This window comes from Vibrio anguillarum (assembly GCF_003390515.1).
Classification (GTDB): Bacteria; Pseudomonadota; Gammaproteobacteria; order Enterobacterales; family Vibrionaceae; genus Vibrio; species Vibrio anguillarum.
The window spans coordinates 676,685-792,027 of record NZ_CP031479.1; the positions used below are offsets into that span (position 1 = coordinate 676,685).

General features: G+C 45.4%; 100 protein-coding genes, 1 tRNA gene, 1 rRNA gene and 2 other RNA genes (1 of these 104 cut by a window edge). 71 read left to right on the forward strand and 33 right to left on the reverse strand.

The features are described from left to right. Nucleotides 1–81: 81 nt before the first annotated feature. Together DD616_RS07190 and rrf are read left to right on the forward strand one after the other, a co-directional pair. A tRNA-Thr gene (locus DD616_RS07190) sits at nucleotides 82–157 on the forward strand. A gap of 31 nt (nucleotides 158–188) precedes the next feature. Next, a 5S ribosomal RNA gene (gene rrf / locus DD616_RS07195) occupies nucleotides 189–304 on the forward strand. 53 nt (nucleotides 305–357) lie between these two features. Here rrf and DD616_RS07200 read toward each other — a convergent pair. From DD616_RS07200 to leuA, 5 genes are all read right to left on the reverse strand, one after another. Beyond that, nucleotides 358–1,140 carry a DUF547 domain-containing protein gene (locus DD616_RS07200; RefSeq protein ID WP_129532755.1) on the reverse strand — a complete coding sequence of 261 codons (783 nt, stop codon included), beginning with the start codon at nucleotides 1,138–1,140 and terminating at the stop codon, nucleotides 358–360. A gap of 112 nt (nucleotides 1,141–1,252) precedes the next feature. Continuing rightward, the gene (gene leuD, locus DD616_RS07205) at nucleotides 1,253–1,855 is read right to left on the reverse strand and encodes a 3-isopropylmalate dehydratase small subunit (RefSeq protein WP_094164302.1); all 603 of its coding nucleotides are present in this window, start codon (nucleotides 1,853–1,855) and stop codon (nucleotides 1,253–1,255) included. A gap of 14 nt (nucleotides 1,856–1,869) precedes the next feature. After that, a complete protein-coding gene (gene leuC / locus DD616_RS07210; protein WP_208872122.1) occupies nucleotides 1,870–3,291 on the reverse strand; it encodes a 3-isopropylmalate dehydratase large subunit in 1,422 nt (473 codons plus the stop codon). A gap of 59 nt (nucleotides 3,292–3,350) precedes the next feature. Beyond that, nucleotides 3,351–4,442 carry a 3-isopropylmalate dehydrogenase gene (gene leuB, locus DD616_RS07215; protein ID WP_017048683.1) on the reverse strand — a complete coding sequence of 364 codons (1,092 nt, stop codon included), beginning with the start codon at nucleotides 4,440–4,442 and terminating at the stop codon, nucleotides 3,351–3,353. 73 nt (nucleotides 4,443–4,515) lie between these two features. Continuing rightward, on the reverse strand, nucleotides 4,516–6,063 hold the full coding sequence (leuA, locus tag DD616_RS07220; RefSeq protein ID WP_013856011.1) for a 2-isopropylmalate synthase: 1,548 nt from the start codon (nucleotides 6,061–6,063) through the stop codon (nucleotides 4,516–4,518). A 459-nt stretch (nucleotides 6,064–6,522) separates the two neighbouring features. On the opposite strand from leuA, the gene DD616_RS07225 reads away from it, so the two are divergent. The 6 genes from DD616_RS07225 (at nucleotide 6,523) to ilvN (ending at nucleotide 14,074) form a co-directional block, all read left to right on the forward strand. Beyond that, the gene (locus tag DD616_RS07225) at nucleotides 6,523–7,056 is read left to right on the forward strand and encodes a phosphatase PAP2 family protein (protein WP_017042702.1); all 534 of its coding nucleotides are present in this window, start codon (nucleotides 6,523–6,525) and stop codon (nucleotides 7,054–7,056) included. Next, nucleotides 7,053–8,099: an MJ1255/VC2487 family glycosyltransferase gene (locus DD616_RS07230; protein WP_029189878.1), complete on the forward strand. Its 1,047-nt coding sequence runs from the start codon at nucleotides 7,053–7,055 to the stop codon at nucleotides 8,097–8,099. The genes DD616_RS07225 and DD616_RS07230 overlap by 4 nt, the downstream gene beginning before the upstream one ends. Nucleotides 8,100–8,442: 343 nt before the next feature. Continuing rightward, nucleotides 8,443–9,402: a transcriptional regulator LeuO gene (gene leuO, locus DD616_RS07235; RefSeq protein ID WP_026027287.1), complete on the forward strand. Its 960-nt coding sequence runs from the start codon at nucleotides 8,443–8,445 to the stop codon at nucleotides 9,400–9,402. Nucleotides 9,403–9,598: 196 nt separating this feature from the next. Next, complete coding sequence (locus DD616_RS07240) at nucleotides 9,599–11,407, forward strand: AMP-dependent synthetase/ligase (protein ID WP_179217521.1); 1,809 nt, start codon at nucleotides 9,599–9,601, stop codon at nucleotides 11,405–11,407. Between the two features lie 431 nt (nucleotides 11,408–11,838). Further along, nucleotides 11,839–13,578 carry an acetolactate synthase 3 large subunit gene (locus DD616_RS07245; protein ID WP_013856017.1) on the forward strand — a complete coding sequence of 580 codons (1,740 nt, stop codon included), beginning with the start codon at nucleotides 11,839–11,841 and terminating at the stop codon, nucleotides 13,576–13,578. Nucleotide 13,579: 1 nt separating this feature from the next. Continuing rightward, the gene (gene ilvN / locus DD616_RS07250; RefSeq protein WP_010319822.1) at nucleotides 13,580–14,074 is read left to right on the forward strand and encodes an acetolactate synthase small subunit; all 495 of its coding nucleotides are present in this window, start codon (nucleotides 13,580–13,582) and stop codon (nucleotides 14,072–14,074) included. An 82-nt stretch (nucleotides 14,075–14,156) separates the two neighbouring features. Here ilvN and serA read toward each other — a convergent pair whose 3' ends face one another. The 5 genes from serA to DD616_RS07275 form a co-directional block, all read right to left on the reverse strand. After that, entirely contained in the window at nucleotides 14,157–15,386 is a 1,230-nt protein-coding gene (gene serA, locus DD616_RS07255) for a phosphoglycerate dehydrogenase (RefSeq protein WP_094129897.1), read from the reverse strand. A 263-nt stretch (nucleotides 15,387–15,649) separates the two neighbouring features. Further along, nucleotides 15,650–16,306 carry a ribose-5-phosphate isomerase RpiA gene (gene rpiA / locus DD616_RS07260; protein WP_017046477.1) on the reverse strand — a complete coding sequence of 219 codons (657 nt, stop codon included), beginning with the start codon at nucleotides 16,304–16,306 and terminating at the stop codon, nucleotides 15,650–15,652. A gap of 64 nt (nucleotides 16,307–16,370) precedes the next feature. Continuing rightward, nucleotides 16,371–16,961 (reverse strand): 5-formyltetrahydrofolate cyclo-ligase, encoded by a 591-nt coding sequence (locus DD616_RS07265; RefSeq protein ID WP_029189881.1) that lies wholly within the window; start codon nucleotides 16,959–16,961, stop codon nucleotides 16,371–16,373. A gap of 2 nt (nucleotides 16,962–16,963) precedes the next feature. Further along, nucleotides 16,964–17,148: non-coding RNA, 6S RNA (ssrS, locus tag DD616_RS07270), on the reverse strand. 20 nt (nucleotides 17,149–17,168) lie between these two features. After that, nucleotides 17,169–17,477, reverse strand: a complete 309-nt coding sequence (locus DD616_RS07275; protein ID WP_010319818.1) for a cell division protein ZapA — start codon at nucleotides 17,475–17,477, stop codon at nucleotides 17,169–17,171. 243 nt (nucleotides 17,478–17,720) lie between these two features. Here DD616_RS07275 and DD616_RS07280 point away from each other — a divergent pair, with 243 nt between their 5' ends. Genes DD616_RS07280 through DD616_RS07290 form a run of 3 tightly spaced genes read left to right on the forward strand, consistent with a single transcriptional unit; the run spans nucleotide 17,721 to nucleotide 20,732 of the window. Continuing rightward, nucleotides 17,721–18,296, forward strand: coding sequence for a YecA/YgfB family protein (locus DD616_RS07280; RefSeq protein WP_017046479.1), 576 nt, complete (start codon nucleotides 17,721–17,723; stop codon nucleotides 18,294–18,296). A 12-nt stretch (nucleotides 18,297–18,308) separates the two neighbouring features. After that, nucleotides 18,309–19,490, forward strand: coding sequence for a 2-octaprenyl-6-methoxyphenyl hydroxylase (ubiH, locus tag DD616_RS07285; protein ID WP_208872123.1), 1,182 nt, complete (start codon nucleotides 18,309–18,311; stop codon nucleotides 19,488–19,490). Nucleotides 19,491–19,502: 12 nt separating this feature from the next. After that, nucleotides 19,503–20,732, forward strand: a complete 1,230-nt coding sequence (locus DD616_RS07290) for an FAD-dependent 2-octaprenylphenol hydroxylase (RefSeq protein WP_081245346.1) — start codon at nucleotides 19,503–19,505, stop codon at nucleotides 20,730–20,732. Nucleotides 20,733–20,806: 74 nt separating this feature from the next. Here the strand turns inward: DD616_RS07290 and DD616_RS07295 are convergent, their stop codons facing one another. After that, on the reverse strand, nucleotides 20,807–21,013 hold the full coding sequence (locus DD616_RS07295; protein WP_010319814.1) for a DUF1107 domain-containing protein: 207 nt from the start codon (nucleotides 21,011–21,013) through the stop codon (nucleotides 20,807–20,809). Between the two features lie 640 nt (nucleotides 21,014–21,653). Further along, nucleotides 21,654–22,625 (reverse strand): tRNA-modifying protein YgfZ, encoded by a 972-nt coding sequence (ygfZ, locus tag DD616_RS07300; protein WP_208872124.1) that lies wholly within the window; start codon nucleotides 22,623–22,625, stop codon nucleotides 21,654–21,656. A 147-nt stretch (nucleotides 22,626–22,772) separates the two neighbouring features. On the opposite strand from ygfZ, the gene DD616_RS07305 reads away from it, so the two are divergent. Further along, complete coding sequence (locus tag DD616_RS07305) at nucleotides 22,773–23,033, forward strand: FAD assembly factor SdhE (RefSeq protein WP_010319812.1); 261 nt, start codon at nucleotides 22,773–22,775, stop codon at nucleotides 23,031–23,033. Continuing rightward, nucleotides 22,981–23,430, forward strand: coding sequence for a protein YgfX (locus DD616_RS07310; protein WP_335673679.1), 450 nt, complete (start codon nucleotides 22,981–22,983; stop codon nucleotides 23,428–23,430). The genes DD616_RS07305 and DD616_RS07310 overlap by 53 nt, the downstream gene beginning before the upstream one ends. Nucleotides 23,431–23,484: 54 nt before the next feature. On the opposite strand, the gene nadB is transcribed toward DD616_RS07310, so the two are convergent. After that, the gene (gene nadB / locus DD616_RS07315) at nucleotides 23,485–25,092 is read right to left on the reverse strand and encodes an L-aspartate oxidase (RefSeq protein WP_017046483.1); all 1,608 of its coding nucleotides are present in this window, start codon (nucleotides 25,090–25,092) and stop codon (nucleotides 23,485–23,487) included. A gap of 405 nt (nucleotides 25,093–25,497) precedes the next feature. Here nadB and rpoE point away from each other — a divergent pair, with 405 nt between their 5' ends. The 11 genes from rpoE to acpS all read left to right on the forward strand — a co-directional run bounded on the left by rpoE (nucleotide 25,498) and on the right by acpS (nucleotide 34,644). Then, nucleotides 25,498–26,070 carry an RNA polymerase sigma factor RpoE gene (rpoE, locus tag DD616_RS07320; protein ID WP_026027282.1) on the forward strand — a complete coding sequence of 191 codons (573 nt, stop codon included), beginning with the start codon at nucleotides 25,498–25,500 and terminating at the stop codon, nucleotides 26,068–26,070. Nucleotides 26,071–26,104: 34 nt separating this feature from the next. Next, on the forward strand, nucleotides 26,105–26,728 hold the full coding sequence (locus DD616_RS07325; RefSeq protein ID WP_017046484.1) for a sigma-E factor negative regulatory protein: 624 nt from the start codon (nucleotides 26,105–26,107) through the stop codon (nucleotides 26,726–26,728). Beyond that, nucleotides 26,725–27,705: a sigma-E factor regulatory protein RseB gene (rseB, locus tag DD616_RS07330; protein WP_017042688.1), complete on the forward strand. Its 981-nt coding sequence runs from the start codon at nucleotides 26,725–26,727 to the stop codon at nucleotides 27,703–27,705. Before DD616_RS07325 ends, rseB begins: the two co-directional genes overlap by 4 nt. Then, complete coding sequence (locus tag DD616_RS07335) at nucleotides 27,702–28,172, forward strand: SoxR reducing system RseC family protein (protein WP_208872125.1); 471 nt, start codon at nucleotides 27,702–27,704, stop codon at nucleotides 28,170–28,172. Before rseB ends, DD616_RS07335 begins: the two co-directional genes overlap by 4 nt. 112 nt (nucleotides 28,173–28,284) lie before the next feature. Continuing rightward, nucleotides 28,285–30,078, forward strand: coding sequence for a translation elongation factor 4 (gene lepA, locus DD616_RS07340; protein WP_026027281.1), 1,794 nt, complete (start codon nucleotides 28,285–28,287; stop codon nucleotides 30,076–30,078). Nucleotides 30,079–30,172: 94 nt separating this feature from the next. Further along, on the forward strand, nucleotides 30,173–31,069 hold the full coding sequence (gene lepB, locus DD616_RS07345) for a signal peptidase I (protein WP_208872126.1): 897 nt from the start codon (nucleotides 30,173–30,175) through the stop codon (nucleotides 31,067–31,069). Nucleotides 31,070–31,105: 36 nt separating this feature from the next. After that, nucleotides 31,106–31,783, forward strand: a complete 678-nt coding sequence (rnc, locus tag DD616_RS07350; protein ID WP_010319803.1) for a ribonuclease III — start codon at nucleotides 31,106–31,108, stop codon at nucleotides 31,781–31,783. Then, the gene (gene era / locus DD616_RS07355) at nucleotides 31,776–32,750 is read left to right on the forward strand and encodes a GTPase Era (protein WP_010319802.1); all 975 of its coding nucleotides are present in this window, start codon (nucleotides 31,776–31,778) and stop codon (nucleotides 32,748–32,750) included. The genes rnc and era overlap by 8 nt, the downstream gene beginning before the upstream one ends. 47 nt (nucleotides 32,751–32,797) lie before the next feature. Beyond that, complete coding sequence (recO, locus tag DD616_RS07360) at nucleotides 32,798–33,526, forward strand: DNA repair protein RecO (protein WP_208872127.1); 729 nt, start codon at nucleotides 32,798–32,800, stop codon at nucleotides 33,524–33,526. Further along, a complete protein-coding gene (gene pdxJ, locus DD616_RS07365; protein ID WP_013856034.1) occupies nucleotides 33,523–34,254 on the forward strand; it encodes a pyridoxine 5'-phosphate synthase in 732 nt (243 codons plus the stop codon). The genes recO and pdxJ overlap by 4 nt, the downstream gene beginning before the upstream one ends. 9 nt (nucleotides 34,255–34,263) lie before the next feature. Then, nucleotides 34,264–34,644 (forward strand): holo-ACP synthase, encoded by a 381-nt coding sequence (gene acpS, locus DD616_RS07370; protein WP_208872128.1) that lies wholly within the window; start codon nucleotides 34,264–34,266, stop codon nucleotides 34,642–34,644. A gap of 93 nt (nucleotides 34,645–34,737) precedes the next feature. On the opposite strand, the gene barA is transcribed toward acpS, so the two are convergent. Next, a complete protein-coding gene (barA, locus tag DD616_RS07375; RefSeq protein ID WP_208872129.1) occupies nucleotides 34,738–37,518 on the reverse strand; it encodes a two-component sensor histidine kinase BarA in 2,781 nt (926 codons plus the stop codon). Nucleotides 37,519–37,701: 183 nt separating this feature from the next. Between barA and rlmD the strand changes: the two genes are divergently transcribed. The 5 genes from rlmD to eno all read left to right on the forward strand — a co-directional run bounded on the left by rlmD (nucleotide 37,702) and on the right by eno (nucleotide 45,487). Beyond that, nucleotides 37,702–39,024: a 23S rRNA (uracil(1939)-C(5))-methyltransferase RlmD gene (gene rlmD, locus DD616_RS07380; RefSeq protein WP_129532741.1), complete on the forward strand. Its 1,323-nt coding sequence runs from the start codon at nucleotides 37,702–37,704 to the stop codon at nucleotides 39,022–39,024. A 63-nt stretch (nucleotides 39,025–39,087) separates the two neighbouring features. Then, nucleotides 39,088–41,310: a GTP diphosphokinase gene (gene relA, locus DD616_RS07385; protein ID WP_017046490.1), complete on the forward strand. Its 2,223-nt coding sequence runs from the start codon at nucleotides 39,088–39,090 to the stop codon at nucleotides 41,308–41,310. Nucleotides 41,311–41,444: 134 nt separating this feature from the next. Next, nucleotides 41,445–42,242: a nucleoside triphosphate pyrophosphohydrolase gene (gene mazG / locus DD616_RS07390; protein ID WP_017046491.1), complete on the forward strand. Its 798-nt coding sequence runs from the start codon at nucleotides 41,445–41,447 to the stop codon at nucleotides 42,240–42,242. 223 nt (nucleotides 42,243–42,465) lie between these two features. Further along, nucleotides 42,466–44,106 (forward strand): CTP synthase, encoded by a 1,641-nt coding sequence (gene pyrG / locus DD616_RS07395; RefSeq protein ID WP_013856040.1) that lies wholly within the window; start codon nucleotides 42,466–42,468, stop codon nucleotides 44,104–44,106. A gap of 79 nt (nucleotides 44,107–44,185) precedes the next feature. After that, a complete protein-coding gene (gene eno / locus DD616_RS07400; protein ID WP_013856041.1) occupies nucleotides 44,186–45,487 on the forward strand; it encodes a phosphopyruvate hydratase in 1,302 nt (433 codons plus the stop codon). Between the two features lie 116 nt (nucleotides 45,488–45,603). Here eno and DD616_RS07405 read toward each other — a convergent pair whose 3' ends face one another. Then, a complete protein-coding gene (locus DD616_RS07405; RefSeq protein ID WP_013856042.1) occupies nucleotides 45,604–46,815 on the reverse strand; it encodes a multifunctional CCA addition/repair protein in 1,212 nt (403 codons plus the stop codon). Between the two features lie 88 nt (nucleotides 46,816–46,903). Between DD616_RS07405 and DD616_RS07410 the strand changes: the two genes are divergently transcribed. Both DD616_RS07410 and DD616_RS07415 read left to right on the forward strand, forming a co-directional pair. Continuing rightward, the gene (locus tag DD616_RS07410; RefSeq protein WP_064625886.1) at nucleotides 46,904–48,502 is read left to right on the forward strand and encodes an ExeA family protein; all 1,599 of its coding nucleotides are present in this window, start codon (nucleotides 46,904–46,906) and stop codon (nucleotides 48,500–48,502) included. Further along, complete coding sequence (locus DD616_RS07415; RefSeq protein ID WP_208872130.1) at nucleotides 48,502–49,269, forward strand: general secretion pathway protein GspB; 768 nt, start codon at nucleotides 48,502–48,504, stop codon at nucleotides 49,267–49,269. The genes DD616_RS07410 and DD616_RS07415 overlap by 1 nt, the downstream gene beginning before the upstream one ends. Before the next feature lie 62 nt (nucleotides 49,270–49,331). Here the strand turns inward: DD616_RS07415 and DD616_RS07420 are convergent, their stop codons facing one another. The 3 genes from DD616_RS07420 to DD616_RS07430 form a co-directional block, all read right to left on the reverse strand. After that, nucleotides 49,332–49,940 (reverse strand): TIGR04211 family SH3 domain-containing protein, encoded by a 609-nt coding sequence (locus tag DD616_RS07420; RefSeq protein ID WP_026029138.1) that lies wholly within the window; start codon nucleotides 49,938–49,940, stop codon nucleotides 49,332–49,334. A gap of 158 nt (nucleotides 49,941–50,098) precedes the next feature. Then, nucleotides 50,099–51,358 (reverse strand): inorganic phosphate transporter, encoded by a 1,260-nt coding sequence (locus DD616_RS07425; protein ID WP_026027278.1) that lies wholly within the window; start codon nucleotides 51,356–51,358, stop codon nucleotides 50,099–50,101. A gap of 144 nt (nucleotides 51,359–51,502) precedes the next feature. Next, nucleotides 51,503–52,183 carry a TIGR00153 family protein gene (locus DD616_RS07430; RefSeq protein WP_013856047.1) on the reverse strand — a complete coding sequence of 227 codons (681 nt, stop codon included), beginning with the start codon at nucleotides 52,181–52,183 and terminating at the stop codon, nucleotides 51,503–51,505. Nucleotides 52,184–52,387: 204 nt separating this feature from the next. Here DD616_RS07430 and DD616_RS07435 point away from each other — a divergent pair, with 204 nt between their 5' ends. The 4 genes from DD616_RS07435 to hldE all read left to right on the forward strand — a co-directional run bounded on the left by DD616_RS07435 (nucleotide 52,388) and on the right by hldE (nucleotide 60,016). Then, nucleotides 52,388–53,911 carry a CYTH and CHAD domain-containing protein gene (locus DD616_RS07435; protein WP_208872131.1) on the forward strand — a complete coding sequence of 508 codons (1,524 nt, stop codon included), beginning with the start codon at nucleotides 52,388–52,390 and terminating at the stop codon, nucleotides 53,909–53,911. Between the two features lie 381 nt (nucleotides 53,912–54,292). After that, on the forward strand, nucleotides 54,293–55,549 hold the full coding sequence (locus tag DD616_RS07440) for a methyl-accepting chemotaxis protein (RefSeq protein WP_013856051.1): 1,257 nt from the start codon (nucleotides 54,293–54,295) through the stop codon (nucleotides 55,547–55,549). A gap of 126 nt (nucleotides 55,550–55,675) precedes the next feature. Then, nucleotides 55,676–58,522 carry a bifunctional [glutamate--ammonia ligase]-adenylyl-L-tyrosine phosphorylase/[glutamate--ammonia-ligase] adenylyltransferase gene (glnE, locus tag DD616_RS07445; RefSeq protein WP_208872132.1) on the forward strand — a complete coding sequence of 949 codons (2,847 nt, stop codon included), beginning with the start codon at nucleotides 55,676–55,678 and terminating at the stop codon, nucleotides 58,520–58,522. A gap of 63 nt (nucleotides 58,523–58,585) precedes the next feature. Next, nucleotides 58,586–60,016 carry a bifunctional D-glycero-beta-D-manno-heptose-7-phosphate kinase/D-glycero-beta-D-manno-heptose 1-phosphate adenylyltransferase HldE gene (gene hldE / locus DD616_RS07450; protein ID WP_017042672.1) on the forward strand — a complete coding sequence of 477 codons (1,431 nt, stop codon included), beginning with the start codon at nucleotides 58,586–58,588 and terminating at the stop codon, nucleotides 60,014–60,016. Between the two features lie 83 nt (nucleotides 60,017–60,099). On the opposite strand, the gene tolC is transcribed toward hldE, so the two are convergent. Further along, on the reverse strand, nucleotides 60,100–61,407 hold the full coding sequence (tolC, locus tag DD616_RS07455; protein WP_017046499.1) for an outer membrane channel protein TolC: 1,308 nt from the start codon (nucleotides 61,405–61,407) through the stop codon (nucleotides 60,100–60,102). A 234-nt stretch (nucleotides 61,408–61,641) separates the two neighbouring features. On the opposite strand from tolC, the gene nudF reads away from it, so the two are divergent. The 6 genes from nudF to parC all read left to right on the forward strand — a co-directional run bounded on the left by nudF (nucleotide 61,642) and on the right by parC (nucleotide 68,521). Continuing rightward, a complete protein-coding gene (gene nudF / locus DD616_RS07460; RefSeq protein ID WP_013856056.1) occupies nucleotides 61,642–62,271 on the forward strand; it encodes an ADP-ribose diphosphatase in 630 nt (209 codons plus the stop codon). Continuing rightward, nucleotides 62,259–62,693, forward strand: coding sequence for a DUF1249 family protein (locus DD616_RS07465; RefSeq protein ID WP_017042669.1), 435 nt, complete (start codon nucleotides 62,259–62,261; stop codon nucleotides 62,691–62,693). Before nudF ends, DD616_RS07465 begins: the two co-directional genes overlap by 13 nt. A 47-nt stretch (nucleotides 62,694–62,740) precedes the next feature. Then, a complete protein-coding gene (gene cpdA / locus DD616_RS07470) occupies nucleotides 62,741–63,562 on the forward strand; it encodes a 3',5'-cyclic-AMP phosphodiesterase (protein WP_013856058.1) in 822 nt (273 codons plus the stop codon). Further along, nucleotides 63,552–64,148 (forward strand): esterase YqiA, encoded by a 597-nt coding sequence (yqiA, locus tag DD616_RS07475; RefSeq protein WP_013856059.1) that lies wholly within the window; start codon nucleotides 63,552–63,554, stop codon nucleotides 64,146–64,148. The genes cpdA and yqiA overlap by 11 nt, the downstream gene beginning before the upstream one ends. Nucleotides 64,149–64,360: 212 nt before the next feature. Continuing rightward, nucleotides 64,361–66,244, forward strand: a complete 1,884-nt coding sequence (gene parE / locus DD616_RS07480; RefSeq protein WP_017042666.1) for a DNA topoisomerase IV subunit B — start codon at nucleotides 64,361–64,363, stop codon at nucleotides 66,242–66,244. Beyond that, nucleotides 66,245–68,521, forward strand: coding sequence for a DNA topoisomerase IV subunit A (parC, locus tag DD616_RS07485; RefSeq protein ID WP_094147518.1), 2,277 nt, complete (start codon nucleotides 66,245–66,247; stop codon nucleotides 68,519–68,521). A 71-nt stretch (nucleotides 68,522–68,592) separates the two neighbouring features. Here parC and degS read toward each other — a convergent pair whose 3' ends face one another. The 3 genes from degS to zapG all read right to left on the reverse strand — a co-directional run bounded on the left by degS (nucleotide 68,593) and on the right by zapG (nucleotide 71,724). Then, nucleotides 68,593–69,657 carry an outer membrane-stress sensor serine endopeptidase DegS gene (gene degS / locus DD616_RS07490; RefSeq protein ID WP_026027274.1) on the reverse strand — a complete coding sequence of 355 codons (1,065 nt, stop codon included), beginning with the start codon at nucleotides 69,655–69,657 and terminating at the stop codon, nucleotides 68,593–68,595. Between the two features lie 142 nt (nucleotides 69,658–69,799). Continuing rightward, on the reverse strand, nucleotides 69,800–71,164 hold the full coding sequence (locus tag DD616_RS07495; protein ID WP_208872313.1) for a Do family serine endopeptidase: 1,365 nt from the start codon (nucleotides 71,162–71,164) through the stop codon (nucleotides 69,800–69,802). Between the two features lie 116 nt (nucleotides 71,165–71,280). Beyond that, entirely contained in the window at nucleotides 71,281–71,724 is a 444-nt protein-coding gene (gene zapG / locus DD616_RS07500; protein WP_017046504.1) for a Z-ring associated protein ZapG, read from the reverse strand. 144 nt (nucleotides 71,725–71,868) lie between these two features. On the opposite strand from zapG, the gene zapE reads away from it, so the two are divergent. From zapE to sspB, 8 genes are all read left to right on the forward strand, one after another. Then, nucleotides 71,869–72,975, forward strand: a complete 1,107-nt coding sequence (zapE, locus tag DD616_RS07505; RefSeq protein WP_208872133.1) for a cell division protein ZapE — start codon at nucleotides 71,869–71,871, stop codon at nucleotides 72,973–72,975. Between the two features lie 237 nt (nucleotides 72,976–73,212). Continuing rightward, the gene (gene rplM, locus DD616_RS07510; RefSeq protein ID WP_013856066.1) at nucleotides 73,213–73,641 is read left to right on the forward strand and encodes a 50S ribosomal protein L13; all 429 of its coding nucleotides are present in this window, start codon (nucleotides 73,213–73,215) and stop codon (nucleotides 73,639–73,641) included. Between the two features lie 15 nt (nucleotides 73,642–73,656). Next, a complete protein-coding gene (gene rpsI, locus DD616_RS07515; RefSeq protein WP_010318040.1) occupies nucleotides 73,657–74,049 on the forward strand; it encodes a 30S ribosomal protein S9 in 393 nt (130 codons plus the stop codon). 323 nt (nucleotides 74,050–74,372) lie between these two features. Further along, nucleotides 74,373–74,969: a ubiquinol-cytochrome c reductase iron-sulfur subunit gene (gene petA / locus DD616_RS07520; RefSeq protein WP_010318038.1), complete on the forward strand. Its 597-nt coding sequence runs from the start codon at nucleotides 74,373–74,375 to the stop codon at nucleotides 74,967–74,969. Continuing rightward, complete coding sequence (locus tag DD616_RS07525; protein WP_017046505.1) at nucleotides 74,969–76,234, forward strand: cytochrome b; 1,266 nt, start codon at nucleotides 74,969–74,971, stop codon at nucleotides 76,232–76,234. Before petA ends, DD616_RS07525 begins: the two co-directional genes overlap by 1 nt. Next, complete coding sequence (locus tag DD616_RS07530; RefSeq protein WP_208872134.1) at nucleotides 76,231–76,968, forward strand: cytochrome c1; 738 nt, start codon at nucleotides 76,231–76,233, stop codon at nucleotides 76,966–76,968. Before DD616_RS07525 ends, DD616_RS07530 begins: the two co-directional genes overlap by 4 nt. Nucleotides 76,969–77,065: 97 nt before the next feature. Next, nucleotides 77,066–77,701, forward strand: a complete 636-nt coding sequence (gene sspA, locus DD616_RS07535; protein WP_026027272.1) for a stringent starvation protein SspA — start codon at nucleotides 77,066–77,068, stop codon at nucleotides 77,699–77,701. Nucleotides 77,702–77,710: 9 nt separating this feature from the next. After that, nucleotides 77,711–78,190, forward strand: a complete 480-nt coding sequence (sspB, locus tag DD616_RS07540; protein ID WP_026027949.1) for a ClpXP protease specificity-enhancing factor — start codon at nucleotides 77,711–77,713, stop codon at nucleotides 78,188–78,190. 87 nt (nucleotides 78,191–78,277) lie between these two features. On the opposite strand, the gene DD616_RS07545 is transcribed toward sspB, so the two are convergent. From DD616_RS07545 to DD616_RS07560, 4 genes are read right to left on the reverse strand one after another with little or no spacing between them, the layout of a single operon-like run. After that, complete coding sequence (locus DD616_RS07545) at nucleotides 78,278–78,847, reverse strand: BON domain-containing protein (protein ID WP_208872135.1); 570 nt, start codon at nucleotides 78,845–78,847, stop codon at nucleotides 78,278–78,280. A gap of 3 nt (nucleotides 78,848–78,850) precedes the next feature. Further along, nucleotides 78,851–79,441, reverse strand: coding sequence for a phosphoheptose isomerase (locus DD616_RS07550; protein ID WP_010318025.1), 591 nt, complete (start codon nucleotides 79,439–79,441; stop codon nucleotides 78,851–78,853). A gap of 3 nt (nucleotides 79,442–79,444) precedes the next feature. Then, nucleotides 79,445–79,813 (reverse strand): YraN family protein, encoded by a 369-nt coding sequence (locus DD616_RS07555; RefSeq protein ID WP_017046509.1) that lies wholly within the window; start codon nucleotides 79,811–79,813, stop codon nucleotides 79,445–79,447. Next, nucleotides 79,800–81,605 (reverse strand): penicillin-binding protein activator, encoded by a 1,806-nt coding sequence (locus DD616_RS07560; protein WP_026027950.1) that lies wholly within the window; start codon nucleotides 81,603–81,605, stop codon nucleotides 79,800–79,802. Before DD616_RS07560 ends, DD616_RS07555 begins: the two co-directional genes overlap by 14 nt. Nucleotides 81,606–81,674: 69 nt before the next feature. Between DD616_RS07560 and rsmI the strand changes: the two genes are divergently transcribed. The 16 genes from rsmI (at nucleotide 81,675) to lpxC (ending at nucleotide 99,774) form a co-directional block, all read left to right on the forward strand. Next, entirely contained in the window at nucleotides 81,675–82,541 is an 867-nt protein-coding gene (gene rsmI / locus DD616_RS07565) for a 16S rRNA (cytidine(1402)-2'-O)-methyltransferase (protein ID WP_013856074.1), read from the forward strand. A gap of 119 nt (nucleotides 82,542–82,660) precedes the next feature. Then, an RNA gene (gene rnpB / locus DD616_RS07570) (RNase P RNA component class A) lies at nucleotides 82,661–83,064 on the forward strand. 200 nt (nucleotides 83,065–83,264) lie between these two features. Continuing rightward, complete coding sequence (gene rsmH / locus DD616_RS07575; RefSeq protein ID WP_010318016.1) at nucleotides 83,265–84,215, forward strand: 16S rRNA (cytosine(1402)-N(4))-methyltransferase RsmH; 951 nt, start codon at nucleotides 83,265–83,267, stop codon at nucleotides 84,213–84,215. Between the two features lie 3 nt (nucleotides 84,216–84,218). Then, the gene (gene ftsL, locus DD616_RS07580; protein ID WP_010318013.1) at nucleotides 84,219–84,536 is read left to right on the forward strand and encodes a cell division protein FtsL; all 318 of its coding nucleotides are present in this window, start codon (nucleotides 84,219–84,221) and stop codon (nucleotides 84,534–84,536) included. After that, nucleotides 84,533–86,263: a peptidoglycan glycosyltransferase FtsI gene (locus tag DD616_RS07585; RefSeq protein ID WP_013856076.1), complete on the forward strand. Its 1,731-nt coding sequence runs from the start codon at nucleotides 84,533–84,535 to the stop codon at nucleotides 86,261–86,263. Before ftsL ends, DD616_RS07585 begins: the two co-directional genes overlap by 4 nt. A gap of 16 nt (nucleotides 86,264–86,279) precedes the next feature. Further along, nucleotides 86,280–87,767, forward strand: a complete 1,488-nt coding sequence (gene murE / locus DD616_RS07590) for a UDP-N-acetylmuramoyl-L-alanyl-D-glutamate--2,6-diaminopimelate ligase (RefSeq protein WP_208872136.1) — start codon at nucleotides 86,280–86,282, stop codon at nucleotides 87,765–87,767. Continuing rightward, on the forward strand, nucleotides 87,764–89,122 hold the full coding sequence (locus DD616_RS07595; protein ID WP_208872137.1) for a UDP-N-acetylmuramoyl-tripeptide--D-alanyl-D-alanine ligase: 1,359 nt from the start codon (nucleotides 87,764–87,766) through the stop codon (nucleotides 89,120–89,122). The genes murE and DD616_RS07595 overlap by 4 nt, the downstream gene beginning before the upstream one ends. After that, nucleotides 89,119–90,201, forward strand: coding sequence for a phospho-N-acetylmuramoyl-pentapeptide-transferase (mraY, locus tag DD616_RS07600; protein ID WP_017046513.1), 1,083 nt, complete (start codon nucleotides 89,119–89,121; stop codon nucleotides 90,199–90,201). Before DD616_RS07595 ends, mraY begins: the two co-directional genes overlap by 4 nt. 15 nt (nucleotides 90,202–90,216) lie before the next feature. Continuing rightward, nucleotides 90,217–91,554: a UDP-N-acetylmuramoyl-L-alanine--D-glutamate ligase gene (gene murD / locus DD616_RS07605; protein WP_370685852.1), complete on the forward strand. Its 1,338-nt coding sequence runs from the start codon at nucleotides 90,217–90,219 to the stop codon at nucleotides 91,552–91,554. A 42-nt stretch (nucleotides 91,555–91,596) separates the two neighbouring features. After that, on the forward strand, nucleotides 91,597–92,772 hold the full coding sequence (gene ftsW / locus DD616_RS07610) for a cell division protein FtsW (RefSeq protein WP_038148764.1): 1,176 nt from the start codon (nucleotides 91,597–91,599) through the stop codon (nucleotides 92,770–92,772). After that, nucleotides 92,759–93,820 carry an undecaprenyldiphospho-muramoylpentapeptide beta-N-acetylglucosaminyltransferase gene (gene murG / locus DD616_RS07615; RefSeq protein WP_017046515.1) on the forward strand — a complete coding sequence of 354 codons (1,062 nt, stop codon included), beginning with the start codon at nucleotides 92,759–92,761 and terminating at the stop codon, nucleotides 93,818–93,820. The genes ftsW and murG overlap by 14 nt, the downstream gene beginning before the upstream one ends. Nucleotides 93,821–93,833: 13 nt before the next feature. After that, nucleotides 93,834–95,294 carry a UDP-N-acetylmuramate--L-alanine ligase gene (gene murC / locus DD616_RS07620; RefSeq protein WP_013856083.1) on the forward strand — a complete coding sequence of 487 codons (1,461 nt, stop codon included), beginning with the start codon at nucleotides 93,834–93,836 and terminating at the stop codon, nucleotides 95,292–95,294. 188 nt (nucleotides 95,295–95,482) lie between these two features. Further along, on the forward strand, nucleotides 95,483–96,256 hold the full coding sequence (locus DD616_RS07625) for a cell division protein FtsQ/DivIB (RefSeq protein ID WP_088718004.1): 774 nt from the start codon (nucleotides 95,483–95,485) through the stop codon (nucleotides 96,254–96,256). Beyond that, entirely contained in the window at nucleotides 96,249–97,511 is a 1,263-nt protein-coding gene (ftsA, locus tag DD616_RS07630; protein WP_010317995.1) for a cell division protein FtsA, read from the forward strand. Before DD616_RS07625 ends, ftsA begins: the two co-directional genes overlap by 8 nt. A gap of 30 nt (nucleotides 97,512–97,541) precedes the next feature. Next, complete coding sequence (gene ftsZ, locus DD616_RS07635) at nucleotides 97,542–98,759, forward strand: cell division protein FtsZ (protein WP_017042647.1); 1,218 nt, start codon at nucleotides 97,542–97,544, stop codon at nucleotides 98,757–98,759. 97 nt (nucleotides 98,760–98,856) lie between these two features. Then, entirely contained in the window at nucleotides 98,857–99,774 is a 918-nt protein-coding gene (lpxC, locus tag DD616_RS07640) for a UDP-3-O-acyl-N-acetylglucosamine deacetylase (RefSeq protein ID WP_010317993.1), read from the forward strand. A gap of 70 nt (nucleotides 99,775–99,844) precedes the next feature. Here lpxC and DD616_RS07645 read toward each other — a convergent pair whose 3' ends face one another. After that, nucleotides 99,845–100,300, reverse strand: a complete 456-nt coding sequence (locus tag DD616_RS07645; protein WP_208872139.1) for a DUF721 domain-containing protein — start codon at nucleotides 100,298–100,300, stop codon at nucleotides 99,845–99,847. Nucleotides 100,301–100,624: 324 nt separating this feature from the next. Here DD616_RS07645 and secA point away from each other — a divergent pair, with 324 nt between their 5' ends. From secA to DD616_RS07675, 6 genes are all read left to right on the forward strand, one after another. Beyond that, complete coding sequence (secA, locus tag DD616_RS07650; RefSeq protein WP_013856087.1) at nucleotides 100,625–103,351, forward strand: preprotein translocase subunit SecA; 2,727 nt, start codon at nucleotides 100,625–100,627, stop codon at nucleotides 103,349–103,351. 104 nt (nucleotides 103,352–103,455) lie between these two features. After that, the gene (mutT, locus tag DD616_RS07655; RefSeq protein WP_081244967.1) at nucleotides 103,456–103,854 is read left to right on the forward strand and encodes an 8-oxo-dGTP diphosphatase MutT; all 399 of its coding nucleotides are present in this window, start codon (nucleotides 103,456–103,458) and stop codon (nucleotides 103,852–103,854) included. A gap of 104 nt (nucleotides 103,855–103,958) precedes the next feature. After that, nucleotides 103,959–104,768, forward strand: coding sequence for a 4-hydroxy-tetrahydrodipicolinate reductase (gene dapB / locus DD616_RS07660; protein ID WP_094129862.1), 810 nt, complete (start codon nucleotides 103,959–103,961; stop codon nucleotides 104,766–104,768). 482 nt (nucleotides 104,769–105,250) lie between these two features. After that, nucleotides 105,251–106,390 carry a glutamine-hydrolyzing carbamoyl-phosphate synthase small subunit gene (carA, locus tag DD616_RS07665; RefSeq protein WP_208872140.1) on the forward strand — a complete coding sequence of 380 codons (1,140 nt, stop codon included), beginning with the start codon at nucleotides 105,251–105,253 and terminating at the stop codon, nucleotides 106,388–106,390. 16 nt (nucleotides 106,391–106,406) lie between these two features. Continuing rightward, nucleotides 106,407–109,637 (forward strand): carbamoyl-phosphate synthase large subunit, encoded by a 3,231-nt coding sequence (gene carB, locus DD616_RS07670; RefSeq protein ID WP_017046523.1) that lies wholly within the window; start codon nucleotides 106,407–106,409, stop codon nucleotides 109,635–109,637. A gap of 243 nt (nucleotides 109,638–109,880) precedes the next feature. Further along, a complete protein-coding gene (locus DD616_RS07675; protein WP_208872141.1) occupies nucleotides 109,881–110,660 on the forward strand; it encodes a TSUP family transporter in 780 nt (259 codons plus the stop codon). Here DD616_RS07675 and DD616_RS07680 read toward each other — a convergent pair. The 6 genes from DD616_RS07680 to DD616_RS07705 form a co-directional block, all read right to left on the reverse strand. After that, nucleotides 110,584–111,456 (reverse strand): LysR family transcriptional regulator, encoded by an 873-nt coding sequence (locus DD616_RS07680; RefSeq protein ID WP_017047463.1) that lies wholly within the window; start codon nucleotides 111,454–111,456, stop codon nucleotides 110,584–110,586. The two genes, DD616_RS07675 and DD616_RS07680, sit on opposite strands and share 77 nt — an antisense overlap. A gap of 102 nt (nucleotides 111,457–111,558) precedes the next feature. Next, nucleotides 111,559–112,179, reverse strand: a complete 621-nt coding sequence (locus tag DD616_RS07685) for a TRIC cation channel family protein (RefSeq protein ID WP_013856095.1) — start codon at nucleotides 112,177–112,179, stop codon at nucleotides 111,559–111,561. A gap of 74 nt (nucleotides 112,180–112,253) precedes the next feature. Then, nucleotides 112,254–113,078 carry a vitamin B12 ABC transporter substrate-binding protein BtuF gene (gene btuF, locus DD616_RS07690; protein ID WP_208872142.1) on the reverse strand — a complete coding sequence of 275 codons (825 nt, stop codon included), beginning with the start codon at nucleotides 113,076–113,078 and terminating at the stop codon, nucleotides 112,254–112,256. After that, nucleotides 113,079–114,032 carry a cobalamin biosynthesis family protein gene (locus DD616_RS07695; protein WP_208872143.1) on the reverse strand — a complete coding sequence of 318 codons (954 nt, stop codon included), beginning with the start codon at nucleotides 114,030–114,032 and terminating at the stop codon, nucleotides 113,079–113,081. Nucleotides 114,033–114,049: 17 nt separating this feature from the next. Further along, on the reverse strand, nucleotides 114,050–114,745 hold the full coding sequence (gene mtnN, locus DD616_RS07700) for a 5'-methylthioadenosine/S-adenosylhomocysteine nucleosidase (protein WP_208872144.1): 696 nt from the start codon (nucleotides 114,743–114,745) through the stop codon (nucleotides 114,050–114,052). Between the two features lie 240 nt (nucleotides 114,746–114,985). Continuing rightward, nucleotides 114,986–115,343: the 3' portion of a DUF1499 domain-containing protein gene (locus tag DD616_RS07705; protein ID WP_081244961.1), read on the reverse strand. It continues 68 nt past the right edge of the window; 358 of the gene's 426 nt are visible here — the last part of the coding sequence; its start codon lies off the right edge, out of view — the gene reads right to left on this strand; the stop codon is at nucleotides 114,986–114,988.

Here is a 115,343-nt window from a genome sequence, read left to right on the forward strand (position 1 = left end):
GGACATCGCCAGGCTTTGAATTTATAAGAGCCCGTTTGTAAGAGCGGGCTTTTTAGTCACTTGTGACACAAGATACAGTGTGCTGATATGGCTCAGTCGGTAGAGCGCATCCTTGGTAAGGATGAGGTCCCCAGTTCGATTCTGGGTATCAGCACCAGTTTTATAGCTCTGTAAGCTAAAAGAATTTGCTTGGCGACCATAGCGTTGTGGACCCACCTGAACCCATGCCGAACTCAGAAGTGAAACACAACAGCGCCGATGGTAGTGTGGGGTCTCCCCATGTGAGAGTAGGACATCGCCAGGTTTGAATTACGAAACCTCAGCAGAAATGCTGAGGTTTTTTTCTATCTATTCGTATCATTTCGTATCATTCAATGTCCAATCATAGTGATAGCTGATACTCTTTTTCTCGCTTTTTAGTGCCTTGTTGTACTGCACTAAGTGCTCAAATAATTGCTGTTTCGTTCCAAAATCTTCAGCAAACCAGTCATAAATAGAAGACAGAACCCATTTATCATTGGTGACCTTTACTCCTTTTTCGCTATTGATAAACTCAGTGGCTGATTTCTCCAGTAATAATTCAGTATTTTCTGCTGTGAAAGCCTGCTTTTGTAAGTTTGGGCAACCAAGGCTTGCGCAGTTGACCGCATAATGGGTTCGAGGATCTTTCCAAATAGGTCTTAAAATTCGATGTTCAATATCATTGAGAGTCAGCTCTTTTTGATTGATGGTAATGATCTTTTGTTCCCAAGGGCCAAATGAGAAAAATCCTCCCAGTTTAGTGATGGATGGTATTGGGTAATGATCGACGATTAAGTTAACTGTTAAGGCATTATATAAGTTGACCCAGTAAGCATATTGTTCCAGCTTTGCATACTCTCTTGGATCAAGGGCTGATAATTGTGAAATATAGAGCTCTAATTGCTCTTTATCTTTTGAGTTGACCCTTTGATAATCGAAGAGGTTGTTGTGATTTTCTTGGATTAGATAAGTATCAAGTGTTGTCTGCCAAATTTGATGTGAAATGGCTTGTGTATTTTCTTCATTACTAGAGTTCCAATAATCCCATAGTTGTGATTTAGGAGCAGAAAATACATTTGTTGACCCGAGTGTCAAACATAGCGTTAATAGATATTTCATCGTTTACCTCTCATCTCATAGGTTATATGACCTAGGTAGGGATTGATAAATTTCAGATAAAATAAAAGGTTGGTGCATCTACACCAACCTCTGGAAATTAAATCGATACTCGCTATTTCAAAAAGCTAGGAATTTTTGTTTCATAATCAGCGATTTTATCTTCGTGCTGTAGCGTCAAACCGATATTGTCTAATCCATTAAGTAAGCAATGGCGACGAAATTCATCAATTTCAAATGAGTATGTTTTTCCATTGGCTTTAACTTCCATTCGTTCAAGATCTACAGTTAGTTGAGCACCTTCATTTCCTTCAACAAATTGGAATATTTCATCAACTTCTTGCTCTGTAAGGCGGACTGGAACTATTTGGTTATTGATTGAGTTACCATAAAAAATATCCGCAAAACTGGGTGCAATCATGGCTTTGATGCCGTAATCCGCTAAAGCCCAAGGGGCATGTTCTCGTGAAGAACCACACCCAAAGTTTTCACGAGCAAGTAGAATGCTCGCTCCTTCATAGCGAGGTTTATTCATGACAAAATTTGGATTAGGTTGTTGACCTGCATCATCTAGAAAACGCCAATCATGAAAAAGGTGTTTGCCAAAACCAGTGCGATTTACTTTCTGTAAAAATTGCTTAGGGATAATGGCATCTGTATCGACGTTCGCTGCATCAAGAGGAACGACCAAACCTGTGTGCTGTTTAAAACCTGACATTGGTGATCCCCTGTTTAGTTGAGTGTTGAAGAATGAATATTACGGATATCGACAAAGTGTCCAGCGATGGCGGCGGCGGCGGCCATTGCAGGACTGACTAAATGTGTGCGGCCATCTCGACCTTGGCGGCCTTCAAAATTGCGGTTGGATGTTGATGCACAGCGTTCACCTGCACCGAGCCTGTCATTGTTCATAGCCAAGCACATTGAACAGCCCGGCAAGCGCCATTCAAAACCCGCTTCAATAAATATTTTATCCAAGCCTTCCGCTTCCGCTTGCGCTTTAACTTGCTCTGAACCTGGAACAATCAATGCTTGAACGTGTGGTGCGACTTTTTTACCTTTCGCGACTTGAGCTGCTGCTCGCATATCTTCAATGCGAGAGTTTGTGCAAGAACCGACAAAAACTTTATCCACTTTGTAGTCTGATAAGGATTTACCCGCTTCCAGTCCCATATACGCTAATGCTTTTTCTGCTGATGCTTTTTCGACAGGATCACTAAAGCTATCGGGAGATGGAATGGTTTCGTCGACAGCAATTACTTGGCCTGGGTTTGTACCCCACGTTACTTGTGGTTTGATGTCCGCGGCATTTAGGGTAACGACTGCATCGAATTTGGCATTATCATCGGTTTTTAGCGTTGCCCAGTACTCAATGGCGGCTTCTAAATCGCTTCCTTGAGGAGAAAACTTGCGACCTTTAATGTAGTCGAAAGTAGTCTGATCAGGGGCGATAAGACCGGCTTTTGCTCCAAGCTCAATCGCCATATTACATACCGTCATACGACCTTCCATTGAGAGATCAGTAATCGCTTCACCACAAAACTCAACGACATAGCCTGTACCACCGGCCGCCGTTGTTTTACCTATAATGGCTAGCACGATATCTTTAGCTGTGATGCCTGGAGCGACTTTGCCTGTCACCTCGATTTTCATCGTTTTCGCGCGAGCTTGTTTCAATGTTTGGGTTGCAAGTACGTGCTCAACTTCTGATGTACCGATGCCAAACGCTAACGAGCCAAATGCGCCATGTGTTGCTGTGTGTGAGTCACCGCAGACAATGGTCATACTGGGAAGAGTAATACCTAATTCTGGCCCCATGACATGAACGATGCCTTGGTATTTATGATTTAAGTCGTAGAGTGTTACGCCAAACTCAGCACAGTTCTTGGACAGTGTTTCCATTTGGATTCGAGCCATCTCACCCGAGGCATTAATGTCTTTTGTGGTGGTTGAAACGTTATGGTCCATGGTAGCGAATGTTTTACTCGTCTGACGAACTTTACGTCCCTTTTCGCGTAAACCATCAAATGCTTGCGGTGATGTCACTTCATGAACGAGATGACGATCGATATAAAGGATGGGGGTTTCCCCTTCAGCTGATACCGCAATGTGGGCATCATAAATTTTTTCGTATAAGGTTTTTGCTTGCGACATTGCTTCTTCCTTGAGCTCTTTGAGCTTTATAAAGGACTAGGCGAGCCTAGTCCTACTAATTATGAGTTTAAAATATAGCTGGCAATTTTATCGCCCATTTCAGAGGTTGAAAGTGCCGCTTTACCACTGGCAAGATCTGCGGTGAGTTCGCCTGCGGTAAGCGCTTTTGATACGGCATTTTCGATATCTTGAGCGGCACTTTCTTCGCCTAAGCTATAACGTAGCATTAAAGCGGCGGAAAGAATTTGTGCAACTGGGTTAGCAATGTTCTTTCCTGCGATATCAGGTGCAGAGCCACCTGCTGGCTCATAGAGACCGAAATTGCTTTCATTAAGGCTAGCGGAAGGTAGCATACCCATTGAGCCTGTGATCATGGCGCATTCATCTGAAATGATGTCACCAAAAATATTAGAGCACAGCATGACATCAAATTGAGAGGGATCTTTAATGAGCTGCATAGTGGCATTATCGATATAAATGTGTGAAAGCTCGACGTCCGGATAATCTTTTGCGATCTCTTCTACGACCTCACGCCATAAGATAGAGCTTTGTAATACATTCGCTTTATCGACTGAGCATACTTTTTTACGACGTAATTGTGCGGACTCAAACGCTATTTTTGCAATGCGTTCGATTTCGTAGCGGTGGTAAACTTCGGTATCAAATGCTTTTTCATTTGCCCCTTCGCCTTCTCGTCCTTTGGGTTGGCCAAAATAAATACCACCAGTCAATTCCCGAACAACCACAATATCGAAGCCACGATCGGAGATATCGGATCGTAAAGGAGAAAAGCTTTCTAAGCCTGAGTGAATTTGAGCAGGACGCAAGTTACAAAACAGTTGAAAATGTTTGCGAAGCGGTAGGAGTGCGCCGCGTTCTGGTTGGTCATTGGGTGGTAAATGCTCCCATTTAGGGCCGCCTACGGAACCAAACAATACGGCGTCTGCCTCTTCACATCCTTTAATGGTGCTTTCAGGCAGCGGGCAACCGTGGTTATCAATCGCAATCCCGCCGACATCATGTTCTTCTCTGGCAAACCGGATAGCATGTTTTTTTTCAATCGCATCCAATACCTTGTGTGCTTGTTGCATTACTTCTGGGCCGATACCATCACCTGCAAGAACGGCAATTTTGTATGTTTTGTCTGTCATGTTAGTCCTTTACTATTTTTATATTTGCTTGCCCCAGTGAGCTCTAAAGACTAAAAGCTCTAATCTAGGTACGTTAAACGGTTGCCACTTTCTTTTGTTTAATTTCTGCAATTTGATCGGCACGATGAATGCTATTGATCACGTGCAACAAGGCTTGTCCTGATGCTTCGACAATATCCGTAGAGACGCCTGTACCGTGATATTTTCGCCCTTTGTAGTTGGCAATAATATCGGCTTGCCCGAGTCCATCTTCACCTTCGCCCTTGGCGGTAAGGTCAAATTTATCCAATACGATCTCATAGCCAGTTAGACGGTAAATACATTGGTAAAGCGCATCGACAGGGCCATTACCAACGGCAGCTTCACATTTTTCTTCATCACCACAAAGCAATTTAATACTGGTGGTCGCCATAACACTGCCTGATTGAACACTCAAATAGTTCAATTTGTAGAAATCGTCTTCATCACGCAGATTTGAAAAGTGCATCAACGCTTCTAAGTCATAGTCAAACACTTGGCCTTTACGATCTGCCAATTTTAAGAAATCTTCATACAAGGCATTGAGGTTGTATTCGTTTTCATTATAACCCATGCTATCCATATGGCTTTTTACTGCGGCGCGGCCACTGCGGCTCGTTAAGTTCAGCGCTTGGTTTTTTAGGCCAATTGACTCTGGAGTCATGATTTCGTAAGTGTTTTTGTTTTTCAACATGCCATCTTGATGAATGCCTGACGAGTGGCTAAATGCGTTGGCACCGACAATCGCTTTGTTACTTTGAATCGGCATATTGCACAATTGGCTAACCAACTTACTGGTGCGGTGGATCTCATCATGCTTTAAACCAGTATGTACGCCGAGGAATTCTTGACGAGTTTTGATGATCATCGCGATCTCTTCCAGTGAACAGTTACCAGCGCGCTCACCAATACCGTTGATGGTGCCTTCTATTTGCCTTGCGCCAGCCTGTACAGCGGCAATCGAGTTTGCGACTGACATTCCCAAGTCATCGTGGCAATGAACGGAAATAATGGCTTTATCTATGTTAGGGACTCGCTCAAACAGCATCTGAATAATGCCACCAAATTCGCTAGGAACAGTATAACCGACCGTGTCTGGAATATTGATGGTCTTAGCTCCGGCATTAATTGCGGCTTCGACCATTCTACAGAGATTATCAATGGGCGTTCGGCCCGCATCTTCACAGGAAAATTCGACGTCATCAGTGTAGTTACGGGCGTGTTTCACCGCACTGACTGCCATCTCGAGCACATCATCATAACTGCGGCGCAATTTATCTTGCACATGAATGGTTGAGGTTGAAATAAACGTATGGATACGAAAAGCATCGGCGACTTTCAGAGCTTCGGCCGCTGCATCAATATCTTTTGCTACCGCGCGTGAAAGTGCGCAGACGCGGCTATTTTTAATGTGTTTGGCAATCGTTTTGACCGATTCAAAATCACCTGGGGAGGAAACTGGAAAACCTGCTTCAATAACATCAACACCAAGGCGCTCTAATGCGTAAGCAATCTGCAGTTTTTCTTTAACGGTTAAGCTTGCTGACAAAGCTTGTTCGCCATCACGTAATGTGGTGTCGAATATAATGACTTGATTATTCATGTTTGCTCCCTTGCACCGATGGTTAATCGTTTACTTCCTAAATATAGTTATAAAAAAACCCGCATCTCAGTGCGGGCTCTTGTCATCTTGTGTGGTGTTTTTCTTCCACAACCTACCCGCGCGAATGGTTCACGATAAGGAGCAGGCCCAGCAGGATAGAAAAACGGATAGTCATTCGTAACATTCCACAAGATTAAGTTAACAAATTAGTACCGTACTCGACTTAACTCGTCAACCATTAAGTTGTTTTTTTATTCATATCGGATCAGTTTTAGTCAAAAGCGGTAAAAATGAGCAGAATTGGCAGAGAGGATCACTTTTTGTAGCACGGAATGTTTTCACGCAAGAACGTTTGTCATCGGTTAAATTCATTCATTCTCCAACAAACAGTCACGTATTTGTCATTTTAAACTTCTACGTTTAGAGCGTAAGTGGTTTATGGAATGACAGGAGTCGCTCATGCGTGCCATCGGACAAATTGTTAAGTTTGACGTAGCGTTTTCGCTATTTTGTTTACAGCATCGTTTTAATCAGCCTGTAGCGCAGATCAGCAAAGCTATTTCCCATACTGGGGATGGGCATTTGTACGCGTTGATTGGTGCTTTAGCTTGGTATTTAGACCCGCTTAATGGCCAGCTATTCTTAATGGCTGGACTGGCCGCTTTCGCGATTGAACTCCCTATTTATTGGGGATTGAAAAATAGCTTTCAGCGTCGTCGCCCTGAAGAGTTTTCTCCTTCATTCATTGCCTTTATTACCCCTTCGGATCGCTACAGTTTGCCCTCTGGTCATACGGCTGCAGGGTTTGTTATGGCGACATTAATTGGCCACTTCTATCCTCATAGCGATGCTTTTGTCTTGGTTTGGGCTGGCTTAATTGGCGTATCTCGCATCCTACTTGGGGTTCACTTCTTGACGGATATCGTGATTGGCGCGCTGCTTGGTGTAAGCAGCGCGCGATTTGCTTTGTGGTTGGTGGAGAGAGGCTTTTGAAAATTCTGTATGGTGTCCAAGGCACTGGAAATGGCCATATTGCTCGTTCACGAGTGATGAGTGAAGCGTTGAAAGAAGCCAAAATTGATGTGCAATTTCTCTTTTCTGGACGTGAAAAAGAGAAATACTTTTCGATGGAAAGTTTCGGTGATTACCAAACTCGGCGCGGTTTTACTTTTGAAACTGAACAGGGACACGTAAATTACGTTAAAACGGCGCTGAATAATAATTTGCTGACTTTCGTGAGTGAGACAAAAAACCTCGATTTGTCTCCGTATGATCTGGTCATTAATGACTTTGAACCAGTATCGGCATGGGCGGCTAAACAGCAAGGTATTCCGTGTATTGGGATAAGTCATCAAAATGCATTTCGTTATAATGTGCCTTTGAAAGGGGCAAGTTGGCTGGATAAACAGATTATTCAACAGTTTGCGCCTGCCAACTACCACGTCGGTTTACATTGGTATCATTTTGATCAACCGATCCTTCCTCCGATTATCTATCGTTCAGAGCAGCATACGTCTAGCGAGCATTTCATTTTGGTCTATCTTCCATTTGAGCATGTTGATGATATTCTTGAGTTGCTTTTTCGTTTTTCAAATCAAGCATTTATTTGTTATCACCCTTCCTTAATGGAAGCGCAATCCGTTGAAAATGTTGAGCTGCGTCCCTTATGTCATACCCATTTTCAATATCACTTGCATTGCTGCGATGGCGTGATTGCTAATGGTGGCTTTGAATTACCATCAGAAGCACTTTCATTGGGTAAAAAGCTGTTACTTAAGCCACTATCGGGTCAATTTGAGCAGCAAAGTAACGTTGCCACTCTTGAGAATCTCGGGCTTGCTGCATCTATGGAGTTTTTGGACCCGTCGGAGTTACGCCGTTGGTTGGATGAAAAACAGGTCGAGCGCGTTGTCTATCCTAATGTAGCGAAAGCCTTGGTTGAATGGGTACAAAATGGCAAATGGGATAATCATAAAGAGCTGAGCCAGTCTTTATGGCGACAGGTTGATTTCCCTAGTTATGTGTCATTTAGCTAATATTGACGAAATGCTTTGAATTTTGACGTAATTAATTTATTTGGTGAATGTATCAAGGTAAAGGCTTGTTATTCATCACTTGATTCAATGTTTTGAATAAAATGCATAAAATTTTCTGTTTTATGGTTTTTTATAAAAATACATCGTACTGATAAATAAGGACAATCTTTTTGTTTGGATAAAAAAAACTGATATTTTATCAATCTTGTTGCCAATCGATAAATGCTTAGCAGATAGTAGCCTCCACCCAGTTGTGTCTGGGTAAATATAATAAATGGCAGGTTATCTATTCTAAAAAATTACTTTTACGGTATTGACGATAACAACAAGAGGCGTCCCAAAAATGTTAGATAAAAAAGATGCAATGAGCGCTATTGCTAGTTACCGCATGGAAAGCACATTACGTGGTGTAGATTTAAACCTGCTGACGGTTTTTGATGCAGTAATGCAAGAGCAAAATATTACCCGTGCCGCTCATAATTTGGGTATGTCTCAGCCAGCAGTCAGCAATGCTGTAGCGCGTTTGAAGGTAATGTTTAATGATGAACTGTTTATGCGACAAGGGCGAGGTATTCAACCTACTCAACGTGCACGTCAACTGTTCGGTCCGATGCGTCAAGCACTGCAATTAATCCGTAATGAACTGCCAAGTTCGGTGTTTTCTCCTGAAACATCAACCCGCTTATTTAAATTAGCGATTTGCAGTCCTTGTGATATGCGTTTCGCGCCGAAAATTATGTCATCAGTTCATGAACAAGCGCCTTTGGTCCAACTTCATCTTGATGCGGAATTTAACCGTTTGTTAGCCGAGCGTATGCGTTACCAAGAGATCGATTTTGTGATTGATTACGCGCGTTTTGATGAACAAGGGTTCTCCAGTACGGAAATTTTCCAAGATGAATTAGTGGTGGTGGCATCTAAGTCTCATCCTCGCATCAATGGCTCTGTTAACGCTGATAGCCTAACAGCTGAAAAGCATGCGAAGTTATCTCGCATCCATGGGCAACGTAGCTTTTCTGAGCAAGCATACCGCGAATTAGACTGTGTTCCTTATTATGAAGGGACCAGTTTGAGCAACGTGCTTTATGTGGTCGGACAATCTGAGTTGGTGACGATTGCACCTCGTTGGATGGTTGAGAATGCGGCTAACCGAGATCAGTTACAAATCCTCGATTTCCCATTTGCAAATGGTCAAATCAGTGGTTATCTCAGTTGGCATGAGTCTAGTGAAAAAGACAAAGGCCATATTTGGCTGCGTGATCAGTTAATGATGATTTGCGGCGAAGTTGTTGCATTAAACTAACGTTTACCCGTTAGTTTGTACGGTGATCTAAACTTAGTGATACTCCTCTTTGAGCCTTGAATTGGTTATATCCATTCAGGGCTTTTTGTCTGTAGAATTAATTGATAACTTTGACATCCGTCAGTTGCCTTTTTTGCTTCTAAATGTACACTTGTGCGCTCAAAAAGCTTACATGTGTAAGCTACAGGTAAAAAAGATGCCCAATTTAAATTTCCATATCGTAAAAAGAATTCGTGAACAGATTGTCAAAGGTGGCGAGTGCATTGCTCTAAAACACAAAATAGAGAAAGAGTGGCATGGGATCAGCTGGAAGCAATTTGGTCAACGTATCGATGCGATGTCACTTGCACTTTTAACGCAAGGTATAAAAATCCAAGATAAAGTCGGGATTTTTTCGAATAACATGCCGCAGTGGACAATAGCTGACTTGGCTACTTTGCAGTTAAGAGCCGTTACAGTACCTATTTATCCAACTAATACGCCAGCGCAGGCCAGTTATATTATTCAAGATGCTGATGTCAAAGTGCTCTTGGTCGGTGAACAGGCACAATACGATGCGGCACTGGATTTTTTTGATGAGTGCGAACAGCTTGAATTAATTGTCGCCATGAGTGATGGCATTGATCTAAAAAGTTTTCAACATGGCATCCATTGGCAGACTTTTATTGAACAAAATACAGATGGCCAGCAAGCGGAATTAGAGTCTCGCCTTGAACAGGCGAATATGGATGATCTGCTGACGCTCATCTATACCTCAGGCACCACAGGTCAACCTAAAGGCGTGATGCTTGATTACCGTAATATTGGCGCTCAGCTTGAAGGGCATGATGAGCGGTTAAACATCTCTAAGGATGATGTGTCACTCTGTTTTTTACCATTGTCACACGTGTTTGAACGGGCGTGGACTTTTTACATTCTTTACAGCGGTGCAACTAACTGTTATTTACAGGATACGATGCAAGTACGTGATGCATTGAGTGAACTAAAGCCAACGGTAATGTGTGCCGTTCCTCGCTTCTACGAGAAAATTTTCTCCGCTATTCACGAAAAAGTCTCGAAAGCGCCGTTACATCGAAAAGTGTTGTTTACTTGGGCGGTCAATATGGGGGCTAAGATGGCTCTTTGTCATCAAGAAAAGCGCCAGCCATCCTTCATGCTGAAAAAGAGCTACGCGTTAGCGGATAAAATCGTATTGTCTAAATTGCGTGCATTGCTTGGTGGGCGGATTAATTTTATGCCTTGCGGCGGCGCGAAATTAGATGAAACCATCGGCCGATTTTTCCATGCCATTGGCATTAACGTGAAGTTGGGTTATGGCATGACGGAAACCACAGCAACGGTTTCTTGTTGGGATGACCGGTGTTTTGATCCTGATTCAATAGGCATGTCGATGCCAGGAGCTCAGGTCAAAATCGGTGACAACAATGAAATTCTTGTTCGCGGACCAATGGTTATGCGCGGCTACTATAAAATGGCAGAAGAAACGGCGTTAGCATTCGATGAACAAGGTTTTCTCAAAACAGGAGATGCTGGGCACATTGATGAGCAAGGTAATGTCTTCATTACTGATCGTATCAAAGAGCTGATGAAAACCTCCGGTGGTAAATACATTGCGCCACAAGTTATTGAGGGAGCGATTGGTAAAGATCACTTTATTGAACAGATTGCGGTGATTGCTGACACACGTAAATTTGTATCGGCTTTAATTGTACCTTGTTATGACAGCTTGGAGGTTTACGCCAAAGAGCTCAACATCAAATATCATGACAGATTAGATCTTATCAAGAACAACCAAGTGGTTGAGATGCTGGAAAAACGAGTCAATGATTTGCAAAAAGAGCTAGCCAAATTTGAGCAGGTGAAAAAGTTTAAATTATTACCTAAGGCTTTTTCAATGGACAAAGGTGAGCTGACGCCGACTCAGAAACTGCGTAGAAAAGTCATTAGTGATCGTTACCAAGATGAAATCGAGGAAATGTACAAAGAAAAGACTAAAGGTGAGTAAGATTATCTTAAGATAGTTTTTTCATTGTTTAAAAATCCTCCACTTGCTTTTCAGATAAAGCGTGGGGGATTTTTTATATTACGACGGAAGTTAAACCTCGCTTCCTCATTACGCCACATTGCTGCATGGTAATATTTTTTGCTTTATTTTTGCTAATTATTCATGGATTGAGCTGTTTTTAATGCCGGTTTTACGATAGTTACCTAATAAAATTCCATTTAACCAAACATTTGCCAAAGTGTGCGCTATTTGGCGTTCGACCCGATGATAAGAAAGAGTTACAGTTGTTGCGTTACCTTGTTTTTTGTTATGACAAAAGCAAGACATAGCCGAAAGTGGAAAGTTTTCGAATTAGGCTACAAATAAGCCCTAAACTATGTAAAACCAGGCCCATTGACTGACCATGTGTTGGGTACTGGTAAGGAGAAAAAATGGCAACGCAATCCAATCAACAGATGTTATCTGGCGCAGAGATGGTGGTTCAATCTCTGATCGAAGAAGGTGTAGAGCAAATATTTGGATACCCAGGTGGTTCCGTTCTTGATATTTACGATGCGCTGCACGCAAAAACCGACCAAATTAAACATGTCCTTGTTCGCCACGAGCAAGCGGCCACGCACATGGCAGATGGCTATGCTCGAGCAACAGGAAAAACGGGTGTGGTACTTGTTTGTTCTGGCCCAGGGGCGACGAATACCGTCACAGGGATTGCTACCGCTTACATGGACTCAATTCCAATGATTGTTATTTCAGGCAACGTGCCAAATAACCTCATTGGTAACGATGCGTTTCAAGAATGTGACATCGTTGGGGTTTCTCGTCCGATCGTCAAACACAGTTTTCTTGTAAAAAAAGCTGAAGATATTCCTGAAACCATTAAGAAAGCCTTTTATATTGCCTCAACAGGACGCCCGGGGCCGGTCGTGATCGATCTGCCTAAAGATGTGATGAATCCTCAGATCAAACTCCCTTACACGTATCCTGAGTCGATCAAACTGCGCTCATACAACCCAACTACTTCTGGTCATAAAGGGCAAATTAAAAAGGCGCTAAAAGCGTTGTTAGAAGCCAAAAAACCCGTATTGTACATTGGTGGTGGCGCTGTTATTTCAGGCGCAGATCAGCACATTTTACAACTGGCTGAAACGCTCAATTTACCCGTAGTCAGCACGTTAATGGGGCTTGGTGCTTTCCCTGGGACGCATAAAAATGCGTTAGGCATGCTTGGAATGCATGGCATGTATGAAGCCAATATGGCGATGCACAATGCGGATTTGATTTTCGGTATTGGCGTGCGTTTTGATGACCGTACGACCAATAATCTAGAAAAGTATTGCCCGAACGCTAAGATCATGCACATTGACATTGATCCTTCGTCGATCTCTAAAAATGTGCCAGTCGATCTGCCGATAGTGGGATCAGCTGAACAAGTACTGGAAACTATGCTGCAATTGCTCTCTGAGCAAGGTGGCTGTAATGATTCGCAGGCGCTTGAACTATGGTGGCAAGATATCCAAAGCTGGCGCGACCGCCAATGCCTAGCTTATGAGAAATCCAGCGAACGCATTAAGCCGCAGCAAGTGATTGAAACTTTACATAAACTGACTAATGGAGACGCATATGTGGCCTCCGATGTTGGTCAGCACCAAATGTTCGCCGCACTTTATTATCCATTCAATAAGCCTCGTCGTTGGATCAACTCTGGCGGTTTGGGCACCATGGGGTTTGGTTTACCCGCTGGAATGGGGGTTAAATTTGCCATGCCAGAAGAAGAGGTAGTGATTGTCACTGGGGATGGCAGTATTCAAATGAATATCCAAGAGCTTTCCACTGCGTTGCAATATGATATTCCAGTGAAAATTATTAACTTAAACAACCGTTTTCTTGGCATGGTAAAACAGTGGCAAGATATTATTTACCAAGGACGTCACTCTAATTCTTATATGAGTTCTGTTCCCGATTTTGCAGCAATTGCAGAAGCTTATGGCCACGTTGGCATCCGTATCTCACAGCCTGATGAACTTGAAGCCGGGCTTAAAAAAGCACTCGATATGAAAGATCGATTGGTTTTTGTTGATATTAATGTGGATGAAACGGAGCACGTCTACCCAATGCAAATTAAAGGCGAAGGGATGGACAAAATGTGGTTAAGCAAAACGGAGAGAACATAATATGAGACACATTATTTCAATATTAATGGAAAACCAATCGGGTGCTTTGTCTCGCGTTGTTGGTCTATTTTCTCAACGTGGTTATAACATTGAATCACTAACGGTTTCACCAACCGATGATGCAACATTATCACGCTTAAACATCACTACTAAGACCGATGAAATGCAACTTGAACAAATTCAAAAGCAACTGCATAAGTTGATTGATGTGCTTAAAGTGCAAGAAGTGTCAGAGTGCGAACACATTGAACGTGAGCTGATGATGGTGAAAGTCAAAGCCAGCGGTTTTGCGCGTGCCGAAGTGAAACGTACGGCTGATATTTTCCGTGGGCAGATCGTGGATGTCACTGCGGCGCAATATACTGTGCAGCTTGCCGGAACCAGCGAAAAACTCGATGCCTTTATTCAAGCGTTGTCGGAAGTCACTGAAGTAATCGAAGTCGCGCGAAGTGGCGTGGTAGGTATTGCTCGCGGGGAGCGAGCGCTTAAAGCTTAATTTACCGAGCTCCCTATCGAAATAAGGAAGGCCACATTTTGTGTGGCCTTTTTGTCGTTTGGTGCTTTTACTGGAGAAGTGCTTAGTGAAGAATACGCGCACGAATGGTGCCGCTGATGCTTTTCAGCTTAGTCAGAGCTTCCGCAGAGCGAGCGGTTTCTACGTCAATCACTACATAACCGATATCCGCTGACGTTTGTAAATATTGAGCGGCGATATTGATCCCTTCTTCGGCGAAGATGGTGTTGATTTGTGTCAGAATACCCGGACGGTTTTCGTGAATATGCAGTAAACGCGAACTATCACGGTGAATTGGCAGTGATACTTCAGGGAAGTTCACGCTTGATAAGGTTGAGCCGTTATCTGAATATTTTGCCAACTTACCGGCTACTTCAATACCGATATTTTCTTGTGCTTCTTGAGTTGAGCCACCAATGTGCGGTGTCAGAATGACATTATCAAAATGCATCAGTGGGGATTCAAAAGGTTCAGAGTTTGTGGCGGGTTCTTCTGGAAATACATCTATTGCCGCGCCAGCTAGATGGTTTGATGCCAATGCATCGCAGAGTGCGGGAATGTCGACTACCGTTCCACGTGCTGCGTTGATAAAGATAGAGCCAGGCTTCATGCGTGCAAACTCTTCTTTACCCATCATATTTTTAGTATCTGGAGTTTCAGGCACATGCAGAGAAATGACATCACATTTATTCAGTAGCTCACTCATGGTATGTATTTGCGTTGCATTACCGAGTGAGAGTTTGTTTTCTATGTCATAGAAATAGACTTGCATACCGAGGTTTTCGGCAATGATACCGAGCTGGGTACCAATGTGGCCATAGCCAATAATACCTAAGCGTTTACCGCGTGCCTCATAAGAGTTATCAGCACTTTTTTTCCAAATACCACGATGTGCCAATGCATTTTTTTCAGGAATCCCACGCAGTAGTAGCAGTGTTTGGCCTAAAACGAGTTCAGCAACACTGCGAGTATTCGAAAATGGTGCATTAAAGACAGGAATCCCGCGTTTTGCGGCTGCATTCAGGTCAACTTGGTTGGTGCCAATGCAGAAGCAGCCGATAGCAACCAATTTCTCTGCCGCGTTGATTACCGTTTCAGTCAAATTAGTGCGCGAACGAATTCCGATGAAGTGAGCATCTTTCACCGCTTCGAGTAGTTGTTCATCACCCAGAGAACCTTTGTGATACTCAATATTGCTGTAACCGGCAGATTGCAGTACTTCAACCGTTGAAGGGTGTAGCCCTTCGAGGAGTAAGATTTTGATTTTGTCTTTTTCGAGTGAAACTTTGGCCATTATTCTCGTCCTTAAAAATGGGAAGGTGGGCAAACACGGCGCACATAAAGCAAAAAGGCTAATGTAAAGAGGAAGATTAACCATTTTGTTGGAAGACAAACGTTTTCCTTGTGCGTCTTCTGACCAATAAAGTAACAAACTTTTTTTGTTTTGGGTAAGAAAATTACGAAATAAGGCATGATTTTCTAGGGCATAGCGAAGAAAAACGGCACCCATGGGTGCCGTTTGTAATGAAATAACGGAAAGTAGCCTTATTTTGTGACTTACTCTTCGATTTTGGCACCATTTTCCGTGCCAGTGATGACGACATCAGCACCTCGGTGAGCGAATAAACCGACGGTTACTACGCCGACAATCCCATTAATTTTATCTTCTAATGCTTTAGCATCAGTAATTTTTAATCCGTGCACATCCAAGATAACGTTACCGTTATCCGTTATTACGCCATGGCGATAGGCTGGATCACCACCAAGTTTAACCAGTTGACGTGCCACATAAGAGCGCGCCATTGGGATCACTTCAACTGGAAGTGGGAATTGACCTAGAATATCGACCGCTTTTGTACCATCAACGATACAAATGAATTTATCCGCAATCGCGGCAACGATTTTTTCTCGAGTGAGCGCAGCGCCGCCGCCTTTGATCATATCGCGCGCAGGGTTGATTTCATCTGCGCCATCAACATAAATATCGAGTTGATCAACATCATTGCAGTCGAACACTTCAATACCTAGGCCTTTTAGCTTCTCTGTTGAGGCGATAGAACTTGAAACCGCACCCTTAATATCATCTTTAATCGAACCCAGTGCATCAATGAAGTGATTCACCGTTGAACCCGTGCCCACACCAACGATGCTGCCTTTTTCTACATATTTGAGTGCGGCCCAGCCGGCGGCTTTTTTCATTTCATCTTGAGTCATGCCAATCTCCTGATATCGATTTATAGTGACGGTAATGTTGCGGGGCGATTATAGCCTCAATAATTTATGATTCCCATTGCCAGATTTGGCTTGGAGTCACTATTTGAGGTAAAGGTATATCCCATGCTTCGCTCGGCAGATGAGTCACTTGTTGGCAATCATGAGCTAAACCTATGGGTAGGGCACCTTTACCCGTTTTAAACCAAGCTTCTAACGTACGATCATAATAGCCGCCGCCCATCCCGAGCCTTTGCCCTGTTTGATCAAAGGCCACCAATGGTGTGCAGATGATATCTAGCTCATTTACTGGTTTGATCAATGTTTGGTTGAGCTTGGGTTCGGCAATGCCGTATTTATTTCGCGTCATTATGGTTTGAGCATCATAGCGCAAGAATAATAAATTCCCACTCGAGAAGGGGTGTAAAACGGGAAGATAGGTCTGTTTGCCTTGTTGCCATAACCACGCTATGAGCGGTTGTGTTTCAAGCTCACCATCGGTTGCCAAGTAGAGGGCAATGTGCTGACTCGTTAAAACTGCAGGCAGTGTTGAAAAACGAGAGACAAGTTCAATTGAAGCGTGTTTTTGCTGCGTAGGTGATAGCTGTTTACGCCGCTGGCGGATGACTTGACGAAGTGTGTGTCGAGTGTTTTGCATAAGGATACCCCAGAGTGCCGTTGCGGATTTTGGCCCTTGAACCAGCTGGTTCAAGGCGGATCAGCAATGGTAACCGCAGGCTTCTCGGTACGAGCCGAGCTTGCTCAATAGCTACCAAGTACTAACCCTTTGGTGTTGCTTATCGGCTCAGGGACTTAAATCCGGCTGACAAACACTCTAGGGTAAATTTGGTTACGCTGGTAAAGACTACTGCTGTCCTAGCTTCACTTTACTGATGGCATCTTCAAGAGATGCAGCGAGCTGTTCCATGCGCTCGGTTAATTGATTTTGTTGGCCTAGGCTCTCATTGTTTTTGGTTTGCAATTCATAACAAATGTTGAGCGCAGCAATCGTGAGTAGCTTTACCTCATTGGTAACTTTAGTACGCTCTGCCATCTCTTTCAATCGGTTATCAAGATCTTGCGCCGCTTGGATTAAAGACTGCTCTTGTCCCGCAGGGCAATTCACACGAGTCAATTTTCCTAAAATTTCTACGTCTACCGCTTGATTACTCATGATGGATGAACTCTTATCGCGCTGTCTAAGATGGTGCCACTCACATGCCCATCGAGGTGGAAACTATAGGTAAAGCGGCCCTAAGATTCAAGCTTTTCAAAGCGAGCAGTAAAAAATGAGGGACTAAAAACACAGTTATTAGGCAAATTGAGTAAAAGCTACCCACAATTAACGCTTTGAGCATTTTCGCATTGGAAGCTAAGTGGTAGGATCGCGCTTATTTGATTTTATTACGAGCTTCCCATGAGCGAAAAAAAACTACCGGATTATCTTTCTCTTGCCACTGCCCTTCAATCTGCAGCACTTGCGGTTAACCCTGCTGAGTTGCATGGGTTGCTAACGGGCATGCTGGCCGGTGGTCTGGGCTTAAATGATAAGAGCTGGCAGCCACTTATTTTTGATTACACTAACGAAGGTATGGGTTGGCCAGATCGTCCGTTGACATTGGCTGAACAAGTACTCACCTTTACAATCGAAGAGCTCACTGGTAGCGGGATGGAGTTGTCACTACTGTTGCCAGATGAAGAGGCGAGTGCCAGTGTATTTGATTTGGCTGATGGCGTAGCCGACTGGGTAAATCACTTTATTTCTGGGCTTGGCTTGATTGGGGTTGTTTTGAAAAAAGCGTCCGCAGAGACTAAAGAGGCCTTGGCTGATCTAGAAGAAATTGCCAAGCTCGGTATCGATGAAGAGGATGACTTGGATGAGCAAGCTCAACTTTTGGAACACGTCATCGAGCATATAAAAGCTTGTGTGTTAACAATTCATGCTGAATTTGGTATCAAACCTCTACAAGAAACTCAGCCGACCGTGCATTAAAGAGAGATGACTGTGAAGCAATTTGATGTGATTATCGCTGGTGGGGCGATGGCCGGTGCAACACTGGCGTTGGCCTTAGATACGCTTTCTCAAGGAAAGCTTGCGATTGCTGTGGTCGAAGCGCATCCGCTGGATGATAAGCTCGCCCATCCCGGCTTTGATTCGCGTTCAATTGCTTTATCCTACGGTAGCGTGCAAATTTTGCAAAATCTCTCCTTGTGGCAGTCGCTGCAAGAGGTCGCCACCCCAATTACACATATTCATGTGTCGGATCGGTCTCATATTGGGATGACCGATATCACTTGTCAGCAACTCGATTTAGAAGCATTAGGTTACGTGGTTGAATTAGCCGATGTTGGGCAGATTTACGCGCAAAAAATGCAGCAGAGCCCGCATATTGAGTTATTTTGCCCAAGCGCGGTTCAGCAAGTGGAACGCAGTATGGATAAGGTCACTGTCACCCTTAACGATCAACGAACGATCCAAGCTAAGTTATTGGTCGCAGCTGATGGGGCTATATCGACCTGCTGCGAGCAAATCGGCCTCATCCAACAAGAGCATGATTTTGAACAGGTCGCGGTTATTGCTAATGTTGTGAGCTCAAAAGCTCACCAAGGACGAGCGTTTGAACGATTTACCGCCGATGGTCCTGTCGCGTTATTACCAATGAGTGATAATCGACTCTCTTTAGTTTGGTGTTTACCTCCCGCGAAAGCCGAGCGAGTTTTTTCACTCAGTGATGAGGGTTTTTTAGCACAGCTTCAAGATGCATTTGGTTGGCGTTTAGGGCGAATGAATAAAGTGGGCACTCGTGCCTGCTATCCATTACAACTGCGTTATCGAGAGCAGAACATTTCACATCGTTTTGCCATTGTGGGCAATGCCGCTCAGACATTACATCCGATTGCGGGACAAGGTTTTAACTTAGGTATTCGAGATGTGGCAAGCTTGGCGGATGAGCTTATCAAGCAGCAAGCCGATGTTGGCTGCTATCGCGGTTTACAAGCTTTTTCCCAACGCCGAGAAGCGGATCGTGATGCCACCATTAAGCTGACATCATCCCTGGTGCATCTCTTTTCCAATGATTGGTTATCCACTCGTATTGGTCGCAATGTAGGCCTCATGGTGATGGATAATTTACCGTGGCTGAAAATGCCGCTACTGCGCCGAACGCTTGGCGTAGTGAATAGATAAAAGGGTCTGTATATGATGCAAAGTGTCGATATTGTCATTGTGGGTGGCGGAATGGTTGGCCTTGCACTGGCCGCCGCATTAAAGCATAGCGAACTGCGCATCGCCGTGATTGAGGGTCGAGTACCCAGCCTTGAACTTGCAGAGCTGCCGGATGTGCGAGTCTCCGCCTTAAGCCGTTCCAGTGAAATCATGTTGCGAAACCTTGGTGCATGGCAAGGCATCATTTCTCGCCGTGCTGCGCCTTATTCGGCGATGGAAGTGTGGGAACGCGATAGTTTTGCGCGGATCGAATTTAGTGCCAATCAGATGACTCAGCCGGATCTGGGACACATTGTTGAGAACCGCGTCATTCAATTAGCCTTACTCGAACAAGTACAAAAGCAAGCGAATGTGACACTCTTTATGCCCGCTCAATGCCAATCGCTGGCTGTCGGTGAAAGTGAAGCGTGGCTAACGCTCGATAACGGTCAATCACTCACCGCAAAATTGATAGTAGGAGCCGATGGCGCAAACTCTTGGGTTCGTCAGCAGCAAGACATTCCATTAACCCATTGGGATTATGGACACAGTGCGCTGGTGGCAAATGTCCGCACGGTGGAACCACATCAATCGACGGCAAGGCAAGTGTTTACACCACAAGGTCCGCTGGCCTTTTTACCTATGTCTGATCCTCATATGAGCTCAATCGTTTGGTCTACAGAGCCCAACCGAGCGCAGCGCTTGCTCAGCCTGTCTGAGCTCGAATTCAATAAGATACTGACCGCTGAGTTTGATCATCGTTTAGGTTTGTGTGAGGTGGTCGGTGAACGTGCTGCTTTCCCACTTAAAATGCGTTATGCCCGAGATTTTGCTTTACAACGAATCGCACTCGTTGGTGATGCGGCGCACACCATCCATCCGCTAGCCGGGCAAGGTGTTAATTTAGGTTTACTTGATGCTGCAAGCTTAGCTCAAGAACTACTTGCGTTGTGGCATCAAGGTGAAGATATTGGCTTGCTCAAAAATTTGCGAGGTTATGAACGTTGGCGAAAAACAGAAGCTGCCAAAATGATTGCCGCGATGCAAGGTTTCAAAGACCTTTTTGAAGGTGATAACCCGGCGAAGAAACTGATCCGTGGCATTGGCATGCAGTTGGCTGGACAACTTCCTGGAGCCAAAGATGAGATTATGAAAAGAGCACTGGGTTTAAAAGGTGATTTACCTGATCTTGCCAAGAGTAAAATGGTGCTGCTTGAGCCCTAACAGTGATTAACCTAATGATGGCAAAAGGGCTGGCTTATGGCCAACCCTTTTAAAATTCTTTAATGAAACTCGTATTATGCGTAGGCGCAGCGTAGTCTCATGATTTCCTGATTCACTTCCTTCACCGTCTGAAAGTGGCGCTTGTCTGCGCGCTCTGGCAAGATCAGTTTGCCATTATCGAATTCAAATTTTCCAACCCCGTAAATATAGATTCTTCCTTTAAAAAGCCGACTTACGTGTTTAGCTATCATACCTGGCGTATAGCGCTTAAACAGTCTCATACTTCGATCCTTCTGTTATTCTAACACTGCAAATTATAAATAAATTGCGCCTCTAATAGTGTGATTGCCATAGAGGAATATGCAGTTATTGATGACTCTTTTGGATATTTGTGCTGCCGTAGGCAAAATGTTGGATAAATACCCATGTTTGCGTGATTATCTCCTCAAAATAGTGCTAACAAAAAATGCTCAGTGCACCATTCACTTGGTGCATATTAAGCACGACAAATATTACACTTTAAAGAATAGCTGCTGTTTATGGAAAGTGTTAAATTTTGGTTAAGAATAGCCTAAAAAAAGCCCGCTTAAATAAAATAGGCGGGCGAATAGTCACAGATGCATTACACAAAAAGTGGATGTCCTGAAACAATCAATGGATTCACTTTTTTTGCTGGTCAGGGCAACTTCTCGTTTGTCCTGACCAGCATTGTTAGAGTACGTCAAAATAAACTTGATGACTATTTATGTTTCAATAATGACTAAAAATTCAACCCTAATGTTGTGTGATTTAGAGAGCGATCACGTGCCAATGTAATGGATTACATTATTGCATTCTTTTTCCTGAAATGTATTCGAGATAGGCGAGTGTTACAAAGCATACGCCTCGTAAAGAGGCGCATGGTCAATATAAGGAAGAAGCTTATTCGTCAGTAAGAGAGTAAGGGAGAGCTTGCATAAACCAACGAGTGTTTGGTTGGCTTGCAAGACGAAACTCAGTTTCTGGCTCGAGATTGTTTGGTAAGACTATTAAACCGATAGCGGTATTATCAGCAAACGTGTAGTGAACCATTAATTGCCCAGCACTACGCCAGTTTTCTCCAACTGAGCGTTCGATCATGATTGGTTGATCATTATTTAGCGGTTGCTCAATGTTGCCTTGAAGGATGTACATTGCACGCTTATTAATACCTCGATATTTAGCGCGAGCGACGGTTTCTTGACCTGTATAACACCCTTTATTAAAGCTGATACCATTAAAGGCCTGAAGATTAACGGCTTGCGGTATGTGCTCATTTTGATCCGCTTGACCAAGGACGGGGACTGCTTCTTCGATATCAAAGCGAGTCCACGTTTCCTCGGTGACTTTCAGAGCTTCACTTTGCGTCATGAGCTGTTGCGCGGTTTGCTCTGAAACAAGTAATAGCCAACGTTGGGATGAAATTTTGATGGCGCTACCACCGTCAATCAAACGCACTTCACCTTCATCCGCCGTTAATGTATTGATATATTGCTCAGCTTGTTCGCCCATAACACCCAGAGCGATGTCTTGGCTCTGGCTGATATTGACCTTAGAAAAAATAGCGTATTTTTTCAGCTCTCTTAATTCAGCCTCTATTGCTGATAAAGGCTGGAACATCGCATAACCATCGTGATGGTGGAACAGGCGAAAGACGGACCACACTTTGCCTTTCGCATCACAATGGGCGCCTAAGGTTGACTGTGTTGGTTCAAGAGTGACGACATTACAGGTCACTTGGCCTTGCAAATAGGCTTTTTTATCATTGCCTGAAATGATGATAGCGCCCCAGGATGCAAGATGAGTCAGCATCAGTGGTGGAAGTGAGTCATTGGCGGTTACTGCGAGAGGTGTCAATGTGTTTTGCCAGTCCATAGTCGTTACCTAAAGAGAATCTTGAGCCCCATGTTAATCCGGAAATTTTTTTTTGTCAGCTTGAACAGGGACTGTGACTCATCTACTAGTTGTATCTTCATCCAGTTGATACACTCAACGCAAATAAACATAAGGTGAGGAAAACCGATGTACACCACTGAAGAAAAAGCAAGAATCAAGTGGGCATGCCGTCGTGGAATGTTAGAGCTCGATGTGGTTGTGATGCCGTTCTTTGAAGAGTGCTTTGATTCTCTGAATGAAAATGAGCAACGAGATTTCGTTTCCCTACTTGAGTCTGACGACCCTGATCTATTTACTTGGATCATGGGGCATGGTCGTAGCGAAAATCTTGGGCATGCGGCAATGGTGGATAAAATTGTTGCTCACAACCTCAGCAAAGTGCGTTAATTTCGTATTATTTCCTTCCCATTTTGCCCGCATTACTAACTTCATTTTTTTGATGATAGCCGTGTGGGCACTATTGATATCGCCCATTCCACTTGTAACGCTCCCCTTATTTTACGCACCTCTTATCACGGCGCAAAAGAGTACCTCACTGTTAGTCCCTAGCTTAATCGGCCAATTCAAGCTCACGAGTCACGGTGAGTGGCAATGTGCCGACCAGAACCTGTCCATTGAAAAGGTTTCTACACAGTTTGCGTTTATGGTGTTGATCATTTATGCACAACAAGGTAAGCGCTATCTAGTGTGGCGCGACAGTTGTGTGGAAGCGGATTATCGTCGTTTATTGGTGCAGCTTCGGCAGGTTACCCATAACCAATCATCAACAATAAAGGAGCGATAAATGCTCCTTTATTCATTCGGTCAACTTGACGCTAACAGATGATCGTTGGCGAGCTTACTCGTCTGGCGTTAAGATCGTTGGACCACTATTTTCGGCTAACTCTGGATAATCGAGCGTGTAGTGCAAACCGCGGCTCTCTTTACGTTGCATAGCACAACGCACCATCAACTCTGCCACTTGCAGTAAGTTACGCAGCTCAAGCAGGTTATTTGAAACGCGGAAATGACTATAGTATTCGTGGGTTTCTTGTTGCAGTAATTGAATGCGGCGTAGTGCTCGCTCTAAGCGCTTATCTGTGCGGACAATCCCCATGTAATCCCACATAAATAGGCGCAGTTCATGCCAGTTATGTTGGATTACGACCTCTTCATCAGAGTTATTGACCTTACTTTCATCCCAACCGGGTAAGCTTGGTGGGAGCTGAGCCGTTGGTAATCCTTTTAAAATATCCTTTGCCGCTGACCAGGCATAAACGACGCATTCTAGTAGAGAGTTCGACGCCATTCGGTTAGCACCGTGCAAACCGGTGTAGCTAACTTCGCCGATCGCATACAGGTTATGCAGATCCGTTTTACCTTGTTTATTGACAATAACGCCACCACAAGTGTAGTGCGCCGCAGGAACAATCGGAATCGGCTCTTTGGTCATATCAATGCCCAAATCCATCAAGCGTGTATAAATGGTTGGGAAATGTTTTTCAATAAAATCGGCCGGTTTGTGGCTGATGTCCAGATACATACAATCAGCACCTAAACGCTTCATCTCATAGTCGATGGCGCGAGCCACGATATCACGAGGAGCCAATTCTGCACGTTCATCAAAATCGAGCATGAATCGTGAACCGTCTGGGCGTCTTAAAAAAGCGCCTTCGCCACGTAATGCTTCTGTCAGTAGGAAATTACGTGCTTCAGGGTGGAAAAGACAAGTTGGATGGAATTGATTGAACTCAAGGTTCGCCACTCGGCATCCTGCACGCCACGCCATTGCGATACCATCACCTGAGGAAACATCAGGGTTAGAGGTATATTGATACACTTTTGAGGCGCCGCCCGTGGCTAAAACGACAAACTTAGCGCGGATCGTTTCAACGTGTTCCTCATTGCGGTTCCAAATATAAGCGCCAACCACTCTTTTTTTATCACCACCGATTTTATCTTCGGTGATTAAATCCAGTGCATTGTGACGTTCAAGGATAGTAATGTTGGGGTGATTATGAACATTGTCTTGCAAGGAGGTTTGCATTGCCATGCCAGTGGCGTCAGCCGCGTGCAAGATGCGGCGATGACTATGGCCGCCTTCACGAGTTAAGTGATAGCGAGGTGCTTCATCACTGTCATTCTCTTCTCTGTCAAAAGGAACGCCGCCATCGATAAGCCACTGAACACACTCTTTAGCATGCTCGGCGATGAAACGGACAGTATCCTCTTCACAGATCCCTGCGCCCGCAATTTGAGTGTCTTCGACGTGTGACTCAATACTGTCTGATTCGTCAAAAACAGCGGCAATCCCCCCTTGAGCGTAATAAGTGGCACCTTCACTGCGTGGTCCCTTACTCAGTACAATGACTTTACTGTGTTTTGCTACGCGTAGTGCGAGCGATAAACCCGCTGCGCCACTGCCTACGACTAATACATCGCATAGATGTTCACGGTTTGCGTTCATAAAACTTTTAAATTCCCGAACTAGAGTAGAGTTGTCCAACTCTCATTTTAAATATGCATTGCATGTATCTATACTCTTGAAGTGATTCAGCCGCAAGGTTTATCCACTAACGGTATCGCTATGGCTTCAAGCCAATAGCAGTAGAGAAAGATTTGATGCAATACTTTGTAAATGCCATTGTCTTTCGTCTTATCGACCCTCACTATATTGGGGATCCCCTATAGTGAAATTAGATCACATTTATTGAATAATGCTTGGCAAATATTTTTAGACAGAATGGAACTTTCTATTCTCCCTTGAGTCACAATAGTGCTCATGTAAGCGGTGGTGTCAATACTACATTTTGCATAATGAATGCCCATATCTGAGAAGGTAAGGGGAATAACAATAGGAGTACAGGCTCGAATGAACGAGCAGCTGACCGATCAAGTATTGATTGAGCGAGTTCAGAGTGGAGATAAGCAAGCATTTAACCTTTTGGTTTTAAGGTACCAAAATAAAGTCTGCAACCTTATTTCTCGGTATGTGAGCAATTCCGGAGATGTAGCCGATGTCGCACAAGAAGCGTTCATCAAAGCGTATCGGGCTATCCCAAGTTTTCGCGGAGAGAGTGCCTTTTACACTTGGCTATACCGTATTGCTGTTAATACCGCTAAGAATCACATTGTAGCCCAAAGTCGTAGACCGCCCGCTAGCGATGTTGATGCTGAAGATGCTGAATATTACGAAAGTGGCAACGCATTAAAAGAAATATCGAACCCTGAGAACATTACGTTGTCGAAAGAATTGCAGCGGGTCGTTTTTGGTGCGATAGAAGCGTTGCCTGAAGATTTGAAAACTGCGATGACCTTGCGTGAACTGGATGGTTTAAGTTACGAGGAAATAGCAGAAGTCATGGATTGTCCTGTAGGAACGGTGCGTTCTCGCATCTTCCGTGCTCGTGAAGCGGTAGAAAAGAAGATTAAACCTCTTTTATAGCGCTCAAACTGGTAACGAAAATGGTGAATAAATAATGGCTGACAAAGAAAGACTTTCAGCACTCATGGATGGGGAAATGGTCGATAAAGCGCTCATTCAAGAATTAGAGCTCGACCAAGAAAGTTTGCAAACGTGGAAAAATTACCATTTGGTTGGTGATGTGATGCGTGGAGATGCCCCAGTCCGAGCTGAGTGGGATATTGCACAGAGCGTTGCATTAGCATTGGATGACGAGCCCGCACACAGTCGTTTACAATCTGCTTCGGTTATTGATTTTCGTGATGCAAGCCGTGAGTCTCAGCCGACGCCAGCTCAAGCTCGTCGGCAGTTACCGGCTTGGCTTTCCCAATTTGGCCAGGTTGCGGTTGCTGCGTGTGTGTCGTTTGTGGTGATTTTAGGTGTTCAACAATACGGTGGCCGTGATTCAGGAGTGAATCAAAACGACCAATTACCCGTACTGCAAACCATTCCGTTGGCTGGCAGCGCAGAGCCAGTGAGCTTAACGCGTGATTCAGTAGAGCGCCAAACCAGCGAAAGCCGCGTGCAAGAACAACGTCGCCGCGTAAACGCATTATTGCAAGACTACGAGCTGCAACTTCGCCTGAACAGTGAAAGTGCAAGCCCACATAACGATGTACTTGAATCGGTAGTTGAATGAATAAATTCCTGATCAGTGCACTGGCGCTGTTCAGTTTGAACTCTACATTAGCCTTTGCAGAAGACCAACCTGCAGAGGCTTTGTTGCTTCAAATGAACGAGGCCAGTCAGCATTTAAATTATGAGCTGTCTTACATTCTGATTAAGAAAAACAGCATCGATCCACTGCTGTATCGTCATGCAAGTCAAGGCGATCAGCAATTTGCGCATCTCGTTTATCTCAGCGGCCCGATCCGTGAAGTGATTCGCCGTGGCAATGAAGTGAGCTACATTGAACCTGGGGTAGAACCGTTCACCATTGAGTCAAGCACTATGGTTGCGCCGACGATTCCGATGCTAACCAGCAATGTCACCGAATTAGGCCGTTACTACGATTTCGTCAAAGTTGGCCGTGCACGTGAAGCGGGTACGGCTTGCCAAGTGGTGCGAGTGGTGCCGAAAGATGGCTTACGCTATTCCTATATTTTGTGGGTAGATGAAACCAGTAACTTGCCATTGCGAGCTGATTTAGTCGATCGCGACGGCGAGGTGCTTGAGCAATATCGCACTATCTCTTACGCCATTAGCGACAAATTAGCGCAGGCGATGCAAGGGCTAAATGACGTTGAGTTACCCGAGGTATTAACGTTACCGAAAGGCAACCTTACGGAAAGTTTTTGGCAAGTGAGTTGGAAACCTGAAGGCTTTGAACCCAAAGAGCTTAACCGTTATCGTATGGCGATTACTGAGCGTTTGGTAGAGAGCCAGATGTTCAGTGATGGGCTATTTAGTTTTTCTGTCTATATTTCCGATAGTGACAACCATTCGCTGAAAGGCCAACTGGTTCGTCAAGGTCGCCGTACCCTGCATAGTGTGGTGAAAGGAAACAATGAAATCTCAGTGGTCGGTGATATTCCACCGGCAACGGCGCAGCGTATTGCTCAATCGGTGACGTTTGTCCAGCCTGCGGCGCCCTCAACAGAGGCAACCAAACCATGATGACGGCGTTAGCAACAGTCACCGCTGTTCAACCTGATGCTAAAGGGTTTCACGTTGAACTCAGTTGTCAGCAGCAGACCAGTTGCAGCAGTTGTTCGTCCTCCAAAAGCTGTGGTACTGGGATCGTATCGAAAGCGATTGGTAACAAAGCGCTGTTATGGCAACTCGATACGAAAAAACCAGTGAAGCAAGGCCAGACGGTTGAAATCGGTTTCCCCGAAAAAAGCTTGCTTCAATCGGCAGCCTTAGTGTATTTGGTGCCGCTTTTTATGATGATGTTCGGCGCTTGGCTGGGTGAGAGCTTCTTGGCCCCTTGGCTCGGTTTAGGTGAGGGCATCGTGATCATCACGGCCGCTGTTTTTATCGCGCTGGGGATCGGAATTGCCAAACGTTGCTCTGTGGTTCTTGAAAAACGATCGCAGCAAGAGGTGGTTTTGGTCCGAGTCCTTGGTGAACCTATCGCCTAATTTATGATGCGAACCCTACCGAAATTGGGTAGAATCGGCCAACTTTATGGAAACGCCGCTTGATGTGGCTTTCTTATGTCCCTTTTTTCAAGAGTTTAGTCATCCCAAATCTATGAAGCACATTCGTAACTTTTCGATTATCGCCCACATCGACCATGGTAAGTCGACCCTATCTGACCGTTTGATCCAAGTTTGTGGTGGATTAAGTGATCGTGAAATGGAATCTCAAGTTCTAGACTCTATGGACCTTGAGCGTGAGCGTGGCATCACCATCAAAGCACAGAGTGTGACGCTCGATTACAAAGCAAACGATGGCGAGACATACCAGCTCAACTTTATCGATACTCCTGGACACGTTGACTTTTCTTATGAAGTTTCCCGTTCTTTAGCCGCCTGTGAAGGTGCTCTATTGGTGGTGGATGCTGGTCAAGGCGTTGAAGCGCAAACATTAGCTAACTGTTATACCGCCATTGAAATGGACCTTGAAGTTGTCCCAATCCTAAATAAGATTGATTTGCCAGCCGCAGAGCCTGAACGCGTAGCGGAAGAAATTGAAGATATCGTCGGCATCGATGCTATTGATGCAGTGCGCTGCTCTGCGAAAACAGGCCTTGGCGTGGATGAAGTGCTAGAAAAAATCGTTTCTGGTATTCCGGCTCCTGAGGGCGATCCTGCTGCGCCGCTGCAAGCGTTAATCATCGATTCTTGGTTTGATAACTACTTAGGTGTTGTCTCTTTAGTGCGAGTGAAAAATGGTGCGCTGAAGAAAAATGACAAGATTAAAGTGATGAGCACAGGCCAAACTTGGGGTATTGACCGTTTAGGTATTTTTACGCCAAAACAAGTCGACAAAACCATGTTGAACACTGGTGAAGTGGGCTGGGTGGTTTGTGGTATTAAAGACATCCTCGGCGCTCCTGTAGGTGATACTCTGACCAGCGCGAAAGATCCGTGTGAAAAAGCATTGCCAGGCTTTAAAAAAGTGAAACCGCAGGTGTATGCAGGGCTTTTCCCTGTCTCTTCTGATGATTACGAAAACTTTCGTGATGCGTTAGGTAAACTGAGCCTAAACGATGCCTCGTTATTCTATGAGCCAGAAAGTTCGGCCGCCCTTGGTTTTGGTTTCCGTTGTGGTTTCTTGGGTATGCTCCACATGGAGATTATTCAAGAGCGTTTAGAGCGCGAATACGATCTTGACCTTATCACCACTGCGCCAACGGTAGTCTATGAAGTGAAGAAGACCGATGGCACGATGCTTTATGTTGATAGCCCTGCTAAATTGCCTGCGGTGAACGACATTGAAGAGATTCGTGAACCGATTGCGCGTTGTAACATTTTGACCCCTTCTGAATATTTGGGTAACGTCATTATGTTGTGCGTTGAAAAGCGTGGCGTGCAGGTTGATATGGTCTATCACGGTAACCAAGTAGCCTTGACTTATGATGTGCCGATGGCCGAAGTGGTGCTTGATTTCTTTGACCGCTTGAAGTCAACTTCTCGTGGTTATGCATCACTTGATTATGGTTTCCAACGCTTTGAAGCTTCAAGCATGGTCCGTGTGGATATCTTGCTAAATGGTGACAAAGTGGATGCGCTAGCCATCATCACTCACAAAGACAATTCGCAAACGCGTGGTCGTCAAGTGGTTGAGAAAATGAAAGAGTTTATCCCTCGCCAAATGTTTGATATCGCGATTCAAGCGGCGATCGGTAACCATATTATTGCTCGTTCAACCGTGAAGCAGCTGCGTAAAAACGTACTGGCGAAATGTTACGGTGGTGATATTAGCCGTAAGAAAAAACTGCTTAAGAAGCAGAAAGAAGGTAAGAAGCGCATGAAGCAAATTGGTAATGTTGAGTTGCCACAAGAAGCCTTCCTTGCCATTTTGCACGTAGGTAAAGATTAAGCATTGCTTTGGCTTTCTTATGCATGCAGCAGTCACCATTTAAGTGAAAGAGTTTCGGCTCTTTCACTTTCGTATTTTTAGATAAGGGAACTCCATGGCGAATACATTTTCACTCATCTTGGTGATCGTCACATTAGTGACTGGCATAGTTTGGGTGCTGGAGAGGTTGGTGTGGGCGAAAAAACGTCAACAGAAGATGGCCGCTATTGAAGCGCAAACCAACGGCTTGGATGACAAACTCAGCGCCAAAATTTCCGCGCAACCTTGGTGGATTGAAAACAGTGTTTCCATCTTCCCTGTGATTGCTTTTGTGCTGGTGCTACGTTCTTTTGTGTACGAACCTTTTCAGATTCCATCTGGCTCAATGATGCCAACGTTGCTGGTGGGCGACTTCATCTTAGTTGAGAAATACGCTTACGGTTTGAAAGACCCAGTATGGCGTACTCAACTGGTCGAAACTGGTAAACCAGAGCGTGGTGATGTCGTGGTCTTTAAATACCCGCCGCAACCAAGCATTGACTACATCAAGCGCGTGGTCGGCATGCCGGGCGATACAGTTCGTTATAGCAGCAACAAAGAGATTTGTATTCAAGCTCAAGGTTCAACAGAATGTAAACAGGTCAAACTGTCCAATGTTGAAGAGAGTGAGTTCAACCAAAATGGCATCCCTTTAATTCAAGTGAATGAAAAGTTAGGTCAGGTTGAACACCAGATTTTGATCAATCCATTACGTCGTGATCGTGTTGATGCTTATCAGCCACGCCATGGCGTTAATGAATGGGTTGTTCCTCAAGGTCAGTATTTTGTGATGGGTGATAACCGTGACAACAGTGCTGATAGCCGTTACTGGGGCTTTGTTCCAGAAGCAAACTTAGTCGGTAAAGCGGTCGGTATTTGGATAAGTTTTGAATTTGAACGTGGTGCCGATAGCGTTTTACCTTCGTGGATCCCAACTGGTGTGCGTTTTAACCGCATTGGTGGCATTAACTAGGCTAGCTTTGGCTAGCCATCACTACATCGAGAGAGCATGAATTCTCCAATTAGTAAATTAGAAACTAAACTCGGTTATTCATTTAATGATCCCGAGTTTATTTCCTTAGCACTGACACATCGCAGTGCAAATGGTAAGCACAATGAACGTCTTGAGTTTCTGGGCGATTCAATTTTAAGTTTTGTCATCGCTGATGAGCTGTACCACCGTTTCCCTAAAATTAACGAAGGGGATATGAGTCGTATGCGCGCTACGCTTGTGCGTGGTCACACATTGGCTGAACTGGGCAGAGAATTTTGCCTAGGAGATTACTTAAAATTAGGTCCAGGTGAGTTGAAAAGTGGTGGTTTCCGCCGTGATTCAATCCTTGCTGATGCCGTAGAAGCCATCATTGGTGCGATTTATTTAGACAGCGATACCGAAGTAGTACGACGTATTATTTTGAGCTGGTATCAAGAGCGCCTTGACGCCATTGAGCCGGGCGTATCGCAAAAAGACCCAAAAACTCGCCTACAAGAGTTTCTGCAAGGTAGAAGAAAGCAACTGCCTATCTACACAGTGACTAATATTAAAGGTGAAGCACACAACCAAGAATTTACGGTATCGTGTGATGTAGCAGGAATGGGAACGCCTGTAATTGGTAAAGGCACCAGTCGTCGTAAAGCTGAACAATCGGCGGCTGAAATTGCACTAGAGCAACTGACAAATGGCTGATAACGAATTTGATTTGGATGCGTACTTCGCATCAAACACCAACAGCAATGAAGCAACTCCGGAAAGTGGTGAGCAGCACTGTGGTTTTATCGCCATTGTGGGTCGCCCCAATGTCGGGAAATCAACCCTGCTGAATAACTTACTGGGACAAAAGATATCCATCACATCGCGCAAGCCTCAAACCACTCGTCACCGCATTATGGGTGTCGATACAGAGGGGCCATACCAAGCGATTTACGTTGATACTCCGGGGTTACACATCGAAGAAAAACGTGCGATTAACCGCTTGATGAACCGTGCGGCAAGTAGTTCACTCAGTGATGTTAACTTAGTGCTGTTTTTAGTCGATGGCACTCAGTGGACCGCCGATGATGAAATGGTGCTCAACAAGTTACGCAATGCTAATTTCCCTGTAGTGTTGTGTGTCAATAAAGTCGATAACGTGAAAGATCGTAACGATGTAATGATGCATATGCTAGAGCTATCGAAGAAGATGGAATTTGTTGATGTCGTGCCGATTGCGGCAAAACATGGCAAAAACGTCGATGTATTGCGCAAACATGTGCGTGAGCATTTACCTCAAGCCACGCATCACTTCCCTGAAGAGTATGTGACTGATCGTTCACAGCGCTTCATGGCTTCCGAGATTGTGCGTGAAAAACTGATGCGCTTTACTGGTGAAGAGCTGCCGTATTCAGTAACCGTTGAAATTGAACGTTTTGACTATAACCCTGAAACCGATGGTTTTCATATTAACGCGTTGATCCTCGTTGAACGCAGCGGTCAGAAAAAAATGGTGATCGGCAAAGGTGGTGAAAAAATCAAAACCATCGGTCGTGAAGCGCGTTTAGATATGGAAGAGCTGTTTGGTCGCAAGGTTTACCTAGAAACTTGGGTGAAAGTGAAATCCGGGTGGGCAGATGATGAACGTGCCCTTCGTAGCCTTGGTTATATTGACGATCTATAACCTCTATTCGAGGTGGGTGAGAACATCGCTCACCTTTGAGTGCTGATATGTCAGACGGTTTACAGCGCTGTTTTGTCCTTCATCGACGTCCTTATAGCGAGTCGAGCCTAATCCTTGATGTGTTTAGTGAGGAGTATGGCCGCGTCACCTTAATGTCCAAAGGCGCACGCAGTAAACGATCGAACTTAAAAGGTGCACTGCAACCTTTTACCCCCTTATTGCTCAAATGGTCAGGCAACGGTTCAATGAAAACCTTGCGCCAAGCTGAACCGATTAGCCTTGGCTTACCGCTCAGTGGTATTCATCTCTATTCTGCCATGTATGTCAATGAGCTGATTGACCGCGTGCTTGCGCAAGAAGTGCCTTGCCCGGGTCTGTTCCATGATTATCTGCATGCACTCACCGAGTTGGCTCAGTGTGAAAATCCAGAACCAGCATTGCGCCGTTTTGAACTCGCGTTGCTAGCTTCAATGGGTTATGGCGTTGATTTCTTGCATTGCGCCGGAACGGGAGAAGCCATCGATCCTCGCATGACTTATCGCTATCGCGAGCAAAAAGGTTTTATCGCTTCTGTTAGGCGCGATAACCTCACGTTTATGGGCGATGAGTTGATTGCCATTAGTGAGCGGCGCTTTGTCAGTAAAGAGCAGCTTCAAGCGGCAAAACGCTTTACACGCATAGCGTTAAAGCCGTATCTTGGCGGCAAACCTTTAAAAAGCAGGGAGCTTTTCCTGCCCATGTCTAGTTTTTCCAGAGTACGGAGTATAGGAAAATGAGCGCAATTTACTTAGGCGTTAATATCGATCACATCGCCACGTTACGAAATGCCCGCGGTACTAAATACCCAGATCCCGTGCATGCTGCTGAAATGGCAGAGCGTGCCGGAGCCGATGGCATTACCATTCACCTACGTGAAGACCGACGCCATATCAAGGATCGCGATGTGCGTATTTTGCGCGAGACGTTGCAAACTCGAATGAACCTCGAGATGGCCGTTACCGACGAAATGATTGATATTGCTCTGCAAACCCAGCCTGAATTTGTGTGTTTAGTGCCTGAAAAGCGTGAAGAACTAACGACGGAAGGTGGGCTGGACGTATTAGGACAGCTTGACAAAGTGAAAGCGGCAACCGAAAAACTGACCGCTGCAGGCATCAAAGTCTCTCTGTTTATTGATGCTGATCGTGAGCAGATTAACGCGGCTAAAACTTGCGGTGCACCGTTTATTGAATTGCATACTGGTCATTACGCCGATGCAACAACCGAAGCGGATCAGCAAGATGAGTTAAAGAAAATTGCGGCGGCTGCGAGCTATGCGAGTGATTTGGGTATTACGGTGAACGCTGGTCACGGTTTGACTTACCACAACGTAGCTGCCATTGCTGCACTGCCTGAAATTTACGAACTCAATATTGGCCACTCGATTATCGGGCGCGCCGTATTTGATGGTTTGGAAAAATCGGTCGCCGATATGAAAGCCATCATGCAAGCGGCTCGCAAATAAGGTCTACCGATGGCGATTATCGGCTTAGGGACTGATATTGCGGAAATTGAACGCATAGAAAAAGCATTGTCACGCAGTGGCGATGCTTTTGCCGAGCGGGTGCTAACCCAAGATGAATTGGCGGTGTTCTATTCGCTCAAGAAAAAAGGGCGCTATTTAGCGAAACGTTTTGCCGCTAAAGAAGCGGCATCTAAAGCGCTTGGTACGGGTATTGCGCATGGCGTTAGCTTTCAGGATTTTACCGTCACCAACGACGCCAACGGAAAACCCGTGCTAATATTATCAGGTAAGGCTAAGCAGTTGGCTGCCACAGCCAGTGTGAATCACATTCACCTAACTATTTCTGATGAGCGTCATTATGCGGTGGCGACGGTGATTTTAGAGTCTTAATCTGTCAATCTTCTCTGCTTGCTGACAAGCAAATACTGCTGAGCGGCAAGCCCCTTTTTTCATTCGGTTAAATTGTCTCTTGGGTTAAATTGCTCATTCGCTTAAATACGGTTTAGCGGTAGCGACCACTTTGTCCATCTCATCTTGTAATTCAAATAACTCCGGTTCGACATCGCTGATGGATTTGCCCGATCGCAATGCCTGTTCGAGCGCTGCGCACACTTTTTTCAAGCGGGGTACGCCACTGTATGAGCAACTGCCGTGCAGTTTATGAATATGGTGCAGTAGATCTTGGGTAGGGTATTCATCATCTTCCAACGCCATGCTGACGACTTGGCTCACCTGTGGAATCGAATCAACTAGCATCTGTAGCAGCTCTTTGGCCAAATCTTCCTTGTTGGCTGATTGTTTGAGTGCATTTTGCCAGTCAATGATAATGGTGTGATTAGGCTGCTCAGCTTCCTGTGACGGCGATGGTATAACTTGTTCTGTGAGTTGCAATTTCTCCAACTGTTTACGGTTGGCGTAGGGGTTCCAGTGTGCTAACACTTGCTGCAAGATGTGCTCTTCAATCGGCTTAGTGAGGTAATCATCCATTCCTTCTTTCAGCAGACGATCGCGCTCTCCGATCATTGCATGAGCCGTTACCGCAATCACGGGCGTTTGGTGATTGAGTACTGTTTTCTTAATTTCCTGGCAAGCAGTGACCCCATCCATCTGTGGCATTTGGATGTCCATCAAAATCATATCAAATTTCTGGCGGCTTGCTTGTTCGACCGCTTCTTGGCCATTCGTACAAGCGATGACGGTTTCAACACGTTCTTGCAGCAGGGCCATGATCAGTTTGAGGTTGGCAGGGTTATCATCCACCGCCATTACTTTCAGGGGCAGTGTATCGAGTGTGATCGGTAGATCTTGAATGGCAGGCTGTACCGGTTGGTGCGCGATTAACAGTTGCAGCAATTTTTTACGCGACAGTGGCTTGGTAATGCACTGCACTGGATGATGCAGCATTAAATAATCGGATAGTGCGAGCTCGGTACTTGGTGTACCGATAATCACGTTGTCGGCAAGCTGAATAGCCTTTGTGACCCACTGCTCAACCAAATTCAAATCAGTCTCTCTACTTGGGGCTAAATTGAGTAATACATAATCGAAGCGATCCGTTTCTTCTGGCATCACCGCTCGATATGTGACGCTCAACCCTGCCTGCACCAACATTTGCTGAATGATGGAGGCGGCTTGCATATTGGGTTCAACGAGCAACAGCTGTTTATTGCTCAAAATATGTGGGTCAAGCCAGTCGCTCATCGGCATTTCAGTGGTATTGAGACGCAGCGTAAACCAGAAGGTGGAACCTTGGTGAAGACGGCTGGTGAGGCTAATTTCACCGCCCATGTGGCTGACCAATTTCTGAGTAATAACCAAACCAAGTCCAGTGCCGCCGTAGCGACGAGAAATACTGGCATCGGCTTGGCTAAAGGCTTGGAACAGCTGTGCTTGTTGGCGCTCTGAAATACCAATGCCGGTGTCGCGCACCATAAATTGCAGCTCAACCACATTGTCGCGTTGTGAGCGCAATTCAACACTGATGTCGATGTTGCCACGTTCGGTGAACTTAATCGAGTTACCGACAAGGTTGGTCAACACTTGTTGGATACGAAGTGGGTCACCTACCAAGCCTGCTGGGATTTTTTGATCCACTTTAAGAGTAATTTCCAATCCTTTTTCATGAGCACTGGTCGCTTGGAGGTTAACCACTTCTTCCAAACTTTCTTGAAACTCGAACGGAATATTTTCCAGCGCTAACTTACCGGCTTCTAGCTTGGAGAAATCCAAAATGTCATTGATGATGTTCAATAAGTTATTGGCCGATTTTTCAATGGTTTGTAAGTAATCTGCTTGGCTATTCGTCAACTGGGTTTTGAGCATTTGGCGGGTGAAGCCAATGACACCGTTAAGCGGCGTACGCAACTCATGGGACATGTTGGCCAGAAATTCTGATTTTATGCGCGCGGCTTCTTGGGCGCGTTTTTTGGCAATGTCCAATTCAACGTTTTGGATTTCCAACTGCTCTAAGGTTTCTCGCAAATCCGAGGTGGCTTGGTCGATACTGTGCTGCATTTCGACGTGATATTCCGATAGCGATACCGCCATCGCGTTGATCCCTTTTTTGAGCGAATCTAACTCACCGTGCATTTTGCCTTCGATCCGCACATCAAGGTGGCCGCGACGAATTCTATCCACCATGTTTTTCATGTGTGAGATAGGGCGAGTCACATCGTGCAGGAGTCGGAATGCGAACATCCCTGATAAACCGAGCCCAAGCGCAAGCACTAAAAAGGCGGAAAAGACCTCTTGATACTGTTGTAAACGCAATGAAGAGAGATCCAACTCTATCGCGATATAGCCGAGCGCAGGCGTTGATGTATTGGCATTTATGCCTTCGGTTAGACGGTTTTCAGCCAAAATTGGCGTGCGCAGTATTAAAGTGTTCTCGGTGAGATTTGAGCTGCTTAAAATCGGAATGGGCTTATCTTTTGGATAAGTTAAGCTTTCAAAGTTAGGGTGAAAATTCGAGGTGACAAACAGTTCGTGGTTGGCGTCAAACACCGCAATACTGCGGACAAATTTAGAGTTCTTTCGATGCGCGTAGCTGATAATGCGGCGTACCGACTCACGGCTTTGGTTTTTTAAGGCGTCTTCACTAGCAATGGCCAAGGGCTCGATGATGCTTGCCCCCGCATTGATCACCTGTTTTTCCAGATCATGGTAGCGATTGAATGAGAAAAAAGCACTGAGCAACAAGCCGATAATTAAGGTTGGAGCTAAGGTTAAAGTAATAACGCGCGCGCGTAAGCCATATCTGGTCATTATTGTCTAAACATCGTGGTGTGGATATGGGAAAATAGACCGCAATTTGATGAGCAAGCCTGTACGAAAATCGTTTAATTGACGGCTAGCTTAATCAAGTCGAGTAAGTTCGACAATCATCCCCGCACTAAATAGTGACGCTAGGGCAAAAAACATCGATTTAATTTTACTTAGGCACAGAGCATGGCACGTTTTTTCCAACCGAAAAAGAAAGCGCAATTAGAAACAAAACATCAAACGGTATTGATTGAACGTCTTGATCATCAAGGTTCTGGTATCGCTTATCAACACAATAAACTGCTTTTTGTTGATGGCGCGCTGCCCGGTGAGCAAGTGCTGATGCAGCTAACTGAAAGCAAAAGTAAATACTCTCGCGGTCAGTTGATTAAAGTCTTAACGGCCAGTGAACAACGCGTGACGCCATTTTGTCGCCATTACGGTCAATGTGGTGGTTGCGATCTGCAGCATTTAGAGCACAGTGCGCAGGTGGCGCACAAAGAGCAAACACTCTCGCAATTGATGAGTAAATTCGCCGGACAAACGTTGGCATTGAGCCCCGCAATAAGTTGCGCCGATAAAGGATATCGCCGCCGCGCCCGCATCAGCGTGTTGTGGGATAAAAAGCAGCAACAGCTGCAATTTGGTTTTCGCAAAAAGCAGAGCAAGCAAATCGTTAACGTGACGGACTGCCCAGTGCTAGAACCACAACTCAACACGCTACTTACACCTATCCAAGCGCTGTTAACGCAATTTAAATCTCAGCAAGCGATTGGCCATGTTGAATTGGTGCTGGGTGATCAAGGCGCGGTGATGGTGTTGCGCCATCTTCAGCCGCTGCCAAGTGAAGATCACGCGGCGCTGCTGGCGTTTGCTCAGCAGCATCATCTCACTTTGTATGTGATGCCAGAAAGCGATCAGCTCGAACGTCTTCACGGAGAGATGGCAAGCTACCGTGAAACCGGATCAGTTATCGAATTTTTGCCCTCCAACTTTATTCAAGTCAATCGCCAAATAAACCAAAAAATGGTGGCTCAAGCATTGGAATGGTTAGCCTTGACTGAGGATGACCGAGTGTTGGACCTATTTTGTGGCGTAGGGAACTTTAGTTTGCCGATGGCCCAATACGCTCAATCGGTAGTGGGCATTGAAGGTGTGGATGAGATGGTTGAGCAAGCGACACAAAACGCGCAGCGCAATCAAATCGACAATATCACGTTCTACCAAGCAAATTTGGAACAAGATATGTCAACGCAAGCGTGGGCAAAGCAAAAATTTGCTAAAGTACTACTCGACCCAGCGCGAGCCGGGGCGGCAGGCATTGTCGACCAATTGGCTAAGCTCGGCGCTCAGCGCGTGGTATACGTTTCTTGTAACCCGGCAACACTGGCAAGAGACAGTCAAAGTTTACTCAGCCAAGGTTATAAGTTGGTAAAACTTGGCATGTTGGATATGTTTCCACACACCAGTCATTTAGAATCGATGGCGCTATTTGTAAAAAGTCGGTAGACAGAGAACTAACTCAGTCGAAGTTAGTCGAATACCACAAACTATAAAACTAGGACGAATCAGATGGTTGCGGTACGAAGCGCACACTTGAATCCAGACGAACAGTTTGAGCTAGATAAATGGATTGCGAGTTTACATCAAGATAAAAGCACAGCTTCTAAACTGACGGACGTATATCGTCAGTGTGAAACGTTATTAGAAGGTCATGCCAAAGGACCGCTACTGCTGTGGCGCGGCCGTGAAATGATCGAAATCCTGATTACCTTATCGATGGATCGCGCCACTTTAGTCGCGGCTCAGCTCTTTCCTATCGTCAGTAGTGGGCTTTTTGACCGTGAAGTATTAGAAGAGACCTATGGTAAAGGCATAGTGAAGCTGATTGATGGTGTCGAAGAGATGGCGGCACTTGGTCAGTTAAACGTTACCTTGCAAGGCAGTGAAGCTTCAGAGCAAGTGGATAACGTTCGCCGCATGCTGCTTGCGATGGTAGATGATTTTCGTTGCGTGGTGATCAAATTAGCGGAGCGCATTTGTAATTTACGTGAAGTAAAAGATGAACCTGACGAAATTCGCCGTGTGGCGGCCAAAGAGTGCGCCAATATCTATGCCCCTTTAGCAAATCGCTTGGGCATTGGTCAGCTCAAATGGGAAATTGAAGATTACGCATTTCGCTACCAGCAGTCCGATACCTATAAACAAATTGCTAAGCAGCTTTCCGAGCGCCGCATCGTGCGTGAACAATATATTCACGATTTTGTCGAAGATCTGCGCGCCGAGATGAAGCTTTCTCATATCAATGCCGAAGTGAGTGGCCGTCCGAAACACATCTATAGCATCTGGCGCAAAATGCAGAAGAAAGGGTTGGCTTTCGATGAACTGTTTGATGTGCGTGCAGTTCGCATTATTGCTGATCAACTGCAAGACTGTTACGCCGCCTTGGGCGTTGTTCATACCAAATACAAACACCTGCCTAGCGAATTTGATGATTACGTTGCTAATCCGAAACCGAATGGCTATCAATCCATTCATACGGTGATTTTAGGGCCAGAAGGCAAAACCATCGAAATTCAAATTCGTACTAAGCAGATGCATGAAGAATCTGAACTTGGGGTTGCTGCGCACTGGAAATATAAAGAGGGCGCAACGGTTGCCCGCAGCGGTTACGATGAGAAAATTACTTGGTTGCGTAAGCTTCTTGACTGGCAAGAAGAGATGTCTGATTCGGGTGAGATGATCGACGAGCTGCGTAGCCAGGTGTTTGATGATCGCGTTTACGCCTTTACACCTCGTGGTGATGTGGTTGATTTACCCATGGGAGCCACGCCGCTCGATTTTGCCTACCATATTCACTCTGAAGTGGGGCATCGCTGCATCGGTGCCAAAGTCGCGGGTCGTATTGTTCCATTTACTCATAAATTATCTATGGGTGATCAAGTCGAAATCATCACTCAGAAAGAGCCGAATCCGTCGCGTGATTGGCTAAATCCAGCAACGGGGTTTGTTCATTCAGGCCGTGCGCGCGCCAAGATTAACGCTTGGTTCCGTAAACAAGGCCGCGAGAAAAACCTTGAAGCCGGACGAGAGATCCTCGAGTCAGAATTAGCTAAAATCGGCGCTACGCTAAAAGATGCCGATAAATACGCGCTCAAACGTTTTAACGTCAATACGCCTGACGAGCTGTACGTCGGCATTGGCAGTGGTGATTTGCGAATCAACCAAATCGTCAATCACATCAATGCTTTGGTGAATAAGCCGACCGCTGAGCAAGAAGATCAACAAGCACTGCAAAAATTGCAAGATGCGCAAACTCGTCCAGCTCAGCCACATCGAGCGCACAAAGATGCCGTTGTAGTGGAAGGGGTAGATAACCTCATGACACACCTAGCGCGCTGTTGCCAACCTATCCCGGGTGATGAGATCAAAGGTTACATTACTCAAGGGCGTGGTATTTCAGTCCATCGCAGTGACTGTGAACAGCTAGAAGAGCTGAGCCATCACGCACCTGAACGCATCATTGATACCGTTTGGGGGCGCGGGTTTGTTGGAACCTATATTTTGACTTTGCGCGTTGAAGCGATGGAGCGAGGTGGGTTACTCAAAGACATTACCACCCTGCTTGCGAATGAGAAAGTGAAAGTCATCAGCATGAAAAGTCGTAGTGACTACAAAAGACAGTTGATCATCATGGATTTTGATCTTGAAGTGAGCAACATCGAAGCGCTGTCACGAGTATCAATGCGAGTAGAGCAGATCAAAGATGTCATGTTGGTGAAACGCCTAGGCTAAATTTCATATCACAGTAACACTCTTATTGGCGTGAATCGCAATTAAATCGCGACGCAAGCGCCTTGGGTTTTCAAAGGCGAGTGGCAATGACTGCTCGCTTTTTTATTTTAAATATTGATGTAAGGAGCGGATAAATGAGCCACCCAATCGAACAACTGGAACAGATCATGGCACAGTTGCGTGACCCAAAAACAGGTTGTCCTTGGGATATCAAGCAAACTTTTGACACGGTTGTTCCTTACACAATCGAAGAGACCTATGAAGTGGTGGAAGCGATCCACAACCAAGATTGGCCTAATCTCAAAGAAGAATTAGGTGACTTGCTGTTTCAAGTTATTTTTTATAGTCAAATGGCGAAAGAGCAAGGGTTGTTTGATTTCTCGCAAGTTGTTGAAACGGTGAATGAAAAACTTACGCGCCGCCATCCTCATGTTTTTGCGGGTGCCAAGTTTGAGGATGAAGCGCAAATCAACGCCAATTGGGAAGCTGAAAAAGCCAAAGAAAAGGTACAAGCAGGAAAAAAAGATCAAAGTATTCTAGACTCAATACCACACGCTTTTCCGTCTCTTTTACGTGCTACAAAGATTCAAAAAAAGTGTGCCCAATATGGCTTTGATTGGGATTCTATCGGCCCAGTGGTTGATAAAGTCCAAGAAGAGATCGAAGAAGTCATGGAAGAGGCGTTGCAAATTAACCCTGATCCGGTTCGAGTAGAGGATGAAATGGGCGATCTATTATTTGCCACCGTTAACTTTGCTCGGCACTTAAAAATTGATCCAGAAGTGGCGTTAAATAAAGCAAATCGAAAGTTTTCACGTCGATTTAAAGGTATTGAAATGCTGGTGGCACGTCAGCACAAAACCTTGACCGATTTTTCTCTCGAAGAATTGGATGCGATGTGGAATGAAGTGAAGCGCTTGGAGTCGAAGTAATCCCCTGTGTTGGCAATCCACAATAAAACCCACCCATTGAGACAAATTTGACTCATTTGAGTGGTGTGATAAGCCATATCAAGCGGTGCTCTTTGATTTGAAGCAAAAAATAAAAAATGACAGTGTGATAGATTTCACGTTGTAGCGAATAAGGGCTTCTGGTATATTTTTATCCCGTCCAGAAGAAATCCATTTCCCTCATTCAACCAATTTCAGGTTAAACATGACGACAAATTACATTTTTGTTACTGGCGGGGTTGTATCCTCTCTAGGTAAAGGTATTGCGGCAGCATCTCTTGCGGCGATTTTAGAAGCTCGTGGTCTTAAAGTGACTATGATGAAGCTTGACCCTTACATCAACGTTGACCCAGGCACAATGAGCCCAACTCAACATGGTGAAGTGTTTGTCACGGAAGATGGCGCTGAAACTGACCTTGACCTTGGTCACTACGAACGTTTTATTCGTACCAAAATGACCAAGCGCAATAACTTTACTGCTGGTCGTGTTTATGCCGATGTATTGCGTAAAGAGCGCCGCGGTGACTACCTAGGTGCAACGATTCAGGTTATTCCACACATCACTAATGCGATTAAAGATCGCGTTATCGCAGGCTCTGAAGGTCACGATGTCGCTATCGTTGAAGTGGGCGGAACCGTTGGTGATATCGAGTCATTGCCATTTATGGAAGCGATTCGTCAGCTTGCGATTGAAGTGGGCCGTGAACACGCGATGTTTATGCACCTGACTTTAGTTCCTTACCTTGCCGCTGCTGGTGAAGTGAAAACCAAACCGACTCAACATTCAGTTAAAGAGCTGCTTTCTATCGGCATTCAGCCTGATATTTTGGTTTGTCGTAGCGATCGCGTTATCCCAGCGAACGAACGTAAGAAAATTGCTTTGTTCTGTAACGTGCCTGAAAAAGCCGTTATCTCGATGAAAGATGTTGATTCTATCTACAAGATCCCTCAACTGATCAAAGCTCAAGGTTTGGATGATATCGTTTGTAACCGTTTTGGTATTAAAGCACCGGAAGCGGATCTTTCTGAATGGGAACAAGTGATTTACGAAGAGGCTAACCCAACTGCTGAAGTGGTGATCGGGATGGTCGGTAAATACATTGAATTGCCTGATGCTTACAAATCGGTTAACGAAGCACTGAAACACGCAGGTTTGAAAAACCGTTTGAGCGTGAAAATCAAATACATCGATTCTCAAGACGTTGAAACCAAAGGTGCGGAAGTGCTGACTGGTTTGGACGCAATCCTCGTACCTGGCGGTTTTGGTGACCGCGGTATCGAAGGTAAAATTCTTGCTGCGCAATATGCCCGCGAAAATAAAGTACCTTACCTAGGGATTTGTTTAGGTATGCAAGTGGCGCTGATAGAATACGCGCGTAATGTTGCGGGTATGAAAGGTGCGCATTCAACAGAATTTAACAAAGAGACTCAATACCCTGTGGTAGGCTTGATCACCGAATGGGTAGATGACGAAGGTAACGTAGAAGAGCGTACTGAAAAGTCTGATCTTGGTGGTACTATGCGCCTTGGTTCACAGCTATGCCACTTAGAGAAAGGCACCAAAGCGTATGAGCTTTACGGTAGTGCAACCATTCATGAACGTCATCGTCACCGTTATGAAGTTAATAATAAACTTCGTCCGCAGATCGAAAAAGCTGGCTTGAAAGTATCAGGTCTGTCTGCTGATAAGAAGCTAGTTGAAGTGATTGAGAACCCTGCTCACCCATGGTTTGTAGCAGCTCAGTTCCACCCAGAATTCACGTCAACCCCTCGTGATGGTCACCCACTATTTGCAGGCTTTATTAAAGCGGCAGGTGAGTTCCAACGCGGTGAATCAGAGAAGTAACAAGGATACGGGCAGTTGCAATTGTTGTGCTGCTGCCCTTTATAGTTTTGACATTTAAATTCAACGAGAGGAAACATTAATGTCTAAGATCGTTAAAGTTCTAGGTCGCGAAATCATCGACTCACGTGGTAACCCAACAGTAGAAGCTGAAGTTCACCTAGAAGGCGGTTTCGTAGGTATGGCAGCTGCGCCATCTGGTGCATCTACTGGTTCTCGCGAAGCTCTTGAGCTACGTGACGGTGACAAATCACGTTTCCTAGGTAAAGGTGTTCTTAAAGCGATTGCAGCTGTAAACGGCCCAATTGCTGATGCTCTAGTTGGTAAAGATGCTAAAGATCAAGCAGCTATCGACCAAGTGATGATCGACCTTGATGGTACTGAAAACAAATCTAACTTCGGTGCGAACGCAATCCTAGCAGTTTCTCTAGCGAACGCAAAAGCGGCTGCGGCTGCGAAAGGCATGCCTCTATACGAGCACATTGCTGAGCTAAATGGTACTGCTGGCCAATTCTCTATGCCTCTACCAATGATGAACATCATCAACGGTGGCGAGCACGCAGATAACAACGTAGACATCCAAGAGTTCATGATCCAACCTGTTGGCGCAAAAACTCTTAAAGAAGCAGTACGTATGGGTGCAGAAGTATTCCATAACCTAGCTAAAGTTCTCAAGTCTAAAGGCTACAACACTGCTGTTGGTGACGAAGGTGGTTTCGCTCCTAACCTAAAATCTAACGCTGAAGCGCTAGAAGTTATCGCAGAAGCGGTTGCAGCGGCTGGCTACGTGCTAGGCAAAGACATCACTCTAGCGATGGACTGTGCAGCATCTGAATTCTTCGACAAAGACGCTGGCATCTACAACATGAAAGGTGAAGGCAAAACGTTCACTTCAGAAGAGTTCAACCACTACCTAGCGGGCCTTGTTGAGCAATTCCCAATCGTTTCTATCGAAGACGGTTTGGACGAGTCTGATTGGACTGGTTTCAAACACCAAACTGAACTTCTAGGCGACAAAATTCAGCTAGTGGGTGACGATCTATTCGTTACTAACACTAAGATCCTTAAAGAAGGTATTGAGAAAGGTATCGTTAACTCAATCCTTATCAAGTTCAACCAAATCGGTTCTCTAACTGAGACTCTAGCTGCAATTAAGATGGCTAAAGACGCAGGTTACACAGCGGTAATCTCTCACCGTTCTGGCGAAACTGAAGATGCAACTATCGCTGATCTAGCGGTAGGTACAGCTGCAGGTCAAATCAAAACGGGTTCTATGAGCCGTTCTGACCGTGTTGCTAAGTACAACCAACTAATCCGTATTGAAGAAGCGCTAGCTGGTCGTGCTCCTTTCAACGGTCTTAAAGAAGTGAAAGGCCAAGCTTAATCCCACGGGATACAGCTTAGCATCATTACTTTAAAGAACGCCCTGCAATGCAGGGCGTTTTGTTTTTTCTGCTATCTCAACTCGCATTTTGAATTGCGAGTTAAGAAGGGAAAGATTTACACCGCGCTAATCGCTGCGATCCGTCGTTTATCCAGCTCTTCTTTGATCGCTTTCCCTTGAAAACCATCACGGATCACCTGTTGTACATCGACACTCAGTGCGGCTTGATAGGCTTTGAGAAAAATATCGCGTTGCGGATAAGGGGTCTCTTCGCAACCTAATCGACCCGCATGATCGGCCTGACAACAAAGTAAAACGTCCAGCAAGCGCTCAGGCTTGCGCCATGCATCGAGTTTATCGAGTATTTTGAGTTTGGTGCTGGGTTTTAATTCTGCCGCTCGATGAATATTGGAATGCTGCTCGCAGACGAGTAGTGCCAACTCTTTACACTCATTTGGAATACGCACCCGCTCGCACAAGGCTTTAATGATATTAACTCCTGTGTGACAGTGCATTTTATGGCTGGGCCATTCGCTTTTAGGTGTGACTCCTTTACCTAAGTCATGCACTTGCGCTGCAAAACGAACCGCTATCGATGAAGAGAGCTTCGCCGCTTGCGCTGCAACCATTAAGGTGTGTACTCCGGTATCAATTTCAGGATGCCATTTTTCCGGTTGAGGAACACCAAACAGGCGATCCAGTTCGGGTAATACCACTTTAAGTGCACCGCATTCATATAAAACAGAAAGAAATATTTCTGGATGCTGAGTGGCCAGTGATTTCTGCCACTCTTGCCATACGCGCTCGGCGGTTAAGTGTTGCAACTCACCTGATTGCGTTATTTGTTTCATCAGTGCCATGGTTTCATCGGCAATGGTAAAATCTAAATGTGCGAATTTGGCCGCAAAACGAGCCACGCGAAGGACGCGTAGTGGATCTTCGATAAAGGCATCAGAAACATGGCGCAGTAGGCGATTGTGCAGATCGCGCTGGCCGCCATAGGGGTCAATAAGCTTACCAGCGTTATCTTGTGCAATGGCGTTAATGGTCAGATCGCGGCGGGCGAGATCCTCTTCCAAAGTCACATCGGGTGCGTAGTAGCAGGCAAAGCCTGTGTAGCCAGCGCCAGTTTTGCGCTCAGTGCGAGCAAGGGCATACTCTTGTTTCGTTTTCGGGTGAAGAAATACGGGAAAATCTTTTCCTACAGGAGTAAAACCAGTGGCCAGCATTTGCTCTGGGCTGCTGCCTACTACAACCCAATCTTTGTCATAGATATCAATATGGAGCAACTGATCGCGTACCGCGCCCCCAACTAAGTATACTTGCACCGGATTACCTTAAATATGCTGAAACGCCATTGGCGATTGATGTTAGTAATGGTACTTTTCATCACAGTGAAATGATAGAGACGAGAGAATGTATAAGGAATTTTTTGGATTTACCGAGCCGCCATTTTCAATTGTACCGAGCTCTCGTTACCTATTTTTGAGCCATCGTCATCGTGAAGCGATGCAACATTTACAAGCAGGGCTGGGTGATGGTGGTGGTTTTGCGCTATTAACTGGCGAAGTGGGGACTGGCAAAACAACCATCGCAAGAGCGATGCTTGCGGCACTCGATGATAGTACTCAGGCGGGGTTTATTTTAAATCCAACTTTTTCGAACATCGAGTTGCTTGAAGCGATTTGTGATGAGTTTGCGCTGTCTTACCCATCTTCAGGGAGTTTAAAGGCGCTTAGCCAAGTAATTTATCATCATTTACTGCATAACCACGCGCAAGGGAAACAGACGCTATTAGTGATAGATGAGGCGCAGCATCTGGCCGCCGATGTACTGGAACAGTTGCGACTACTGACTAACCTTGAAACGGAGAGCCGTAAGTTACTTAAGGTTTTACTGATTGGTCAGCCCGAGTTACAACAAAAATTGCAATTACCTCAGTTACGCCAACTTGCGCAACGTATTACCGGTCGTTATCACTTGCTGCCTCTCAATGTTCAAGAGACAGAGCAGTACATCCACTTTCGTTTAGCGTTAGCCGGCGGTCACAAGGATTGGTTTGATCAGAAAAGTATCAAATGGATAGCAGAACAGACCCACGGTATTCCGCGTTTAATTAACTTAGTGTGCGATGCGAGTTTCAAGTTAGCCTATCAGCAGGGCGTGAAAGCGCTCTCATTTGAATTAGTGCGTACCGCGGGTCAAGAGGTCATGAATTTTCAGTCTTCGGTCTATCAGTCGCCTCATGCTCGCCTCGTACCGTCTTCAATATCGTATCGCTCTCCTCTCATTGCGGGCTTAGTGTTAGCTGTGTTCATTGCGTGGTTTAGCCCGCCATGGATTGATCGCATGATGCGCTTTGCGTTGCCTTCCCCTGAATTACCTAAACCGATCACTCAAGTGGTGATCAGTGCTCAATTGGAACAAGATCTAGAACGCTCGAAGGCATTGGAAGCGGCCATTAGCGATCTTTATAAAGTGTGGGGTTACAGCGCATCTTTGGCCGATAGTTTTTGTGATGCTCAAGCACAAGGACGCTTTCAATGTCAGCGTATGCAGGGTGATTTCAACCAATTAAAGCAGTTAAATTTGCCAGTGGTGCTCACTTTAGCTGCGGAGCAAACACAAGCTTATGCGGTGCTGTACCAGATCAATGCTGAGCAGGTGCAATTGTTAATGGCAGGAAAGCATGTGCAAATTAACCAAAGTCAGCTCAATGACGTATGGACAGGAGAATATCACTACATTTGGCAGCACGATTTACTTCGAACGTTGAAACAGGGCATGCAAGGAGATGATGTTGAACTGCTTGACCAAAAATTGTCTCAGTTACTTGGAGAGCAAGCCACAGGGCATCAACAATTTGATGGTGAGGTAAAGCGCAAAGTAGCGTTTTTCCAGCGCTGGCAGAAAATGGACAGCGATGGTATTGCTGGGGCTCGCACTATAAGTCGGCTTGAGCTATTGACTCAACACAACGCACCTCGTCTTCTTATTACTAAGGAGCAAGGATAATGTCGCAAGTGCTTAAAGCATTAGAGCAATCAGAGCTGAGCCACCAGAGCAAAAGCTTGCCTCACTCTTCTCATGTAGCAGTGTTTAATCAATCCTTGCCATCTTCATGGTGCTCGAAATCATCACTTACCGCGTTGTTTGCTCCATCGCTGCTTTGTTGCGGTTATCTTGTTTATCATTCATACCAAGCTCAAATCGATGAGCTAGAACAATTGAAGTACAATGCGCCACAAGTTGTGCAACAAGAGGGGGCTTACCAAGTTCTGGAATACCCTGACTTTGGTGAGTTACAAACTAATACACCACGAGTGAAAACACTTACCGAGACAAGCTCTACGCCGCCATTTACTCCTTTACATGGTACTCAGTTGACGACTCGTGAGCCGCGAGATAAAAACGCAGATCAGGAGTTTGGCCTTAATGATCTCGACTTAAGTCAATTATCCCCGGAATTGGTACAACGAGTTGAGTTGGCGATTCAAGGCAAAGGTCAAGTCGTACTTATAGGAGACACATCAAAAGATCATCTTCTGCTCACAGAACATCTTGATACCTTTTCAGGTCGTATCCCAGCGCTGAATTTCCAGACTCACGTTTATTCAAGTCGCACAGATAAACGATGGGTAAAAATTAATGGCGTAGAGCGAAAGGTAGGCGATGATGTGGTGAATGGCGTGCAATTAGTCGAGATCAATCCGCAATCAACCTTGATACGTTTCGATGGTGAATTGATTGAAATCCCAGCTCTTTATGATTGGAAAGGATAAAAAAACGGCCACCTTTCTCTGGTGACCGTTTTTCAAGTGATAGATCCAGTCAGTTAGGGAGATTATGCCCAACCAGAAGGGTGTTTCTTACGGCGTGGGATAATGTGTGGCAAAATTAGTCCAAGTAACAGACCAATACCCGCTACGCCGCCCCCATAAGTAAAGTATTTAAGCAGTAGATCCTCTTTCTGAGTATCCAGCTTAGCGCGCAGTTCGCGAATTTCAGTTTGTGAATCAGTGAGCTGCTTACTGATATCACTGTAGTTTTGTTCTAACTCTGAAATTTGCTGATTGCGAGCCTCTAATGAATTGGCCAATCCGGCTTTTTCACTGTCTGCATTTTGCTTTGCATTGGCCAATTTACTTTTCACTTCGGCCAGCTCACTCTCCAATTTCGGCAAACGCATCGCCATGCTTTCTTGGCGAGTGACAAAACGGCTTTCAACCCAACCCGTGCGGCCTTTCTCATCGGCAATCTGGCTATAACCAGTATCGTTATTAACATCAAGCAGCTTTACTTTGTCTCCTGCATCGATGCTACCGAGAATGCGAAATTGGTTACTTGGACCTGAATGAATATAAGTAAAGAGTTTGTCCGCAATATAGCGGTCTTGCGCAAACGTTGGCGCAGCCAACATGGTCAGTAAAACCATGCAGATCAGTTTTTTCACGATAAGTCCTTTAGCTATCAAATGAGGTATTAAAATGCTTTCGACAAATATTAAGAAGTTTCGTTGATTGGTGCAACAAAGAAGGGAGGCTAAGCCTCCCTTTCTGTGCGTTTGAGTCAATTAATGACATTGCACTTACAATCTATTGACTTATTGTATTAGCCAAATATTGCTTGCAGGGCATAGAAGAAAATGACCGCAAGTAAAGCGCCTGCTGGCAAGGTGACAATCCATGAAGCAACGATATTACGCACCACACCTAGATTCAATGCCGCAATTCCACGAGCAAAACCAACCCCTAATACCGCACCAACAAGTGTTTGTGTGGTTGAGATTGGAAGGCCAGTACCTGATGCCAATACGACCGTTGACGCTGTTGCCAATTGAGCGGCAAAGCCACGGCTTGGCGTCAGTTCAGTGATACCCGTACCGACCGTCGCCATCACTTTGTGACCAAGGGTAGCTAGGCCAACCACAATACCAAAACCACCCAGTGGCAAAATCCACCAAGCAATTGAGCTTTTAGCACTAACAGCACCCAAGCTTTCAACAGTTGAAACCACCGCAGACAGAGGACCAATCGCGTTAGCTACATCATTTGAACCATGCGCAAAAGCCATTGCACACGCAGTGATCACCATCAATACGCTAAAGATGCTCTCAACACCGGAAAACCCATGGTCTTCTTCGCGGTTGGCAAATTTTCTCTTGATGTAGTAGTAACCACCGACCATAACAAGGCCTGATAACGCCGCAGAACATAACCATGCTTCACCGGTACTCAAGTGTAAGCCTATATGTTTAAGGCCTTTTTTGATGGTAACCAGTGCGATCACCATAGTGGTGATGAACATATAAATAGGAACAAAGCGTTTGGCATTCATCAGTGGATTTTCAGTATCGAAAATCAATCGTTGAGCACTGACGAAGATTAAGTAGGCGAACAAACCAGAAATGACTGGGGTGACAATCCAACTGCCTACGATGCCTTTTACTGAGGCCCAATCAACCGCTTCTGGGCCGACAGATATGCAGGCAAATCCGATAATGGCGCCGATGATAGAGTGAGTCGTTGATACAGGCCAACCCATGTATGAAGCCAGCAATAGCCATGTTCCGGCGGCGAGAAGCGCAGACATCATGCCATAAACAAGAACGTCGGGTTGGTGAGCGAAAAGTGCGGGTTCGATGACGCTGTTACGAATGGTTTCGGTTACTTCACCACCCGCTAAATATGCACCAGCGAATTCAAAAATCATCGCAATGATAATAGCTTGTTTTACGGTTAGCGCTTTTGAGCCTACTGAAGTTCCCATTGCATTAGCAACATCATTTGCACCAATACCAATCGCCATCATGAAGCCAAAAGCGGCTGCAACAAGAATCAGGACAGTGCCGTAGTTCGCAAGGATATCCATCGTAATACCTAGTCTTTTGATAACAAGCGGAGCATAACTGGACTCATTTTCTCGAAGCGAGTCAAAACCATCAGCGGAGAAAATAATCAACGCCTAAGCTGATGGATCAAGTTTTGCTCTTCGTTATTTGGTTAACTTACTGATTTAAGAGCGAGAAAGCATTAGTTCAAGACGAGCGCCAACGCGCTGAGCTTGATCGGCAATGCCGCCCACCCATTCTAGAATTTTGTACAAGAACATTACATCGATCGGATTCATTTTCGACTCAATAGCCATTAATTGTTGGCGGAGTCGGACCTGCATCGCATCGGTGTCATCTTCAATCACATCCAGTTGATTGATCATTTCCGCCACAAGTGTGACTTCACGACCTTTAAATCCTGTTTCCAATAACTCATCGAGCTCATTGATCACTTTTTGCGCTTGATTTGCTGCATCAAGGCAGCGTTTTACGTAGGCAATGAAGTTTTCTTGAAGAGGCTCTGGGATGATCAATTGACGACCGTAGACACGGCCTGCAATATCTTTTGCAAGGTTGGCCAGTTTATCTTGCTGAGTTAACAGCTCTAGCATGTCAGTACGATCGACAGGCATAAATAAACCGCGTGGTAGTTTAAGACGAATTTCACGCTTGAGTACGTCCGCTTCTTTCTCTAAATGAGAAATTTGGGCTCGAATTTCACCTGCTTTCTCCCAGTCACCCTTTGAACAAACTTCAAAGAAATTGACTAAGTGAGAGCAACATTCATTCACACACACAACGTGGCGCTGCAAAGGCTTTATAGGGGACTTTGCAAATAACCCCATAATTGTATTTACTGGCATGGTCGTTCAACCTAAAAAATATAACCTTAAAATAACATACACCATTCATGGCGAAATGTTGAGCGATGGCTATAAAGGCGCGCATGTTAACCCATTAAATCTCTCATTAAAACTGTTTTAGATCATCATTCCGGTGATATTTGTTACTTGCCCCACTGTGCATTAGGCCATATTCTTTCGCTATCTGCTTTGAAAGGGTTAGTTATGGAAACCGAGATAGAACTGAAGTTTTTTGTTTCACCAGAATTTTCGGAAATTTTGCGTTACAAGATCTCTGAAATCAAAGTACTTCAGCACAGTTGTCGAGCGTTAGGGAACACTTACTTCGATACACCTGACAACTGGTTGCGTCAACACGACACAGGGCTTCGTATTCGTCGCTTTGATGATGTGTATGTTCAAACTGTTAAAACGGCGGGTCGAGTCGTTGCAGGGTTGCACCAAAGACCAGAATACAATGCTGAGCACAACAGCAATGAACCGAACTTGACGCTTCATCCGGAAGATATCTGGCCACAAGGTAAAGATATTACGACCTTACAATCTGAACTTATGCCTCTATTTTCGACCAACTTCACACGCGAGCAGTGGTTGATTGGCATGGCCGATGGCAGCCAAGTTGAAGTGGCTTTCGATCAAGGCTTTGTCGTTGCAGGTGAAAAACAAGAACCTATCTGCGAAGTGGAGCTGGAGTTGAAATCGGGGCAAACGGATGCTTTGTTTACGTTAGCTCGCCAGTTTTGTGAGCACGGTGGTATGCGTCTGGGTAACTTGAGTAAAGCGGCGCGAGGCTATCGTCTTGCGTCTGGTTATCAAGGTGATGAAGTTCACGCCTTAACCTTGGTCAATACAGTCAGTACTGACAGCGTGGAAGAGTGTTTTATTCACTCGCTAGAGCATGCATTATCCCATTGGCATCACCATGAACAGATCTACACCGAGCGCGATTCAATTCCAGCGTTACATGAGATAAGCCACGCCACCAGTTTTTTACGCCAGATCTTGAGCATTTATGGCGGCATTGTGCCACGTCGCGCCAGCGCTATTTTACGTCAGGAATTAAAATGGTTGGAGCAAGAGTTATCGTGGTTAAAAACTCATGACTACCTAACCAATCTGCTTGAAGATAAAGGCCACGCACTGCGCAAACTGGACGCTCGTAAATTTATCATCGCCGAGTTAAAAGAGCAGCAAGAAGCACTACCTAATCGGGAAGAAAACTTAAAGCTGCTCAGTTCGGCGCGGTATACTGGGTTACTGCTTGATCTCAGTCGTTGGATTTTGAGCCGTGGATGGCAACCCTTCTTGGACGATAAAGCCAGAGAAAAAATGGCGCGTAACGTCGGTTCGTTTTCGGTGAAGCAGTTGGATCGCACATGGGCCGAGTTAATGGAAGCTTTTCCTCCTAAAGTTGAGCTAAGCCCTCAAGAGTATATTGATCAGCAGTATCGTTTAATGCGTAATCTCTACACTGGCATTGGTTTTGCGAGCCTTTATGATATTGAAGAACGAAAAAACTTCCGTCTCCCTTGGGCTGATTTACTGCAAGGAATAGATGATTTATTAATGCTCAAGCCGCTAGAGAATTTGATCGACAAGTTGCAAGAAGACGAACAAGAACAACTCAAGCGATGGCTGATTCGTCAACAAAACTCCATTGTTCATGCGATGGAGCAGACGCGACAAATTGGCATTGAAGTCGAGCCTTATTGGCGTAAAAGTCGCTAATCCACATGGCTCATAGTCAAAATGAAAAAGAGATACTGCGGTGTCTCTTTTTTATATCTCTGCTCATTTAGTTTCATTAATTGCAATTGATTTGTGGATGAGATCAAATCTCCAACAGGTTGCACAACGAAACGACTACAGTTCAAAAAGTCAGGGTCGATAGAAACCTAACAGGTATCATGATTGACAGGGATGAACAACAAGCCTGAGATCACAAATAATGCCATGAGTGAGTGGATCAGCAACAATAAACACATTGGATTTGTCTCATCTTTGATATCATCTTTTTTCATACGAAGCTCAAAATAAATAGCTTTTTTAGTTTTTGAGTTTGCTTACTTACCGAAATTTCAACATATAAGACATAGTGGAGAACTGACAATGGCAACAATGGCATTTAAGCCATGGGAACGTTTGATTACCGATATTCGTCTCGTTCCTAAAATGGTTATGCTGATGGTGTTTAGTACAGTATTGATCATCGCAAAGCAGCTTTGGGATGCTCGTACTTTTTACGAATCACTGCTTGCAGCAACTCAGAATACCGAAATCGCTCAGCAACACTATGATGCTTATTTGACTCAAGTAGTATGGCAAACGGCATTCATGATCATCGTTTTTGTTGTGCTTTTACTCGCCGCAGCCAAAGTCATGCTACGCCAAACACAATATTTAAGTGATTCAATTAAGTTGATGGCAAGTCGTGATCTTTCCACACCGATTAATATGGAATGTAAAGATGAGTACGGCGACGTTGCGCGAGAGCTTGAGAAAACCCGCCGTCAGTTGCAAGACGTCATTAAGATGCAAGTGGATGCCTCACAAGAGCTTTCGTCACTAACTGAAGTCATGACCATCAGCATGTCAGAAACCAAAGATTCGGCTCAAGAAGAGTTTAACGAAATTGACCAATTGGCCACCGCCATGAGTGAAATGACATCCACGGTGCAAACGGTCGCAGAGCATGCACAAAATGCATCAGCACTAACCGAGCAAGCGTCAGGTCAAGCAGAAACTGGTCAGCGTTTTGTCAAAGGCACCATCACTAAGATGAGTGAGCTATCGAAGGATATCGCGGCATCAGCGCAAGCCGTCAACCAAGTTGAAGAACGAGTGGTTGCGATTGGCAGTGTTGTTGGAACCATCCAAAGTATTTCCGAGCAAACCAACCTACTCGCGCTCAATGCTGCCATTGAAGCGGCTCGGGCTGGTGAAGCTGGGCGTGGTTTTGCGGTGGTGGCCGATGAAGTGCGTAACTTAGCGCAGCGCACCCAAAAAGCGACGATTGAGATCCAAGAGATGATTTCTCAATTACAAAATAGTGCCAATTCAGCCGTTGATTTAATGGAAAAAAGTGTAGTTGAAGCGGCTGAAGGAGTTGAGCTGGTTACGAATGCGGGCACTGAATTAGATGGTATTGTGAATCAAGTGCAACGGATCAATGACATGAATATCCAAATCGCAACGGCCGCTGGGCAGCAAACTAGCGTGGCTCAGGAAATGGACCAAAATCTAACCAATGTGAGGGAGCTCGTTGAAGCCTCAGTAACAGTAGTTGGTGAGTTGCTTGAAACATCAGAGATCATGCAAAGCAACGCTGAAGAGTTAGATCGGAAAATCACGATGTTCAAAGTCTAACTCTGTAGAAATTCGATCCTTCAATCAACGCCCACAATTCTTGTTGTTGGGCGTTTTTTATTGATATAAGTTTGCTATAAATAGCCTTCTAGCGACTGCATTGGTCTCAATTCACAAGGATGTCTCATGTTACTGCCTTCATCACTTCACGCTTTTGCGCACACCACCTATCAACATTTGCTAGAGCAACAACCGAGCATTGCACAGTGGTCCGAGCCATTGAAAAAACAGCTGTTGTATGTGGTCGGGATGAGCCAGTTTATCAATGAAGCATTATTGCGAGATGAATGGTTGTGTATGCAATTACCGGAAATGTTGGCGGGAGAGTCAAGGCTAGAGCATTACCGAGACGATCTCGCTATACAGCTAGAAGAGTGCAAAGATGAAATGTCAGGGCATCGTATTTTGCGTCAGTTTCGTAACCGGGAAATGGTGTACATCGCTTGGCGAGATTTTACCGCCAGTTGGACGTTAGAAGAGAGCCTTGCACATCTTTCAGCACTGGCGGAAGCACTCATTTTTGAGACTTACCAGTGGCAGTACGCTGTTTGCTGCTTCGAGTGGGGAACGCCAACTAACGACCAAGGTGAAGCACAACCTATGCTGATCATCGGTATGGGCAAATTAGGTGGCGGTGAGTTGAACTTCTCGTCGGATATCGACCTCATTTTTACTTATCCTGAAAACGGTGAAACACAAGGCGCTCGCCGCAGCATCGCGAATGCGCAATTTTTTACCCGTTTAGGCCAGCGAATCATTAAAGCGTTGGATCAACATACCTTTGACGGTTTTTGCTACCGAGTTGATATGCGTTTGCGTCCTTTTGGTGAAAGTGGCCCACTGGTGATGAGCTATGCGGCGCTCGAAGATTATTACCAAGAGCAAGGGCGTGATTGGGAGCGTTATGCGATGATCAAAGCTCGAGTAATGGGGCGGGAAATGTATCCGCAGTACCAAGAGTTGCGTCAAATGCTGCGACCATTTGTGTTCCGCCGCTACATCGATTTTAGCGCCATTCAATCTCTGCGCCGTATGAAATCGATGATCAGCAGCGAAGTGAGACGTCGAGGGCTGCATAACAACATCAAATTAGGCGCAGGCGGGATCCGCGAAATTGAATTCATCGCACAAGTATTTCAGTTAATTCGTGGTGGACGAGAACCCAGTTTACGTCAGCGTGGACTATTAGAAACACTGGTTGCAATAGAAGAACTTGCCCTGCTCAAACCGCAAGAAGTGGCCGATTTACGACAAGCTTATCTGTTTTTACGTCGCCTTGAAAACCTATTGCAAGCGATGGCCGACAAGCAGACGCAAACCTTGCCAGACAATGAACTGGATCAACTTCGCTTAGCCGTTGCAATGCAATGCACTGACTGGGTAACGCTGCTTCACGAAACGCATCAACACATGACCAAAGTACATCAAGTATTTGCAACTCTGATTGGCGATGATGAAGAAGAAGATGACCACTGCGTTGCTAAACATTTTCACGAGCTGTGGGATATGGCGCACAAGCCAGATGTGCTTGAAACGATTTTTCAACAAGAGCTTACCTGTGATGATCCTGTCGGCATGGCGCATGTATTGATCCAATTTAAAGAGGATTTGGCGAAAAAAACGCTGGGCCCACGCGGACGAGATGTATTAAACCGGTTGATGCCAAAACTGTTCCAAGCGATTTTCATTCACCCAGATGCGCAGTTTGGCTTACCTCGTGTGCTGCATTTGATGTACAAAATTGTGACTCGAACCACTTACCTTGAGCTGCTAGATGAACACCCTGCGGCATTGACGCAACTGGTGCGTTTATGCACCGCAAGCCCGATGATTTCGGAACAGCTTAGTCGTTACCCTATTTTACTCGATGAACTTATCGACCCGCAGCATCTCTATAATCCAATGGAGTTGTCCGCTTATAAAACTGAACTGCGTGATTTTCTTGCTCGTATTCCCGAAGAGGATATGGAGCAGCAAATGGAAGGATTACGCCAATTTAAGCAGATCTGCATTTTGCGTATTGCTGCTGCTGATATTGCCGGTGCTTTGCCTGTGATGAAAGTGAGCGATCACTTAACCTACCTTGCTGAAGCCATCGTTGAAGCTGTGATCAACCAAGCTTGGCAGCAAGTCAGTGCAAAATACGGCCAACCCACTCATTTAAAAGAGAGGGATGGTAAAGGGTTTGCAGTTGTTGGTTATGGCAAAGTGGGGGGCTGGGAGTTGGGCTACAATTCCGATCTTGATATCGTGTTTCTCCATGACTGCCCAGTGGATTGTTACACCGATGGCGCAAAAGAGATTGATGGCCGTCAGTTTTATTTGCGCTTAGCCCAGCGCGTGATCCACATTTTTGCTACTCGTACCGCTTCTGGTATTTTGTATGAAGTTGATACTCGTTTGCGCCCGTCTGGAGCGTCCGGTTTGTTAGTTAGCCCCGCTGAAGCGTTTGATGAATACCAGCGCAATGAAGCGTGGACGTGGGAACACCAAGCCTTAGTTCGAGCTCGAATGATTTATGGTGATGAGCCACTGCAACAGGCTTTCCATCGCACCCGCCATGAGATTTTGTCATTGGCAAGAGATGAAACCAAGCTCAAGCATGATGTAGTCGCGATGCGGATAAAAATGCGCGATCATTTGGGGGGAAAGAAAAGTGGCCGTTTTATGCTTAAACAAGATGCTGGTGGCATCACTGATATTGAGTTTTTAGCTCAATATCTAGTGCTGCGTTTTAGCCATGAAAAGCCAAAATTGACGTTTTGGTCAGACAACGTACGCATTTTTGAGTCACTACTGAACCAAGGTGTGATGGACAAAGAACAAGCGCAGGCTCTCACCGATGCCTATACTTCGATGCGCAATCAGATCCATCATCGAAACTTGCTTAACTTGGATGCGGATGTTGACGAAAGTAAGTTTGTTGACCTGCGAAAACGAGTCACAAACGCTTGGCAGCAGTGGCTAGGTTGAGTGTTTTAGAGACTCAATGAGCTGTGTTACACTCAGCGCAATAACAAAAATTGGAGATCCACAATGAAACCAATCCTACCTGACTACAATGATGCAGGTGTATTGATTATTGGCGATGTGATGCTTGATCGCTACTGGTATGGTCCAACCGGTCGCATCTCACCAGAAGCCCCCGTTCCTGTAGTAAAAGTAGAGAATAGCGAAGAACGTCCAGGCGGCGCGGCAAACGTTGCAATGAACATTGCTTCGCTGGGCGGTCATGCGCATATTGTTGGTTTAACTGGCGTGGATGAGCCAGCTAACGTTCTGACTGAAACGTTAACAGCGTTGAAAGTGAGTTGTGATTTTGTTGCTCTGCCAAATTATCCAACCATTACAAAATTACGCGTGCTAAGCCGAGGCCAGCAACTGATCCGTTTGGATTTCGAAGATAAGTTTGAGAACACCGATCCAGAACTGATTTTATCTCGCATGGAGCTGGCGTTACCGAAAGTAAAAGCGGTGATCTTGTCCGATTACGCCAAAGGCGCATTAGAGCATGTGCAGCAATTGATCCAAAAAGCACGTGCAGCCAACGTTCCCGTTTTTATCGATCCTAAAGGAGCCGATTTCGAACGTTATCGTGGCGCAACATTGCTCACACCTAACATGTCTGAATTTGAACAGGTCGTAGGCAAAGTAAAAACAGAGCAAGAGCTAGTAGAAAAAGGCTTTGCCTTGATTGAACAGTTTGATCTTGGCGCACTGTTGGTGACTCGCAGCGAACATGGCATGACACTGTTACAACGCAATCAGAAGCCATTCCATTTACCAACATTAGCCAAAGAAGTGTATGACGTAACGGGCGCGGGAGATACGGTGATTTCAGTGCTTGCAGCATCAGTTGCGGCAGGTAAACCACTTGATGAAGCGTGCGCATTGGCCAATGCGGCGGCGGGTGTTGTGGTTGGTAAACTGGGCACGTCAACCGTTTCAACCATTGAACTAGCGGAAGCGGTTCACGGTAGCAAAGATACTGATTATGGTGTCATCAGTGAACAAGCCTTAATTGATGCGGTAAAAGTAGCTCAAGCTCAGGGCGAAAAGGTGGTGATGACCAATGGTTGCTTTGATATTTTGCATGCAGGACATGTTTCTTATCTTAACCACGCAGCCAAATTGGGCGATCGCCTGATTGTTGCCGTTAACACGGATGAGTCGGTTAAGCGTTTAAAAGGCCCAGGTCGCCCAGTCAATACAACGGATCGCCGTATGGCGGTGCTGGCTGCATTGGGCGCTGTCGATTGGGTGGTTCCTTTTTCTGAAGATACGCCACAGCGTTTGATTGCGGCTGTACTACCTAACTTACTGGTGAAAGGTGGTGACTATAAACCTGAAGATATCGCCGGTGGTGAAGAAGTGATTGCTGCGGGTGGAGAAGTCAAAGTGTTGAACTTTGAAGATGGTTGCTCAACCACAGAAATTATTGAAGCAATTAAAGGCGGCAGAGGCTAACATCGCGTCGCGTCCTTTGGCATTTGTATAAAATGAGCCAACCACTACAAAAAAGCCGCTGAATTGTCAGCGGCTTTTACTTTTTAGCTGTCTGCTTTTAAGCCAGCGTTGATATCTAAAATATCTTGCTCGCTCAAGGTGCCTACTGCTTGACGCAATTGCAGTACGCTCAGCACATAGTCATAACGTGCGTTAGAGAGATTTTTATTCGCATCGTAGAGACGGCGCGTTGAATCAAGCACATCAACAATAGTCCGCGTACCGACATCAAACCCTGCTTCGGTCGCTTCCAGTGCTGATTTCGCTGAAATAACTGACTGCTCATAAGCACGTAAAGCGCCAATAGAGGCATTGATGTTGTTGTTAAATGCGCGTACATCTTTCACAACGCTGCGATACGTTTTTTCTAAATCTTGGCTTGCAGCAACGTACGCAAATTCAGCTTGTTTGGTTTGCGAAGTGGTTTTTCCACCAGTGTACAATGGCACCGCAAGGTTAATACCGACATTAAAATCGTTATAATCCCCTTTAGAGCCGCTGTTATTATTACTTTCATCGCCGTACTTGTAGCCGCCATCAAGAGTCAGTGAGGGTAAGTGCCCTGAACTTGCTAATGAAATATTATCTTTCGCGACATCTTGAGCAATACGAGCGGTCAGCAAAGAGAGATTTTTCTGTTGGGCTTCTTCAAGCAGAGCATCAATCGGCTGCGTTGTTTTGCTGGCTGAAAAACGATTAGTATCCAACACACTTAAATCAGAATGTTCTTGGCCGGTAATTTCACGCAAGGTTTCATAACTATTGGTGAGGCTATTTTTTGCCAAAACTTCATCAGCAAGCACGCCGTCGTATTGCGCTTGTGCGTCATGCACGTCAGTAATTGCAGAAAGGCCGACTTCAAAACGTTGTTTCGTTTGCTCTAATTGACGAGCCACTGCCGCTTTTTCTGCACGGACAAATGCCAAGTTATCTTTGGCGCGAAGCACTTCAAAATAGGCTTGTGCAACGCGTAAAATCAGACCTTGCTGGGTGGCCGCATAGGCAGAATCCGCTTTGCGTGCATTCTTTTCTGCCGTGTCTAAAGAAACCCAACTTGAACGTTGATAAAGCTGCTGAGAGAAACTGATGCCTGCTGTGAGCTTATCACTTTCGCGTGCATCAATATCGCTGCGGTTGATATTGTAACCAGCAGTCAGGTTGATTTGTGGTAACAGATCACCACGGCTAGATGTTACCGCTTCAAATGCAGCATCACGTTGAGCTGCAGAGCTCAGTAGCTGAGGATCATTTTCTTTGGCTTGATTATAGATTTCAGTAAGAGTATCCGCCCATACTGAAGAACTCAGGCTGCCTAATGCTGCGCTGATGAATAGTGGAAGCAGTTTTTTCATTGGTCCTATTCCCTGCCTTAATATGTAAGAAGGTTACTTTTAAGGAGTTTAACTTAAATTGGTGGTAATTCACTCGAAACTTTGCACTTTTTTACACATAACTGTCCATCTGTGCAATAAAAATCGATGCTCGTTTAAAAATAAATATAAAATTTATATAAAAAGTTGAGCAATATCCTTGGTGATGGATGAATTCCATGATTAAACTATGAGATTCACTGAGCGAGGTTTCAAATGCAGCAGTCTGACAAACAGTACAACATTTTTACGCCCCAAGATGTGGACGTCATTTCAAAAGAAACACTGTTCCAAGGTTTTTTCCGCATGGTGAAATACCGCTTTAAACACAAGTTGTTTGAAGGTGGATGGAGTGAGGAGATTGAAAGAGAAATGTTTGAAAGAGGTCATGCTGCGGCTATGCTTCCTTATGATCCTGCGCGTGATGAAGTCGTGATTATAGAGCAAATTCGAGTTGGAGCCCTAGAGCACGCCCATCCTTGGCAACTGGAGATTGTTGCTGGAGTCATCGACCCTAATGAAACGTCCGAGCAGGTTATTCGTCGAGAGGCGATGGAAGAGGCGGGAATTGAAGTGAACCGAATCGAAAAAATTAGCTCTTATTATCCATCATCTGGTGGATGCTCTGAATTACTCGATGTCTTTGTTGGTGAAATCGATGCAACGCAAGCTAAAGGCGTACATGGGCTTGACTATGAAGGTGAAGACATCAAAGTTCATGTCATGAGCCGTGAAGAGGCTTACCGCTTAGTGAAAAACGGCCAAATTGAGAATGGTGCCTCAATTATCGCTTTACAATGGTTAGAGCTAAACTATCAACAGTTACAATTGCAATGGCAGAATTAGCATTGAAAAAACCGTATCACGTTGATTTATCGGAATTAATGCGTGTGTACGAAACTAACTACGCGAAATTGAACGCTTTGTTACCAAGTCAGCCGAGCGTAGGTGACTTACGCTGTTATCAGGCTGCTCAAATGACCTATCAATTACAAGTGCTAGAGGTCACAAAGTACACAACTTTAGTGGAGATTTGTCAGAGTGATGACGTTTCAGTATTTCCATTACCGTCGATGTCTGTCAGGCTTTACCACGATGCACGTGTTTCCGAAGTGTGTGCAAGTGCGCGGATAAATCAGATCAAAGCTCGCTATGATTACCCGAATGAACAAATGATGCAAAAAGATGAGAAAGCGCAAATCAATCGCTTTTTAGGCGATTGGCTTACTTTTTGTTTAAAGCACGGGATTAGCCGAGCTCCAATTTAGTCTTCGTCATAGATGAAAATTAGTCATTCAATTTGGATTAATAAATTTTGAACGTGTCGCCAACTCTAGACAATTCAGACAGCATCAAGCTGCTACAAATTACCGATACGCATCTGTTTGCGCCGGATGATGGCAGCCTGTTGAGTGTTAATACGGTAGATAGCTTTCATGCTGTTGTGGCGGAGATTTGCGCACAACATGTTGAATTTGATGCAATTCTGGCTACGGGCGACATCTCGCAAGATCATAGTGCTGAGTCTTATCTTCGTTTCTCTCGTGGTATTTCTTCATTAGAAAAAACTTGTTTTTGGCTTCCCGGTAATCACGACTTTAAACCCAATATGGGCGCCGTATTCCCGTCAGAGCAGATTCAACAGTCGGAGCATGTATTACTCGGTGAACACTGGCAGATGGTGATGCTCGATTCTCAAGTTGTGGGCGTACCGCATGGACGGCTGAGCGATCAACAATTGGCTTTACTTGACGAAAAATTATCGACGCACCATCAGCGACACACCTTGATTGTGCTGCATCATCATCCTCTATTGGTGGGGAGCGCCTGGCTCGATCAACATAGCCTTAAAGACAGCGATGCTTTTTGGAATATCGTCACGCAACATCGCAATGTGAAAGCCGTCCTGTGTGGTCATGTTCATCAAAATATGGATAAACTCCATCACGGTGTCCGAGTGATGGCCACTCCCTCGACCTGTGTACAATTTAAGCCCAATTCAGATGATTTTGCTTTGGATCGTACTTCCCCAGGATGGCGTGAATTGACGCTATCTGCTGATGGTCAAATAGAAACTCAAGTCAAACGTTTAGCTAACGGCGCATTCCAACCGGATTTTAACGCTAATGGATACTGAGATGCCTACTCGTCAACCTATGCTGCTTTATATTCACGGCTTTAATAGCTCGCCGCTGTCGCACAAAGCACAAGTGATGGTGAAGTATTGCCAAATGCAGCGTCCTGATATCAAAGTGATGGTGCCTAAGTTACCCAGTTTTCCCGCGCAAGCTGCGGAATATCTACTTGATCTTATTCATCAACATCAAGATCAATATCGTATTGCGCTGGTGGGGAGTTCATTAGGCGGGTATTTGTCTATTTGGTTAAACCATTTGTTTGGTTTTCGTGCCGTGGTGATAAACCCAGCAATCAAACCGTATGAATTATTGGTCAATTTTTTAGGCGAACAAGTCAACCCCTACACGCAAGAGCACTATCGGCTAGAGGCGAAACATATTGAAGAGCTCAAAGCATTAGAGGTTAAAATTAATGACGTCACGTCATTTTGGTTGTTGCAACAAATGGGCGATGAAGTCTTAGATTACCGTCAAGCCGTCGCTAAATTGGCGGGAGCAAAACAGACGGTTGAATTTGGCGGCGATCATAGTTTTGTTAACTTTGAGCGATATCCGCGACAAATCATCGAATTCCTAGATCTCTGACCGATTCATTGAGGGGGGAGTCATAATTTTACCTGTAACTTACTTATCTCGCTTGACATAAGCAAGGCTCTTCCAGACTATGTTCTACCTATACTTTTGCAGTTTGTAATGCTGAAAAAATCAGCGTTGTTGTCGTTAATTAATCACAAGCACATCATTGATAAACTGCCGAAAAAGTAACGAATCATTTATCTATAAAAGCATTCCGTATTATGACTGAACAATATAATGCTGGGGCCATTGAAGTTCTTAATGGTTTAGAACCAGTACGTCGCCGACCTGGGATGTATACGGACACCGCGCGACCTAACCATTTAGGCCAAGAAGTTATCGATAACAGTGTCGATGAAGCGCTAGCCGGATATGCCTCCAAGGTACAAGTTATTCTCCACGCAGATCAATCACTTGAAGTGATCGATGATGGGCGTGGTATGCCTGTTGATATTCACCCTGAAGAGAAAATATCAGGCGTTGAGCTTATCTTCTGTAAATTGCATGCGGGTGGTAAGTTTTCAAACAAAAGCTACCAGTTCTCCGGTGGTTTACATGGGGTAGGTATTTCCGTAGTGAATGCCCTATCCAAGCGTGTGGAAGTGACCGTTCGCCGTGATGGGCAAATATATGAAATGGCGTTTGAGCACGGTAATAAAGTCGAGGAATTGACGGTAACTGGTACCTGTGGTCGTCGTAATAAAGGGACGAGTGTCCACTTTTGGCCCGATACCAGCTACTTTGATTCGCCTAACTTTTCAGTGACTCGCCTAATCAATAATTTGCGCGCTAAAGCGGTACTTTGCCCGGGGCTCGAGATCACCTTTAGTGATAAGGTTAACAATCTTGAGCACCGTTGGTACTACGAAGACGGCTTAAAAGATTATCTCGCAGAAGGCGTAAAGGGTTACACCTTATTGCCCGAAGAGCCATTTACGGGTGAGTTTGTCGCTGAAACTGAAGCGGCCAACTGGGCAGTGATTTGGCTACCTGAAGGTGGTGAGATGATCACTGAAAGCTATGTTAACTTAATCCCGACCGCACAAGGTGGTACGCACGTTAACGGCTTACGCCAAGGGTTGCTCGATGCGATGCGTGAATTCTGTGAATTCCGCAACCTGTTGCCGCGTGGCGTTAAGTTAACTGGTGAAGATGTCTTTGACCGCTGTTCTTATGTGTTGTCGGTTAAGATGCAAGACCCACAGTTTGCAGGGCAAACCAAAGAGCGCCTTTCTTCACGTCAAACCGCGGCTTTTGTTTCAGGTGTGATAAAAGACTCCTTTAGTTTATGGCTGAATGAAAAACCACAACTCGCTGAATTACTTGCCGAAGTGTGCATTGCCAATGCGCATCGCCGCATGCGAGCCAGCAAAAAAGTGGTACGGAAAAAAATCGCATCGGGCCCCGCGCTCCCCGGTAAATTGACCGACTGTTCAGTGCAAGACCTGAGCCGCACGGAAATCTTCTTTGTCGAAGGGGATTCAGCAGGTGGCAGTGCTAAGCAAGCGCGCGATCGCGAATTTCAGGCGGTTATGCCACTGCGTGGGAAAATTTTAAATACGTGGGAAGTGTCGGCAGACCAAGTGCTGGCTTCACAAGAAGTGCATGATATCTCTGTTGCGCTTGGGATTGATCCTGATAACGACGATCTCGATGGATTGCGTTACGGTAAAATCTGCATTCTCGCGGATGCTGACTCTGATGGTTTACATATTGCCACCTTGCTTTGTGCCTTATTTACCAAACATTTCCGAGCATTAGTCAAAGCGGGTCATATTTTTGTTGCGATGCCTCCTTTGTATCGGATCGACTGCGGCAAAGAGGTCTTTTATGCACTCGATGATGCTGAAAAAGAGGGCATTTTAGAGCGACTTAGCCAGAAAAAAGCCAAAATCAACGTACAGCGATTTAAAGGTTTGGGTGAAATGAATCCGCTTCAATTGCGTGAAACAACGATGGATCCAAACACGCGCCGCTTGGTTCAACTGACCATTGATGATGCTGAAGCAACGGATGAGATGATGGACATGTTGCTAGGTAAAAAGCGTGCAGATGACCGCCGCGCATGGTTGCAACGTTATGGCGATATGGCAGAGGTGCAATAAATGTCAACTGAAATAACCTTTGATGGTGTTGAGAAACTGCCGCTGCGTAAGTTCACTGAAGACGCCTATCTCAATTATTCGATGTACGTCATCATGGACCGCGCACTGCCTTATATTGGCGATGGTTTAAAACCGGTACAGCGACGTATTATTTATGCGATGTCGGAGCTTGGACTCTCGGCGTCAGCCAAGTACAAAAAATCAGCGCGTACCGTTGGTGACGTGCTCGGTAAATACCACCCGCACGGTGATTCGGCCTGTTACGAAGCGATGGTATTAATGGCACAACCCTTTTCTTACCGCTATCCACTGGTGGATGGTCAAGGTAACTGGGGTGCTCCGGACGATCCAAAATCCTTCGCGGCGATGCGTTATACCGAAGCGAAACTGTCTAAATTCGCTGAAGTTTTACTGGGTGAGCTTGGACAAGGCAACGTTGATTGGCAGCCTAACTTTGATGGCACAATGCAAGAACCACAAATGCTGCCGGCGCGTTTACCTCATATTTTGCTCAATGGTGTCACGGGAATTGCGGTGGGTATGGCGACCGATATCCCGCCACACAATGTGCGTGAAATTGCCGATGCGACGATTCACCTGATCGATAACCCGGAAGCGCAACTGCATGATGTGATGCAGTACGTGCAAGGGCCAGATTATCCGACCGAAGCGGAAATTATTTCACCCAGAATTGAAATTGAGAAAATATATCGCTCAGGTCGCGGCAGTATCAAAATGCGCGCGGTTTGGCATAAAGAGGGGAGTGATGTTGTGATCACAGCATTACCTCATCAAGTCTCAGGCGCTAAATTGCTCGAACAAATCGCTAACCAAATGCGCGCGAAGAAATTGCCAATGGTTGAAGATTTACGCGATGAATCGGATCATGAGAACCCTACGCGTATTGTTATTGTGCCGCGTTCTAACCGCGTAGATTGTGACTTGTTGATGAGCCACTTGTTCGCATCAACCGATCTAGAGAAAAGCTTCCGTGTTAACTTGAACATGATTGGCTTAAACAATCGTCCTGAAGTGAAAGGTTTAGTGACCATTCTTTCTGAGTGGATTGAGTTTCGTCGCACCACGGTTCGCCGCCGCTTACAGTACCGTCTTGATAAAGTCATGGCGCGTTTGCACATCTTGGAAGGTTTGCTCATTGCTTATCTGAATATTGATGAAGTGATTGAAATCATTCGTACTGAAGATGAACCGAAAGCGGTATTGATGGCCCGGTTTGGTATTAGTGCTATTCAAGCCGATGCGATTTTAGATACCAAACTTCGCCACTTAGCCAAACTTGAAGAGATGAAGATTCGTGGTGAGCAAGATGAGCTTGCCAAAGAGCGCGAAAAATTAGAGCAGTTGCTTGGTTCTGAGCGTCGCTTGAACACATTGTTGAAGAAAGAGATCAAAGCGGATGCTGAGAAGTACGGTGATGATCGCCGTTCACCACTGATTGAGCGTGCTGAATCTAAAGCGTTGACTGAGCGTGACCTTGTGCCAAGTGAAGCGATCACCGTTGTGCTTTCGGAAAAAGGCTGGGTACGTCATGCCAAAGGGCATGATGTGGATTGCCAAAGTTTGAGCTACAAATCCGGCGATCAGTATTTGGCTCATGCTTGTGGTAAGAGCAATCAGCAGGTCGTATTCTTGGGTAGCGATGGTCGAAGTTATTCGCTTGAAGCTCACTCGCTACCTTCGGCGCGCAGTCAAGGTGAGCCGATTACGGGTCGTCTCAACATCACAGAGGGCTCGTCTATTCGCCAAGTAGTTATGGGGGAAGAGGATCAACTCTGGTTAGTGGGCTCGGATGCCGGTTATGGTTTTGTGTGTAAAGGTGGTGAACTGCTGTCGAAAAACCGTAGTGGTAAAGCCTTAGTTAATTTGCCTGAGAACTCAGAGGTAATGACGCCGCAGGCCATCGGTAATTTGGAGTCTGATGACATTTTAGCGATCACGAATCAGGGCCGAATGTTGCTATTCCCAATCAAAGATTTACCACAGCTAACCAAAGGCAAAGGCAACAAAATAATCAATATTCCTGCGGCTAAGTCCAAAGAGCGTGAAGAGTTTGTGTCACACTTAATCTCCTTGCCTCAAGGATCGGCTATTACGCTCTATGCCGGCAAACGCAAACTTGGTTTAAAAGCCAGCGATCTAGAGAACTTCCGTGGTGAGCGTGGACGTCGAGGTAGCTTACTGCCGAGAGGGCTACAACGTGTTACTGCAATTGAGATTGAATCAGAACTTAGTGGTTCAGATCTTGAGCAAGAGTAAAAGTCTATAAATAAAAGCCCCCTTCGTGAGTTGGGGGCTTTTTTATGTCTCTTTGTTTTTGGTGCTTAGTTTTATTCGCGTAGGTCTTCAACAATTGTCACGGGAAGTGTCATCTCTTCACCTTTACGTAAGATGAGCACATCGACAACGGTACCTGGGCGCAAGTCAGTGACAATTTCCATCACACTCTTGCGACCATTAATTTTTTTACCGCCAATTTTTAGAATAATGTCCCGCTCTTTAAAACCAGCCGTTTCCGCAGGGCCATTGGGGTCAATGCCCAACACAACTATGCCGCCAATATGTTCACTGCCAAGTAGGCGAGATGTTACTGGAGTAATATCTTGCCCATCAATACCGATATAGCCGCGAATCACGCGTCCATCAGCAATGATTTTTTCCATAATGGTATTGGCTAATTTGTAAGGAATCGCGAATGATATACCATCGGTTTTCATTTCAGTTGCTTGTTGAAACGAAGCCGTGTTAATACCGACGAGCTCTCCTTGAGTGTTGACCAAAGCTCCACCTGAATTGCCTTCATTAATGGCCGCATCAGTTTGGATGAAAGCTTGACGTCCATCGGTACTGACTGATGAACGTTCAGTGGCAGAAATGATACCAAAAGTAGTGGTTTGTCCAAGGTTGTATGGATTGCCAATGGCCAGTACCACATCGCCAACTTTCACCGAGTAATTGGGATTTTGTGGAATAACGGGAAGGTTCGTTCCTTCGATTCGCAAAATTGCGATATCCGTGCGTCGATCTTTGCCTACTAATTGCGCTGCTGCGAGACGGCCATCTTGTAAGGCCGCTACGATTTGGTCTGCTTGGGCTACTACGTGATAGTTAGTAATGATGTACCCTTTCTCGCTCACAATCACACCAGAACCTAACCCTTGAATCGACAGTTTACTGCGATCGCTTTCGGTGTATTTTTGGTTGTAAATATTGACTACAGCAGGTGCGGCGCGGCGAACGGCTTGGTTAAACGAAATTTGCAAAGAGAGCGCATTGGGAGACTCTTCGGCCGCGATTTGCGGGAGAACATTTGAACGTAGCGAGGGAACCGCTAGTAAAATAACAACAGCAGCGAGAAGCCCAAGCCCCACTGAACGAAGTAAAAAGTTAAGCATATCTTCCCCAAACAAAACCCGCTATATACTCAGCTTATTTTACACCTGAGCTTGAGAGAGGAAGAATAGCACTACATGATTGAATAAGAAAAGGGCAGCATTCAAATGCTGCCCTGATCGCTCCACAAGCGATTCTCACTAATTAGCGAATAACCAAGTAAATGGTTCTATCACCTCGTTGGATATTCAGCGCAAGTATGCTCGGCTTTTTCTCCAAAATTTCGCGTAATTGTGCGAGGTTTTTCACTCGTTGGCGGTTAACACCAATGATGATGTCCTCTTTTTGTAGTTGATACGCTTCTGCCGCTGACCCTTTCTCTATAGCAGTCACTTTAACGCCAGCGATTGGGTCTTGATCCGTCGTATTGGTCAGTGCCGCACCAGTCAACCCCGAGTGCAGTTGCTCTGCTTTGGTTGTGGTGTCGTTTTCACTCAAGGTTACGTCGAAGGTCTTGCTTTTACCATCGCGGATAACATCGATTGTGATTTTTTTACCTGCACCTAATGTTGCCACTTTGGCTCTTAATTCGTTGAAGGTAGAAACGTTTTTTCCATTAATAGCTGTGATGACATCACCCGCTTTGATCCCTGCTTTATCGGCGGCGCTATCTTTGATAACTTGGCTAACAAACGCCCCCTTACTTGACTCATAGCCTAGCGCTTCAGCCAGTTCAGAGGTTATTTCACCCCCTTGAACGCCGAGCACGCCACGTTTTACCTCACCAAATTCTAAGATCTGTTCGGTCAAGTTTTTCATCATATTTGATGGTATTGCAAAACCTATCCCAACGTTGCCACCATTCGGCCCAAGAATCGCGGTATTAATCCCAATCAATTCACCATTGAGATTGACTAAGGCACCACCAGAGTTGCCACTGTTAATCGCGGCATCGGTCTGAATAAAGTTCTCAAAGTTTTCAAGATTAAGTCCACTTCGTCCTAGCGCAGAAACAATGCCGGAAGTCACCGTTTGACCAAGACCAAACGGGTTCCCGATCGCGACAGTGAAATCACCTACACGCAGTTTGTCTGAATCCGCGATACGAATTTGGGTTAAATTTTTTGCTTTTTTGAGTTTGATTAGCGCGATATCGGACATTTTGTCGCCACCGACGAGCTCCGCATCGTATTCTCGGCCGTCGTATAGTTTGACGCGAATCTTATCAGCGCCATCGATGACGTGATAATTAGTCACAACATAACCTTTGTCTGCGTCAGTAATGACACCAGAGCCTAATGCTCTAAATGGCCGCTCTTGCGATTGGTCGATTGGGAAGTCAGGACCAAAGAAAAATCGAAACTGCTCGGGTAAACGTTGATGGGAGACTTGAGTTCCCTCAACTGAGATACTCACAACCGCTGGTGTCACTTGCTCTAGCATCGGTGCTAAGCTCGGCAGTGGCTCACCACTGACAGAAAAGGGTAGCGCTGCCATTGCGGGTAGTGGGGTGATGATTGAACTTAAACTTAACGATAGAGCGGTTAAAAGAAGTAAAGGTTTTTTCATCATAAGCTCCTTTGGAATAACTGTGTTCGAAGTTTAATATTTGTACGAAAGACAAAACTTCAACACTCTCGTGAGGTTTATGACTCAAAAACCTTTATAAAGTTCATGAATTCAGATTAAACGGCTTTCACCTTAACCACGTCTGCAGAATGAATGATCTCTTTTTTAGGGGTATTAAAAAGCCCTGTTGCGCCATTGGCATAATCTTTCGGTGGCTGTTCCAAAATGTCATCGTTGCTTTTCTCTGTATCATTATGCAGAGCGATTTTTTTGATAAATGGGTTATCTTGCTCTGGCATATTCGGCAGAATTTCAGACGATGTTTTGGCCATGTGTTGATACAGTTTTGTATAATCTTTACCTAGTGTATCGAGTATTTCTGCCGCTTGAGCAAAATGATCCGACAATTCTTGGCGTTGTTGTTCCAAACTAAATTTCGCGTTATCTAATTCTTTTTGTAGAGACTTTTGGTTTTTATATTGAGGCGTAGTCAATCGTGAAATGACCATTCCCAACACAGCCCCTACTAGCAAGCCTACAATGGCATATATCCAAGGCATAACAGCTCCTTATTGTTGTTATTTAACATGTTTTTTACCTGTTGGTTACACACGTCGCTTGGACATGTTACTATGACTGCTCTAGCCAATAAAGCGAAATACACGAAATAGCAGTTTCCATTTTCTTTAGTGCAGTAGGCGGTCATGACACCAAAACAGCGATATGAACACGATGTAAAAAAACTCGGTTTTCAACGAGACTTTGCCCAAGAAAGCGCCGTCGATGCGCTGGATTTACTCTACCATCAGTTTCAGGATTATCTTAACCAACCAGTTAAGCCCTCCGCGGTTTGGACCAAATGGCTTGGTCGTCAACCTGAACAGCCTAACTTACCTAAAGGGCTCTATTTTTGGGGCGGTGTCGGGCGAGGAAAAACCTATCTAATGGATACGTTTTTTGAGGCTCTGCCAACCACTCGCAAAATGCGAGTGCATTTCCACCGTTTTATGTACCGAGTTCATGATGAGTTGAAGGCGCTGGCTGGAGTTGAAGAGCCTTTGGAAAAGGTTGCCGATATTTTTAAGTCTGAAACGGAAATTATCTGTTTTGATGAATTTTTTGTATCAGATATTACCGATGCGATGATTTTGGGTACCTTGTTCCAAGCACTGTTTAAGCGCGGCATTATCTTAGTGGCGACATCGAACATTCCACCGCACGACTTATACCGCAACGGCTTGCAGCGAGCACGCTTTCTCCCTGCAATTGCTTTGATTGAATCACACTGTCATGTGTTGAACGTCGATAGTGGTATTGATTATCGCTTAAGAACATTAGAGCAAGCGGAAATTTACCACTATCCATTGGATGAAGCAGCAAGCCACAATTTACAACATTACTATCGGCAATTGGTTGGTGACGAGAAAAAAGAAGCACGCAGTGAGATTGAAATCAATCATCGCACCCTCTCTGTTGTAAAGGCTAGTGATGGTATTTTACATGCGACATTTGAACAGTTATGTCAAACGGCGAGAAGCCAAAACGATTACATTGAGTTGTCCAAAATTTACCACACAGTACTGTTGGCTGATGTGAAGCAAATGGATCGCGCCATCGATGATGCAGCGCGGCGTTTTATTGCGTTGATTGATGAATTTTACGAACGACATGTAAAAGTAATTATCTCCGCCGAAGTGGCGCTGGACGATCTGTATCTGCATGGGCAACTTGAGTTTGAATTCAAACGTTGTCAGTCGCGGTTAATTGAAATGCAAAGTCATGAGTATTTATCAAGGGAACATCTGGCCTAGCTCAATCCGAACACTTTTAAAGCAAAATAAAAAATTCGTGATTTTGTTCAAAAAGAGGTGATTTTTTCTACTGACTTCCCTATAATCCTGCGACCCACCGTTACTGCAGGCCTGTTTCTGTGAAACGAGAGGCCGAGAGAAACCAAACGCTCGAAGGGGCAACTTTGGACTCTTAGACAGTGGGGGCATTTTAATGCTCCTTTTAGTGTAAATTTTATTTAACGGGTTATTATTAGCATGAAAACTTTCGTTGCTAAACCAGAAACTGTAAAACGCGACTGGTATATCGTAGACGCTGAGGGTAAAACTCTAGGTCGTCTAGCAAGTGAAATTGCATCTCGCCTACGTGGCAAACATAAAGCTGAATACACTCCTCACGTGGACACTGGTGATTACATCATCGTTGTAAACGCTGAGAAAGTTACTGTAACTGGTAACAAAGCAGCAGCTAAAACTTACTACCGTCACACTGAATTTCCAGGCGGCTTAAAATCAATCACTTTCGACAAGCTGATTATTCGTAAGCCAGAGATGGTTATTGAGCTAGCGGTTAAAGGTATGCTACCACGTGGTCCTCTAGGCCGTGCTATGTACCGTAAGCTGAAAGTTTACGCTGGCGCTGAGCACAACCATGCTGCTCAACAACCAAAAGTACTAGACATCTAATTGGGGATTTCGAAAATGGCAGAGAATCAATACTACGGCACTGGCCGTCGCAAAAGCTCAGCTGCACGCGTTTTTATTAAACCAGGCAGCGGCAACATTGTAATCAACAAGCGTAGCCTTGATGTTTACTTTGGTCGTCCAACTTCTCGCATGGTTGTTAAACAACCTCTTGAGCTAGTTGAACTAACTGAGAAACTAGATCTATACATCACTGTTAAAGGTGGTGGTATTTCTGGTCAAGCTGGTGCTATCCGTCACGGTATCACTCGCGCTCTAATGGAATACGACGAATCACTACGTCCTGTTCTACGTGCAGCTGGCTACGTTACTCGCGACGCTCGTTGCGTTGAACGTAAGAAAGTTGGTCTGCGTAAAGCACGTCGTAAACCACAATTCTCTAAGCGTTAATCTTTTTTCAAAAGATTCGCTTCCAGTGTTACTGGATTGTGGTTCAAAAGCCCGGTATTTATACCGGGCTTTTTGTTTTTTGGTGTTAGCAAACACTCATTTTTTTAATCACATCATTTGGTTGTTGCTCTTTAATCTTCCTTTTGTGACCTCACGTGCGATTTACTTCACGAATGTTACGAAAAGGTAGCTTTATCTTGTCAAAAAGTAGGGTTTTATTTATGATTTGCCATCAAATAAATACAACTAGATTCGTATTTTGTTAGCCATGCTCTTGATAAGCGGAATAATAATCCACAGGGAGCAAATGGGAGAATGTTTGGATGAGCAATGCGCCTTTAAATAACGGTCGCAGACGTTTCTTAACCGCGACAACAGCCGTTGTCGGAGGGTTAGGAGCCGCTGCTGTCGCCGTTCCTTTTATTAAATCTTGGAACCCAAGTGCCAAAGCCAAAGCGGCTGGAGCCCCCGTTGAAGTTGAAATCGGTAAACTTGAAGAGGGGCAAATGGTTCGTGTTGAGTGGCGAGGAAAACCTGTTTGGGTTGTTCGTCGTTCTCAATCAGTGGTCGATGGGCTAAAAGATATCGAAAACCAACTTCGAGATCCTCAATCGGATGAGCAGCAGCAGCCTAATTATGCGCAAAATGCTTATCGATCGATTAAACCTGAATATTTCGTTGCTGTGGGTATTTGTACTCACCTTGGCTGTTCACCTACTTATTTGCCTGATTCTTTTAGTGAACAAGTTCAAGGGGTTAAATCTGGTTTTTTCTGTCCTTGCCATGGTTCGAAATTTGATATGGCGGGTCGAGTTTTTCAAGGTGTTCCGGCACCACTAAACTTGGTTATCCCTCAATATATGTATCTTAGCGATACTCGTATTGTCATAGGATTAGATGAGACCGGGGAGGCTGCATAATGCAAGTTTTACTTGATTGGGTAGAAAAGCGTTTACCTGCAATGAACGCTTACAAAAAACACCTATCTGAATATCCAATGCCGAAAAACTTTAACTTTTGGTATTTGTTTGGATCGTTAGCCATGTTGGTTCTTGTTAACCAACTGCTCACTGGCGTGTGGCTAACCATGAACTATGTGCCATCAGGTGAAGGGGCTTTTGCATCTGTTGAATACATAATGCGTGATGTTGAGTATGGTTGGTTACTGCGCTATATGCACTCCACTGGCGCTTCAGCTTTCTTTGTGGTGATTTATCTACATATGTTCCGTGGCTTAATTTACGGCTCCTATCAGAAGCCTCGTGAGCTGCTATGGCTATTTGGCATGCTGATCTTCTTAGTGTTGATGGCCGAAGCCTTTATGGGATACTTGCTACCATGGGGACAAATGTCCTATTGGGGAGCGCAAGTTATTATCTCTTTGTTCGGTGCAATCCCCGTTATCGGCGATGATTTAACTCTATGGATACGTGGTGACTACGTTATTTCAGGTGCCACTCTGAACCGTTTCTTTGCACTGCATGTGATTGCTTTACCTATTGTTTTATTGTTGCTAATTGTTCTCCATATATTAGCACTGCATGAAGTCGGCTCTAATAACCCTGACGGTATCGAAACCAAAGTACCAAAAGGGTCGATGGGCGATGATTATAAAACGCAGTTTAAATTTCACGACTACTACACCAAGAAATACGACATCATTGATTCGATTCCATTCCATCCTTACGGGACAGTGAAAGATCTTATTGGTGTAGCCGGTTTCTTAATCCTGTTCTGTTATGTGTTGTTCTTTAACCCAGAGATGGGGGGCTACTTCCTTGAGCCGCCTAACTTTGAAGCGGCAAACCCACTAAAAACGCCAGCACACATCGCACCTGTTTGGTATTTCACGCCTTTCTATGCAATTTTACGTGCTGTTCCTGATAAGTTAATTGGTGTGGCTGCGATGGGTGCATCGATTGTGGTGTTGTTCTTATTGCCATGGCTGGATCGTTGTAAGGTTCGTTCTTACCGTTATCGTAGTAAGTTCCACTTAATCAATATTATTCAGTTCACTATCTGCTTTATTGCGTTAGGTGTTTTAGGTGCGTTACCTGCGACAGCCACTTACACAATGCTTGCACGTATATTTAGCGTTGGTTACTTCATGTTCTTTGTTTTGTTGTTCTTCTACAGCAAAAATGAAGCAACGAAACCATTACCAGAGAGGGTGACATTTAAATGAAAAAGTGGATTGTAATTTTGTTTGCAATGCTGCCATCTCTTGCTTTGGCAGCTGGCGCAAATGTACATTTAGATAAAGCAAATAATGATTTAACAGATCAAGCATCACTGCAGCATGGTGCAAAGCTATTCATGAACTACTGTTTTGGTTGCCACTCAACTCAGTACCAGCGTTATGAGCGTGTAGCGAATGATTTGAATATTCCCTCGGATTTGATGAAAGAGAATTTGATTTTTGATCCGAATGCCAAAATTGGTCAACTGATGGAGAATGCGATTCCAGATAAGTCGGCAGCGAAATGGTTTGGTGCACCACCACCAGATTTAACGCTTGTGGCTCGTGTTCGAGGAACAGATTGGTTGTATACTTACCTTCGTTCATTTTATGCCGATCCTAGCCGGCCCTTTGGCGTAAACAACATCGTATTCCCAAGTGTCGGTATGCCTCATGTGCTTGAAGAGCTACAAGGGATCCCACAACCAGTTTATGGTACTCATCTTGTCAATGGCGAGGAAGTCAAGGCTGTTATTGGTGCCGAGTCTGATGGAACGGGTGAGCTGAGCCAAAGTGAGTATGATGAAGCGGTCCGTGACATTGTTAACTTCCTTGAATATTCAGCAGAACCAGTCAAGCTTGAGCGTCAAACTTTAGGTTGGTGGGTAATGGCATTCCTTGTGCTATTTACTATCGTGGTTGTTCTATTGAAGAAAGAATATTGGCGTGATGTGCATTAATTGTGCTACCATGCGGCGTTAATTTCTAATTTTTAGAATCTTCAATGGAGGCTTGGCCTCCATTGTTTTTATATCTGTAAGTGTGCTGGAGGGCTCCATGGCTGTAGCTGCCAATAAACGTTCTGTGATGACGCTATTTTCGAGTGCATCTGATATGTATAGTCATCAGGTACGTATTGTTCTAGCGGAAAAAGGTGTCAGTGTTGAAGTAGAATTAGTTGATGAAACCAATCTGCCAGCTGACCTTATTGAGCTAAACCCATATAAGACAGTACCAACGTTAGTTGATCGTGAGCTTGCTCTTTATGACTCAAAGATCATCATGGAATACCTAGATGAGCGTTTCCCTCATCCACCGCTGATGCCTGTTTATCCTGTGGCTCGTGGTAATAGCCGTTTGATGATTTACCGTATTGAGAAAAACTGGTACTCACTGGCTGAGAAAGTCGTGAAGGGCAATGCGGAAGAGTCAGAAGCTGCTCGTAATAAATTACGCAATGATCTGCTTACTCTTGGTCCTGTGTTCGCGGAATACGAATATTTCATGAGTGAAGAGTTTAGCCTCATTGACTGTTATTTAGCTCCATTACTATGGCGCTTACCTATTTTGGGTATTGATCTGATTGGTCCTGGCTCTAAAGAGCTTAAAGTATATATGAATCGTGTTTTTGAGCGTGATTCATTCTTGGCTTCTTTAACAGAAGCTGAACGTGAGATGCGTTTAGTTCGTTAAGGCAGTTTGATGGATATCTCTCAAATGACTCCTCGCCGACCTTATATGCTTAGAGCATTTTATGATTGGCTATTAGAAAATGAATTGACTCCTCATGTTGTTGTGGATGCTACTCTTACAGGTGTACGAGTGCCGATGGAGTTTGTGCAAGATGGACAAATTATCCTTAATCTTGCCCCAAGAGCGATAGGTAACCTTGAGCTTGGTAATGAAGCTATTACGTTCAATGCTCGCTTTGGTGGACGTCCTCATTCGGTCATAGTGCCTTTGTACGCAGTGCAAGCTATCTATGCACGTGAAAACGGTGCAGGTACTATGTTTGAACCTGAAGAGGCTTATATCCCTTATCTAGAAGCGGGCATAACAGAGGAATCTGAACAAGAGCCGATGTTAAGCGTTGCTTCTCAAGAAGATGAGGAATTATTAGAGACTCGAGCACAAGAAACCTCTCGGCCGAAGGGAAAACCAAGCTTAAGAGTTATTAAGTAACTCATTTTCACACATTAAGCAGTCATGATCGAAAAAGCAGCGATATTCGCTGCTTTTTTTCTAAAAAAAAACAAAGGATAACCGAGGTTATTCGCTGTATTGAAATGCCTTAATCACCTGTTTTACGCCTGATATGTTTCGGGCAATATCACTGGCTAGATTAGCCTGTTCTGCCGAGACATAGCCAAGTAAAAATACTTCTCTATTTTCTGTGATTACTTTGATTTTGATTGTGTTCAGTTCAGAATTGGCCAACAGCGCTGATTTTACTTTAGTCGTAATCCAACTGTCGTTACTGATTTCGCCAATTGATAAAGGCGCTTTTATTCTGACTTGATTATGAATGGTTTTGACCCCTTTTGTCTTACGTGCTTTATTTTCAAACTCATTGAGTAATCCGGAGTTTTCAGCTTGTCCCATCAACACGACAATCCCTTGATAAGAACTGGCCGTAATGCGAGTTTTTCCGTTAAAGGGGGCTTTATTGGCGATACCTGCTACTTCAAATTCGATGTTATTATCATTCCAAATTTCTTGAGTGGTTCGAGGGTCTGTTACTAGGCTCGCTGTTGTTGCCGCGCCAGCAAGGATAACTCCTGCACAACCTGATACAGCAAGGCTCAACAGTAGAATGAGTGAAAGTTTTAATCTATTCATTGTCTATTCTTCATGAGAAGGGAAAAGGACTTGATCAATCAAGTCACATAAGCAGTGTAGGGTGACCATATGAACTTCATGGATTCGAGCCGTCCGCTGCGAGGGGATGCGGATCTCCACATCATTTTCACCTAGAAGACCAGCCATTTCTCCACCGTCTTTGCCTGTGAGAGCGATAATCGTCATATCACGAGTCACAGCCGCTTCCATCGCTTTAATGATGTTTTTGCTGTTACCACTGGTTGAAATAGCCAACAAAACATCACCAGGTTGACCAAATGCACGTACCTGTTTCGAGAATATTTCTTGGTAGTGATAGTCGTTAGCAACTGCGGTTAACGTGGTATTGTCTGCGGTTAATGCAATGGCGGGTAAACTCGGGCGTTCAGTTTCAAAACGGTTCAGTAAGCAAGAAGAAAAAAGCTGGGCATTGGCCGAAGAGCCACCATTACCGCAACAGAGAATTTTATGACCGTTAAGTAGCGTTGCCACCATGGCTTGTGCAGCATGCGTGATCGCATGGGGTAGTGCTTCAGCAGCCGCAATTTGAATTTGGATGCTTTCGGTAAAACTGTCTTTAATGCTGTCGAGCATCGTTTATCCTTGAGTTATTGCGTTTTTAATCCACTCAATGTGGTGCACATCTTGGTGGATGGCGATCACATCGAAACGAAAATCGGTGTCATAGGGCGATAGGCCATGTTTCAGTAGCCATAAATTCGCGGTTTTCATCAACTTTGCCATTTTTGCGGTAGTAACCATTTCTGCGGCATGCCCATGACATTGGTTTTTTCTGTATTTAACCTCTACGAACACTAAGGTGTTTTTATCTCGCATAATGAGGTCGATTTCACCGACTTTGGTATTGAAGTTTTGTTCAATAAAAGCCAAACCACAACCTAATAAATAGTGTTTGGCTGCGGTTTCATACTGTTGACCAACTGCGCGGCGACTAAAGAGCGCCATGCACCGCCCAACTGATCTCTCTCTGTACCACGCATTGCTCATCAATACTTAATGTGCCTGTTTTGCCATCGATACTATACCCCTCGACGACTTTCATTTGTGGTAACTCAATCATTAACTGATAAGCATCCATACCTAATGCTTGTAAGCGTCGCTCGCTATTGGAGTTCTTTGGCCACAATTGGTTCATTTCATTATCCAGCATTGAATTGGGATGAATGAGTAATGGAATATCGCTATAAGTTACACCAGAGAGGTCTTCATACTGTGTGTTACCACTGTTACTACGAGAGTTTGAGAACAGTTTAGGTGGCTTAGTGTCAGGGTTAATTGCGACCTCGATAAAGGGTTTAATTAAAGTCAATTCTGCGCTGTTAGCCACGATATAAACCGAATCGATATCACGACGACTGCGGGGCAGGCTTTGTAAATCAATACCCATCAACGCATCCATTTGCGCGATATTTTGTTGGCTATCTTGCAGACCAAATACTGAGTTAATGTTGCGTTGCAATTGACGCTTATCACCAAATAGGTTCACCGATACTTTATTCTTGCTGTATTTTTGCCATTCTGCGTTAAACGCTTCTACTACACGCTGGCCGTAATTACCTTGAGGAGCGAGTATTAAAGGGTATTGATAGCCTTGGCTAAACAGATACTTAGCGGCTTGTTCAACCTCTTGCTCTGGCGAAAGTGCAAGATAGCAAGTGTTAGGATGATCTTCAATTTGGTCTGGAATATTCAACGCCAGCGTAGGGATAGAAGCTAAGCGTGCTTGTTGAAGCTTATGTAGATTCTCGATGTTCTCTTTGATGAGTGGCCCAACAATGAAATCAATGTTTTTTTCAATCAATTGCTTGTCTATGAGCGCGGCGTCTTCGGCATTGGTATCAATCACAGTCAAGGTAGCATTGAGGTCACGGTTACGGTCATTCATCATCGCCATGATAAAGCCATCACGGATCAGTTGAGCTTGCGTGGCAAACTTTCCTGAAAGAGGAAGTAACAACGCGGTGTTAGTGGGCTTGATGATCTCCAGCGCTAGAATATCTTGTATCGCTTTAGGCGTATAACGAGCCGCTGGGTGATTGCTGTTTTCCGCAAGCCATTTTTCGAGCGTATTCTTCAACTGCGGAATATTACTATTGAGCGTTTTCATATATATAGCCAGTTGTAGCCAGCCATCGAGCACGTTTTCGTTAGGCTCTGGATTTAATTGGGTAATTTCACGTTCGCTATAGTGATTGAAATTGAGCCAAATTTGATCGGCAATCGCCTCTTGCTCGGCATCATCAACGTAAGTGCTTAATGCAATAAGCTCCCTACTTGAATCAAAAGGGCGGCTGAGCGCGGTAAAAATATCGGCGCGCATTTGATGGTATTGAGCCCATGTTTCAGGGCTTAGCTTCCACCAAGCCTGAAAATTAAGCTGAGAGAGCGCTTGTGAAAACTGTTCCGCATTACTCAACAACTGCGCCTTAGCCATTTGCCATTCAGCTTGTTGCGCTTCAGAGAGCGACTGTTTGGCTAAGCGCATAATCAACAGTTGCGCTTGTTCGCTGTTGTTTTCGTTAATGGCGGCTTTAAGAGCCATGATCAACCAATCATTTTGCAGTGAACCTTGGCTACTATCTGCTTGCATCAAGTAAGTTTGCGCTGACTTGGTGGGATCTTGCGTAATATCGACTGAGGTGGGCGTCGACGGTGAAGACGAACACGCCGCCAAAGCCATTGCTAATGCAACGGGCGTGAATAAGCGTGGTACACTGAGTCTCGGATGGTTCTTCATAGCCATGAGTTCTTTCGTTATTCCGTGTAAAATTGTCTCTATATTAATCGTTGAAGTGATGGTAAACAAATGACAGATAGCAAAACCTTGCCAGCAGAGATCCCAACTCTCTACATTGTTCCTACGCCAATTGGCAATTTGGGTGATATTACCCAGCGAGCCATTGAAGTACTCTCAAGTGTTGATGTTATCGCTGCGGAAGATACACGCCATACTGGCAGACTTCTCGCTCACTTCAATATCCAGACTAAAACCTTTGCCTTGCATGATCACAACGAACAGCAAAAAGCACAAGTGTTAGTCGATAAATTATTATCAGGGCAATCTATTGCGTTGGTTTCTGATGCAGGAACGCCACTGATCAGTGATCCAGGGTACCATCTTGTCAATCAATGTCGTCAAGCTGGTGTGAGAGTTGTGCCACTTCCGGGCGCCTGTGCTGTGATTACTGCGCTCAGTGCATCAGGCTTGCCTTCTGATCGTTTCAGTTTTGAAGGTTTTTTGCCGCCGAAAAGCAAAGGGCGTAAAGATAAATTCCTAGAGATCGCTAAGGCTGAACGCACCTGTATTTTTTATGAGTCACCACACCGAATTAGCGAATCACTGCAAGATATGTTAGCTATCTTAGGGCCAGATCGTAACGTGGTGCTAGCCCGCGAGCTCACCAAAACCTTCGAGACGATTCAAGGTTTGCCGTTAGGCGAACTGATTAATTGGATTAATGAAGATGAGAACCGCAAGCGTGGTGAAATGGTGTTACTGATCCATGGTTACAGAGAAAGCGTGGACGATAGCTTGCCAGACGAAGCGTTGCGCAGTTTAGCGATTTTGACAAAAGAGCTGCCTCTGAAAAAAGCGGCCGCATTGGCGGCTGAAATTTATAACCTTAAGAAAAATGCCCTTTATAAGTGGGGGCTTGAAAACCTATCTGCTTAATTAGCCAGCGGCATCTTGATGTTTTAAATCGATGGATAATTAAACGCTTAAGCGTGAATTAAACACAGAAGTTGTTTGAGCCTAGACAGTACCTATCTTTCTCTATACAATCCGCCCTCGGAGTTGACTGGGTAGTCGCTGCTTCATTGATGTCCTTTAGCCTTGTGCTGGGGAGACTGATGGAGGGGAGGAAAGTCCGGGCTCCATAGAGCAGGGTGCCAGGTAACGCCTGGGGGGCGAAAGCCTACGACAAGTGCAGCAGAGAGAAGACCGCCGATGGCCCAATTTCTTCGGAATGGGCACAGGTAAGGGTGAAAGGGTGCGGTAAGAGCGCACCGTGCGTCTGGCAACAGTTCGTAGCAAGGTAAACTCCACCCGGAGCAAGACCAAATAGGCTTCCACATTGCGTTGCTCGCGTAAGGAAGCGGGTAGGTTGCTTGAGCCAGTGAGTGATTGCTGGCCTAGACGAATGGCTACTGCCGCGCAAGCGGAACAGAACCCGGCTTATACGTCAACTCCACCTATTGCAGACCCATCATAACTCTTGCGGTTATGATGGGTTTTTTGCTTTTTATTGACGAAAATTATTTCGTAAGCACTAAACTTAGCGCAATATCACGTGATGCCAACGTCAAGTGGTAGCGATGCGGCGTTAAATCAGTAAACTGAATACTTGCGCCGTAGCCGATTGCTATATTTCAGCTTTAGCCCGATGAGAAAACGATGACTGAACCTTTTCAACACATTTCTGTACTACTGAATGAATCCATTGATGGCCTTGCTATCAAACCAGACGGTATTTATATCGACGGCACGTTTGGCCGTGGTGGTCATAGTCGTACAATTCTCTCTAAGTTGGGTGACAATGGTCGTCTGTACAGCATAGATCGCGATCCACAAGCGATTGCTGAAGCTGGAAAAATTAACGACCCGCGTTTTACTATCATCCATGGCCCATTTTCTGGCATGGCACAATACGCTGAGCGCTACGATCTGGTCGGGAAAGTGGATGGAGTACTACTTGATTTAGGCGTTTCCTCGCCGCAGTTGGACGATGCCGAGCGCGGTTTTAGCTTCATGAAAGATGGCCCGCTTGATATGCGTATGGACCCGACGTCAGGGATCCCTGTCTCGCAGTGGCTTGCGCAAGCCGATTTGGACGACATTACTTGGGTGATTCGTGAATTTGGTGAAGACAAGCACGCGCGCCGTATTGCCAAAGCGATTGTCGCTTACCGTGAAGACGATGAAAAAGAGCCTCTGACGCGTACCAGTCAATTGGCTAAACTGATTTCAGAAGCCGCGCCGAAAAGCTTTAAAGAGAAAAAACACCCGGCTACGCGCTCATTTCAAGCATTTCGTATCTATATCAATAGTGAATTAGAAGAGATCGACACTGCATTAAAAGGCGCAGCTAAGATCTTAGCCCCACAAGGGCGCTTATCGGTGATCAGTTTCCATTCGCTTGAAGATCGCATGGTCAAACGCTTTATTCGTAAAGAGAGTAAAGGCCCAGAGGTTCCACATGGTTTGCCGTTAACAGAAATACAAATTCAGGCATTGGGCTCAGCCAACTTAAAACCAGTTGGGAAAGCGATTATGCCAACTAAAGAAGAAGTGGAACTCAATCCCCGCTCACGCAGCTCAGTATTACGAGTTGCTGAAAAACTGTAGTCCATGTCTAAGTCGCCGCCTAACTTAACCAAACTGATTGCACTTGACCTGTTTACGGTGGGTCGAGTGCCGCTTATTTTGTTAATGTTAATTTTTGCCAGTGCGATGGGAGTGGTGTTTATTACCCACCATTCTAGGCAGGCGATTTCAGAAAAAGATCAAACCTTAGTTGAGCGCGAGCGGCTCGATAATGAATGGCGTAACCTCATTCTTGAGGAAACGGCCCTCGCAGAACATAGCCGCGTGCAGAATCTTGCCAAACAAGAGCTGGAAATGAAGCGACCTGATTCTGATAAAGAAGTGGTGATTACGCTCAAATGAAAAAAAACAAAGACAAAGCCCAAGCGGCACCTCGTCAAGAAAAAGCGACATCTCCTATTTTGATCCGTTGGCGATTCTATCTCATCCTCTTTTTTGTATTCGTTGCTTTCGCTTTATTGGTTGGGCGCGTTGCTTTCATCCAAATTATCGAACCGGATAATTTGATCCGCGAAGGGGATATGCGCTCTGTCCGAGCCAAAACCTTGCCATCGGCACGCGGAATCATTTCAGATCGTAATGGTGAACCTCTCGCAGTCAGTGTTCCTGTCGATGCAGTATGGGCTGATCCTGTAGCTATTTTTAAAGCCGGCGGCTTAGTTGAACGTGAACGCTGGTACGCACTGGCTGATGTGTTAGGCATTAAGCGCAGTGAGCTGCTGAAAAAAATTGAAGAGAACCAAACCCGCCGTTTTATCTATTTGCAGCGTCAAGTTAGCCCTGCAATGGCCAATTATATTCGCGAACTTAAATTAGCGGGTGTGGGGCTCAAGGCCGAATCTCGCCGTTACTATCCAGCCGGTGAGGCGAGTGCGCACTTAATTGGTGTGACGGGCATCGATGGCCACGGTTTAGAAGGGGTTGAGCGCAGCTATGATAAATGGCTGACGGGGGAAGCTGGCAAACAGGTGATCCGCAAAGATCGATATGGCCGAGTGGTGGAAAATATCTCGCTTGAAGAGCGTGAAGAGGGCAAGCCACTGGCGTTGACCATTGACCAACGTTTGCAAGCGATCGCCTTTCGTGCGGTCAAGCAAGCTGTGGCGGACTATCGTGCTACTTCGGCATCGGCCATTTTGCTCGACGTGAAAACGGGTGCAGTATTAGCGATGGTTAACGCTCCCTCATACAACCCCAATAACCGTTCCGATTGGCAAAGTTTTAAAATGCGTAACCGCGTGATCACGGACGCCTTTGAACCGGGCTCAACTGTCAAACCTTTTGTAGTATTGGCCGCGCTTGAAAATGGCGTTGCGAATGACAAAACGGTGATTGATACAGGGAATGGCATCATGCAAATCGGCGGCAGTCGAGTGCGTGATACCTCAAAAGTCGGCAAAGCCGATTTAACCTTAATTCTGAAAAAATCGAGTAACATCGGAGTGGCTAAGCTGGCGCTTGAAATGCCTCTCGAAGCTCTATTAGGTATGTATACCTCTGTAGGGCTTGGTGAAATGTCCGGTTTAAACCTCGTCGGTGAGACTTTGGGTATTTTCCCGAATCGCCGCCGTTGGTCACCGTTTGAAATTGCCACCTTGGCATTTGGCTATGGTTTGTCAATTACCCCCATTCAGTTGGCTCATGCTTATGCCACTTTAGGCAATTTAGGTCAGTACCAACCAATCCATATTATTGACAGCAACCAGCAAGATTTATCACGCCAAGTGGTTGATAAAACTAATGCTAAGAAAGTGTTGGAAATGTTAGAAACCGTTACCCAACCCGGTGGCACAGCAACTCAAGCCGCGGTTCCGGGCTATCGTATTGCGGCCAAGTCAGGCACTTCGCGCAAAGCGATTGCCGGCGGTTATGGTGATGAATATTTTGCTTACACGGCAGGAGTGGCTCCAGTGAGCGACCCTCGAGTCTCGTTAGTGGTGATGGTGAATGAACCTCAAGGTGACTTATATTATGGTGGTTCCGTTGCCGGCCCTGTCTTTGCCGAAATAATGAAAGGAGCGTTGCAGATCCTCAATGTCGCTCCTGATGAAAATCGATTCCAAAAATAATTAAGAGAGAAGCACAATGACGCCGAGTATGTGTTTACAAGATCTCATCGCCCCTTGGCTTGACCTCGATGGCCATTCTATTTCAACGTTGTCGGTGACTCGTTTAGTGCTCGATAGCCGTAAAATATCACCCAATGATACCTTTATTGCAGTGGTCGGCCATGCCATCGACGGAAGGCAGTTTATTGATAACGCCACTCAAGCTGGGGCGAATCTGGTATTGGCTCAAGCGTGTGGGCAGCATCCGCATGGCAGTATGACTACCGTCAATGGCGTGTTAGTGATTTACCTTGCTGATCTAAACCAACATCTATCTCAACTGGCATCGCGGCTTTATCGTTCGAAGACTAACACGTTGATTGGGGTTACGGGAACCAACGGTAAAACCACCATTACTCAATTAATTGCGCAGTGGATTGACTTGTTGGGCGAGAAAGCGGCGGTGCTGGGGACGACGGGGAATGGTTTTCTCAACCATTTACAGCCTGCCGCCAATACCACAGGTAATGCCATTGAGGTCCAAGAAACACTCTATCAATTAGCGCAGCAGGGCGCTCGCTATACTGCGCTGGAAGTCTCTTCGCACGGATTAGTTCAAGGGCGAGTTCAAGCATTGAAGTTCGCTGTGGGCGTGTTTTCTAACTTAAGCCGCGATCATCTCGATTATCATGGCACCATGGAAGAGTACGCCAAAGCAAAGCTCTCCTTATTTAGCGCTCATCACTGCCAACACGCTGTCATTAATGCCGACGATGCGGTGGGTGTGAGTTGGTTAGCACAGCTGAAAGCACCGATTGCCGTCTCTTTAAAACAGCAACCGCAATGCGCTAAAGCGCTGTGGGCGAGCTCGGTCTCTTACAGTGATAATGGTATTTCATTAACCTTCGACGGCTACTATGGTCAAGGTGAATTGAGCGTGCCGTTGATTGGCGAATTTAACGCCAGCAATCTTCTACTCGCGTTTGCCACTATGCTGACTTTAGGTTTTGATAAACAAGCCTTGATGACAACGGCTTCTCAACTGCAGCCAGTCTTAGGGCGAATGGAGCTCTTTCAAGCGCCAAATCGTGCGAAGATCGTCGTCGATTATGCACACACGCCTGATGCTTTGGAAAAAGCACTATTAGCACTTCGCGTTCATTGCCAAGGTCAGCTATGGGCGATTTTTGGTTGTGGTGGCGACCGTGATAAAGGCAAACGCCCGATGATGGCCGAAATTGCAGAGCGCTGCGCCGATAAGGTCATTTTGACCGACGATAACCCTCGTAGCGAAAAACCGGCAGGCATTGTACAAGATATGATGGCAGGGCTTGAGTTTGCAAGTCGCGCACACGTTGAACACAATCGTTACGCTGCCGTGCAATACGCCCTGCAACATGCTGATCAGCAAGACATCATTTTATTGGCAGGCAAAGGGCATGAAGATTATCAAGTGATGGCCCATCAAACTATCCACTATTCGGATCGCGAAACGGCGCAAACTTTACTGGAGATAAGTGCATGATAGAAGTCTCTTTACAGCAATTGACGCACGTTTTGCATGCACAATTGGTTGGTTGTGATGTCACCGTGTCTGAGGTCTCGACCGACACACGTCAAATCAAACCCGGTGCGCTCTTTGTTGCTTTGGTCGGGGATAAATTTGATGCTCATGAGTTTGCTGCACAAGCAGTTGCGTCTGGTGCAAAGGCGTTATTGGTTCAGCGCCCTTTGGCGGTTTCGGTTCCTCAACTGGTGGTCACCGACACCAAACAGGCGTTAGGCCAGCTTGGCGCTTGGGTTCACCAACAGTGTCAAACACCGACCGCTGCGATTACAGGCAGTTGTGGTAAAACCACAGTCAAAGAAATGGTGGCAAATATTTTATCAGCCAAAGGGCGTGTGCTCTTTACTGCTGGCAATTTTAATAATGATATCGGCGTGCCGCTCACTCTGCTTCGCTCTGATCTTAATGATGCGTATGCGGTGATTGAGTTAGGGGCGAACCATATTGGTGAAATTGCTTATACCACCTCTTTAGTGAAGCCAGATGTCGCATTAGTGAACAATGTTGCCGCGGCGCATCTGGAAGGTTTTGGCTCAATTGAGGGCGTAAAACAGGCGAAAGGTGAAATTTATCAAGGCCTTGCTTCAGGTTCGACAGCCATTATTAATTTAGAAAGCCACGGTGGTGAGCGGTGGAGCGCTATTTTAGCGGACAAAACCGTTAAAACCTTTTCTAGCCGTCAAATGGCAGATTTTTACGCCCGTGGTATTAGGCTTAATGAACAAGGTGAAGCCCAGTTTGAAATGATCACACCCGTCGGTCATATTGATATTGGGCTCAATATTGTGGGTGAACATAACGTTTCCAATGCGTTGGCGGCGGCGGCATTAGCCATTGAGTTGGGGGCGAATCTTGAAGAGGTGCAGTACGGACTTGCGCATCTAGCTCAGGTGAAAGGGCGTGTTGATGTCACCCAATTGAGCTCGACTGTGAAACTGATTGATGACAGTTACAATGCCAGTGTTCCAGCGATGAAAGCGGCGGTTGATCTACTTAACACTTTCTCTGCAAGGCGTTGGTTAATTTTAGGTAATATGGCTGAGTTGGGCGATGAAAGCCTTGCACTTCATCGTCAAGTCGGTGAACATGCTGCACCATTCCAGTTTGACTATGTCCTTACTTACGGTCGCGATGCAAAAGTGATCAGTGACCTATGCCATGGCCTCCATTTTGAAAGCCATGCGGACATGATTGCTTATATCGAGCAGCAATTATCACAATTCGATCAAGAGTCTCATACCTTACTTGTCAAAGGTGCAAACAGTGCGGGTATGAGTAAAATTGTGGCTGCTCTTAAGGAGAAATACTCATGATTATTTGGCTCGCGGATCTACTCCAGCCATACTTCTCTTTTTTTCGTCTGTTCGAATATCTCTCATTTCGGGCCATCGTCAGTATTTTAACCGCACTTGCTCTGTCGTTATGGATGGGGCCGCGCTTGATTAAACGTTTGCAACTACTGCAAATTGGTCAAGTAGTGCGGAACGACGGCCCAGAATCACATTTTAGTAAGCGCGGTACGCCAACCATGGGCGGAGTGATGATCCTCGCCTCTATCATTATTACCGTACTGCTGTGGACTGATCTCTCAAACCCTTACGTGTGGGCTGTACTCGCGGTGCTGCTTGGTTATGGCGTCGTCGGTTTTGTGGATGATTATCGCAAAGTGGTGCGTAAAAATAGTGATGGATTGATCGCACGCTGGAAATACTTTTGGCAGTCGGCCATTGCGTTAATAGTGGCGTTTGCTCTCTATGCACATGGCAACGATACCGCAGCTACTCAGCTTGTGGTGCCTTTCTTTAAAGATGTGATGCCGCAACTGGGCTTGCTCTACATTGTGCTGACCTATTTTGTCATCGTCGGAACCAGTAACGCGGTGAACTTAACCGATGGTCTGGATGGTTTAGCCATCATGCCGACTGTTTTGGTTGCTGCTGGTTTTGCTGTGATTGCATGGGCAACTGGGAACGTCAATTTCGCCAGTTATCTGCATATTCCTTATGTTCCTTATGCCTCAGAGTTGGTGGTGGTGTGTACTGCAATTGTGGGGGCCGGTTTAGGTTTTCTGTGGTTCAACACTTATCCTGCGCAAGTCTTTATGGGCGATGTGGGTTCACTCGCTCTAGGCGGTGCACTCGGTACAATTGCGGTGTTGGTTCGTCAAGAGTTTGTGTTAGTGATCATGGGTGGCGTGTTTGTGATGGAAACCTTGTCGGTGATTTTACAAGTCGGTTCCTACAAATTGCGTGGTCAACGTATTTTCCGGATGGCTCCTATCCATCACCACTATGAATTGAAAGGTTGGCCAGAACCACGCGTGATCGTCCGTTTTTGGATTATCTCAATTGTGTTGGTGTTAGTGGGTTTGGCTACACTAAAAGTGCGCTAGTGATAGAGCAAAACGGTGTTGAATGGAATGAAGATGGATCGTTGGCAAACTGTTAATAATGTGGTGGTCGTGGGGCTGGGTATGACGGGTCTCTCGGTGGTTAACTACCTTTTGAGCTTAGATCGCTCGCTCACGATTAAGGTGATCGACACGCGGGAAAACCCGCCAGGTCGAGAGCATTTAAACTCGCAAGTTGAGCTACATTGTGGCGGCTGGAACCAAGCTTGGTTATTTGACGCTGACCTGATTGTTACTAATCCGGGCATTGCTTTAGCTACGCCAGAGATTCAACAGGCGTTAGCACAACATATTCCCGTGGTGGGCGATATTGAGCTCTTTGCTTGGCAGGTGGATAAGCCTGTTATCGCTATCACAGGAGCCAACGGCAAGAGCACAGTGACGGATTTAACCGGAGTACTTGCTAAAGCTGCTGGGCTTAAGGTTGCCGTTGGCGGCAATATTGGTGTGCCTGCTTTAGATCTACTTCAGCAAGAGGCCGATCTTTATGTGCTGGAGCTCTCAAGCTTCCAGCTGGAAACGACCTCAAGTTTAAAACTCGTCTCTGCTGCCTTTCTCAATCTGACTGAAGATCATATGGATCGCTACGATGGTATGGAATCGTATCGCCAAGCTAAATTGCGCATTTTTAAGTATGCGCAAGCGGCGGTCGTGAACGCCGATGATAGCCAGACGGAACCTCCCTCATTTTCAGGTCACATCGCACGTTTTTCCGTTGAACATGACGCGGACTATTGCACGCAAATGATTGATGGCAAATCGTTCTTAGTGGCGAAAGGCACGCCATTGTTAGCAAGCGAAGAACTCAGCTTAGTGGGACGACACAATAGTGCTAACGTGCTCACTGTGCTCGCACTGCTCGATTTGGCGGGTGTTGATTACTCATCTGCGCTTGATGCATTGAAATCTTACCGCGGGCTGACACATCGTTGTCAGGTTGTTGCTGATAATCACGGCGTAAAATGGGTCAATGACTCGAAAGCGACCAATGTCGCAAGCACTCAAGCGGCGTTGTCGGGGTTAAATTGCCAAGGGACTTTGTATCTGCTTGTGGGGGGCGTTGGCAAGGGCGCTGATTTCTCGCCATTAGCACCGATACTAAAAACATTGAACGTAAAACTGTGCTGTTTTGGCGTTGACGGTAGGCAATTCATGCCACTGCATCCATCGGCTCAGTTCTATTCATCGATGGAAGAGATTATCGTATCGATCAAACCGCAGCTGCGTCGTGGTGATATGGTGATGCTTTCGCCTGCTTGTGCCAGTTTTGATCAGTTTAAAAACTTTATGGCCAGAGGTGACGCCTTTGCCGAGCTTGCGCAGCGTTACGCTTAATCAACAGGAAATTGCATTTTGTCCTTTTCAAGCCTCATCAAAATGACTCGTCAATGGTTTCAGAGCCAAGCGCCTGAAGCCTTGTTTGATCGTCAATTGGTATGGATTGCTTTAGGTTTGATGCTGACTGGGCTTGTGATGGTGACATCGGCTTCGTTTCCTATCAGTTCGCGTTTAACGGATCAACCGTTTCACTTTATGTTTCGTCACGCCATTTTCTTGATGCTGGCCATCGTAACATCGAGTGTGGTGTTGCAAGTGCCAATGAAACGTTGGATGCAATACAGCTCGGTGCTACTTGGCGTCTCTTTTATGCTGCTGATTGTGGTTTTGCTCGCGGGCAAATCGGTCAATGGTGCCTCGCGTTGGATCCCGTTGGGGTTATTTAACCTGCAACCTGCTGAGGTCGCGAAACTGTCACTGTTTATTTTCATGGCTGGTTACTTAGTTCGTAAACAAGATGAAGTGAGGCAAACCTTTTTTGGTGGTTTCATGAAACCGATTATGGTGTTTGGAACCTTGGCTATCTTGCTACTTGGTCAGCCAGATTTGGGAACCGTGGTTGTGATGCTGGTGACTCTGTTTGGTATGCTGTTTATTGCTGGGGCCAAACTGTCACAATTTATTGCGCTCATGGTGGCTGGAATTGTTGCGGTAATCGCACTGATTGCGGCAGAGCCTTACCGTATTCGCCGTGTAACTTCATTTCTTGATCCGTGGGAAGACCCGTTTGGCAGCGGTTATCAATTGACTCAATCTTTGATGGCCTTTGGTCGTGGAGAGTGGTTTGGTCAAGGGCTTGGTAACTCGATTCAAAAGCTAGAGTACTTACCTGAAGCGCACACTGATTTTGTATTTGCAGTGCTGGCTGAAGAGCTCGGTTTTGTTGGCGTTGTACTGGTTCTACTGCTGATTTTTAGTCTAGTGCTTAAAGCGGTGTTTATCGGTAAAAAAGCCTTTGAGCATGATCAGCAATTTGGTGGCTATTTGGCCTTTGGTATTGGAATTTGGTTTGCATTCCAAACACTCGTCAATGTGGGTGCTGCAGCTGGTATGGTGCCGACTAAGGGCCTAACGCTGCCCTTGATCAGTTACGGCGGTTCAAGCTTAATTATTATGTCGGTTGCGGTGTCGATCTTATTGAGAATTGATCATGAATGTCGACTCAAAGATCGCAATCGAGTGTCTATAGAAAAAGAATCCAATGATAAACAATAAACGTTTAATGGTTATGGCTGGTGGCACGGGGGGACATGTTTTTCCCGGTCTCGCTGTGGCTAAACAGCTCCAACAACAAGGTTGGCAGATCCGCTGGCTAGGGACTGCGGATCGGATGGAAGCAGAATTAGTGCCTAAACATGGTATTGAGATCGACTTTATTCAGGTCAAAGGTTTACGTGGCCAAGGCATAGGGCGTTTGCTGAAAGCGCCTTTTCAAATTGTGAACGCGATTTTTCAAGCGCGTCGTTATTTGAAGCAGTGGCAACCTGATGCGGTGCTCGGCATGGGCGGATACGTCAGTGGCCCCGGTGGCGTGGCAGCGTGGTCTATGGGAATTCCCGTTGTGCTTCACGAGCAAAATGCCGTAGCAGGGTTAACCAACCGTTGGCTTTCGAAAATTGCCAAACGCGTATTTCAAGCCTTCCCCGGTGCCTTTACTGAGGCGCAAGTCGTAGGTAACCCTGTACGTCAAGATGTCGCTACATTACCCGCACCGCAAGTACGCTTTGCTGAGCGAAATGAACCGATCCGCATTCTCGTGATGGGCGGCAGCCAAGGTGCGCAGATTCTCAACCGAACTTTGCCTGACGTACTAGCTATGCTTGGCGATAATTACCAAGTTTGCCATCAAGCAGGCAAGAATAATCAGCAGTCGGTTGAGCAAGCTTATCGCGCGCTTCAGATCAAAAATGCACACGTTACCGAGTTCATTGAGGATGTGGCTGGCGCTTATGCATGGGCTGATTTACTGGTGTGCCGTTCGGGAGCATTAACGGTTTCCGAAGTGGCAGCGGCCGGTGTTGGCGCTATATTTATCCCTTTTATGCATAAAGACCGACAGCAAGCGCTTAACGCGGATCACTTAGTCGCTTGTGGTGCGGCCAAAATGATTGAACAGCCGCAGCTCACAGTAGAAAAACTAGCGCAAGAGATTGCTTCTCTTGAGCGTCATGATCTGCTGTTGATGGCGCAACAAGCGCGTGCAGCCGCACAACTGGATGCTGATAAAGTCGTTGCCGACGCTATCATCGCACTTACCCAATAACGAGAAATTTTTCATGACCATTAAACATACTCAAGATTTAGCTCAAATCCGTGCCATGGTGCCAGAGATGCGCCGCGTCAAGTGTATTCACTTTGTCGGTATTGGTGGGGCGGGAATGAGCGGAATTGCAGAAGTATTGCTCAATGAAGGCTACCAAATTACTGGCTCTGATCTCGCTTCCAACCCTGTGACTGAAAGATTGGCAAGTAAAGGGGCTATCATTTATATCGGTCATCAAGCCACTAATATTGAACTCGCCAGCGTGGTGGTAGTCTCTACTGCAATCGATGAGCTAAATCCTGAACTGAAAGCGGCGCGTGAGCGACGCATTCCTATTGTTCGTCGTGCAGAAATGTTGGCGGAATTAATGCGTTTTCGTCATGGCATTGCGGTGGCTGGTACGCATGGTAAAACAACGACTACGGCATTGGTTACGCAAATTTATTCTGAGGCTGGTTTAGATCCTACGTTTGTTAATGGCGGGTTAGTCAAAAGCGCTGGCACCAATGCACGTTTGGGTTCAAGTCGGATTTTGATTGCTGAAGCTGACGAAAGTGATGCTTCATTCCTTCATCTTCAGCCTATGGTTAGTATCGTGACCAACATCGAAGCTGATCACATGGATACGTATGGCGGTGATTTTGAAACGCTCAAACAGACCTTCATCGATTTCCTACACAACCTGCCATTTTATGGTCAGGCGATATTATGTATTGATGATCCTGTTGTGCGTGAAATCATTCCACGTATCAGCCGTCAAGTGATCACCTACGGTTTTGCCGATGATGCAGATGTCAGGATTGAGAATTACCATCAGCAGGGGCAACAAGGCCAGTTTACGGTCGTCAGACAGGGACGAGCCAATCTGGATATCACGCTTAATATTCCAGGTCGTCATAATGCGCTTAATGCCTCCGCGGCTATTGCAGTGGCAACGGAAGACGACATCAGCGATGAAGCGATTTTAAAAGCGATGGCTAGCACCCAAGGTACGGGACGTCGTTTTGATCATCTGGGCGAGTTTGATACAGGCAATGGGGTTGCGATGCTCGTTGATGATTATGGTCATCATCCGACCGAGGTGGGCGTGACTATTAAGGCGGCGCGTAGTGGTTGGCAAGAAAAACGGCTAGTGATGATTTTCCAACCTCATCGCTACAGTCGAACTCGCGATCTGTATGATGATTTTGCCAATGTACTGGAGCAAGTCGATGTTCTGATCATGCTCGATGTCTATGCCGCAGGAGAAAAGCCGATTGCGGGAGCCGATGGTCGATCGTTGTGCCGAACGATACGCAGTCGCGGTAAAATTGATCCTATTTTTGTTCCCGACAGCACCATACTGCCTTCGATTCTGGCTAATGTATTACAAGATGGTGACCTCGTGCTGACGCAAGGTGCTGGGGATATCGGCAAGGTAGCGAAACATTTAGCGGGGCTCGAACTGAATATCAGTAAAATGCAACAGGTTTAATTTAAATGGCTTATTTGTGTATCAATATTGAATAACATGGTATCCAGTCCAGATTTATTACTTTCAATGTTTGATACTTTCAGCGACCTCAGTATAATCCGGAGGTTAAAGTCAGTGCTTTTACCTCTATTGTGAACCAAATAGGGCATGCGATTGCGATTTAGAAACAGGAACATCAGGCTTTGTTAATGAATGTGTTCGATGAAAGCCGAGCTGTGTCCCGTTCGCCACTCATAAAAGATCACGCCGCTGGCGCTATTTTTTTATTTGTGGTGTTGTTGCTGATAAGTTCACTCATTTATTCAACACTTAGTTGGATGTGGGACGAACAGAGGCTACCGCTTTCAAAAATTGTTCTACAAGGTGACTTGCAATACGTATCTTCGCTAGATGTGCAGCGCGCTTTTGCTCAGTTGGATCATATCGGTACTTTCATGTCGCAAGATATTAACGTACTTCAATCGAGTGTACAGGTCATCCCGTGGGTGGCCCATGCATCGATTCGTAAACAATGGCCTGACACAATAAAAGTGTTTCTGACAGAGTATAGAGCGGTAGCGATTTGGAATGGCAACGCTTTGTTAGACGGATATGGCACGGTATTTAATGGTGATATTGGTCAATTGAACGGCGATAGAGTGAAACTTTATGGCCCGCAAGGGACCAGTCACGAAGTACTGGATGTTTGGAATAAAACGAACCCTAAGTTTCAATCATTAAACTTAAATATATCGTCACTGTTACTCAACGATCGTCGAGCGTGGCAAATAATTTTAGATAATGGCATCCGCTTAGAGTTAGGTAAAGAATCACTAGATGAGCGAGTTGCACGTTTTATTTCGCTGTATAAGAATTTAGGTAATAAAGCTGAACAAGTTAGCTATATCGATCTTAGATATGATACAGGAGCCGCAGTAGGTTGGTTCCCTGAACAAGAAGCACAAGAGAGTAAAAATGACTAAGACCGCTGATGACAACATTATTGTTGGTCTTGATATAGGCACAGCCACCGTGTCAGCTTTAGTCGGTGAAATACTGCCTGACGGTCAAATTAATATTATTGGCGCTGGTACGAGCCCATCCCGTGGGATGGATAAAGGGGGAGTTAACGATCTTGAATCGGTCGTTAAGTCTGTCCAAAGAGCGGTTGACCAAGCAGAATTAATGGCGGAATGCCAAATTAGTAATGTGTTTCTCTCTCTATCTGGGCGACATATTGCGAGCCGTATTGAAAAAGGCATGGGAACTATTTCGGATGAAGAAGTTTCTCAAGAAGATATGGATCGAGCGATTCATACCGCCAAATCAATAAAAATTGGGGAAGAGCAAAGAATATTGCACGTCATTCCTCAAGAATTTACGATTGATTACCAAGAGGGAATTAAAAACCCGCTTGGTTTATCAGGTGTGCGCATGGAAGTGAGCGTGCATCTTATTTCTTGTCATAATGATATGGCGAGAAATATTATCAAAGCGGTAGAACGCTGTGGTTTAAAAGTTGAACAACTGGTTTACTCTGGTTTAGCGGCAAGTAATGCAGTTATTACGGAAGATGAGCGAGAGTTAGGTGTGTGCGTGATTGATATAGGCGCAGGCACTATGGATGTTGCTATCTGGACCGGTGGTGCGTTACGACATACTGAAGTGTTTTCTTATGCAGGAAACGCAGTAACCAGTGATATTGCTTTTGCATTTGGCACACCAGTCAGTGATGCTGAAGAGATTAAAGTGAAATATGGCTGTGCGCTGAGTGAATTGGTAAGCAAGGATGATACCGTTAACGTCCCAAGTGTAGGAGGAAGACCTTCGCGAAGTTTGCAAAGACAAACCTTGTCGGAAGTGATTGAACCTCGCTACACTGAATTAATGGGATTAGTTAACCAAACTATAGATACTGTCCAAGACAAATTGCGCAAAAATGGTATTAAACACCATTTAGCTGCTGGTGTTGTTTTAACTGGCGGCGCTGCGCAAATTGAAGGTTTGGTTGAGTGTGCGGAACGCGTTTTCCGCAATCAAGTTCGCGTAGGCAAGCCTTTAGAGGTGAGTGGCCTTACAGATTACGTAAAAGAGCCGTATCATTCTACGGCGGTTGGTTTACTTCATTATGCGAAAGAGAGCCAAATTAATGACGACACGGAATACAGCGAACCGAAACGCCAATCCATGTCGAGCTTAATTGGTCGTTTGCGTAACTGGATACAAAAAGAGTTTTAACCTGAGTTGCAGGGAAAACGGAGATAACACATGTTTGAACCGATGATGGAAATGTCTGACGATGCTGTAATTAAAGTCGTTGGAGTTGGTGGTGGTGGCGGTAACGCTGTTGAACACATGGTGCGTGAGTCCATCGAAGGCGTGGAATTCATCAGTGTCAATACCGATGCGCAAGCACTTCGTAAAACAAGCGTAAGTAGCGTCATTCAAATTGGTGGTGATATCACTAAAGGTTTGGGTGCTGGTGCAAACCCGCAAGTTGGACGTGATGCAGCTCTAGAAGACAGAGAAAGAATTAAAGAAGTTCTGATGGGTGCCGATATGGTGTTTATCGCAGCTGGTATGGGCGGTGGTACAGGTACAGGTGCTGCTCCTGTTATTGCAGAAGTTGCCAAAGAACTGGGTATCTTAACCGTAGCGGTTGTCACGAAACCTTTCAGTTTTGAAGGAAAAAAACGTTTGGCATTTGCTGAGCAAGGTATTGAAGAGTTGTCAAAACACGTTGACTCTTTGATTACCATCCCTAATGAAAAACTACTGAAAGTGTTAGGTCGTGGTATTACCTTACTTGAAGCATTTGCGAGTGCGAATGATGTACTTAAAAATGCAGTGCAAGGTATTGCAGAGCTAATTACACGCCCAGGCATGATTAACGTGGACTTTGCTGACGTACGTACTGTGATGTCAGAAATGGGCCACGCGATGATGGGTAGTGGAGTGGCTCGCGGCGAAGATCGTGCTGAAGAAGCGGCAGAGATGGCAATTTCTAGCCCTCTTTTGGAAGATATTGATCTTGCAGGCGCTCGTGGCGTGTTGGTCAATATTACTGCTGGTTTGGATATGCGACTAGACGAATTCGAAACCGTCGGTAATACTGTTAAGGCGTTTGCTTCTGACAATGCGACAGTTGTCATCGGTACTTCGTTAGATCCTGATATGGCAGACGAAATTCGCGTGACTGTTGTTGCAACGGGTATTGGCAATGAGAAAAAGCCAGACATTACTTTAGTTGCAGGCGGTAAAGCCAAAGTCGCACCAGCAGTTCAACCACAAATGGTTCAGCAAGCAGCGAAAATCGAAGAAAAAACGGCACAGCCTTTGCAAGAAAGAGCAGAAGTGAAACCGCAATCAGCATCGTCGTCAACTGTTTCATCTTCTTCCGGTGCAAGCCAAAATACGGCACCGAAAGCAGATAAGGAAAATGGATATCTTGATATCCCAGCATTTTTACGTCGTCAGGCTGATTAACAATTAGACATAATTTGACACTGTTCAAAATTATGGTAGCATTCGCGGTCGGTGCTTTACCGACCGTGTTTTGTCGCACTGACATAGAGGCAAGTAGATGATCAGACAACGAACTCTGAAAGAAATAGTGAAAACAACTGGGGTGGGCTTACACTCTGGTCGTAAAGTCACATTAACGCTTCGCCCTGCTGCTGCAAACACTGGGATCATTTACCGCCGTACTGATGTCAATCCTCCAGTAGACTTCCCTGCGGACCCTGAATCTGTTCGCGATACCATGCTATGTACTGCTTTGGTCAACGATGAAGGTATTCGTATCTCTACTGTTGAGCACTTAAATGCAGCATTAGCGGGCATGGGAATCGACAACGTTATCATCGAAGTTGACGCACCTGAAATTCCTATTATGGATGGTAGTGCTAGCCCATTTGTTTACTTGCTACAACAAGCAGGCATTCAAACGCTGAATACACCAAAACGTTTTATTCGAATTAAGAAACCAGTTCGATTTGAAGATGGTGATAAGTGGGCGGAACTTGTACCCCATAACGGTTTTCGTATGGATTTTGAGATTGACTTTCAACATCCTGCTATCGATTCTGATGAACAACGCATGGTGTTTGATTTTTCCTCACAAGGTTTCGTCAAAGAAATTTCAAGAGCTCGTACTTTTGGTTTCATGCGTGACATTGAGTACCTACAATCGCAAAACCTCTGTTTAGGTGGTAGCTTTGATTGCGCCATCGTATTAGATGAATACCGTATTCTTAATGAAGAAGGTTTGCGTTTTGCCAATGAGTTTGTCACTCATAAAGTATTGGATGCCATTGGTGACTTGTACATGTGTGGTCATTCCATTGTGGGTGAGTTCCGTGCTTATAAATCAGGCCATGGTTTAAATAACCAGCTACTGCGTGCGGTCTTAGCCGACCAAGAGGCGTGGGAATGGGCTACTTTTGAAGAAGAAGTTGGCTCTCCAGTGGCGTTTGCTGAACCAAATATGGTTCTCGCTTAATAGCAATTTTTAAATAAAAAGGCCAGACAACTGTCTGGCCTTTTTATTTGTACTAATTCATTGATGACGCTTATTTGGGCTTAGCCAATTTCGCCAAATTTTCCAAACGTTTTTTGACTTTAGGGGAAGCGCTACTCGCCACCATCAGTAATGCCTGGGCCGTATTTTCAGATAGTGGTGGGCGAGCGACCGTTTCTTTTTCTTCTTTCATACCACGATTACGATAGAGCGCTGGGTTTATCTTGAGCTCAATGCTGATCAATTTGGCAAATCCTTGGTTGCGTAACTGATTCAAAATGTGTAATCGGTCATAATCAAGCTTCATTTTTATTGATGCACTGGCCACTTCAACGATTAAGTGACCACCGCGCACATTAGCGGCTCGGACATGATCGGCCGTTCCTTTAGGAAGCAACTTATTGAGCACTTTATTTAAAGCGAGGATCTCGGTGGCATGTTGCTGTATTTTCTTCAGAGATGAATCGCTGATCAGCTCTTTCGTTAACGTGGGACGGTGATCGCGCATGGTGTCTCCCTCTTAAGTTGCCATTCAATTCTATTGTGGTGCCTATGATGCGTATAGTAATAAATCTATTTTATTGCTTAAACAGTGCTCAAAAAGCGTAAAAATATTAAGTGTGCTTCAAACAAATAGTTTTGCTATTGGTTGTTGCCGCAAAAATTCCTTACACTATGCGTTACATAATTATTTAATACCTTGAAAATAAACCTCACCGTCACAATATCTGTGATACATGATTTATCTCAGTATCCTTAGTTCAAAACTGGTAGAGACTGACGGCATTAAGAGTAGATCGAAAACGATCTAATAAAGAGAGATTCCTGACACATGATAACTAAGCTACTGACAAAGGTTATTGGCAGTCGCAATGACAGAACGCTGCGCCGCCTTAAAAAAATTGTCAAAGAGATCAACAGCTACGAGCCTACTTTTGAAGCACTAACTGATGAAGAATTAAAAGCCAAAACGGTTGAGTTTCGTCAACGTTTAGAGCAAGGTGAAACCTTAGACCAATTACTTCCTGAAGCATTTGCCACCGTGCGTGAAGCGTCCAAGCGCGTATATGGTATGCGTCACTTCGACGTACAGTTGATCGGCGGTATGGTTCTCAACGCGGGTCAAATCGCAGAAATGCGCACTGGTGAAGGTAAAACGTTAACCGCGACTTTACCTGCGTATCTCAATGCCTTGCCTGGCAAAGGCGTGCACATTGTTACTGTCAACGATTATCTTGCTAAACGTGACGCAGAAACAAACCGCCCACTGTTTGAGTTTTTAGGCATGACGGTCGGTATTAACGTACCCAATATGCCACCACAAGAGAAAAAACTTTCTTATCAAGCCGATATTCTTTACGGGACCAATAACGAGTTTGGTTTCGATTACTTACGTGACAACATGGCTTTCCGCAAAGAAGACCGTGTACAGCGTGAACGTTTCTTTGCTGTAGTCGATGAAGTGGACTCGATTCTTATTGATGAAGCGCGAACGCCGTTGATCATCTCGGGTCCTGCAGAAGATAGTTCTGAGTTGTACATCCGCATTAATACCCTCATTCCACTTCTGCAAAAGCAAGATAAAGAAGATTCTGAAGAGTATCGTGGTGATGGTCACTACACGGTTGACGAAAAATCAAAACAAGTTCATTTGACTGAAACGGGTCAAGAATTTGTTGAAGAGTTAATGGTGAAAAATGGTTTGATGGAAGAGGGCGATACTCTTTATTCACCCACGAACATTAGCTTACTTCACCACGTCAATGCCGCATTGCGTGCGCATGTGTTATTTGAGAAAAACGTTGATTACATCGTGACAGAAGAGGGCGAAGTGGTCATCGTTGATGAGCACACTGGCCGCACCATGCCAGGTCGTCGTTGGTCTGAAGGTTTACACCAAGCTGTCGAGGCGAAAGAAGGTGTTAAAATCCAAAACGAGAACCAGACTCTTGCGTCGATCACCTTCCAAAACTATTTCCGTTTATACGAAAAACTTTCTGGTATGACGGGCACTGCCGATACCGAAGCGTTCGAATTCCAATCGATTTACGGTTTGGAAACCGTGGTGATCCCAACCAATAAACCTATGGTTCGTGATGATATGCCTGATGTGGTGTATCGTACTGAAGCTGAAAAATTTGCGGCGATCATTGAAGACATCAAAGCGCGTGTTGCAAAAGGTCAACCAACCCTAGTCGGTACGGTTTCGATTGAGAAATCTGAACTACTTTCTAATGCGTTGAAGCAAGCTAAAGTGAAACATAACGTGCTTAACGCGAAATTCCATGAAAAAGAAGCCGAAATTGTAGCGCAAGCGGGTATTCCGGGCGCGGTGACGATTGCGACTAACATGGCTGGTCGTGGTACTGATATTGTATTGGGCGGCAGCTGGCAGGCACAAATTGAGCAGCTAGAGAATCCAACACAAGAGCAGATCGATGAGATCAAAGCGAAGTGGAAAGAGGTTCATAACCAAGTGTTAGCCGCTGGTGGTCTGCACATTATTGGTACTGAACGCCACGAATCTCGTCGTATCGATAACCAGTTACGTGGTCGTTCTGGTCGTCAAGGGGATGCGGGTTCTTCACGTTTTTATCTATCGATGGAAGATTCACTGCTGCGTATCTTCACCTCAGATCGTATGGCAAGCCTTATCCAAAGTGGTATGGATGAAGGTGAAGCGATCGAAAGTAAGATGCTTTCTCGCTCGATTGAAAAAGCGCAACGTAAAGTCGAAGGACGTAACTTTGATATTCGTAAACAGCTTCTTGAATACGATGATGTTGCTAACGATCAACGTAAAGTAGTTTATGAGCTGCGTGATGAGCTCATGGAAGCAGACGATATCAGCGAAATGATTGAGCAGAATCGTCAAGATGTTCTGACTTCCGTTATTGACGAATACATACCGCCACAATCACTTGAGGATATGTGGGATGTTAAAGGATTGGAAGATCGTTTGAAAAACGATTTTGATTTAGAGCTGCCATTACAGCAATGGCTAGATGCTGATGATAAATTGTACGAAGAAGCGCTGCGCGAACGTATTCTTGAACAAGCGGTTAGTGTGTATCGTGAAAAAGAGAAAGCGGTTGGGGCTTCTGTTCTGCGTAATTTTGAAAAATCGGTCATGCTACAAACTCTGGATACCTTGTGGAAAGAGCATCTAGCGGCGATGGATCATTTGCGCCAAGGCATCCACCTACGTGGTTACGCGCAGAAAAACCCAAAACAAGAGTACAAGCGTGAGTCGTTTGAGCTGTTTGAAGAACTACTGAATTCTTTAAAAACCGATGTGATTACTATCTTGTCGAAGGTGCGCGTACAGCAGCAAGAAGAAGTTGAACGTATGGAAGCACAGCGTCAAGCGCAGGCGGAAGAAGCCGCGCGTCGCCAACAGTTCCAGCACCAAAGTGCCGATAGTTCGGTTGCAGATGAAGCTTCTGAAGATCAAGGACACCAGCCTATGGTTCGTGAAGAGCGCAAAGTTGGTCGTAATGAGCCTTGCCCTTGTGGTAGCGGTAAAAAGTACAAACAGTGCCACGGACAGATCAACTGATCCCTTGAATGATCACCCCAAGAGTCGCTTAGGCGACTCTTTTTTTAACTCAATATTTCTCATCTTTATTTTCTAGGTTGGGAAGTCGGCGAATCGGAGTCTTTATGAAACGTGTTCATATTGTTGCGGCTATTATCTTCAATAGCGATAAATCAGAAATTTACATTACCAAACGACCAGATCATCTTCACAAAGGCGGTTTTTGGGAGTTCCCTGGCGGCAAAGTTGAAGCGGGAGAAACGATTGAACAAGCCATTTGCCGCGAGCTAGATGAAGAGATTGGTATTCATATTACTGAGCAATCTCCTTACCAATACCTTGAGTTTGACTATTCAGACAAGTCCTTAACTTTTGATTTTATTTGCGTGACACAATTTGATCATCAGCCGTATGGTAAAGAAGGGCAGCAAGGAGAATGGGTAGCGGTTTCTGAGTTGGCAAACTATTCATTTCCTGAAGCCAATGCGCCCATCGTCGAGCGCGTCATGAAAGAGTTTGCCTAAGTCGCTAGCCACCACAAGCAAATGTTGATAGTTTACAGAAACACCTTGAACGAAGAGAAACGATGCAAGCTTAAGCTGATGTCGTCACAATGGAGAATAACGCAATGGTGAGAATTGCGATTGCAGGAGCGGCGGGTCGAATGGGCCGCAATTTGGTGAAAGCCACTTATCAAAATAACCATGCTCGAGTGGGTGCGGGCTCAGAGCGTCCTGAGTCCTCGTTGGTTGGTGTTGATATCGGTGAGTTATGCGGTGAAGGGCGATTTGATATCGCGTTGGTGGATAACCTAGAGAATGCCGTAGATAACTTCGATGTCATCATTGATTTTACAGCTCCTGTGAGCACCTTAGCCAATATTGAGTTATGTAAAAAACACGGTAAGAAGCTAGTGATTGGCACAACGGGCTTTTCTGAAGCAGAAAGAGCACAAATCAATGCTGCCGCACAACAGATTGCGATTGTCATGGCTCCTAACTACAGCGTTGGGGTTAACCTTGTTTTCAAATTGCTTGAAAAAGCGGCTAAAGTGATGGGTGATTACTGTGATATTGAGGTCATTGAAGCCCACCATCGTCATAAAGTGGATGCTCCGTCAGGAACCGCAATTGGCATGGGAGAGGCGATTGCTAATGCTATGGGTAACCAACTGAGTGACGTTGCCGTCTATGCGCGAGAAGGTATTACCGGTGAACGTACTAAAAATGAGATTGGTTTTGCTACGATTCGTGCTGGCGATATCGTGGGTGAGCATACCGCGATGTTCGCTGATATCGGTGAACGTGTAGAAATCACCCATAAAGCGACGGATCGTATGACTTTTGCCAATGGTGCAGTGAGAGCGGCGGTTTGGCTTGCTGATAAACCTGCGGGTTTTTATAGCATGACTGACGTGTTAGGTTTGAACGATCTTTGATTACATAATTATGCGTCAGTGTTTGCTGGCGCATCTTTGTTACACCTCTTTTTACCGATTTAATTATCTCTCTTTATTTTTACTTTACTGACTTACTTTTGTTGTGTTTTAGGTGGGTATTGCTTTCTTTTTGTTTTAGATCTCTGAAATTGCACTTATTCTCTGCTTGATTAACGTTTGCGTGATTTTGTTTATCGTTGATTGTTTAAAATGCATCAAAGAGTTTCAGTTTGCTGATTCTAATTCCTCCATTCTCATTTTTTTACTCATCAAACCTATTTTTTTACTGTCTTAGGTTCGCTTTTTATCTCTAACGCTTTAAATGTTGCCTTAATTTATTATGAAATGTTGACAGTAATCATGGTGGTCATTAGAATACCGCCAATTTGTCTAAATCACCCTATGGCGCGACTCTATGGCCTTAAGGAAGGCAGATTTGCAGTTTAATTTATATTTTTTGCATTTTTATTCTGGAGGTTGTCTTGAGTAAGTCAGCACTGTTAGTCCTAGAAGATGGGACGGTGTTCCACGGTGTATCCATTGGCGCTGATGGAATATCCGTTGGTGAAGTCGTCTTTAATACCTCGATGACGGGGTACCAAGAAATCCTCACTGATCCTTCCTATTCTCAACAAATCGTTACTCTTACTTACCCCCACATAGGCAATACCGGAACCAATTCCGAAGACGAAGAATCCTCTTCTATCCATGCACAAGGCCTTGTGATTCGCGATCTCCCTCTTATCGCTTCTAACTTCCGTAATGAACTTTCCCTTTCTGACTACCTTAAATCACAAAATATTGTGGGCATTGCCGATATCGACACGCGCAAGCTAACGCGCATTTTGCGTGAAAAAGGAGCTCAGAATGGCTGCATTATGGCAGGTGACCATTTAGATGAAGCATTGGCGCTGGTAAAAGCCAAAGAGTTCCCCGGTTTAAAAGGAATGGATCTTGCGAAAGAAGTTACAACAAAAGAAGCGTACCAATGGAAACAAGGTTCGTGGACGCTCGAAGGTGGACTTCCTGAAGCGAAAGATGACAGCGAGTTGCCCTATCACGTTGTTGCCTACGATTTCGGTGCAAAGCGCAATATCCTCCGTATGTTGGTTGACCGAGGATGCCGCCTAACTGTGGTACCAGCACAAACCTCGGCTGAAGAAGTTCTAGCGCTGAAACCTGATGCTGTCTTTTTATCAAATGGCCCTGGCGACCCAGAACCATGTACTTATGCGATTGAAGCAACCAAAGTGTTCTTAGAGAAAGGACTGCCTATTTTTGGTATCTGTTTAGGGCATCAAATTTTGGCATTGGCGTCTGGTGCAAAAACAGTAAAAATGAAATTTGGCCACCATGGCGCGAACCATCCAGTGAAAGATTTGGATCGTAATGTGGTGATGATTACGGCACAAAACCACGGTTTTGCTGCTGATGAAGCAACGCTGCCTATCACGCTTCGTGCAACGCACAAATCGCTATTTGATGGTTCACTACAAGGAATTCACCGCACCGATAAGCCAGCCTTTAGCTTTCAGGGACACCCTGAAGCGAGTCCTGGCCCGCACGATGCCGCCCCTTTGTTTGACCATTTTATTGAACTAATTAAAAAGCACACAGCGTAATTCGGAGTAGTAGACAATGCCAAAACGTACTGACATTAAAAGTATTCTAATTCTAGGTGCTGGCCCGATTGTAATCGGTCAGGCTTGTGAGTTTGACTACTCTGGCGCTCAAGCATGTAAAGCCCTGCGTGAAGAGGGTTACCGAGTGATTTTGGTTAACTCGAACCCTGCCACTATCATGACTGACCCAGAGATGGCCGATGCGACTTATATTGAGCCTATCCATTGGGAAGTAGTGCGTAAAATCATCGAAAAAGAGCGCCCAGACGCGGTATTACCGACCATGGGTGGCCAAACTGCATTGAACTGTGCACTTGAACTGGAAAAGCATGGTGTTCTGGCTGAGTTTGGCGTTGAGATGATTGGCGCAACGGCTGATGCGATTGATAAAGCGGAAGATCGTTCTCGCTTTGATAAAGCGATGAAGTCAATCGGTTTAGCTTGTCCTCGCGCTGATACGGCAAAAACGATGGAAGAAGCTTACCGCGTTCAAGAGATGGTGGGTTTCCCTTGCATTATTCGCCCTTCATTTACCATGGGTGGAACCGGCGGCGGTATCGCTTACAACAAAGAAGAGTTTGAAGAGATCTGCCGCCGTGGCCTTGATCTTTCGCCAACCAACGAGTTGTTGATTGATGAATCACTCATCGGTTGGAAAGAGTACGAAATGGAAGTGGTTCGCGATAAAGCGGACAACTGCATCATAGTCTGTGCGATTGAAAACTTTGACCCAATGGGTATTCACACGGGTGACTCGATCACGGTAGCTCCTGCGCAAACGCTAACTGACAAAGAATATCAGATCATGCGTAACGCATCGCTAGCCGTACTGCGTGAAATCGGTGTGGAAACGGGGGGTTCGAACGTACAGTTTGGTATCAACCCGAAAGATGGCCGCATGGTGATCATCGAGATGAACCCACGTGTTTCTCGCTCTTCGGCTCTTGCATCGAAAGCGACGGGTTTCCCTATTGCCAAAGTTGCGGCCAAATTGGCGGTAGGTTTCACACTTGATGAGTTAATGAACGACATTACTGGTGGTGCAACCCCAGCGTCGTTTGAGCCAACTATTGATTATGTTGTGACGAAAATCCCTCGCTTTAACTTCGAAAAATTTGCCGGTGCTAACGATCGCTTAACCACGCAAATGAAGTCGGTGGGCGAAGTGATGGCGATTGGTCGTAACCAACAAGAATCGCTGCAAAAAGCACTGCGTGGGCTGGAAATTGGCGTAAACGGCCTAGACGAAATGGTTGATTTAGACGCACCAGATGCACTGACTAAAATTCGCCATGAGCTGAAAGAAGCGGGTGCTGAGCGTATTTGGTATATCGCAGATGCTTTCCGCGCTGGTTTGTCTGTGGATGGGGTCTTTAACCTGACTAACGTTGATCGCTGGTTCTTGGTACAAATCGAAGAACTGGTCAAAATGGAACAAGAAGTCAAAGCGGGCGGTTTTGCTGGCTTAAATGCGGATGTTCTACGCAAGATGAAGCGCAAAGGTTTTGCGGATGCGCGTCTCTCTTCACTGCTTGGCGTGGCTGAAAGTGAAATTCGTCGTATGCGTGACCAATATAATATTCATCCGGTTTACAAGCGTGTCGATACTTGTGCGGCGGAGTTTTCGTCTGATACGGCTTACATGTACTCCTCTTATGATGACGAATGTGAAGCACAACCGACCGATAGAGACAAAATCATGGTGCTCGGCGGTGGTCCAAACCGTATTGGTCAAGGTATCGAATTTGATTACTGTTGTGTTCATGCCTCACTCGCGCTACGCGAAGATGGTTATGAAACCATCATGGTTAACTGTAACCCTGAAACTGTTTCAACAGACTATGACACTTCCGATCGCCTCTATTTTGAACCAGTGACACTCGAAGATGTATTGGCGATTGTTCGTGTTGAAAAACCTAAAGGCGTCATCGTGCAATACGGTGGTCAAACACCACTGAAACTGGCTCGTGCACTTGAAGCTGCAGGAGTGCCTATCATTGGTACTAGCCCAGATGCGATTGACCGCGCCGAAGATCGTGAGCGTTTCCAACAAGCGGTTGATCGTTTAGGTCTGCTGCAGCCAGAAAACGCAACAGTGACCACAATGGAACAGGCGATTGAAAAATCGAAAGACATCGGCTTCCCGCTGGTGGTACGCCCGTCTTACGTTCTTGGTGGCCGCGCGATGGAAATCGTCTATGACGAACAAGATCTGCGTCGTTACTTTAACGAAGCGGTCAGTGTGTCTAACGAATCCCCAGTACTGCTTGATCGCTTCCTCGATGATGCAATTGAAGTCGATATCGATGCGATTTGTGATGGTGAGCGTGTCGTCATTGGTGGCATCATGGAGCACATCGAACAAGCGGGTGTTCACTCTGGTGACTCAGCTTGCTCTCTACCGGCTTATACGTTAAGCCAAGAAATCCAAGATGTGATGCGTGAACAAGTTGAGAAGCTGGCGTTTGAATTGGGCGTTCGTGGTTTGATGAACACGCAGTTTGCGGTTAAAGATAATCAAGTTTACCTGATTGAAGTTAACCCTCGTGCCGCTCGTACTGTACCGTTTGTGTCAAAAGCAACGGGCGCACCGCTTGCCAAAATTGCCGCGCGCGTGATGGCAGGGCAGTCTCTAGAGTCACAAGGCTTTACTAAAGAGATCATTCCTCCTTACTACTCAGTGAAAGAAGTGGTTCTGCCATTTAATAAATTCCCTGGTGTTGACCCACTGCTTGGCCCTGAAATGCGTTCAACGGGTGAAGTGATGGGTGTGGGTGCAACGTTTGCTGAAGCTTATGCAAAAGCGGAATTAGGTTGCGGTAATGTTTATCCTGAAGGCGGCCGAGCTCTGCTCTCTGTACGTGAAGGTGATAAACAGCGTGTGGTTGATTTAGCGTCGAAACTGGTGAAATTAGGTTATCAGCTTGATGCTACCCACGGTACAGCTGTAATTTTAGGTGAAGCCGGTATTAACCCACGTTTGGTGAATAAAGTGCATGAAGGTCGCCCTCATATTCTTGACCGTATTAAGAATAATGAATACACCTACATCATTAATACAGCCGAGGGGCGTCAAGCGATTGAAGATTCTAAAGTTCTTCGTCGTGGAGCATTAGCACAAAAAGTCAACTACACCACAACACTGAATGCTGCCTTTGCAACCTGTATGTCTCATACGGCCGATGCGAAGTCATCAGTTACGTCAGTGCAAGAGTTACACGCGCAAGTGAAAGCACACTTAGCATAAGCGTTAAAAAATAATAAATCAGTAGGTCTAAGACCTACATGACAACCTCATTGCCCGCTGAATTAAGCGGGCTTTTTTTATTCGGCCGAATTGAATCGTTTTACCAATGAAGAAGAGATTTGGCCTAGAGGATAGCTTTTTAATTGATGAAAAATGGGAATGGGTTGTTGTCTTGGCTTTCGCTGTTTTCACCTTTTAAGTGGTGTTATTGTTGGTTTTTATTGTTCAATGCGTTGATAAGAAATGGAACTTTCACTGGAAGTATTAGGCCTGTTGTTTTTGGTTGCAGGGATTGCAGGGTTCATTGATGCGATGGCTGGCGGTGGCGGTTTGCTTACTTTGCCGGCTTTGCTGGCAGTAGGCGTGCCACCGACTCAAGCGCTGGCTACCAATAAGCTGCAAAGCTCATTTGGCAGTTTCTCCGCCACTTGGTATTTTGTACGCAATGGCATTGTGAACCTAAAAGAGATGAAGTTGGCGATAGCTTGTACTTTTATCGGCGCTGCGTGTGGGGCTGAACTTGTGCAGCATATGGATGCCAGTTTGTTGACCAGCTTAATCCCGCTGTTGCTGATCGGTATTTCGCTCTATTTTCTACTTGCACCCGCGACGAAAACCCACAATGGGCCTGCTCCATTGTCTGAAACGGCTTTTGCTTTTACGGTCGGTTTTGGTATCGGTTTTTATGATGGTTTTTTCGGTCCGGGCACCGGGTCTATTTTTACGGTCTGTTTTGTCGTATTTGGTCATTTTTCGTTGATTGAAGCGACTGCAAGAACCAAGGTTCTCAACTTCACTTCAAACATTGCTGCGCTGCTTTTTTTTGTTATTGCTGGCTTGCCGATTTGGAAGATAGGGCTGGTGATGGCCGTTGGTGGTTTTTTAGGGGCGAGAATGGGTGCAAAGATAGTGGTGACTAAAGGGCAGAAATGGATCCGCCCATTAGTTATTGTGATGTCGATGTTGATGGCAATAAAACTTCTTTGGCAACAGCATCAGCAATGGTTGTTATCAATCTTTTGACCCTTGGCGAGCGATAACTATTGCTGCGCAGACAGAGATGAACAGGCCGAACCAAAGGTTGTAGTTCATCAAAATCAAAGTAATAGCGAGGTTCAATGTTCAGCGCTTTAATCACTGAAAGTGGTACTAAAGCAGGCGTCATGCCTCCTAATGCCAATTGTGCTGCGGCCGTATACGAGTCCATTTCCATCTGTGGCGTGATGGCGAGTTTCGCCAATATATCGACTTGATAGGCGTTCGCTGGGTTGGATAAATCATTGGTAACGAGCTGTTTAGGTAGCGAAGATAAGGGTGTTTGGCTGACAATGTAAAAGGGTTCATCTACCAGATGAAACGTCATTAGCCCATGATTAGCGGGTAAGTAGCCTGCGCAAAATCCTAATGTCGCTTTGCCTGATTGAACGTGCTGAACAATCCTCGGCGTATGGTTCGTGGTGATGGTGATGAACTTATCGTGCTTGAGGTACTGCCCCATGGTGGTATTAATATAGCCAGCGACTAACGTTTCTGAGCAGTCTATCCTGATCAGTGTGGCATCCGTAAAAGATTGCTGATCGAAAATTAAACCGCATAACTCACTAAAGCTTGGGCCAATAGTTTCAACCAAGGCCTGTGCATCTGTGGTTAATTTAATCTGTCGGCCATCAGGCTCAATCAGCTTTTTACCGACTCTTTTTTCTAAATTAGCAATCCGCTTACTAACGGCGGACTGGCTAATGTAGAGTAGGCTGCCCGTACGCCCCATGGTTTTTTCTTTGCTCAGTACCAGCAAAGTTTCGATACCTTCTAGCAACATAATTAATGACGATGAGGAATAGATTAGCTCATCTTATCGCAAAGCGACCATAACCCATAGCGTCTGTACATGTTACTGTTTGTGGTTTTGATGAAATCGGCTTTATTTATTCAGTGCAAAAGTGGGCAGTGATAAGTGCCAGCGGATCGCGCCAAGTCGAATGATCAAGGTTGAGGCCACTCCGGCCAGAAAGGCGCTTGAGCTATCGTAGCCCATCGCTAGTGCTGTGGTATGAAACAGACCGCCGATGATACAAGCTGTAGCATAGACTTCGCTGCGCAGCACCATTGGAATTTCACGGGCCAGTACATCACGAATAATACCGCCGCCACAGCCAGTAATAACGCCCATGATTACCGCAACCATGGCCGAGTCTTGATAGTTCATCGCCTTTTCAACACCAATGCCAACAAATACCGCTAAACCGATTGCATCACAAACGGGTAAGATCCACCAAGCAACGCGTTTAGGCCTGCGAACCAGCAGCATGGTGAGTAAACAAGTGATGAAAATGACCCAAAGGTAAGTGGTGTCTTTTATCCAGAAAACTGGCGTCGCACCCAATGCCATATCACGAATTGTTCCACCGCCAATTGCAGTAACGCTCGCAAGCACGACCACGCCAAACGGGTCCATTTTTAATCGACCAGCTAATAATACGCCAGAAATGGCAAAGATAGCCGTACCAAATAAGTCAATAAGATAGAGCAGCATGGAGTCCATGTTACTGGGTTCTCTTTAGTCGTTAATGGAACAAAATTCGGGCAGGAATTGTACGAGATTTTATTACGCAAGCGTTAGCGTTTTTGGCGAACGACGGAAAAGTACTCACACACTTCTTCTATCGCTTGCAGTGTTCTGGGCGTTGGTCGATTTAACCAATCAGAGGTCAGTGCCCACACAAACCCGTTTTGTACAGCGGGTAGTTGCTGTTGCCACTTTTGCCACATCGTGCCATTTTTTATCGCATGTTCAGAGGTGAAAATTACATCAGGTTTAGCCAGCAGCACTTGCTCAATCCCAACTTGAGGGTAGGGGGATGCGCTGTTGGCAAAAATATTTTCGCCGCCACAAAATTCAAAAACCTCACTGGGCCAACTGCCTTTGGCCAGTGTGATGATCGGTTTTTCACTGAGTTGATAGAAATAACGAACTTTACTTTGGCTGCCATAACTCTGTTTCAGAGTGATGAGTGATTGACGAAAATCACGCGCCGCTTGTTGGCCGATCTTTGGATCATCAGCAAATTGGCTAAGTGCTTCAATATTATTGGCAATGTCATCGAGTTTTTGAGTTTTTGTCGTATAAATCCTCAGCCCCAACTGCTTTAATTTATCGAGCTCCTTCGCCGGATTGCCCGCAGGCCAAGCAATCACTAAATCCGGTTTTAGGGTAAGAATGCGCTCTATATTCAACCCTTGGTAATTGGCCACTTTTTCGAGTTTGAGTGCTTGTGCTGGGTAGTCACTGTACTCGCTGACGGCCACCAATTTATCACCAAGGCCAGCCGCAAAGGCCAATTCCGTGGCATGAGGCGCTAAGCTAATGATGCGTTTAACTTGCGCTTGAACTGGAAAAGCCACGCACAGCGTGACGACAACATTGAGAAACAGTAAACGCATCTAAAATCCTTGATGGACGAGCAGCAGTATCATGCTCTCTAATGCTATCCACGCGAAAATACGCCAAGCTAGCAGTTTTTGGATTTGCGCAAGGTGGAAGGCTGATGGGGCGATACGTCCGCCTATTTTTACGCGCAGGGCTTTTTTATCACCGTAGATAGCTGGGCCACCTAAGGCCAGTGATAGTTTATTGCCGACGGCGGTTAACAACCATGCAGGCCCCGGGAGTGGCCATAAGCGGCTTTGTTGTAACATGGCTGAGAAGGTGTTTGATGCGTTGCGACCAATGATAATCAAGAGGCTAAATAGGCGCAGTGGCACAAAGTCAAGCACAGCCAGCAAGCGTACCGATGGAATACCAAAAGGATGAAACGCCGCTCGCGAAGGCGCCCAAGCTCTGGCGAGTTCAGCGATGAGACGGTACATCAACGCGCCAATACCGCCAAGACAGGCGTACCAAAATAGCACTGCAATCACGTTGCGCCCATAGCCAACAATGACGGTTTCAGCCCCCGCCTTACCTAACCCCAGCGCTGATAAGCTATCGGTTTCACGATTCACAAAAGGGGCAAGCACGCTGCGAGCGTATTTTTTGTCTTCTTTGCTGAGTGCGCCGATAAGCTGATTGGCTAATAATTCTTGGCTACGCCAATCAAATGCGAGTAATAGTAGCGCTAAATCAAATAGTTGAGGTTGCCATACCAAAGGTTTTAACGCGACTAAGGTGACCCATGCGGGGAGGCACATCAATAGCCAAGCCAGTGTGCCGGAAAGTAGGCTTTGTGAATAACTGCTACTGGTATTGACTTTATCCGCTAATATTTCCGCAAATTTTCGCCACAAAGTGACGGGATGAGCGTTACGCGGGATGGGTAAAATAAGATGAAAGGCAACCGCTCCCCACATCACGAGGAGCGTACCGTTGGCATACAAGTAGGTGATTAACTCGTCCATGTTGAGTCTGTCACTGCTTACTTAAGCAGTTCGACCATCTTCATCACCATTTCTGATGAGCTTTGTGCGGCAAGCGGTAAAAATTCATCAAAGGACATCGGAGACGCTTTATCGGCTACATCTGAAATGGCGCGAACGACCACAAAAGGCACTTTGAATTGGTGGCAAGTTTGTGCAATTGCTGAAGCTTCCATCTCAACCGCAATCACGGTTGGGAAGTGTTGGCGAATAAAGCTTTGACGCTCAGCGGTACAAACGAAAGCATCCCCGGTACAAATCAGGCCGCGTACCGCGTGCTTATCTTTGATGTGTGTGAGTGCTTGTTCTGCAACGCGGATCAATGCATCATCCGCTTTGAAAGCGGCTGGTTGACCTGCCATTTGCCCCATTTCATAGCCAAATGCTGTTACATCGGCATCATGGTGACGAACTTCGCTTGAAATGACTACATCACCCATGGTTAAGCTTGAATCAAAACCACCTGCAGAACCGGTGTTAATCACTACATCTGGTTGGTATTCATTAAGTAAAAGAGTGGTGCCAATGGCTGCGGCGACTTTACCAATGCCAGATTGTAGCAGCACCACATCCACCCCATGGATTTGACCTGAAAAATAGGTGCAGCCCGCTTTGCTGACTTCTTGAACATTGTCGATTGCGTCTTTTAATATCGCGACTTCTTGCTCCATCGCGCCAATAATGCCGATTTTCATGAGGTTTCTCTTATTCGGTTAGTAGTAAATATTCGGTTGATAGTAAATATCTGGTGAATATACCCTTCCTACTTGAAGCCGCAGCGGTGTTGGCTACGTTCGTTCACCCCAATCACATAGTTTGCCTATGCTCATGGGGACTCACTCACTTGCCGCCTACCTGCAACTCCAAGTTGTTTGGGTATAGCTAAATTGGCCGAAGTTTAGCACGAAACTTTCCGCCAGTGCGATATTGAGCAACTATTCAATCAAGCCTGCTTTGGTGAGGTTTTCTCGCAGTGTTTCTGCTCGCTTACGATTGACGCCCATATCTGAATAACCAATGCGCGATTCAGATCGTACGATTAAACGGCCGTTCTCTATCTTAAGTTCAAGATCATCCACAAATCGCCAAATACGACTGGTGCATTCAATGCGGAGATAATTGTCCTCTTTCACCGCCGTTTTAGAGCGAGGAATAGAAAGCGCAACCGCTTCAATTTTATCTAAAGAGACGCCTGTTTTGAGGATAAAGGGAGATAGCGAGAACGCGTTACGCTCATCTTGAGTTGAAACGCAATTCGGTTTATTTCCGCAAGGGGTCGCAGTGCGATCGGTC

Bases quoted from the DNA above. Each gene is read 5' to 3' on its own strand.
- mtnN (WP_208872144.1), bottom strand. From the start codon at position 114,745: ATGAAAATCGGCATTATTGGCGCGATGGAGCAAGAAGTCGCGATATTA.
- DD616_RS07495 (WP_208872313.1), bottom strand. From the start codon at position 71,164: ATGAAAAAACCTTTACTTCTTTTAACCGCTCTATCGTTAAGTTTAAGT.
- pdxJ (WP_013856034.1), top strand. From the start codon at position 33,523: ATGAGCGCAATTTACTTAGGCGTTAATATCGATCACATCGCCACGTTA.
- sspB (WP_026027949.1), top strand. From the start codon at position 77,711: ATGGATATCTCTCAAATGACTCCTCGCCGACCTTATATGCTTAGAGCA.
- lpxC (WP_010317993.1), top strand. From the start codon at position 98,857: ATGATCAGACAACGAACTCTGAAAGAAATAGTGAAAACAACTGGGGTG.
- rlmD (WP_129532741.1), top strand. From the start codon at position 37,702: ATGGCACGTTTTTTCCAACCGAAAAAGAAAGCGCAATTAGAAACAAAA.
- DD616_RS07200 (WP_129532755.1), bottom strand. From the start codon at position 1,140: ATGAAATATCTATTAACGCTATGTTTGACACTCGGGTCAACAAATGTA.
- degS (WP_026027274.1), bottom strand. From the start codon at position 69,657: ATGCTTAACTTTTTACTTCGTTCAGTGGGGCTTGGGCTTCTCGCTGCT.
- leuA (WP_013856011.1), bottom strand. From the start codon at position 6,063: ATGAATAATCAAGTCATTATATTCGACACCACATTACGTGATGGCGAA.
- rpsI (WP_010318040.1), top strand. From the start codon at position 73,657: ATGGCAGAGAATCAATACTACGGCACTGGCCGTCGCAAAAGCTCAGCT.
- DD616_RS07645 (WP_208872139.1), bottom strand. From the start codon at position 100,300: ATGCGCGATCACCGTCCCACGTTAACGAAAGAGCTGATCAGCGATTCA.
- DD616_RS07625 (WP_088718004.1), top strand. From the start codon at position 95,483: ATGAATGTGTTCGATGAAAGCCGAGCTGTGTCCCGTTCGCCACTCATA.
- DD616_RS07465 (WP_017042669.1), top strand. From the start codon at position 62,259: ATGGCAGAATTAGCATTGAAAAAACCGTATCACGTTGATTTATCGGAA.
- leuD (WP_094164302.1), bottom strand. From the start codon at position 1,855: ATGTCAGGTTTTAAACAGCACACAGGTTTGGTCGTTCCTCTTGATGCA.
- DD616_RS07585 (WP_013856076.1), top strand. From the start codon at position 84,533: ATGAAAAAAAACAAAGACAAAGCCCAAGCGGCACCTCGTCAAGAAAAA.
- nudF (WP_013856056.1), top strand. From the start codon at position 61,642: ATGCAGCAGTCTGACAAACAGTACAACATTTTTACGCCCCAAGATGTG.
- parE (WP_017042666.1), top strand. From the start codon at position 64,361: ATGACTGAACAATATAATGCTGGGGCCATTGAAGTTCTTAATGGTTTA.
- sspA (WP_026027272.1), top strand. From the start codon at position 77,066: ATGGCTGTAGCTGCCAATAAACGTTCTGTGATGACGCTATTTTCGAGT.
- barA (WP_208872129.1), bottom strand. From the start codon at position 37,518: ATGACCAGATATGGCTTACGCGCGCGCGTTATTACTTTAACCTTAGCT.
- parC (WP_094147518.1), top strand. From the start codon at position 66,245: ATGTCAACTGAAATAACCTTTGATGGTGTTGAGAAACTGCCGCTGCGT.
- ilvN (WP_010319822.1), top strand. From the start codon at position 13,580: ATGAGACACATTATTTCAATATTAATGGAAAACCAATCGGGTGCTTTG.
- DD616_RS07265 (WP_029189881.1), bottom strand. From the start codon at position 16,961: ATGCAAAACACTCGACACACACTTCGTCAAGTCATCCGCCAGCGGCGT.
- rpiA (WP_017046477.1), bottom strand. From the start codon at position 16,306: ATGACTCAAGATGAAATGAAAAAAGCCGCCGGCTGGGCCGCACTCAAA.
- DD616_RS07595 (WP_208872137.1), top strand. From the start codon at position 87,764: ATGATAGAAGTCTCTTTACAGCAATTGACGCACGTTTTGCATGCACAA.
- DD616_RS07675 (WP_208872141.1), top strand. From the start codon at position 109,881: ATGGAACTTTCACTGGAAGTATTAGGCCTGTTGTTTTTGGTTGCAGGG.
- DD616_RS07295 (WP_010319814.1), bottom strand. From the start codon at position 21,013: ATGAGACTGTTTAAGCGCTATACGCCAGGTATGATAGCTAAACACGTA.
- DD616_RS07435 (WP_208872131.1), top strand. From the start codon at position 52,388: ATGGAAACCGAGATAGAACTGAAGTTTTTTGTTTCACCAGAATTTTCG.
- leuC (WP_208872122.1), bottom strand. From the start codon at position 3,291: ATGTCGCAAGCAAAAACCTTATACGAAAAAATTTATGATGCCCACATT.
- era (WP_010319802.1), top strand. From the start codon at position 31,776: ATGGCTGATAACGAATTTGATTTGGATGCGTACTTCGCATCAAACACC.
- mutT (WP_081244967.1), top strand. From the start codon at position 103,456: ATGAAACGTGTTCATATTGTTGCGGCTATTATCTTCAATAGCGATAAA.
- tolC (WP_017046499.1), bottom strand. From the start codon at position 61,407: ATGAAAAAACTGCTTCCACTATTCATCAGCGCAGCATTAGGCAGCCTG.
- ftsW (WP_038148764.1), top strand. From the start codon at position 91,597: ATGACTCGTCAATGGTTTCAGAGCCAAGCGCCTGAAGCCTTGTTTGAT.
- DD616_RS07525 (WP_017046505.1), top strand. From the start codon at position 74,969: ATGCAAGTTTTACTTGATTGGGTAGAAAAGCGTTTACCTGCAATGAAC.
- relA (WP_017046490.1), top strand. From the start codon at position 39,088: ATGGTTGCGGTACGAAGCGCACACTTGAATCCAGACGAACAGTTTGAG.
- DD616_RS07240 (WP_179217521.1), top strand. From the start codon at position 9,599: ATGCCCAATTTAAATTTCCATATCGTAAAAAGAATTCGTGAACAGATT.
- DD616_RS07530 (WP_208872134.1), top strand. From the start codon at position 76,231: ATGAAAAAGTGGATTGTAATTTTGTTTGCAATGCTGCCATCTCTTGCT.
- ftsA (WP_010317995.1), top strand. From the start codon at position 96,249: ATGACTAAGACCGCTGATGACAACATTATTGTTGGTCTTGATATAGGC.
- mazG (WP_017046491.1), top strand. From the start codon at position 41,445: ATGAGCCACCCAATCGAACAACTGGAACAGATCATGGCACAGTTGCGT.
- pyrG (WP_013856040.1), top strand. From the start codon at position 42,466: ATGACGACAAATTACATTTTTGTTACTGGCGGGGTTGTATCCTCTCTA.
- hldE (WP_017042672.1), top strand. From the start codon at position 58,586: ATGAAACCAATCCTACCTGACTACAATGATGCAGGTGTATTGATTATT.
- DD616_RS07245 (WP_013856017.1), top strand. From the start codon at position 11,839: ATGGCAACGCAATCCAATCAACAGATGTTATCTGGCGCAGAGATGGTG.
- DD616_RS07555 (WP_017046509.1), bottom strand. From the start codon at position 79,813: ATGGCGCTCTTTAGTCGCCGCGCAGTTGGTCAACAGTATGAAACCGCA.
- DD616_RS07415 (WP_208872130.1), top strand. From the start codon at position 48,502: ATGTCGCAAGTGCTTAAAGCATTAGAGCAATCAGAGCTGAGCCACCAG.
- dapB (WP_094129862.1), top strand. From the start codon at position 103,959: ATGGTGAGAATTGCGATTGCAGGAGCGGCGGGTCGAATGGGCCGCAAT.
- rnc (WP_010319803.1), top strand. From the start codon at position 31,106: ATGAATTCTCCAATTAGTAAATTAGAAACTAAACTCGGTTATTCATTT.
- carB (WP_017046523.1), top strand. From the start codon at position 106,407: ATGCCAAAACGTACTGACATTAAAAGTATTCTAATTCTAGGTGCTGGC.
- lepA (WP_026027281.1), top strand. From the start codon at position 28,285: ATGAAGCACATTCGTAACTTTTCGATTATCGCCCACATCGACCATGGT.
- DD616_RS07550 (WP_010318025.1), bottom strand. From the start codon at position 79,441: ATGCTCGACAGCATTAAAGACAGTTTTACCGAAAGCATCCAAATTCAA.
- secA (WP_013856087.1), top strand. From the start codon at position 100,625: ATGATAACTAAGCTACTGACAAAGGTTATTGGCAGTCGCAATGACAGA.
- glnE (WP_208872132.1), top strand. From the start codon at position 55,676: ATGTTACTGCCTTCATCACTTCACGCTTTTGCGCACACCACCTATCAA.
- ftsL (WP_010318013.1), top strand. From the start codon at position 84,219: ATGTCTAAGTCGCCGCCTAACTTAACCAAACTGATTGCACTTGACCTG.
- DD616_RS07685 (WP_013856095.1), bottom strand. From the start codon at position 112,179: ATGGACTCCATGCTGCTCTATCTTATTGACTTATTTGGTACGGCTATC.
- DD616_RS07430 (WP_013856047.1), bottom strand. From the start codon at position 52,183: ATGCCAGTAAATACAATTATGGGGTTATTTGCAAAGTCCCCTATAAAG.
- DD616_RS07440 (WP_013856051.1), top strand. From the start codon at position 54,293: ATGGCAACAATGGCATTTAAGCCATGGGAACGTTTGATTACCGATATT.
- acpS (WP_208872128.1), top strand. From the start codon at position 34,264: ATGGCGATTATCGGCTTAGGGACTGATATTGCGGAAATTGAACGCATA.
- DD616_RS07425 (WP_026027278.1), bottom strand. From the start codon at position 51,358: ATGGATATCCTTGCGAACTACGGCACTGTCCTGATTCTTGTTGCAGCC.
- DD616_RS07290 (WP_081245346.1), top strand. From the start codon at position 19,503: ATGATGCAAAGTGTCGATATTGTCATTGTGGGTGGCGGAATGGTTGGC.
- DD616_RS07275 (WP_010319818.1), bottom strand. From the start codon at position 17,477: ATGAGTAATCAAGCGGTAGACGTAGAAATTTTAGGAAAATTGACTCGT.
- murC (WP_013856083.1), top strand. From the start codon at position 93,834: ATGACCATTAAACATACTCAAGATTTAGCTCAAATCCGTGCCATGGTG.
- leuB (WP_017048683.1), bottom strand. From the start codon at position 4,442: ATGACAGACAAAACATACAAAATTGCCGTTCTTGCAGGTGATGGTATC.
- rsmH (WP_010318016.1), top strand. From the start codon at position 83,265: ATGACTGAACCTTTTCAACACATTTCTGTACTACTGAATGAATCCATT.
- murE (WP_208872136.1), top strand. From the start codon at position 86,280: ATGACGCCGAGTATGTGTTTACAAGATCTCATCGCCCCTTGGCTTGAC.
- DD616_RS07695 (WP_208872143.1), bottom strand. From the start codon at position 114,032: ATGGACGAGTTAATCACCTACTTGTATGCCAACGGTACGCTCCTCGTG.
- ygfZ (WP_208872124.1), bottom strand. From the start codon at position 22,625: ATGGACTGGCAAAACACATTGACACCTCTCGCAGTAACCGCCAATGAC.
- eno (WP_013856041.1), top strand. From the start codon at position 44,186: ATGTCTAAGATCGTTAAAGTTCTAGGTCGCGAAATCATCGACTCACGT.
- leuO (WP_026027287.1), top strand. From the start codon at position 8,443: ATGTTAGATAAAAAAGATGCAATGAGCGCTATTGCTAGTTACCGCATG.
- rplM (WP_013856066.1), top strand. From the start codon at position 73,213: ATGAAAACTTTCGTTGCTAAACCAGAAACTGTAAAACGCGACTGGTAT.
- recO (WP_208872127.1), top strand. From the start codon at position 32,798: ATGTCAGACGGTTTACAGCGCTGTTTTGTCCTTCATCGACGTCCTTAT.
- zapE (WP_208872133.1), top strand. From the start codon at position 71,869: ATGACACCAAAACAGCGATATGAACACGATGTAAAAAAACTCGGTTTT.
- ftsZ (WP_017042647.1), top strand. From the start codon at position 97,542: ATGTTTGAACCGATGATGGAAATGTCTGACGATGCTGTAATTAAAGTC.
- yqiA (WP_013856059.1), top strand. From the start codon at position 63,552: ATGGATACTGAGATGCCTACTCGTCAACCTATGCTGCTTTATATTCAC.
- DD616_RS07305 (WP_010319812.1), top strand. From the start codon at position 22,773: ATGTACACCACTGAAGAAAAAGCAAGAATCAAGTGGGCATGCCGTCGT.
- murG (WP_017046515.1), top strand. From the start codon at position 92,759: ATGATAAACAATAAACGTTTAATGGTTATGGCTGGTGGCACGGGGGGA.
- DD616_RS07310 (WP_335673679.1), top strand. From the start codon at position 22,981: ATGCGGCAATGGTGGATAAAATTGTTGCTCACAACCTCAGCAAAGTGC.
- zapG (WP_017046504.1), bottom strand. From the start codon at position 71,724: ATGCCTTGGATATATGCCATTGTAGGCTTGCTAGTAGGGGCTGTGTTG.
- DD616_RS07410 (WP_064625886.1), top strand. From the start codon at position 46,904: ATGTATAAGGAATTTTTTGGATTTACCGAGCCGCCATTTTCAATTGTA.
- btuF (WP_208872142.1), bottom strand. From the start codon at position 113,078: ATGCGTTTACTGTTTCTCAATGTTGTCGTCACGCTGTGCGTGGCTTTT.
- rseB (WP_017042688.1), top strand. From the start codon at position 26,725: ATGAATAAATTCCTGATCAGTGCACTGGCGCTGTTCAGTTTGAACTCT.
- DD616_RS07225 (WP_017042702.1), top strand. From the start codon at position 6,523: ATGCGTGCCATCGGACAAATTGTTAAGTTTGACGTAGCGTTTTCGCTA.
- rsmI (WP_013856074.1), top strand. From the start codon at position 81,675: ATGACAGATAGCAAAACCTTGCCAGCAGAGATCCCAACTCTCTACATT.
- DD616_RS07325 (WP_017046484.1), top strand. From the start codon at position 26,105: ATGGCTGACAAAGAAAGACTTTCAGCACTCATGGATGGGGAAATGGTC.
- lepB (WP_208872126.1), top strand. From the start codon at position 30,173: ATGGCGAATACATTTTCACTCATCTTGGTGATCGTCACATTAGTGACT.
- DD616_RS07560 (WP_026027950.1), bottom strand. From the start codon at position 81,605: ATGAAGAACCATCCGAGACTCAGTGTACCACGCTTATTCACGCCCGTT.
- DD616_RS07280 (WP_017046479.1), top strand. From the start codon at position 17,721: ATGAGCGAAAAAAAACTACCGGATTATCTTTCTCTTGCCACTGCCCTT.
- DD616_RS07335 (WP_208872125.1), top strand. From the start codon at position 27,702: ATGATGACGGCGTTAGCAACAGTCACCGCTGTTCAACCTGATGCTAAA.
- mraY (WP_017046513.1), top strand. From the start codon at position 89,119: ATGATTATTTGGCTCGCGGATCTACTCCAGCCATACTTCTCTTTTTTT.
- serA (WP_094129897.1), bottom strand. From the start codon at position 15,386: ATGGCCAAAGTTTCACTCGAAAAAGACAAAATCAAAATCTTACTCCTC.
- DD616_RS07545 (WP_208872135.1), bottom strand. From the start codon at position 78,847: ATGAATAGATTAAAACTTTCACTCATTCTACTGTTGAGCCTTGCTGTA.
- petA (WP_010318038.1), top strand. From the start codon at position 74,373: ATGAGCAATGCGCCTTTAAATAACGGTCGCAGACGTTTCTTAACCGCG.
- nadB (WP_017046483.1), bottom strand. From the start codon at position 25,092: ATGAACGCAAACCGTGAACATCTATGCGATGTATTAGTCGTAGGCAGT.
- rpoE (WP_026027282.1), top strand. From the start codon at position 25,498: ATGAACGAGCAGCTGACCGATCAAGTATTGATTGAGCGAGTTCAGAGT.
- DD616_RS07680 (WP_017047463.1), bottom strand. From the start codon at position 111,456: ATGTTGCTAGAAGGTATCGAAACTTTGCTGGTACTGAGCAAAGAAAAA.